The organism is Paenibacillus sp. PastM-3 (assembly GCF_029893965.1).
Taxonomy (GTDB): domain Bacteria; phylum Bacillota; class Bacilli; order Paenibacillales; family Paenibacillaceae; genus Paenibacillus_AQ.
Genome location: NZ_JARXXP010000015.1, coordinates 57672 through 166228 on the forward strand (window position 1 = coordinate 57672; position 108557 = coordinate 166228).

At 52.3% G+C, this 108557-nt stretch carries 98 protein-coding genes, 2 tRNA genes and 1 other RNA gene (1 of these 101 only partly in view); 94 read left to right on the forward strand and 7 right to left on the reverse strand.

Annotated elements, in window-relative coordinates; genetic code table 11:
* The 26 genes from M2108_RS19850 to rnpB form a co-directional block, all read left to right on the forward strand.
* Positions 1 to 1931, forward strand: partial view of an AAA family ATPase gene (locus M2108_RS19850; protein WP_277471152.1) — the 3' portion only. It extends 1501 nt beyond the left edge of the window; 1931 of the gene's 3432 nt are visible here — the last part of the coding sequence; its start codon lies off the left edge, out of view; it ends in the stop codon at positions 1929 to 1931.
* A gap of 1011 nt (positions 1932 to 2942) precedes the next feature.
* Positions 2943 to 3302: a histidine triad nucleotide-binding protein gene (locus M2108_RS19855; RefSeq protein ID WP_090712343.1), complete on the forward strand. Its 360-nt coding sequence runs from the start codon at positions 2943 to 2945 to the stop codon at positions 3300 to 3302.
* 137 nt (positions 3303 to 3439) lie between these two features.
* Positions 3440 to 3613 (forward strand): 30S ribosomal protein S21, encoded by a 174-nt coding sequence (gene rpsU, locus M2108_RS19860; RefSeq protein ID WP_005547957.1) that lies wholly within the window; start codon positions 3440 to 3442, stop codon positions 3611 to 3613.
* Between the two features lie 15 nt (positions 3614 to 3628).
* Entirely contained in the window at positions 3629 to 4072 is a 444-nt protein-coding gene (locus M2108_RS19865; protein ID WP_039876079.1) for a GatB/YqeY domain-containing protein, read from the forward strand.
* Between the two features lie 248 nt (positions 4073 to 4320).
* Positions 4321 to 5640, forward strand: a complete 1320-nt coding sequence (locus tag M2108_RS19870) for an NfeD family protein (RefSeq protein WP_277471199.1) — start codon at positions 4321 to 4323, stop codon at positions 5638 to 5640.
* Positions 5641 to 5692: 52 nt separating this feature from the next.
* Positions 5693 to 6694, forward strand: coding sequence for a flotillin-like protein FloA (gene floA / locus M2108_RS19875; RefSeq protein ID WP_068729313.1), 1002 nt, complete (start codon positions 5693 to 5695; stop codon positions 6692 to 6694).
* A 16-nt stretch (positions 6695 to 6710) separates the two neighbouring features.
* On the forward strand, positions 6711 to 7322 hold the full coding sequence (locus M2108_RS19880) for a hypothetical protein (protein WP_277471150.1): 612 nt from the start codon (positions 6711 to 6713) through the stop codon (positions 7320 to 7322).
* Positions 7323 to 7544: 222 nt separating this feature from the next.
* Positions 7545 to 7838 (forward strand): sporulation protein YqfC, encoded by a 294-nt coding sequence (yqfC, locus tag M2108_RS19885; RefSeq protein WP_277471149.1) that lies wholly within the window; start codon positions 7545 to 7547, stop codon positions 7836 to 7838.
* On the forward strand, positions 7835 to 9016 hold the full coding sequence (gene yqfD, locus M2108_RS19890; protein ID WP_277471148.1) for a sporulation protein YqfD: 1182 nt from the start codon (positions 7835 to 7837) through the stop codon (positions 9014 to 9016). Before yqfC ends, yqfD begins: the two co-directional genes overlap by 4 nt.
* A 15-nt stretch (positions 9017 to 9031) precedes the next feature.
* On the forward strand, positions 9032 to 10003 hold the full coding sequence (locus M2108_RS19895; protein ID WP_277471147.1) for a PhoH family protein: 972 nt from the start codon (positions 9032 to 9034) through the stop codon (positions 10001 to 10003).
* 17 nt (positions 10004 to 10020) lie between these two features.
* The gene (locus M2108_RS19900) at positions 10021 to 12279 is read left to right on the forward strand and encodes an HD family phosphohydrolase (RefSeq protein ID WP_277471146.1); all 2259 of its coding nucleotides are present in this window, start codon (positions 10021 to 10023) and stop codon (positions 12277 to 12279) included.
* Positions 12276 to 12773, forward strand: coding sequence for an rRNA maturation RNase YbeY (ybeY, locus tag M2108_RS19905; protein ID WP_277471145.1), 498 nt, complete (start codon positions 12276 to 12278; stop codon positions 12771 to 12773). Before M2108_RS19900 ends, ybeY begins: the two co-directional genes overlap by 4 nt.
* Positions 12773 to 13168 (forward strand): diacylglycerol kinase family protein, encoded by a 396-nt coding sequence (locus M2108_RS19910; protein WP_277471144.1) that lies wholly within the window; start codon positions 12773 to 12775, stop codon positions 13166 to 13168. The genes ybeY and M2108_RS19910 overlap by 1 nt, the downstream gene beginning before the upstream one ends.
* Before the next feature lie 318 nt (positions 13169 to 13486).
* Positions 13487 to 13978 carry a cytidine deaminase gene (locus tag M2108_RS19915; protein ID WP_277471143.1) on the forward strand — a complete coding sequence of 164 codons (492 nt, stop codon included), beginning with the start codon at positions 13487 to 13489 and terminating at the stop codon, positions 13976 to 13978.
* Positions 13979 to 14962: 984 nt separating this feature from the next.
* Positions 14963 to 15856, forward strand: coding sequence for a GTPase Era (gene era, locus M2108_RS19920; protein ID WP_277471142.1), 894 nt, complete (start codon positions 14963 to 14965; stop codon positions 15854 to 15856).
* Positions 15857 to 15963: 107 nt separating this feature from the next.
* Positions 15964 to 16107 (forward strand): YqzL family protein, encoded by a 144-nt coding sequence (locus tag M2108_RS19925; RefSeq protein ID WP_277471141.1) that lies wholly within the window; start codon positions 15964 to 15966, stop codon positions 16105 to 16107.
* A gap of 36 nt (positions 16108 to 16143) precedes the next feature.
* Entirely contained in the window at positions 16144 to 16899 is a 756-nt protein-coding gene (recO, locus tag M2108_RS19930; RefSeq protein WP_277471140.1) for a DNA repair protein RecO, read from the forward strand.
* A gap of 462 nt (positions 16900 to 17361) precedes the next feature.
* Positions 17362 to 18249 (forward strand): glycine--tRNA ligase subunit alpha, encoded by an 888-nt coding sequence (glyQ, locus tag M2108_RS19935; RefSeq protein WP_039876047.1) that lies wholly within the window; start codon positions 17362 to 17364, stop codon positions 18247 to 18249.
* Positions 18242 to 20323 carry a glycine--tRNA ligase subunit beta gene (gene glyS / locus M2108_RS19940; RefSeq protein ID WP_277471139.1) on the forward strand — a complete coding sequence of 694 codons (2082 nt, stop codon included), beginning with the start codon at positions 18242 to 18244 and terminating at the stop codon, positions 20321 to 20323. The genes glyQ and glyS overlap by 8 nt, the downstream gene beginning before the upstream one ends.
* A 251-nt stretch (positions 20324 to 20574) precedes the next feature.
* Positions 20575 to 21054, forward strand: coding sequence for a YaiI/YqxD family protein (locus tag M2108_RS19945; RefSeq protein ID WP_277506309.1), 480 nt, complete (start codon positions 20575 to 20577; stop codon positions 21052 to 21054).
* A 40-nt stretch (positions 21055 to 21094) separates the two neighbouring features.
* Positions 21095 to 22915, forward strand: coding sequence for a DNA primase (dnaG, locus tag M2108_RS19950; RefSeq protein WP_277471137.1), 1821 nt, complete (start codon positions 21095 to 21097; stop codon positions 22913 to 22915).
* A gap of 40 nt (positions 22916 to 22955) precedes the next feature.
* Complete coding sequence (gene rpoD, locus M2108_RS19955; RefSeq protein WP_277471136.1) at positions 22956 to 24089, forward strand: RNA polymerase sigma factor RpoD; 1134 nt, start codon at positions 22956 to 22958, stop codon at positions 24087 to 24089.
* A gap of 94 nt (positions 24090 to 24183) precedes the next feature.
* Positions 24184 to 25008, forward strand: a complete 825-nt coding sequence (locus tag M2108_RS19960; RefSeq protein ID WP_277471135.1) for a hypothetical protein — start codon at positions 24184 to 24186, stop codon at positions 25006 to 25008.
* Positions 25005 to 25781: a tRNA (adenine(22)-N(1))-methyltransferase gene (locus M2108_RS19965; RefSeq protein WP_277471134.1), complete on the forward strand. Its 777-nt coding sequence runs from the start codon at positions 25005 to 25007 to the stop codon at positions 25779 to 25781. Before M2108_RS19960 ends, M2108_RS19965 begins: the two co-directional genes overlap by 4 nt.
* Complete coding sequence (locus M2108_RS19970) at positions 25757 to 26872, forward strand: Nif3-like dinuclear metal center hexameric protein (RefSeq protein WP_277471133.1); 1116 nt, start codon at positions 25757 to 25759, stop codon at positions 26870 to 26872. The genes M2108_RS19965 and M2108_RS19970 overlap by 25 nt, the downstream gene beginning before the upstream one ends.
* 62 nt (positions 26873 to 26934) lie before the next feature.
* Positions 26935 to 27343: RNase P RNA component class A (rnpB, locus tag M2108_RS19975), an RNA gene on the forward strand.
* A gap of 453 nt (positions 27344 to 27796) precedes the next feature.
* On the opposite strand, the gene M2108_RS19980 is transcribed toward rnpB, so the two are convergent.
* Positions 27797 to 29026, reverse strand: coding sequence for an aminotransferase-like domain-containing protein (locus tag M2108_RS19980; protein WP_277471132.1), 1230 nt, complete (start codon positions 29024 to 29026; stop codon positions 27797 to 27799).
* A gap of 93 nt (positions 29027 to 29119) precedes the next feature.
* Between M2108_RS19980 and pdxR the strand changes: the two genes are divergently transcribed.
* Positions 29120 to 30565, forward strand: coding sequence for a MocR-like pyridoxine biosynthesis transcription factor PdxR (pdxR, locus tag M2108_RS19985; protein WP_277471131.1), 1446 nt, complete (start codon positions 29120 to 29122; stop codon positions 30563 to 30565).
* A gap of 43 nt (positions 30566 to 30608) precedes the next feature.
* On the opposite strand, the gene M2108_RS19990 is transcribed toward pdxR, so the two are convergent.
* A complete protein-coding gene (locus M2108_RS19990; protein WP_277471130.1) occupies positions 30609 to 32507 on the reverse strand; it encodes a S8 family peptidase in 1899 nt (632 codons plus the stop codon).
* A gap of 439 nt (positions 32508 to 32946) precedes the next feature.
* Here M2108_RS19990 and M2108_RS19995 point away from each other — a divergent pair, with 439 nt between their 5' ends.
* The 12 genes from M2108_RS19995 (at position 32947) to M2108_RS20050 (ending at position 43505) form a co-directional block, all read left to right on the forward strand.
* Complete coding sequence (locus M2108_RS19995; RefSeq protein ID WP_277471129.1) at positions 32947 to 33444, forward strand: YpuI family protein; 498 nt, start codon at positions 32947 to 32949, stop codon at positions 33442 to 33444.
* A 234-nt stretch (positions 33445 to 33678) separates the two neighbouring features.
* A complete protein-coding gene (locus M2108_RS20000; protein WP_277471128.1) occupies positions 33679 to 33903 on the forward strand; it encodes a DUF1540 domain-containing protein in 225 nt (74 codons plus the stop codon).
* A gap of 13 nt (positions 33904 to 33916) precedes the next feature.
* Complete coding sequence (locus tag M2108_RS20005) at positions 33917 to 34324, forward strand: hypothetical protein (RefSeq protein WP_277471127.1); 408 nt, start codon at positions 33917 to 33919, stop codon at positions 34322 to 34324.
* Positions 34325 to 34524: 200 nt separating this feature from the next.
* Positions 34525 to 35232: a lytic transglycosylase domain-containing protein gene (locus M2108_RS20010; RefSeq protein WP_277471126.1), complete on the forward strand. Its 708-nt coding sequence runs from the start codon at positions 34525 to 34527 to the stop codon at positions 35230 to 35232.
* A 166-nt stretch (positions 35233 to 35398) separates the two neighbouring features.
* The gene (locus M2108_RS20015) at positions 35399 to 36550 is read left to right on the forward strand and encodes a cysteine desulfurase family protein (RefSeq protein WP_277471125.1); all 1152 of its coding nucleotides are present in this window, start codon (positions 35399 to 35401) and stop codon (positions 36548 to 36550) included.
* Positions 36551 to 36553: 3 nt separating this feature from the next.
* The gene (gene thiI, locus M2108_RS20020) at positions 36554 to 37840 is read left to right on the forward strand and encodes a tRNA uracil 4-sulfurtransferase ThiI (protein ID WP_277471124.1); all 1287 of its coding nucleotides are present in this window, start codon (positions 36554 to 36556) and stop codon (positions 37838 to 37840) included.
* Positions 37841 to 37942: 102 nt separating this feature from the next.
* Positions 37943 to 38605 carry a TerC family protein gene (locus M2108_RS20025; protein ID WP_277471123.1) on the forward strand — a complete coding sequence of 221 codons (663 nt, stop codon included), beginning with the start codon at positions 37943 to 37945 and terminating at the stop codon, positions 38603 to 38605.
* Positions 38606 to 38790: 185 nt separating this feature from the next.
* Positions 38791 to 39303, forward strand: a complete 513-nt coding sequence (locus M2108_RS20030; RefSeq protein WP_277471122.1) for a hypothetical protein — start codon at positions 38791 to 38793, stop codon at positions 39301 to 39303.
* 205 nt (positions 39304 to 39508) lie between these two features.
* Positions 39509 to 41353 (forward strand): translational GTPase TypA, encoded by a 1845-nt coding sequence (gene typA / locus M2108_RS20035; protein WP_277471121.1) that lies wholly within the window; start codon positions 39509 to 39511, stop codon positions 41351 to 41353.
* A gap of 138 nt (positions 41354 to 41491) precedes the next feature.
* Positions 41492 to 41788 carry a YlaH-like family protein gene (locus M2108_RS20040; protein ID WP_068726396.1) on the forward strand — a complete coding sequence of 99 codons (297 nt, stop codon included), beginning with the start codon at positions 41492 to 41494 and terminating at the stop codon, positions 41786 to 41788.
* A gap of 82 nt (positions 41789 to 41870) precedes the next feature.
* Complete coding sequence (locus tag M2108_RS20045; protein WP_277471120.1) at positions 41871 to 42950, forward strand: LCP family protein; 1080 nt, start codon at positions 41871 to 41873, stop codon at positions 42948 to 42950.
* 99 nt (positions 42951 to 43049) lie between these two features.
* Positions 43050 to 43505 carry a PNPOx family protein gene (locus M2108_RS20050; protein ID WP_221802382.1) on the forward strand — a complete coding sequence of 152 codons (456 nt, stop codon included), beginning with the start codon at positions 43050 to 43052 and terminating at the stop codon, positions 43503 to 43505.
* Positions 43506 to 43572: 67 nt separating this feature from the next.
* On the opposite strand, the gene M2108_RS20055 is transcribed toward M2108_RS20050, so the two are convergent.
* Positions 43573 to 44154 carry a YhcN/YlaJ family sporulation lipoprotein gene (locus tag M2108_RS20055; RefSeq protein WP_277471119.1) on the reverse strand — a complete coding sequence of 194 codons (582 nt, stop codon included), beginning with the start codon at positions 44152 to 44154 and terminating at the stop codon, positions 43573 to 43575.
* Positions 44155 to 44258: 104 nt separating this feature from the next.
* On the opposite strand from M2108_RS20055, the gene M2108_RS20060 reads away from it, so the two are divergent.
* The gene (locus M2108_RS20060; protein ID WP_277471118.1) at positions 44259 to 45590 is read left to right on the forward strand and encodes a PhoH family protein; all 1332 of its coding nucleotides are present in this window, start codon (positions 44259 to 44261) and stop codon (positions 45588 to 45590) included.
* A 403-nt stretch (positions 45591 to 45993) separates the two neighbouring features.
* The gene (locus M2108_RS20065) at positions 45994 to 47238 is read left to right on the forward strand and encodes an ABC transporter substrate-binding protein (RefSeq protein ID WP_277471117.1); all 1245 of its coding nucleotides are present in this window, start codon (positions 45994 to 45996) and stop codon (positions 47236 to 47238) included.
* Here M2108_RS20065 and M2108_RS20070 read toward each other — a convergent pair.
* Both M2108_RS20070 and M2108_RS20075 read right to left on the reverse strand, forming a co-directional pair.
* Positions 47230 to 48357 carry a coiled-coil domain-containing protein gene (locus M2108_RS20070; RefSeq protein ID WP_277471116.1) on the reverse strand — a complete coding sequence of 376 codons (1128 nt, stop codon included), beginning with the start codon at positions 48355 to 48357 and terminating at the stop codon, positions 47230 to 47232. The two genes, M2108_RS20065 and M2108_RS20070, sit on opposite strands and share 9 nt — an antisense overlap.
* Before the next feature lie 226 nt (positions 48358 to 48583).
* Complete coding sequence (locus M2108_RS20075) at positions 48584 to 48820, reverse strand: DUF2626 domain-containing protein (protein WP_277471115.1); 237 nt, start codon at positions 48818 to 48820, stop codon at positions 48584 to 48586.
* Positions 48821 to 49157: 337 nt separating this feature from the next.
* Between M2108_RS20075 and M2108_RS20080 the strand changes: the two genes are divergently transcribed.
* The 37 genes from M2108_RS20080 to M2108_RS20260 all read left to right on the forward strand — a co-directional run bounded on the left by M2108_RS20080 (position 49158) and on the right by M2108_RS20260 (position 92260).
* A complete protein-coding gene (locus M2108_RS20080) occupies positions 49158 to 49808 on the forward strand; it encodes an RsfA family transcriptional regulator (protein WP_277471114.1) in 651 nt (216 codons plus the stop codon).
* 164 nt (positions 49809 to 49972) lie between these two features.
* A complete protein-coding gene (locus M2108_RS20085) occupies positions 49973 to 50947 on the forward strand; it encodes a ketopantoate reductase family protein (RefSeq protein WP_277471112.1) in 975 nt (324 codons plus the stop codon).
* A 6-nt stretch (positions 50948 to 50953) separates the two neighbouring features.
* A complete protein-coding gene (locus M2108_RS20090) occupies positions 50954 to 51340 on the forward strand; it encodes a DUF3397 domain-containing protein (RefSeq protein ID WP_277471111.1) in 387 nt (128 codons plus the stop codon).
* Positions 51341 to 51490: 150 nt separating this feature from the next.
* Positions 51491 to 53212: a peptide ABC transporter substrate-binding protein gene (locus tag M2108_RS20095; RefSeq protein WP_277471110.1), complete on the forward strand. Its 1722-nt coding sequence runs from the start codon at positions 51491 to 51493 to the stop codon at positions 53210 to 53212.
* Positions 53213 to 53425: 213 nt separating this feature from the next.
* Positions 53426 to 54358 carry an ABC transporter permease gene (locus M2108_RS20100; RefSeq protein ID WP_277471109.1) on the forward strand — a complete coding sequence of 311 codons (933 nt, stop codon included), beginning with the start codon at positions 53426 to 53428 and terminating at the stop codon, positions 54356 to 54358.
* Between the two features lie 2 nt (positions 54359 to 54360).
* On the forward strand, positions 54361 to 55305 hold the full coding sequence (locus M2108_RS20105; RefSeq protein WP_277471108.1) for an ABC transporter permease: 945 nt from the start codon (positions 54361 to 54363) through the stop codon (positions 55303 to 55305).
* Positions 55306 to 55806: 501 nt separating this feature from the next.
* A complete protein-coding gene (locus M2108_RS20110; RefSeq protein ID WP_277471107.1) occupies positions 55807 to 56727 on the forward strand; it encodes an ABC transporter ATP-binding protein in 921 nt (306 codons plus the stop codon).
* A 166-nt stretch (positions 56728 to 56893) separates the two neighbouring features.
* Positions 56894 to 58525 carry a bacillithiol biosynthesis cysteine-adding enzyme BshC gene (gene bshC, locus M2108_RS20115; RefSeq protein ID WP_277471106.1) on the forward strand — a complete coding sequence of 544 codons (1632 nt, stop codon included), beginning with the start codon at positions 56894 to 56896 and terminating at the stop codon, positions 58523 to 58525.
* A 72-nt stretch (positions 58526 to 58597) separates the two neighbouring features.
* Positions 58598 to 59869 (forward strand): adenosylhomocysteinase, encoded by a 1272-nt coding sequence (locus M2108_RS20120; RefSeq protein ID WP_277471105.1) that lies wholly within the window; start codon positions 58598 to 58600, stop codon positions 59867 to 59869.
* A 313-nt stretch (positions 59870 to 60182) separates the two neighbouring features.
* A complete protein-coding gene (gene mraZ, locus M2108_RS20125; protein WP_068726372.1) occupies positions 60183 to 60620 on the forward strand; it encodes a division/cell wall cluster transcriptional repressor MraZ in 438 nt (145 codons plus the stop codon).
* Positions 60621 to 60661: 41 nt separating this feature from the next.
* Positions 60662 to 61615 (forward strand): 16S rRNA (cytosine(1402)-N(4))-methyltransferase RsmH, encoded by a 954-nt coding sequence (rsmH, locus tag M2108_RS20130; RefSeq protein ID WP_090712281.1) that lies wholly within the window; start codon positions 60662 to 60664, stop codon positions 61613 to 61615.
* Between the two features lie 28 nt (positions 61616 to 61643).
* The gene (locus M2108_RS20135; protein WP_277471103.1) at positions 61644 to 62039 is read left to right on the forward strand and encodes a hypothetical protein; all 396 of its coding nucleotides are present in this window, start codon (positions 61644 to 61646) and stop codon (positions 62037 to 62039) included.
* A 43-nt stretch (positions 62040 to 62082) separates the two neighbouring features.
* Complete coding sequence (locus tag M2108_RS20140; protein ID WP_277471102.1) at positions 62083 to 64305, forward strand: penicillin-binding transpeptidase domain-containing protein; 2223 nt, start codon at positions 62083 to 62085, stop codon at positions 64303 to 64305.
* Positions 64306 to 64447: 142 nt separating this feature from the next.
* Positions 64448 to 66373, forward strand: a complete 1926-nt coding sequence (locus M2108_RS20145; RefSeq protein ID WP_277471101.1) for a stage V sporulation protein D — start codon at positions 64448 to 64450, stop codon at positions 66371 to 66373.
* Between the two features lie 51 nt (positions 66374 to 66424).
* Positions 66425 to 67912 carry a UDP-N-acetylmuramoyl-L-alanyl-D-glutamate--2,6-diaminopimelate ligase gene (locus M2108_RS20150; RefSeq protein ID WP_277471100.1) on the forward strand — a complete coding sequence of 496 codons (1488 nt, stop codon included), beginning with the start codon at positions 66425 to 66427 and terminating at the stop codon, positions 67910 to 67912.
* Positions 67909 to 69315, forward strand: a complete 1407-nt coding sequence (locus M2108_RS20155) for a UDP-N-acetylmuramoyl-tripeptide--D-alanyl-D-alanine ligase (protein ID WP_277471099.1) — start codon at positions 67909 to 67911, stop codon at positions 69313 to 69315. Before M2108_RS20150 ends, M2108_RS20155 begins: the two co-directional genes overlap by 4 nt.
* A gap of 20 nt (positions 69316 to 69335) precedes the next feature.
* Positions 69336 to 70301 carry a phospho-N-acetylmuramoyl-pentapeptide-transferase gene (gene mraY, locus M2108_RS20160; protein ID WP_277471098.1) on the forward strand — a complete coding sequence of 322 codons (966 nt, stop codon included), beginning with the start codon at positions 69336 to 69338 and terminating at the stop codon, positions 70299 to 70301.
* 3 nt (positions 70302 to 70304) lie between these two features.
* Complete coding sequence (gene murD / locus M2108_RS20165) at positions 70305 to 71723, forward strand: UDP-N-acetylmuramoyl-L-alanine--D-glutamate ligase (protein ID WP_277471097.1); 1419 nt, start codon at positions 70305 to 70307, stop codon at positions 71721 to 71723.
* A gap of 49 nt (positions 71724 to 71772) precedes the next feature.
* Positions 71773 to 72870, forward strand: coding sequence for a stage V sporulation protein E (gene spoVE, locus M2108_RS20170; RefSeq protein ID WP_277471096.1), 1098 nt, complete (start codon positions 71773 to 71775; stop codon positions 72868 to 72870).
* Between the two features lie 5 nt (positions 72871 to 72875).
* Positions 72876 to 73991 (forward strand): undecaprenyldiphospho-muramoylpentapeptide beta-N-acetylglucosaminyltransferase, encoded by a 1116-nt coding sequence (murG, locus tag M2108_RS20175; protein ID WP_277471095.1) that lies wholly within the window; start codon positions 72876 to 72878, stop codon positions 73989 to 73991.
* A gap of 222 nt (positions 73992 to 74213) precedes the next feature.
* Positions 74214 to 75497 (forward strand): UDP-N-acetylglucosamine 1-carboxyvinyltransferase, encoded by a 1284-nt coding sequence (gene murA / locus M2108_RS20180; RefSeq protein WP_277471094.1) that lies wholly within the window; start codon positions 74214 to 74216, stop codon positions 75495 to 75497.
* Positions 75498 to 75561: 64 nt separating this feature from the next.
* Positions 75562 to 76317: a cell division protein FtsQ/DivIB gene (locus tag M2108_RS20185; RefSeq protein WP_277471093.1), complete on the forward strand. Its 756-nt coding sequence runs from the start codon at positions 75562 to 75564 to the stop codon at positions 76315 to 76317.
* A gap of 339 nt (positions 76318 to 76656) precedes the next feature.
* A complete protein-coding gene (ftsA, locus tag M2108_RS20190) occupies positions 76657 to 77922 on the forward strand; it encodes a cell division protein FtsA (protein WP_221802360.1) in 1266 nt (421 codons plus the stop codon).
* Between the two features lie 64 nt (positions 77923 to 77986).
* Positions 77987 to 79105, forward strand: coding sequence for a cell division protein FtsZ (ftsZ, locus tag M2108_RS20195; protein WP_277471092.1), 1119 nt, complete (start codon positions 77987 to 77989; stop codon positions 79103 to 79105).
* Between the two features lie 117 nt (positions 79106 to 79222).
* Positions 79223 to 80152 (forward strand): Rpn family recombination-promoting nuclease/putative transposase, encoded by a 930-nt coding sequence (locus M2108_RS20200; RefSeq protein ID WP_277471091.1) that lies wholly within the window; start codon positions 79223 to 79225, stop codon positions 80150 to 80152.
* A gap of 208 nt (positions 80153 to 80360) precedes the next feature.
* Complete coding sequence (gene spoIIGA, locus M2108_RS20205) at positions 80361 to 81308, forward strand: sigma-E processing peptidase SpoIIGA (protein WP_277471198.1); 948 nt, start codon at positions 80361 to 80363, stop codon at positions 81306 to 81308.
* Positions 81309 to 81470: 162 nt separating this feature from the next.
* Positions 81471 to 82193, forward strand: coding sequence for an RNA polymerase sporulation sigma factor SigE (gene sigE, locus M2108_RS20210; protein ID WP_068726422.1), 723 nt, complete (start codon positions 81471 to 81473; stop codon positions 82191 to 82193).
* A gap of 76 nt (positions 82194 to 82269) precedes the next feature.
* Positions 82270 to 83052, forward strand: a complete 783-nt coding sequence (sigG, locus tag M2108_RS20215; RefSeq protein ID WP_039875939.1) for an RNA polymerase sporulation sigma factor SigG — start codon at positions 82270 to 82272, stop codon at positions 83050 to 83052.
* Positions 83053 to 83207: 155 nt separating this feature from the next.
* The gene (locus tag M2108_RS20220) at positions 83208 to 83552 is read left to right on the forward strand and encodes a YlmC/YmxH family sporulation protein (RefSeq protein ID WP_277471090.1); all 345 of its coding nucleotides are present in this window, start codon (positions 83208 to 83210) and stop codon (positions 83550 to 83552) included.
* A gap of 126 nt (positions 83553 to 83678) precedes the next feature.
* Complete coding sequence (gene pgeF, locus M2108_RS20225) at positions 83679 to 84533, forward strand: peptidoglycan editing factor PgeF (protein WP_277471088.1); 855 nt, start codon at positions 83679 to 83681, stop codon at positions 84531 to 84533.
* Between the two features lie 11 nt (positions 84534 to 84544).
* Positions 84545 to 85237 (forward strand): YggS family pyridoxal phosphate-dependent enzyme, encoded by a 693-nt coding sequence (locus M2108_RS20230; RefSeq protein ID WP_277471197.1) that lies wholly within the window; start codon positions 84545 to 84547, stop codon positions 85235 to 85237.
* Entirely contained in the window at positions 85237 to 85680 is a 444-nt protein-coding gene (locus M2108_RS20235) for a cell division protein SepF (RefSeq protein WP_277471087.1), read from the forward strand. Before M2108_RS20230 ends, M2108_RS20235 begins: the two co-directional genes overlap by 1 nt.
* 7 nt (positions 85681 to 85687) lie before the next feature.
* A complete protein-coding gene (locus M2108_RS20240; RefSeq protein ID WP_082708007.1) occupies positions 85688 to 85957 on the forward strand; it encodes a YggT family protein in 270 nt (89 codons plus the stop codon).
* Positions 85958 to 85961: 4 nt separating this feature from the next.
* Positions 85962 to 86744: a YlmH family RNA-binding protein gene (locus M2108_RS20245; protein ID WP_277471086.1), complete on the forward strand. Its 783-nt coding sequence runs from the start codon at positions 85962 to 85964 to the stop codon at positions 86742 to 86744.
* A 149-nt stretch (positions 86745 to 86893) separates the two neighbouring features.
* Complete coding sequence (locus tag M2108_RS20250) at positions 86894 to 87379, forward strand: DivIVA domain-containing protein (RefSeq protein WP_068726346.1); 486 nt, start codon at positions 86894 to 86896, stop codon at positions 87377 to 87379.
* 1023 nt (positions 87380 to 88402) lie between these two features.
* Positions 88403 to 91495 carry an isoleucine--tRNA ligase gene (gene ileS / locus M2108_RS20255; RefSeq protein WP_277471083.1) on the forward strand — a complete coding sequence of 1031 codons (3093 nt, stop codon included), beginning with the start codon at positions 88403 to 88405 and terminating at the stop codon, positions 91493 to 91495.
* Positions 91496 to 91921: 426 nt separating this feature from the next.
* Positions 91922 to 92260, forward strand: coding sequence for a DUF5665 domain-containing protein (locus tag M2108_RS20260; protein ID WP_277471196.1), 339 nt, complete (start codon positions 91922 to 91924; stop codon positions 92258 to 92260).
* Positions 92261 to 92297: 37 nt separating this feature from the next.
* Here M2108_RS20260 and M2108_RS20265 read toward each other — a convergent pair whose 3' ends face one another.
* The gene (locus M2108_RS20265) at positions 92298 to 93029 is read right to left on the reverse strand and encodes a TraR/DksA C4-type zinc finger protein (protein WP_277471082.1); all 732 of its coding nucleotides are present in this window, start codon (positions 93027 to 93029) and stop codon (positions 92298 to 92300) included.
* Between the two features lie 218 nt (positions 93030 to 93247).
* Here M2108_RS20265 and lspA point away from each other — a divergent pair, with 218 nt between their 5' ends.
* From lspA to M2108_RS20280, 3 genes are all read left to right on the forward strand, one after another.
* A complete protein-coding gene (gene lspA, locus M2108_RS20270; protein WP_277471195.1) occupies positions 93248 to 93751 on the forward strand; it encodes a signal peptidase II in 504 nt (167 codons plus the stop codon).
* Positions 93744 to 94718 carry an RluA family pseudouridine synthase gene (locus M2108_RS20275; protein WP_277471081.1) on the forward strand — a complete coding sequence of 325 codons (975 nt, stop codon included), beginning with the start codon at positions 93744 to 93746 and terminating at the stop codon, positions 94716 to 94718. The genes lspA and M2108_RS20275 overlap by 8 nt, the downstream gene beginning before the upstream one ends.
* A 129-nt stretch (positions 94719 to 94847) precedes the next feature.
* Positions 94848 to 96101, forward strand: coding sequence for an LL-diaminopimelate aminotransferase (locus M2108_RS20280; protein WP_277471080.1), 1254 nt, complete (start codon positions 94848 to 94850; stop codon positions 96099 to 96101).
* Positions 96102 to 96156: 55 nt separating this feature from the next.
* Here the strand turns inward: M2108_RS20280 and M2108_RS20285 are convergent, their stop codons facing one another.
* The gene (locus tag M2108_RS20285; protein WP_277471078.1) at positions 96157 to 96723 is read right to left on the reverse strand and encodes a GNAT family N-acetyltransferase; all 567 of its coding nucleotides are present in this window, start codon (positions 96721 to 96723) and stop codon (positions 96157 to 96159) included.
* Between the two features lie 187 nt (positions 96724 to 96910).
* Between M2108_RS20285 and M2108_RS20290 the strand changes: the two genes are divergently transcribed.
* The 13 genes from M2108_RS20290 to M2108_RS20350 all read left to right on the forward strand — a co-directional run bounded on the left by M2108_RS20290 (position 96911) and on the right by M2108_RS20350 (position 108422).
* Positions 96911 to 97552, forward strand: coding sequence for a GyrI-like domain-containing protein (locus M2108_RS20290; RefSeq protein ID WP_277471077.1), 642 nt, complete (start codon positions 96911 to 96913; stop codon positions 97550 to 97552).
* A gap of 92 nt (positions 97553 to 97644) precedes the next feature.
* Positions 97645 to 97806, forward strand: coding sequence for a hypothetical protein (locus M2108_RS20295; protein WP_277471076.1), 162 nt, complete (start codon positions 97645 to 97647; stop codon positions 97804 to 97806).
* 669 nt (positions 97807 to 98475) lie between these two features.
* On the forward strand, positions 98476 to 99054 hold the full coding sequence (gene pyrR / locus M2108_RS20300) for a bifunctional pyr operon transcriptional regulator/uracil phosphoribosyltransferase PyrR (RefSeq protein WP_277471075.1): 579 nt from the start codon (positions 98476 to 98478) through the stop codon (positions 99052 to 99054).
* A 2-nt stretch (positions 99055 to 99056) separates the two neighbouring features.
* Positions 99057 to 99965, forward strand: coding sequence for an aspartate carbamoyltransferase catalytic subunit (locus tag M2108_RS20305; RefSeq protein ID WP_277471074.1), 909 nt, complete (start codon positions 99057 to 99059; stop codon positions 99963 to 99965).
* 125 nt (positions 99966 to 100090) lie between these two features.
* Positions 100091 to 101365: a dihydroorotase gene (locus M2108_RS20310; protein ID WP_481856931.1), complete on the forward strand. Its 1275-nt coding sequence runs from the start codon at positions 100091 to 100093 to the stop codon at positions 101363 to 101365.
* Between the two features lie 67 nt (positions 101366 to 101432).
* Complete coding sequence (gene carA / locus M2108_RS20315; protein ID WP_277471073.1) at positions 101433 to 102614, forward strand: glutamine-hydrolyzing carbamoyl-phosphate synthase small subunit; 1182 nt, start codon at positions 101433 to 101435, stop codon at positions 102612 to 102614.
* Between the two features lie 2 nt (positions 102615 to 102616).
* Entirely contained in the window at positions 102617 to 105838 is a 3222-nt protein-coding gene (gene carB / locus M2108_RS20320) for a carbamoyl-phosphate synthase large subunit (protein WP_277471071.1), read from the forward strand.
* A 201-nt stretch (positions 105839 to 106039) separates the two neighbouring features.
* Positions 106040 to 106741 (forward strand): orotidine-5'-phosphate decarboxylase, encoded by a 702-nt coding sequence (pyrF, locus tag M2108_RS20325; RefSeq protein ID WP_277471193.1) that lies wholly within the window; start codon positions 106040 to 106042, stop codon positions 106739 to 106741.
* The gene (pyrE, locus tag M2108_RS20330) at positions 106738 to 107379 is read left to right on the forward strand and encodes an orotate phosphoribosyltransferase (protein WP_277471069.1); all 642 of its coding nucleotides are present in this window, start codon (positions 106738 to 106740) and stop codon (positions 107377 to 107379) included. The genes pyrF and pyrE overlap by 4 nt, the downstream gene beginning before the upstream one ends.
* Positions 107380 to 107509: 130 nt before the next feature.
* On the forward strand, positions 107510 to 107674 hold the full coding sequence (locus M2108_RS20335) for a hypothetical protein (RefSeq protein ID WP_167336667.1): 165 nt from the start codon (positions 107510 to 107512) through the stop codon (positions 107672 to 107674).
* An 81-nt stretch (positions 107675 to 107755) separates the two neighbouring features.
* Positions 107756 to 107832, forward strand: a tRNA-Met gene (locus M2108_RS20340).
* Positions 107833 to 107873: 41 nt separating this feature from the next.
* A tRNA-Ile gene (locus M2108_RS20345) sits at positions 107874 to 107947 on the forward strand.
* A gap of 280 nt (positions 107948 to 108227) precedes the next feature.
* Positions 108228 to 108422, forward strand: a complete 195-nt coding sequence (locus M2108_RS20350; RefSeq protein ID WP_277471068.1) for a hypothetical protein — start codon at positions 108228 to 108230, stop codon at positions 108420 to 108422.
* The last annotated feature ends 135 nt before the right edge of the window (positions 108423 to 108557 follow it).

A 108557-nucleotide genomic window follows, 5' to 3' on the forward strand; every position in this document is an offset into this window, starting at 1 on the left:
AAGCTGCCGTGCGCCTGGAGCAGCACGGCAGCGCGCTGGAGGCCGCGCTCAAAGAGCAGGAGGTTCACCGGCTCTCGCTTGCGCTCGCCGGTGAACTCCAAGACGGGCTGCCTTGCCCTGTCTGCGGCAGCGAGCATCACCCCGCGCCTGCGTCCGCCCAGGACGGCGGCGCGGAGGAAGAGACGGCCGTCCGGCTCCAGCAGGTGCGCCAGCTGGCCAGACAGGCGCTCGATACACGCCACCTGTTCCGCAGCCTGCTGGAACAGGACGGAGCCTGGCTCGAGCAGGTGTACGGCGGAAGCGTGACGGATCTTATGGGTAATCCGCCGGCTGCTGCGGGTCTGGAGCAGGCCGCCGTCGCTGCCGTTGCCCAGGCCGGGCAGGTGCAGGCGGAAGCGCCTGATGCCGGGCTGCTTGCGGAGCTGGAGGCCAGACTGGCTTCCGGCAAGTCCCGCTCGGCAGGGCTGCGCAGCACAGCTGCCCGGTGGCAGCAGTCCATGCAGGAGCAGCAGCAGCTGTGCCATAAGGAAGCGGCTGCCGTAGAGGCAGAGACAGCCTGGCTGCAGGGACTGGCCGTCAAAGCCGAGGAGCTGTCAGGCCAGTTAGCCGGCCTGCGCGGGGAATGGGCAGCGCTGTTCCCGGAACTGGCGGTGAACGAGGCGGAGGCCGCGTACCGGGCCATGCAGCTTAAGGACGAGCAGTCGGAAGAAATCCGGGGACGGCTGGAGATCAGCGTTAAATTTCTGGAGGACAAAAACGCTGCCGTCCAGGCGCTGCAGGAGGAAATTACCGGTTTGGACAAGGAGCTGGCACAGCTGCACGCCCAGCTGGAGGGCAAGGAAGCGCTGGAGCGCGAGAAAGCGCAGCGCCTGCTGCAGTGGACCGGCGGCCGGGCTGCTGCCGGGCTGCTTGCTGAATGCGAGCGGCAGCTGCGGAGCCTGCAGACTGCGCTTGAGAGCAGCAGGCTAAGCCACCGCCAGGCTGCCGAGAAGGCGCAGCATGAGCTGAAGGAAGCGGCCATTGCCCGCCAGGCGGCTGAATCTGCCCGCGAGCATTATACGGAAGCTGCTGCGCGCTGGGAAGAGAGCCTGCAGTCGTCTCCGTTCGCTTCAGCGGCCGAGATTGAAGCTGCAGCCCTGCCGCCGGAAGAACGGACGGCGGCTGTCCTCCGGGTGCGGAGCCACCGTGAGGAGGAAGCTGAAGTGAACCTGCAGCTGCGGAGCATCGCTGACAAGCTGCAGGGCGAAGTCCTCAGCGACGGAGACTGGCAGGAAAGCGTGGCTGCTCTTAAGCAATGCAAGGAAGACGACGAGGAATCGCTGCGGAGACGGGCCCGTGCCGAGCGCGACCTGGAGGATCTCCAGCAGCGCCATATCCGCTGGATGGAGCTGGAGGAGCAGCGGTCCCGTCATGCTGAGCAGCAGGACCGGCTGTCCAAGCTGCAGACCGTGCTGCGCGGCAATGCCTTCGTCGAGTATATCGCCGAAGAGCAGCTGATGCAGGTCTGCCAGGCTGCGTCGCAGCGGCTGCGTTTCCTGTCCAAGCAGCGTTATGCGCTGGAGGTCGACTCCGGCGGCGGCTTCGTGATCCGCGATGACGGGAACGGGGGCGTGCGCCGACCGGTTTCTACCTTGTCGGGCGGTGAGACGTTCCTGACCTCCCTGTCACTGGCGCTCGCCCTGTCGGCACAGATCCAGCTGCGCGGACAATATCCGCTGCAGTTCTTTTTCCTTGATGAAGGGTTCGGTACTCTGGATACAGAACTGCTGGATACCGTGATCACTTCCCTCGAGAAACTGCATAATGACCAGCTGTCTGTCGGCATTATCAGCCATGTTCCCGAGCTCCGGGCCAGGCTGCCGCGCAAGCTGATTGTTGTTCCTGCCGAGCAGGGCGGCGGGGGCTCGCACATTCTTTTGGAAAAAATGTGAAATTAGGGGCTTGATGTGATGTCAATCACAGAGACACCATCATGCCCCTGTTATAATACAGCTAAGCCGACATCTTTTAGAAACACCTCGGCGGACGTATGACCGGGATGCACTCCTTTTCATACGTTCGCCGCCGAATCAGCCTTTCAGCTGATAGGGTGTTTCTTTTTTTTTGTCTATTTTTATGTATCTGGTTCTATACATCTTTTATATATCTTTTATACTTCTGGTTTATGAATCAGGTGGAGAGTTGCCCTTGTTTTGAATATGCTGGGATAGCTGCACTCTGTACAGCTAAAATCGCCGGAAACCGGTGTCTGCGTCAATTAGCTGTATTTGGTACAACTATAGCAGGCTGAACCGCTGATAACACGGAAAATTCGACGGTTTAGTTGCATCAAATACACTTAAAACACATTGTTGAAGAAAAATCGGCGTTTTAGTTGTATAACGTACAGTTAAGTGGGGCAAGGCCCGCCGAATACATAGTGGAAGGTCTCCTTTTATATAGACTCAGGTTGTTTTAAAATTTAGGAACTCGGTGTCACTTAGCCAGAGCTGATTATATGTAGTATTAATTCCAAACAAGAGGGACAGGAATCCCTGTAGAAGATAACCCAGGGTAATAACGTTAGCAGAGTTTTTTAATGTCCAAACTTAATTAAGATTTTACGAAAGTATGCCAGCTGTTATTGATACAGTCCAATGTTGTATGACTTTCCCTTGTCTGCATATCCCTTTTCTAAAATGGCCTTCCACGCTCCGGCTTTCGTATTGCGCAAAAATCCTGTATGATTAGACACATAAAAATCAATGGCGGGAAGGCCGGACAGGCGATGGGCAGGCAGGCGATCCATCCGGGTCAAGCGTCTGGCCAGGCAGCAAGTCTGCTGCGAAGAGCACCCAAGCAGTTATGTTCCGTAAATCAATTCAGTGTTAACGAAGGCAAGCTTTGCCGAGCAGCATGTTTAAGCAGTATCGCTCCACAAAACGTTCAGGAGGAAGTGTTGTATGGAAACCGTTTTTAGCAAAATTATAGAGGGCACAATTCCTTCAAAAAAGGTGTTCGAGAACGAGCGGATTCTGGCGTTCCATGATATTCAGCCTGCGGCACCGGTGCATGTGCTGATTATTCCCAAGAAATTCATCGCCTCGATGAACGATGTTACGGCAGAGGATCTGCCGCTGATCGCCGAGATCCATGCTGTGGCTCAGCAGATTGCGCTTGAGCTGGGTGTCGCGGAAACCGGATACCGTTTGATCAATAACTGCGGGCCAGACAGCGGACAAGCCGTTCCGCACCTGCATTACCATCTGATCGGCGGCGCCAAGCTGGGTGCTCTTGTCGGCATTTCAGACTCACACGCGTAGTACTTTATTGAAAATCAGATTACCTGCCGAAAAAAGAATAACACGAAGGTTGACACCTTATTTCAGTTTGACCTATAATGAAATTTGATGAACCGTGTTATGCTCTTGGACGGTCTGGTCGGAGGGAGGGAAAACTGGTGTCTGAAACGAAAGTTCGTAAAAACGAGACAATTGATGCTGCACTTCGTCGCTTTAAACGTTCCATCGCTAAAGATGGTGTCTTGGCTGAGGTGAAGAAACGCAAGCATTATGAGAAGCCAAGCGTTAAGCGCAAGAAGAAGTCTGAGGCTGCTCGTAAGAGAAAGTTTTAGGAGGATTACCGAGTCATGAATCTTAGCGAACGATTGAACGAAGATATGAAGCAAGCGATGAAGAGTAAGGACAAGTTCACACTCTCCACCATTCGAATGGTTCGTTCTACGATAAATTATTCTGAAATAGAATTAAAGAGAACATTAGACGACAACGAAGTGCTTGATATCCTTAGTCGTGAAATCAAACAGCGCAAAGATGCCCTCCAAGAATTTGAATCAGCGGGTCGTGAAGAGCTTGCCGCGAATACGAAGGCAGAAATCGAGATTATCATTAAGTATCTTCCTGCGCAGCTTTCCGAAGAAGAAATTAAAGTAATTGTACAGCAGACCATCCAGGAAACCGGTGCTTCTTCGAAAAGTGATATGGGTAAGGTCATGAGCGCACTGATGCCTAAGGTCAAAGGTCGCGCCGATGGTAAACTTGTGAACCAGGCGGTTCTGCAATTTCTGCAATAATATAGCGCTAACACCCCTTTTTATAAGGGGTGTTTTTCGTTATAAAAGGGACAAATTATAAGCATCTGCTTATCTTTGTCTCTTTTTCTTTGGGCTTAAAGCCGGCAGTCCGGCTAATGTTTTGAAACGGATTGCCGGTTTAGGGCGTACTAGGAGTATGAAATGGGTTATGATGAAGAGGGGAGGTTCTAAATGTGGGCAGAATCCGGAAACGGCTTATCTCCTTTACTGTCGCTATCCTGCTGCTGATGCTGTGCATACCGGCACTGGCAGGTGCAGCCGCATCATCCGGGTCAACACGGCCGGCCGGAGAAGTCAAAAGCGGCCCTGTATTTATCATTCCGGTTGAACATGAGATTGAACGCGGGCTGCAGAGCTTTCTGGAGCGCGGATTTGCAGAGGCGGCCAACTACGGGGCGGTTCTGATTGTACTGGAGATTGATACACCGGGGGGACTGGTGAATTCTGCAGAACAGATTGGTTCACTGATCAGGGACAGCGACATTCCGGTTACAGCTTTTATTAAGGGCGACGCTGCGTCGGCAGGCAGTTACATAGCGTTGAACGCAGACAACATTATTATGAAGCCAGGAAGCATGATCGGCGCGGCATCACTTGTAGACAGGGACGGCAACAGTGTGGATGACGCCAAAATCGTCTCATACTGGAAATCCAAAATGGTCGGGGCAGCCATGCTGAACGGCCGTGATCCTGACATAGCTGCAGGAATGATGGATGTGAACCTGGTCGTGAACAAGCCTGAGCTTGGCGTGAACAAGGCGGCAGGACAGCTTATTGCGCTGACCAGTGACGAGGCGCTGAAAGCGGGCTATGCCGAGCATTTGGCTGCCACACCGGAGGAAGGCGTTGCCTGGCTGGGCTACTCTACTGACGACATTTTTCACGTTAAGCAGACCGGGGCCGAGAAAGTGTCGCATTTTCTCACTAATCCGGTAGTCATGACGATTCTGCTCTTTATCGGGATTGCCGGGATTGTCATTGAACTGCTGGTGCCGGGCTTCGGGGCTCCGGGCATCGTCGGTACGCTGGCCTTTGCCCTGTATTTCTTCGGCAACTATGTGGCCGGCTTCGCCGGAGCGGAGACATGGCTGCTGTTCATTCTGGGGCTTGTCATGCTGGTGCTGGAGCTCTTTGTGCCAAGCTTCGGCATACTCGGGCTGCTGGGTTCAGTCTGTCTGATCGCGGGCGTTGTGCGGGCAGCCTTCAGCTATACCCACGCCCTGCTTAATCTCGGGATCGCATTTGCTGCTGCGGCGGTAGTCATTGCGGTCGTTGTGGTTGCTTTCAAGGAGCGCGGCATCTGGAACCGGTTCATTCTCAGGGAGAGTCTGACTAAAGAAGAGGGCTTTGTGCCTGCACTGGAAAAGCTCAGCCTCATTGGCGCAGCAGGAATGAGCCTTACTCCGCTCCGTCCTGCGGGAACAGCCATGATCGGCGGAGAACGGGTGGATGTAGTTACTGAAGGCAGCTTTATCAATCCTGACCGGCCTATTGCCGTGGTGAAGGTGGAGGGCGGCCGTGTGGTGGTAAAGGAAGCAGCGGAATGAGCTGCGAATGTAGAATGATTTTTAATAAAAGTAACGGAGGTTGGGAACAGGTATGGGCGAAGCTTCTTTGATTCCTATTTTGCTGATTGCGGTTGTCGTGATCATTGTATTGAGTGTATTCTTCAGCTTCTTCCCGGTTATGCTGTGGATTTCCGCATGGGCATCCGGTGTAAGAATCAGCATTATTACGCTGGTGGCGATGAGACTGCGCCGGGTAACGCCAAGCCGGATTGTTAATCCGCTGATCAAGGCTACCAAAGCCGGACTGGGTCTTAACATCAACCAGCTGGAGAGCCATTATCTCGCCGGCGGTAACGTTGACCGGGTTGTCAATGCGCTGATCGCGGCGCAGCGGGCCAATATTCCGCTTGAATTTACCCGTGCGGCGGCAATTGACCTGGCAGGGCGTGACGTGCTGCTGGCGGTGCAGATGAGTGTTAACCCGCGTGTCATTGAAACACCGATTGTAGCTGCAGTTGCCAGAAACGGGATTGAAGTTAAGGTAAAAGCCCGCGTGACTGTCCGCGCCAATATCGACCGGCTGGTCGGCGGTGCGGGTGAGGAAACCATTATTGCCCGTGTCGGCGAAGGGATTGTTACCACGGTAGGTTCCAGTAATTCGCATAAAGACGTGCTGGAGAATCCGGATTCGATTTCCCGGACTGTTTTGTCCAAGGGGCTTGACTCCGGTACAGCCTTTGAAATTCTCTCCATTGATATTGCGGACGTCGATGTCGGCAAAAATATCGGGGCTTACCTGCAGACCGAGCAGGCGGAAGCGGATAAGCGCATCGCCCAGGCGAAAGCCGAGGAGCGCAGAGCGATGGCTGTTGCCCATGAGCAGGAGATGAAGGCGAGAGTTGTCGAAATGAAGGCGCTGGTTGTCGAATCCGAATCCCAGGTGCCGCTGGCTATGGCGGAAGCGCTGCGGTCCGGACAGCTGGGTGTGATGGATTACATGAATCTCAAAAATATCGAGGCCGACACACAGATGCGCGGCTCGCTCGGTAAAGTGAACGACGGGGATGATCCGAACCGTCCGACCAATAAATAAGGGGATGTGAGATCCCATGGGCAGTCTGATTTATATTGCCGTGATTATTCTGATCGCTATCTTTACCAATGTGAATAAAGCGGCCAAGAATAAGAAAAAGCCTAACGCCCGCGGCGGAATGCCGACCTTTGGCGGGGGCGGGGATAACCCGCTGCGCAGGATTGGACGCCAGGACGCTGACGAAGATAAAGCGCGTTCTGCCGGAACCGGCAGCGGCTTCCCTGCACCCGAAGGCAGCATGTCCTCCCGGGACAGCTCATCCTATGAGCGGCATGAGCATGAACTGGCCCCTGCCTGGGAAGAGCCGCCCCAGATCCCGACTCCCGACTATGAGACGGGTGAAGGGATGTCTTACGAGCAGCCTGCGGATCAGGAGGACAGTGTTCAGGCCCGCACAGAACGGATGCAGCGTGAGCTGGAGCGCCTGCAGGCCGCATATGACGGTATGGCAGCCTATGGCCTGGAGAAGGCTGCAGACGGGCCTGCAGCGGCCGGTGTGCAGGGGTCTGCTTCCGCCTCTCTCCCCGGCGGAGCTGCAGACAGCCGTCAGGCGCTGCGGAACGGGATCATCTGGGCGGAAATTCTCGGTCCGCCGCGTTCACGGCGTCCGCACTCAACGAAGAGATAGCAGCCGTACTACAGCTGACGTGTTAAGACGACCAGAACTGGATTACAGTTTATGTAAGGCAAGCCTTTGGAACCTTCTTGAAGGGTCCAGAGGCTTTTTTACGTTTGCCGCAGGCTCTGCGGAAGGACCGCAGCCGCATTTCTCCCTGTGTGAGTATTTCTCATAAAAGCCTGCAGCGCCGCATAAGGTGTAAAGAAGGCAGGAAGGGGGAGAAGTCTACATATGACCCGTATCGGCCGCAGGCTGCGGGGATGGACAAACGGGGTACTGGATCTTCCGCAGGATGTGCTGCAGGAGCTGCCCCGGATCACCCTGATCGGCAATAAGGAACTGTATATCGAGAACCACCGCGGTGTGCTGCATTTTTCATCAGGCCAGCTTACAATCGCGTTAGCCAACGGCTCGCTTGAAATCTCTGGGCAGGAGCTAATGATCCGCAATATTCTCGGCCAGGAGCTGGCTGTTGAAGGCATTATCGGGGAAATCAGATACAAGGGAAGCGAGGAGAAACCATGAAAGAGCCGCCTCTGTCATTACTGCGGGGGTTCGTTACACTGCATGTGACGGGACCTGCGGTGGAGAAGTTTATCAACGCCGTAACCGAAGCCGGCATCGTCATCTGGGAGGTGAAGCCTGCAGGGAACGGCGCTTCCCTCAACCTGCTGCTGGATGACTTTTTCAGCCTCCGGCCGCTTTTAAAAAAGACAGGCTGCCGTATGCATGTCACTGCGAGAAACGGCCTTCCTTTCCGGCTGGCCAGGCTGTGGAGACGCAAGCTTTTTGCCGGAGGCATCCTGCTGTTCGGGGTAATGCTTCTGCTGTTCTGCTCCATGGTCTGGACAGTCCGGATCGAAGGCAACCAGCGTATAGCCTCCGATGATCTGCTGGCTGCCGCCCGCCAGGAGGGGATTTATCCGTTTCAGTGGATCTGGCGCATGGACGAGCCGGACAAGCTCTCCAAAAGACTGACCTCCCGCGTGCCGGGACTTTCCTGGGTGGGCGTAGAGCGGACAGGGACGAGCATCACAATCCAGGTTGTCGAGGCAGACCAGCCGGAAAAGCGCCCCCTCCTGAGCAAGCGCCATCTGGTCAGCAGAACGGATGCGGTTGTTACCGGTATTTATGCTGAGGAGGGCCGGCCGGTGGTGGGCATCAATTCCCGGGTTAAAAAAGGACAGATCCTCATATCAGGGGCACTGGGTGATGAGGAAAATATAGAGTATGTTGTAGCCAAGGGCGAAGTAAAGGGACTTGTCTGGCATGAATACAATATTGAGGTCCCGCTGAAGACGACAAGCAGCTCCTATACCGGGGAACGAAAAGACCGGACCTATCTTGTAATCGGAGACTGGGCAGTACAGCTGTGGGGTTACGGTAAATCCGGATTCAGCAAATCGCGTACACTCACGGAAAATAATATGCTCTCCTGGCGCTCCCTTCAGCTGCCGCTGGGCGTAATGACGGAGAAGGAGCTGGAGATCAGCTATGCGTCTTCGGTGAAGACGGCGGAAGAGGCGAGGGAGGAAGGGATTGCCCGCGCAAAAAGCGATATTTTGGCCCGTTACGGCACAGACAGCACCATTAAAAGTCAAAAAATTTTGCATGAGAAGAAAGACAATGGTAAAGTTTATATGAAAGTGCTGTTTGAGGTGGAAGAGAGAATCGCGGAAGAACTTCCGATAGTAAACAACTGAGGAGAATGAGGCTACTTGTCAGAACAGACTGCAAGCATTCGTATATCTTTGCAAAATGCGGGAGAAGCGCAATCCCTGTTCGGCCCGCAGGATGGATTTCTGAAAATCATTGAAAGTGAAATTCCGGCAGTGATTGACTCGCGTGAAGCAGAAATTACAATACGCGGGGCGGAGCGTGAGGTGGACATGCTGGAGCAGCTGTTCAATGTGCTGCTGTCCCTGATCCGCAGCGGTTACATTCTCAGCGAGCGCGATGTCCAGTATGCAGTGGAGCTGGCCAAGGAGTTCCGCTCTGATCAGCTGCTGGACCTGTTCAAAGGCGAAATTACGACTACGTTCCGCGGTAAGCCTATCCGCGTCAAAACCATCGGCCAGAAGCATTATGTGACCACGATCAAGAAACGCGACATCGTCTTCGGGATCGGGCCTGCGGGAACGGGTAAAACCTACCTCGCTGTTGTGCTCGCCGTTGCAGCCCTCAAGGAGGGTTCCGTGAAGCGGATCGTGCTTACCCGGCCTGCTGTGGAAGCAGGTGAAAGCCTGGGCTTTCTGCCGGGCGATCTGCAGGAGAAGGTTGATCCGTACCTGCGTCCGCTCTACGATGCCCTGTACGACGTTATGGGGCCGGACCAGGTAGCCAAGGCGCTGGAGCGGGGACTGATCGAGATTGCACCGCTTGCCTATATGCGCGGACGTACGCTGGATGATTCTTTTATTATCCTGGATGAAGCCCAGAATACGACTCCGGAGCAGATGAAGATGTTTCTGACCCGGCTTGGCTTCGGCTCCAAGATGGTCATCACCGGTGACGTTACCCAGATTGACCTGCCGCGCGGCAAAAAATCGGGATTGATCGAAGCTAAGGCGATTTTATCCGGCATTGAGGAAATCGGGTTTGTATATTTTGCAGAACAGGATGTAGTAAGACATTCTCTGGTGCAGAAAATTATCGTAGCCTATGACCGCTCTGCCGAAAACCTCGACTAACAAAGGGGACTGTCCTCATGGCTTCAAAGCAACCATCGAAACTAAGCGGATTCGTATACAGCAATACCGGATGGAAGTATAGCGCGGCGACGCGCTATGCTCTTTTCCTGTTCCTTGGGCTGGTGTTCTACTTCAGCCTCTCGTCGGACCTGCTGCCAAAACGCTATGATATTAAAGTGAATACGACCAGCGCCAAGGAGATCACGGCCCCGAAGCAGATTCTTGATAACAAGGCAAAGCTGAAAGCCCAGGAAGCTGCGGCGGAGGCTGTACAGAACAAGTATGCAATCATCCCGATCAGAGCGGATAGTCTAGTTACTTTGCTGCTGGACCGGATCGACAGCCTGAATCAGGATGATCTGATCTCGCAAAGCGACAAAATCGGCATTTACAAGGACGTTATTCCGCAGCGGGCCAATGATTTTGTACAGAGCTTTATTAATTCCAGCCGCAGCGCCGGTACATATTCGGACACGCTCCTGGAGGAGATTCAATCCGGCATAGCTGAACAGGCGTATACCATTCCTGAAGAGACTTATATCAAAATTCCGCGGCTGACCACCCAGGATATTATCGAGATGAAGCAGGTTGCCCGGGAAATTGTTATCAAGCTGATGAATGATCAGATTGTCGATGCCCAGACCGCCCGTGCGAAGGTGGCGGAGCAGGTCAGCGTCAGCTCGCTCAGCCAGCGGACAGCCCGTGAGGTGACTCAGGAGCTGGTCCGGCTGGTCATTATGCCTAATAAATTTTTTGATGAGGAAGCTACCAAGGAAGCGAAGGTTGAAGCCCGCGAGAATACGCCAGATGTGTTCATTGAGCAGGGGGATGTGCTCGTAGCCAAAGGAGATATCATCACACCCGAGCTTTACGCACTTCTGGATGAAAATGGGCTGCTCAGCAATGAGGTCAACTACTGGCCGCAATTCGGCCTGCTGCTGCTGGCGGTTATGCTCTCGGCGGGGATGATGGTGTTTATCCGCTATTCCGGCGGCACAGGCTCAGGGTTCAAGTACAATAACTCCCAGCTTCTGATGCTGATGCTCGTCTTTGTCATTACAATTATAACCATGAAGCTCGCTGCTTTCCTGCAGACCGATGTCCGCTACTATGTCGGCTTCCTGGCTCCTGTTGCGATCGGGGCGATGCTGATTGCCATGCTGCTTGATATGACTCTGGCGTATTTCTGCTCTATCCTGTTCAGCGTGCTTGCCAGCATTATTCTGAATGTGCAGCAGAACACGGTATTTGATTTTACCTTCGGCTTCTTTGCGCTGGTGGTATCGTATGTAGCGATTTTTGCCACCCACCGCGCCGGCCAGCGTTCCACGCTTCTCAAGGGCGGGATCATGGTCTCCTTATTCGGTACAGTGACCGTCTTTATGCTGAAGCTGCTTGGAGGCGGAGTCTGGAATGATACACAGACCTTATATTCGGTCGGGTTTGCTTTTGCCGGCGGTCTGCTGACAGCGGTGCTTGTCATCGGGCTGATGCCGTTCTTCGAAGCTACCTTCGGTATCCTGTCGGCGCTGAAGCTGGTTGAGCTGTCCAACCCGAATCATCCGCTGCTGCGCAAGCTGCTTACGGAAACGCCGGGAACCTATCATCATAGCGTAATGGTCGGCAACCTGTCGGAGGCGGCGGCGGAGGCGATTGGTGCGGACGGGCTGCTATGCCGGGTAGGCTCCTACTATCACGACATCGGCAAGACAAAGCGGCCATTTTATTTCATTGAGAATCAGAACAATATGGAGAATCCGCATGATTCGATTGAGCCGGCGCTCAGCAAGTCCATCATTGTAGCGCATGCCCGCGACGGGGTGGAGATGCAGAAAGAGTACAAGCTGCCCAAGCCGATCCGCGACATTGCCGAGCAGCATCACGGCACGACTTTCCTGCATTATTTTTATCATAAGGCGCTGAAGATAGCGGAGGAAAAGGGTGTTACGCCTGATTTCACAGAAGAGGATTTCCGTTATCCGGGGCCCAAAGCGCAGTCCAAGGAAGCGGCCGTGGTCGGGATCGCCGACAGTGTGGAAGCAGCGGTCCGCTCACTCCGCAAGCCAACCGTTGTACAGGTAGAGACGATGATTGAAAAAATTATTAAGAGCAGGCTGGATGACCACCAGTTTGATGAATGTGACCTGACGATCAAGGAGCTGGACATCATTGCCCGGACGCTCAAAGAGACGGTCATGGGGATTTTTCACTCGCGGATCGAATATCCTGAAGAAGTGAAGAAACCGAAGAAAGAGGAAGGAGCGGCTACAACATGAGTCTAGCCATCAATTGGAATAACGAGCAGGAAGAATACGAAATTACAGACGCGCTGATCACGCTCCTGGACAGCATTCTGCAAAAAGCGGGTGCCGCTGAAGGGATTGACAAGGGTGAAGTAGACCTTACTTTTGTTGATAATGACCGCATTCACGAGCTGAACCTCGAATACAGGGGCATTGACCGTCCGACGGATGTTCTGTCCTTTGCCATGAATGAGGCCGGGGAAGATGAGCCGGAGATTATATATGCTTTCGACGATGAAGAAGAATTCGCGGAGGTTCCGAACTCGTTTGGGGATATCATTATCTCTGTAACACGGGCACAGGAGCAGGCTGAAGAATACGGCCATTCCCTGGAACGGGAGCTGGGCTTCCTGTTCGTTCACGGCTTCCTGCATCTGCTGGGCTACGATCATCAGGATGCTGAGTCAGAGGCCGAGATGATGTCCAAACAGGAGCAAGTGCTGGCCCAGGTTGGGCTGACCCGCTAATGGTCAAGAATACGGCGGTGGGCCACAAAAAATTCTGGCATTCGTTCCGGTTTGCTGCGCAGGGCATTGTCTCTGCTTTCAAATCCGAGCTGAATATGAAGGTGCACAGCATGCTTGCTGTGGTGGTGCTTGCCGCCGCCGCCTTTTTCAGGCTGCCGCCTTTAAGCTGGATGCTGCTGCTGCTGGCAATAACGCTTGTATTGAGTACAGAACTGCTGAACACAGCAATTGAAGCGACGATTGATCTGGTGTCGCCGGATATTCATCCCCTGGCCAAGACTGCCAAAGATACCGCCGCAGGAGCTGTGCTGCTTACGGCGGTTTTTGCCGTTATTGTGGGAATCTATGTTTTTTATCATCCGGTGATGGACTGGATTGCCGGGTTTATGTCATAATCAGTTTACCAATTCAGCTGAATGAAGGCGGACCGGCATTTGTGCCCTCCGCCATCTTGTATTAAGCGGATATGTTAGCATTCATTACAGGATTGCCGGATTTTAATGGTGTGTAAACTGGCAATTATGGTTGGTCACGAATGGAGTGAATGCTGTGCAGCAAGCTTGCTGAAGTGAAAGATGTAGAAACTGCTGAACACAGTCAATGATTACGCAGCGAGTCTTGCACGTGCTCAACTCATGGAGTACATGCGGAACGCTTGCGAAGTGAGTTTGCCGAAGTAAAGCCATGAAGAAGATGCTAAACAAACTAAGTGAATGCTTACGAAGATAGTTTTGTACGAAGTCACTCAGGTAGCATATGCTGACAAAACTTTTAGGAGGGCCACTATGGAATCTGCTCTACTTATTCAGGAAGCGATTAAGGCCAGAGCCAATGCATATATACCGTATTCCCGTTTCGGCGTCGGTGCTGCACTGCTGGATCAGGAGGGCAATGTCCATCACGGCTGCAATATCGAAAATGCTGCTTACGGCCCGACGAACTGCGGTGAACGTACCGCCTTGTTCCGCGCTATTGCCGACGGGCATAAACCGGGAACCTTCAAGGCGATTGCCGTTGTTGCTGACACAGACGGGCCTGTATCTCCTTGCGGCGTCTGCCGGCAGGTAATGGTCGAGCTGTGCGGACCTGATATGAAGGTGATTCTCGGCAACCTGAAGGGTGATATCGCAGAGACGACTGTACGTGATCTGCTGCCCGGCGCGTTTACGACGGCGGATCTGGAGCAGGGGCAGGCGCCGGAGTAGACGGTCTGCTTACGAGCAGCTGTTGATGCGCTGGGTCATTGATTTTGGGTTGAGGGCGTTCTATTGTATTATGTGCAATAGAACGAGCTGATTTTTCACTGAAGTGGAAATCTATTGTATTTTATACAGCAGATTGTGGCGAATTGCTTGATTTTTGCCTGTTGTGAGCAGATCTATTGCACAAAATACAACAGATCTTAAAATTGGTTTGTTATTTGTGGATTCTGTTGTATAAAATACAACAGAATGTTAATTTAGCCCTCACAATATTCCAGAAGAGCTAACAGGTGGCTGTAGCGAGAAATGGTTTGAGTAGTATACCGTTTGTTAACCGCCCCTGCGCGCTCCCTGTGCTGAAATCTGCACATACGCCATCTCGAGCGTCGCCGTCCAGCACATTCCTGCAGGAACGAAAGCGCTCATAGCAGCAAAGTTTGCTCCCTGCGCCGAGTGCCGCTCACACGCCTAAACGCCCAAACTCCAGATTTCGAGAGCGTCAGCCCCCTTTGGAGGTCGTGAGTTGAGGTGGAAGGATTAAGAATTATTAGTTAACACACATTTCGAGCGCCGCCTTACAGCGTGTTCCCGCAGGGAACGAAAGCGCTCCTGGCACCAGTGTCTGCTCTAAGTGCTAACAGTCACTCGTAAGCGACTCCGAGCGCCGCCGTTCAGCGTGTTCCCGCAGGGAACGAAAGCGCTCAATGCACATATGTCAGCTCAAGCGCCGATAGCCACTCACCCGCCCATTTCCGGGTGTCCAGAGGGCCGGGGCCCTTGGGGTCCCCCTTGGCTAAGGGGGATTTAGGGGGATCGAAAAAGCTTTTGACTAAAGCCTTTGACCTAAAGCCTTTGACCTAAAGCCTTTGACCTAAAGCCTTTGACCTAAAGTCTTTGCCTAAAGTTTTTGATTAAGATTTTATCTCAAATAGCTTTAAAATAAAAACACATTTTAAATTAATTTTTCACCACCGAAGGGAAGATCATATGAAATTCAAATCAGGGTTTGTCGCCATTATCGGCAGACCGAATGTAGGCAAATCGACGCTTATGAACCAGGTGATCGGCCAGAAAATCGCCATCATGTCGGACAAGCCGCAGACGACACGCAACAAAATCCACGGGGTGTACACGGCGAACAACTCGCAGATCGTGTTCCTGGACACGCCGGGTATCCATAAAAGACAGTCCAAGCTGGGCGATTACATGAACATGACAGCGCTAAGCACACTGCATGAGGTGGAAGCGGTGTTGTTCCTGGTCGATGCTTCGGAAGGAATGGGCGGAGGCGACCGTTTCATCGCGGAGCAGCTGAAAGAGGTCAAGACACCGGTAATTCTGGTAATGAACAAGATTGACAAAATCGAGCCGGAAGCGCTGCTTCCGCTGATTACGGAATACAACAAGCTGCACACGTTTGCCGAGATTGTTCCGATTTCCGCCAAGCTGGGAAGCAACGTCAATACGCTGCTGGAGCAGATTTCCAAATACTTGCCGGAAGGGCCGCAGTATTATCCGGAGGACCAGGTTACGGACCATCCGGAGCAATTCGTCTGTGCTGAACTGATCCGTGAGAAAATTCTGCACATGACCCGCGAAGAAGTGCCGCATTCTATTGCGGTAGGTATTGAGGATATGCGTGTTGAGCCGAACGGCATCGTGCATATCAGTGCGGTTATTTTTGTTGAGCGCGATTCCCAGAAGGGGATTATTATCGGCAAGCAGGGGGCGATGCTGAAGGAAGTCGGCAGACGGGCCCGCACCGATATCCAGAACCTGCTGGGATCGAAGATTTTCCTGGAGCTATGGGTAAAAGTGAAAAAAGACTGGCGCAACCAGGACCGCGTTCTGCGCGATCTGGGCTTCCACAAGGACGTTTAAAGCTTGGCTCCGCTGCTTTCTGGCAGGAATTGCAAGGATAAACCTCCGCTCAGCGCACATCCTATTTCTGAAGAGACATCGTGTTTCCGAAGAAAGGATGAATACGAATGCGAGACTTTTCGTGGAAGTATTTTGCAATGACTGGAGATGTCGATGCATATCTGCTGTACAGGCAAGCCGGAGATCCGCTGGAATCAGGCGGACCGCTGTCTGCGGAGAAAGAACAGGTACTTGATGAAGAAGCTGAGTAAAGACTGGTTGCTTGCCGGATGGTTGGGGGAAGAGGCATGCTACACAGGGTGGAAGGGATCGTCATCCGCAGTATGGATTACGGCGAAGGGAACGCCATCATTACGATTTGCACCGAGAACGCCGGTAAAGTAGGTGTTCTCGTCCGCGGCGCGAAAAAGGTCAAGAGCCGTCATGCTGCGCTGATCCAGCTGTTTACAACCGGGGAATTTGTATTTTTCCGCAACAACGGGGGACTGGGAACACTGAATGCGGGTGAGATCATACAGTCCCGCCACGCGTTACGGACAGACTTGATTAAAGCGGCGTATGCTTCATATGCCTGCGAGCTGCTTGACCGTGTATTGCATGATGAGGAGACCGGCAGCTTCTGGTTCCGCCAGCTGTCGGCATGTCTCAGTGCACTGGAGGAAGACAAGGAACCCGGCATCATTATTAATGTATTTGAGATGAAAATACTGCAGGCTGCAGGGTACGGGCCGGAGCTGGACCAGTGTATTGCCTGCGGACTGGAGAAGCCCGCTGAAGAGCTGCGGATCAGCCCGCGGCTCGGCGGTGTGTTATGCCGCAGCTGCAGGCATAACGATCCTCCGGCGATGGAGATCTCTCCGCGTGCCCTGAAGCTCCTGCGGCTGTTTGCTGCCCTGGATCTGACTCGCCTTGGCAATGTCGATGTGAAGGAAGCGACCCGCAGCGAGCTGAAGATTGTTATGCGAGCCTTCATGGACGCCCAGCTCGGGCTGAAGCTGAAGTCACAGGGCTTCCTCGACCAGCTGGATAAATACAATATTTGACGAATCCCAAAATTTCCGTTACTATGGGAACAGTTTCTTTTTAATTTTACAGCCGTGTATTACTCTGAAGTCTCAGAGACGTGCAGTGATCGGGAAAGTAATGGACAAGATGCCGCTTAAGCGAGCCGGGGAGAGTGGAAGCCCGGCAGCGCATAGTTCATGAACAGGGCACCCGGGAGTACGGAAACGGCAGAATGAAAAGTGGATTTCGTCAATTCGTGTTGCAGCGGTGCGGATAGCAGCAGCCGGCAATGCAAGGCGTAATCAAGTAGGGTGGAACCGCGGGAGTATAAGTCAAGCTCTCGTCCCTATGTCTGGATATCAGGCATGGGGGCGGGAGTTTTTTTGCATGCAGGCGCTTGTAACGGCTGCAGCATAGAAGAACGCCGCCTCCATCGCGGCACAGTAAGATGCTTCACGGCAGCGATGCCAATACACTTGTAAAGCGAAGGAGTCGGTAGTATGAACTTTCAGCAGATGATTTTGACGCTGCAGCAGTTCTGGGCAGAACAGAACTGTATTCTCGTCAACCCGTACGATACGGAAAAAGGGGCGGGAACGATGAACCCGATGACGTTTTTGCGTTCACTGGGACCCGAGCCGTGGAAAGTAGCTTATGTGGAGCCTTCCCGCCGCCCGTCAGACGGCCGTTACGGCGAGAACCCGAACCGTCTGTACCAGCATCACCAGTTCCAGGTTATCATCAAGCCTTCACCGGACAACATCCAGGAGCTGTACCTGGACAGTCTGAAGGCGCTGGGCGTAGATCCGCTTTTGCATGACATCCGCTTTGTAGAAGATAACTGGGAGAATCCGTCGCTGGGCTGCGCGGGCCTTGGCTGGGAAGTATGGCTGGACGGAATGGAAATCACGCAGTTTACTTACTTCCAGCAAGTCGGCGGAATCGAGACCAGTCCGGTAGCGGTAGAAATTACCTACGGTATGGAGCGTCTGGCTTCCTACATTCAGGAAAAGGAAAATGTGTTCGATCTGGAGTGGGTGGACGGCGTGACTTACGGTGACGTTTTCCATCAGCCTGAGGTTGAGCATTCCACGTATACCTTTGAAGTGTCTGATGTACAGATGCTGTTCACCCTGTTTAACACCTACGAACAGGAAGCACGCAGAGCGATGGAGAACCATCTGGTATTCCCGGCTTACGATTATGTGCTGAAATGCTCGCATACCTTCAACCTTTTGGATGCGCGCGGAGCGATCAGTGTGACCGAACGGACCGGCTTTATTACAAGAGTGCGTAATCTGGCCCGTACCGTGGCTGCGACCTATATGGAGGAACGCGAGAAGCTGGGCTTCCCGCTGCTGAAGAAAGAAGGTGCTGAGCATGTCTAAAGATATTTTGTTCGAGATCGGACTTGAGGAAATTCCGGCCCGCTTTATCCGGGCGGCGATGGAGCAGCTTCAGGACAGAACAGCCAAGTGGCTGGAAGCTTCACGTATTGAGCACAGTGGAGTAACGGCTTATGCTACACCGCGCAGACTGGCAGTACTGGTAAAAGAAGCTGCAGAGAAGCAGTCTGATGTCAGTGAAGAGGTAAAGGGCCCTTCCCGCAAAATCGCTCTTGATGCTAACGGTGACTGGAGCAAGGCGGCGCTCGGTTTTGCCCGCAGCCAGGGTGTAGATCCTGAGCAGTTCACATTCAAGGAGCTGGCAGGCGTTGAATACATCTATGTGACCAAAAACAGCGACGGCGTTGAGACCGCCTCCCTGCTTGCTGAGGGACTTACCGGAATCGTGAATGCGATGACGTTCCCAAAAAATATGCGCTGGGGCGCCTATGATTTCAAATTTGTCCGCCCAATCCGCTGGCTGGTGGCTTTGTTCGGCAAGGAGATTGTGAATCTGGAAATCACCGGTGTCAAAGCAGGCAATGTAAGCCGCGGCCACCGTTTTCTGGGTACGGATGCTGTTATTGCCCAGCCTTCTGATTATGTTGAAGCACTGCGCGGGCAGCATGTGCTGGTGGATGTGAAGGAACGCGAGGCCCTGATTCTGGAGCAGATCAACAAGCTGGCTGCAGATAAAGAATGGACGATCGCGATCAAGGAAGATTTGCTGGAAGAGGTCCTGTTCCTGGTGGAGACACCGACAGTGCTGTTCGGTACCTTTGATCCTTCCTTCCTGGATATTCCGCAGGATGTGCTGATCACTTCGATGCGTGAGCATCAGCGTTACTTCCCTGTTCTGGACAGCGCAGGCAAGCTGCTGCCGTTCTTCGTAACCGTGCGTAACGGTAATGCAGAATCGCTTGATGTGATTGCCAAAGGGAACGAGAAGGTCCTTCGCGCCCGCCTGTCGGATGCCAAGTTCTTTTACGAAGAAGACCAGAAGCTGCAGATCAGCGATGCCTTGGCCAAGCTGGAAACCATTGTTTATCAGGTGGAGCTGGGCAGCGTAGGCGATAAAGTGCGCAGAATCCGGGCCATTGCCGATTCTCTGGCCGTCAAGCTTGGATTGTCTGCAACCGCAGCTGCCGAAGTCAGCCGTACTGCCGATATCTGCAAATTCGATCTGGTGACCCAGATGGTCGGTGAGTTTCCTGAGCTGCAAGGCACAATGGGTGAGGATTACGCCCGCAAAGCCGGAGAAGCCGAGAATGTGGCAAAAGGGATCTTTGAGCATTATCAGCCCCGTTTTGCCGGAGATAGCGTGCCTTCAACCGAAGCGGGTCTGGTTGTCAGCCTTGCCGATAAAATCGACACGATTGTCGGAAGCTTTTCCATCGGGATCATCCCGACCGGTTCTCAGGATCCTTACGCGCTGCGCCGTCAGGCGGCAGGTATTGTGCAGATGCTCCTGGAGCATAAGCTGTCTATCACCTTGCAGGAAATTTTCACTGTAGCCGTGGAAGTTCATGAAAATTTGCGGACAGAGAAACATTTTGCCCCTGAGCTGCGTAATAACCTGTACGAGTTCTTCGGCCTGCGTGTAAAACGCCTGCTGGCTGACGACAATATCCGTTATGATGTGGTCGAAGCAGTAACTGCTGCAGGCTTTGATGATATCGTTGATGTAGTCGGCAGAAGCCGGGCGCTTACCGAAGCTGTAAGTACTCAGGATGATTTTAAAGTTACCGTAGATTCCTTGACCCGTGTCAGCAATCTGGCTGCCAAAGCCGCAGAGGATACTGTTATCGAGCCTTCCCTGCTGAAGGAAGAAGCCGAAATCAAGCTGTATGAGACATGGCAGAGTATTCATGCGCCATATCAGGAAGCAATTGCTGCCCGCAATGCTGCTGAAGCGCTGCGCATTCTGTCCGGCTTGAAGGATGCCGTTACCGGTTTCTTCGATTCCGTAATGGTCATGGCCGAGGACGAGCAGATCCGCACGAACCGTCTTGCGCTTTTGGCGGGTGTGGATGCAGACTCCAGAGTCTTTGCCGATTTTGGCAAGCTGGTGTGGTAATCGCCCTGCTGAATACGGGAGCTGCCTTGGCGCAAGTAGAGCTTTGTTATAGGAAGCAGTCACCTTTTTTTGGGCAACAGCTCTAAAAAAATTGTGATTTTGTGTGAACTATGGTATAGATCGATGCTTTGGGGTATAAATATACGGAACGGTGCCAATGCGTAAGTTGACATCCGTTCCGTATTTATGCTTTATCGAAAGAAGGATTTCGGTTTGCGTAAAGCGTATATATATTACACAGGAATCTGGTGATGGCGATGGAAAAGCCCCGCGGAAGGAAGATTGTTGTCGACGGGGATGCTTGTCCGGTTAAAAAGGAGATTACGGCCTGCGCGCGTTCCTTTGGAATTCCTGTGCTGATGGTTTCTTCTTACGACCATGTGCTTCAGGCGGATGAAGGGGTTACGGTGGTTCAGGTTGACCGCGGAGCAGACAGTGCCGATCTTTACATCGCCAATCATATTGCTGCCGGGGATATCGTCGTTACCCAGGACTACGGCCTGGCTGCGCTGGCGCTTGGCAAACGCTGCAGAGTGCTGTCGAACCGCGGGCAGGAGTATGAGGATTCCAAGATGGATTTTATGCTGGAAGGCAGGCATGCCAGAGCTGTGGAACGCCGGCGCGGGCACTATTCCAAAGGGCCTAAGGCGATCACGGCCGAAGAAAAAAATCTTTTTCAACATAAACTGACAAAACTTTTAACACTTTTGCAGGAGAATGTGCAGCAATAGCGAATTATATTTATTTGTTAAGAGATGAAGGTGGCTAAAAGTGGCAAGCGGACACGGTAATATTCCGGAAGAAGTTATCGAGAGCGTGCTGGCGCGGCATGATATTGTCGAAACTGTCGGCAAGGTTGTCCATCTGACCAAGCAGGGGAAATATTTATGGGGCCTCTGCCCGTTCCACTCGGAGAAATCCCCTTCCTTCACAGTAACCCCCGACCGGGGAGTATTTCATTGCTTTGGCTGCGGTATGGGCGGTAATGCCATCAAATTCAGGATGGAAATCGAAGGACTATCCTTCCCCGAAGCAGTCAGAATAATGGCTGAAGAAAGTGATATCGCAATTCCCGAGGGCAAGGGCGGACCGTTATCTCCCCCTGATCCTGAGCGGGACCGGCTGCTTTCAGCCTATGAATTGTCGGCGAAGTTTTATCATTTTCTGCTGAAGAACACGGAATACGGCACAGCCGCGATGAACTATTTAAGATCCCGGAACTTCAGCGACAAAATGATTGACCAGTTCCAGATCGGTTTTGCCCCGGACCGCTGGGATACACTGCTGCAATTTCTGGAGAAGCGCGGGTTTGATCTTGCCGAAATGGAAAAAGGCGGGCTGCTGTCTGCCAGAGGTGAAGGGAAGGGCTATATTGACCGTTTCCGCGGGCGCATCATCTTTCCGATAGCGAACCGGACGGGCAAGGTGGTTGCTTTTGCCGGAAGAATCCTCGGAGACGGACAGCCGAAATACCTGAATTCTGCGGAGAGCAGAATATTTAACAAAAGCCGGATTCTGTACAATCTGCACCAGTCTAAAGCATCTATCCGCAAAATGCGGCAAATTGTCCTGTTTGAAGGATACGGCGATGTCATTTCGGCCTGGGAAGCAGGGGTGCATAACGGTGTTGCCACTATGGGCACGTCGCTGACGGAAAGCCATGTGGCATTAATGAAAAGTCTGGCGGATGAGATTGTTCTCTCCTATGACGGTGACAAGGCAGGACAAGCTGCAGCGCTGAAAGCAATCCCGATGCTGGAGGAAAGCGGGCTGCGGGTTAAAGTGGCCGTACTGCCGGGCGGAATGGACCCTGATGAATTTATCTCCCGTCACGGCGCGGAGAGCTTCATGGAGCGGATCATCGACTCCGCGGTCTCAGCCATAAAATTTAAGCTTATATATCTGAAAAAAAACCATATACTCCTAGAGGAAGACGGCAAAATTGCCTATGTCAAGGAGGCGCTGCAGATTATCGCCACCCTGCATTCCTCGACCGAGCGGGAAGTATATTTGCGGGAAATATCCTCCGAACTGGAGCTGTCGTATGACAGCCTGAAGCAGGACTGTAATTTACTCCGGGCGTCTATGCAAAAAAACATGCCCGAAGGGGATAATAACGACAAAAGGTGGAATAATGGTAGGCATAAAAAAGGGCAGGTGCAGGCACCCACTTTACTGCCAGCTTATCATGCTGCGGAACGGAGACTGCTGTCTCTAATGATTCAGGACCCGGAAGCAGCCGCTTATGTGGGCGAACGCCTCGGAGAAGAGTTCAACATCGATGATCATGCGGCAATTGCTGCTTATCTATATGCCTATTACGCGCAAGGCAAGCCACCCGGCATCAGCCGGTTTCTATCATCGCTTCAGGATGACCGTCTGGAGAAAACCGCTACGGCGATATCCATGATGGACACCCCTCCGGACTGGAACACGCAGGTTCTGGATGACTGCATCCGTGAAGTGAGGAAATACCCTATACAGCGCAAGATGGAGCAGAAGCGTGAAGAGATGATTCAAGCGGAGAAATCCGGCGACTTTTTGCGTGCGGCACAAATAGCAAGTGAGATTATAACCCTAGAGAGACAATGAGTAACTGACAGGATGTACCTAGGGAGGAGGGAGTCGAATTATGGCGAACGATCAGCATACTGAACTGGAAGCAGAATTTACTCTGGATCAGGTTAAGGACCAGCTTATTGAACAAGGTAAAAAAAGATCATCACTGAACTACAAAGATATTATGGAGAAACTGTCGCCGTTTGATCAGGACCCCGAGCAGATGGAGGAGTTCTACGAGCAGCTCAGCGATCACGGGATTGAAGTGGTGAATGATAACGAGGATGAAGGCTCTCCGCTCCGGCAAGGGGATGACAGTGAGGGCAACGACAATGATGACTTCAGCTTTGACGATGATTTGTCGCTTCCGCCGGGAATCAAGATCAATGACCCTGTCCGGATGTATCTGAAGGAAATCGGCCGCGTGCCCCTGCTGTCGGCTGATGATGAAGTCGAGCTGGCTATGCGGATCAAGAATGGTGACGAAGAAGCCAAACGCCGCCTGGCTGAAGCCAACCTGCGTCTCGTTGTAAGTATCGCCAAACGTTATGTCGGACGCGGCATGCTGTTCCTGGATCTGATTCAGGAGGGTAACATGGGTCTGATCAAAGCGGTCGAAAAGTTCGACCATAACAAAGGCTTCAAATTCAGTACCTATGCCACTTGGTGGATCAGACAGGCGATTACCCGGGCGATTGCCGACCAGGCTCGTACCATCCGTATTCCGGTGCATATGGTGGAAACGATCAACAAGCTGATCCGTGTATCCCGCCAGCTGCTGCAGGAACTGGGACGCGAGCCGTCGCCGGAGGAAATTGCCGCTGAGATGGAGCTGACTGTCGAGAAGGTCAGAGAAATCATGAAGATTGCCCAGGAGCCGGTATCGCTGGAAACGCCTATCGGGGAAGAGGATGACTCGCATCTGGGCGATTTCATCGAGGATCAGGAGGCTCTGGCCCCTGCGGATGCAGCTGCATATGAGCTGCTGAAGGAACAGCTGGAGGATGTACTGGACACGCTCACTGAGCGTGAAGAGAACGTACTCAGACTCCGTTTCGGTCTGGATGACGGACGGACAAGAACACTTGAGGAAGTAGGCAAGGTATTCGGCGTAACCCGTGAGCGGATTCGTCAGATTGAAGCCAAGGCGCTGCGTAAGCTGCGTCATCCGAGCCGCAGCAAACGGCTTAAGGATTTCCTCGAATAGCTGTACTATACCCGGACCTTCTGCTGCACGGCGGCAGGGGGTCCTTTGCGCTTAAAAAGAGCCTAAGCCCCATGGGGAAATGAGGGATCAGACGTTGAATCTGGAAAAACGTGAGACCATTATCAAAGAGATTCAATACTGGAGAAGAAGCAAGCTGCTGCCGGAGCAATACTGTGATTTCTTGACAAACCTTTATAATGATGAAGACAAAATCAAAGACAGTAATCCGGTGTCCTTGCAAAATCTGCAGCAGGGAAGCATCAAAATTTGGTTGTTTGGTTTTGGAATAATTTCCTTGATTTTCATGATTAGTCTTTATTTTAGCGTTTTTTCCTGGCCTTTGCAACTTGCAACGGCACTCTGTGTACTGGTCGTCTGTTACGGTTATTCAGCTATTTACCGGGACCGGAACCAGACGATCAGTCTTCTGCTGGCCGGGGTCGGCAGCGTGCTGACAATGGGTTTTGGCCTGTGGATGATTGCGCTGCATGGTCTTGATCCTGATTTCTGGCAGCCTGTGCTGATTGCCGGCTGCGGGCTGCTCTGGAGTGTGCTCGGATTCACTCTTCGAATCGGGCTGCTCCACTACTGCGGGATTGCTTTTTGGGCACTGCTCTATGCCGGATTCTCCGGCCAGATGCGTCCGGAAGCATCCATGCTGGAGCTGGAGCTGCTCTGGCTCCCGCTCTGTGTGCTTATGGTGTGGTTAAGCTGGCTGCTCTATCACAAGGTCAGCGGCGTGTCAGGGGTCTATCTGGGAGTCGGGGTTTCACTGTGGTTAATGCCGGAGGTCGATGCGCTGTGGCTTAGACAGGGCTTTCCGGATTGGGTTTCGCTGTTACTGATTGTGAAGATAGCGGCGGGGCTGGCTCTGCTGTTTATTTTCCGAAAAAAATGGATAACGTGGGTGGCATCATGAACAAAGTAAAATTATCAGACCGGCTGCAGCTTCTGCTGGAACAGGTGCCGGAGGGAAGCAGACTTGCCGATATCGGCTCTGATCATGCACTGCTTCCGGTAGCTGCTGTCGAGAGCGGCAAAGCTGTCTCTGCAATTGCTGGTGAAGTAAATCCCGGTCCGTATGATGCGGCGCGCAAAGGCGTTGCAGAAGCCGGATTAGGCGCAAAAATAGCCGTCCGCCGAGGTGACGGCCTGGAAGTGCTGGAACCCGGTGAAGCGGACTGTATTACAATCGCCGGCATGGGCGGATCGCTGATCGCCGCTATTCTTGAACGCGGCCGGGTGCTCGGTAAGCTGGAGGGTGTTAAGACCCTGGCGCTGCAGCCGAACGTAGGTGAGGATATTCTGCGCCGCTGGTTGCTGAATAACGGCTGGGTAGTCACCACCGAGCATATTCTCGAAGAAGACGGCAAAACGTATGAAGTGCTTACTGCGCTGCCTGAAGGACAGGCTTTCGGGCTGACGAATGAGCAGCTTTATCTTGAGCGGGTGCTGCCGGGCGGTGTCGTTCTGAGTACTGAGCTGCTGGTGCAGATGGGGCCTTGGCTGCTGGAGAGGCCGAATGCGGTGTTCTTTGCCAAATGGCAGGGGGAGATCGCCAAGCTGGAAGGGATACTGTCTTCACTGTCCCGTTCTGAGCTGGAATCGGCAGAAGAGAAGCGGACTGCTATCCGGACGCAGATCAAGAAAATTTCGGAGGTGCTGGAATGTTTGCCAAAGGACAGACTGTAATCAGCTACATGGAGCAGCTTGCCCCGAAGCATCTGGCCGAGGAATGGGACAATGTGGGCCTGCAGCTTGGCAGCCTGCAGAAGGAAATTACCGGTGTGCTGGTTGCGCTTGATGTGAACGATGAGATTGTGGACGAAGCGATTGCCAAGGGCTGCAACCTGATCATTGCGCATCATGCGATTATTTTCCGGCCGATTAAAGGCATTCAGACCGATACTCCCATGGGCAAGCTCTATGAGAAGCTGATCAAGAACGATATTGCCGTCTATATCAGCCATACCAATCTTGATGTGGCTGAAGGCGGAATGAATGACTGGATGGCTGAAGCGCTGGGTATTGAAAATGGTGCACCGATCAAAGACATTCACACGGATCAGCTGTCCAAGCTGGTAGTGTTTGTGCCTAAAGATCACCATCAGAAGGTACTGGATGCGATCCTGAACGCAGGTGCCGGCTGGATCGGCAATTACAGTCACTGCAGCTTCAACATTGAGGGCTACGGCACGTTCGTGCCGCGTGAGGGCTCGGATCCGTTCATTGGAGAAGCCGGGAAAATGGAACGGGCCGAAGAAATCCGCATCGAAACGATTGTGCCTTTGTCTGTGCGGAATAAGGTAGTCCAGGCGATGCTAAAGGCACATCCCTATGAAGAGGTTGCTTACGACCTCTACTCCATGGATCTCAAAGGCCGCAGCTTCGGTTTGGGCCGGGTAGGCAAGCTTAAGGAGCCGGTGACACTCGGCGAATTCATTGAAACGGTCAAAAAGGGACTGGACGTGGAGCATGTCCGGGTCGTCGGCGACTTGAACCGCAAAATCCGTAAAGCGGCGGTAATGGGCGGCTCCGGGGCCAAGTATTATAACAGCGCTATTTTTAAAGGGGCTGATGTGCTGGTGACTGGGGATATTGACTACCATACTGCGCAGGATGCTGCTCTGGCCGGTATTACGCTGATCGACCCGGGCCATAATGCCGAGAAGATTATGAAGGTCAAGGTAGCAGAGTGGATGAGCGGCAAGCTGACCGAGCATAAATACGATACGGCGGTCTATGCTTCGGAAATCGGGACTGAGCCATTCAGATTCATCTAGAATCCCTTTATTTGCACTTGTGCAGGCTGATGCAAGTCTGTATAATATACAATGTTGTTCGGGAAGTTTGACAGACAATCGCCGGCGGCTTAGCCGCGGGAGGAAAGTCCGGGCTCCACAAGGCAGGGTGCTGGATAACGTCCAGTCGGCGCGAGCCGAAGGATAGTGCCACAGAAATGGACCGCCGATGGCCGCTTTCGGGCGGCACAGGCAAGGATGGAACCGAGGTGTAAGAGACCCCGAGGAACGCTGGTGACTTCGTTCCTGGTAAACCCCATCTGGAGCAAGACCTAATGAGACACAGCACTTCCTTTACCGGAAGGGCAGCCTTCGCCTGAGGCGTGTCTAGGTTGGTCGCTGGAGCCGTGCAGTAATGTACGGCCTAGATAGATGATTGTCGCTTATGGTGGGAGGGTAGTTCCCGTATGAACCACGACGAGCACAGAACCCGGCTTACGGCAAACTTTCCTAACTGACAACCAGTTGTAACGGATACAGCTCGATTACGAAGCTTATATACGGCAAGATAGCGGCCCTCCTTTGGAGGGCCGCTTTTTTAGTATTCCGGGGGGGAGGACAAGCGTATGGGCATAGTGTGGGTAAGAGTGTGTAATTGAAATTAACTTCTCTTGAGTAAATTAGGCGAAGTGGAATGGACTGATGGAATAAACAGAATGGGTAATAGGCGGAAAGAGAAATAGAGGGAATGAATGTAACGAGGGGATCGCGGTAATTGCGGCAAGTTGCGGGGGCTGGCACTCAGGTGAGTGGGCAAAAGTGCCCTTGAATTGGCCCTGCGCGGCCAAATGGCCATTTGGCCTGCCAAGCGCTTCATTCCGGCTTGAGCAGCCCCATATGAGTGCCGCAGGGACTTGCTTACCTCCGGTCAGCCTTGCGTACACGGAAGCAGCGCCTCCCTGCCTGCTATACGAGCGTGTCGACTACCCCGGCCAACGTCTGCCCGTAGTTCTCCAGCGCCGCTTCCAAACGCCGCACAGCGACCGGCAGCAGCTCAGGCGGCGTGTGGGTAAAGTTCAGGCGCATGGCATTTTTTAGCGGCTTGGCTGCATAGAACACCTCGCCCGGAACGAAGGCAACGCCCTGCTCTACCGCAAAAGGCAGCAGCTTGGCCGTATCTATACCAGCAGGCAACTCCAGCCACAGGAACATTCCGCCGCGCGGCTCACGGAAGCTGGCGCCCTGCCAGCGTTCTCCGCTGAGCTCCCCGGCCAGCAGCTTCATCCGGGAATGATATTCCCGCGAGATGAGCCGGATATGGGCATCGATGTCAAAGTGCTGAAGCAATTCATGAAGCGCCCGCTGGTCGATGGCGCTGGAATGAAGATCAGCGGCCTGCTTGGCCTTGGCGATGTTCTTGATCAGCTCGGGGGGACCGATAATCCAGCCGGTACGCAGGGCAGGTGCCACGATTTTGGAAAAGGTTCCGGTATACACCACACACGGTTCTTCGCCGGAGCTTCTGTCGATGGCTGCCATAGAAGGAGCATAGGCGCCGGGGGCATCATCAAATGTGATCTCGCCGTAAGGATTATCCTCCAGGATCAGCACATTGTACCGGCGGCATAATTCAACGGTCCGCTCACGGCGTTCCTTGCTCCAGCTTCCGCCGGAAGGATTGTTGAAGGTGGGGACGGTATAGAGCACCTTGGGACGGTGCAGTTTGAGCTGCTCCTCCAGATGCTCCGGCAGCATGCCGAATTCATCGCTATCCACAGTGATGATATCTGCCCGGTAAGAGTTCAGTACCTGCAGGGCAGCAAGATAAGTCGGCGCTTCAACCAGCACCTTATCTCCCGGATCGAGCAGTACCTTGCAGAACAGATCGATTGCCTGCTGCGAGCCTGTGGTGAGCAGCATATCACCGGCCTGAACCGGAATACCCTGGCGTGTAAGTCTTGCGGCTACCGCCTCGCGCAGTGGAGTATAGCCCTCGGTAAGCCCGTACTGCAGCGCTGAGGCGCTGCCGGAAAGTGAACGGTTATAAGCATCCCGCACTGCTTCCAGCGGAAACAGCTCTTCTCCGGGCAGCCCGCCGGCCAGCGAGATAATGTCCTTGCCCTGTGTAACCTTGAGAATATCGCGAACGGCTGATGAACCGAGATGGTTCGTCATTTCAGCATATTGTATCTTCATAAAAAATCTCCCCGCAGTTGAATTTTGTTGTATCATAACGGCAGAGCGGTATAACAGTAAAGCGGTGAATATAACAGTTGGGAGGAAGGTCGGATGCACATTGATTTAAACCGCGGGAGCAGCAAGTCTCTGCCGCAGCAGATCAGCGATACGCTGGCCCAGCGTATCACCTCCGGACTGCTGCAGCCGGGGATACGTCTTCCTTCAGTACGCGGTCTGGCCTCCTCGCTGAAGGTCAGCCAGGTCACGGTAAGCAAAGCCTACGAGGAGCTGGAAAGTCATGGCCATATCATCTGCAGCCAGGGAAAAGGCTGCTTCGTCGCCCGGAGGCCGCTCACCCCGTTAGAGGCGGGAAGCGGCTGGCAGGACGGGTATGACGATTTTTTGCCGCGGGCCCAGCTGTGGCGCAATTTTAATTATTCTGCCGTACAATATCCCTTTCATCTTGCAGCGATTCACAGCGAGCTTTTGCCGCTGCAATTTATCGGGGCTACGATGTCGTCGCTGGTAACCGGCCAGCCCGAGCTGATGGCTTCCTACGGAAATTTTCAGGGTGATGCCGAGCTGCGTGAAGTCATGTGCAAGCATCTGAACAGCCGCGGAGTAGAGGTGCAGTCCTCCGATGTGATGATTACGAGCGGTTCCCAGCAGGGGATTGATCTTGTTGCCCGCACCTTTGTCGGTCCCGGAGATACCGTATATCTGGAGGCACCCAGCTATACCGGGGCCATTGATGTATTTGCGGGACGCGGAGCGGAGATGATCTTTGTCCCGATGGACAATGAGGGAATGAGGATCGATGTGCTTACCAGACTCTGCGACAAGCGTCCCCCAAAGCTCATCTATACCAACCCTACCTTCCAGAATCCGAGCGGTGTAACGATGAGCATGACAAGAAGACAGCGGCTGCTGGAACTGGCCAGAAGCTACCGCTGCCTGATTGTCGAGGATGATCCGTTCAGCGATCTCTATTTTCATAAGCCGCCCCCGCCGCCGATCAAATCAATGGATGAGGAAGGCCATGTGGTCTATATGAAAAGCTTCAGCAAAGTTATCGCACCGGGCTGCCGGATCGCCTGCGTAGTCGCCGGAGGCAATATCCTGTCCAGACTGATCGCTGCCAAGTCGGCGAGCGATCTCGGCAGTCCGCTGCTGAACCAGCGGGCGGTCCTGCCGTTTATCACCCGCAGGTATGATGCTTACACGAAGCAGCTGCGCACGGCACTGCGTGGGCGTATGGAGGCAGCGGTGAAGCTGCTGAAACGATATGCCCCTCCGGGAGTCACCTGGACTGTGCCGGAAGGCGGGCTGAACCTGTGGCTGCAGCTGCCGGATGCACAAGGAATAGGGAAGCTGCATGAACGGGCAGAACAGGAGGGAATTTCTTTTCTTCCTGGCGATGTCTGCTACTCCGGCGAGGTTCCTTCCCGGCATATCCGCCTCTGCTATTCACAGATGAAGGCAGCGGACATGGAAGAGGGGCTCAGACTGTTCCTGCAGCTGCTGACAGATCATCTGGATACAGACCGCCTGACATAAGCCGCGTACACCAGCAAGCCTGGGCTGCAATGCTATTCCATTGTCAATGGACAGCATCCGAATGTTCGCGCATACTCTTCAGCTGCTGCCCTACATGCTGCGGAAACAGCTGCAGCGGCACTTCACTGCCCCCTGCGGCCCGCAGGGTCTTGTAGATATCAACCTGGCCCCAGCCGTAATACTTGTCATGACCGGCCTCGCCCAGATCAACGGCATTTGCGGTCATCAGCTCCATAACCTCCTTGTTGGTCAAGGCGGGATTGAGCGAACGGATGAGCCCGGCAAGCGCAGCTACATGCGGACTGGCCATGGACGTACCCGAGAGGGCGGCATACTGGTTATCCGGATAAGTGCTGGCTATGCTCTCGCCCGGAGCGGCGACATCAATATAATCCCCGTAATTGGAAAAAGAAGCTCTTTCCCCGGCAGAGTTGGTTGCGGCTACAGCCAGCACTTCTTCATAAGCCGCGGGATAGCCGGGCCGCTCCGTGTTGTCATTGCCTGATGCAGAGACGATGACGACATCCCGGTCATAAGCATATTTAATCGCATCATGCAAAAACTGCGAATCAGCATAGTTGCCAAGGCTGAGGTTAATGACCTTTGCCCCGTTATCGGCAGCCCAGATGATGCCTTCGGCAACGGAATAGGTGGTACCCGCACCGGAGTTGTCGAGCGCTTTTACCGGAAGGATTTTGTTGTACCAGCTGATGCCGGCCACACCTTCCTCGTTGTTGGTTATAGCCCCGATAATCCCGGCCACATGCGTTCCATGCCCTACATCATCATCCGGTGCAGACCCGCTGGTAATGGCGTTGTATCCGGCCAGCAGCTGGCCCTGCAGATCAGGATGGGCGGCTTGAACTCCCGTGTCCACAACAGCGACGATCACTTCATTGCTGCCCTTGGATAGATTCCAGCCCTGCTCCGTTTCAATAGCGGGAAGGTTCCACTGGTAGGTGGAGAACAGCAGATCATTCGGTGTAACGGCGCCTGTGCCTGTATTTTCGTAAGAGGTATCATTGGTTAAATACATATAGTGGGGCTCTGTATATTCGGGACTCCATTTGTTCGCAAAGTATGTTTTGAGCTGGGAGTAGTTCATTTTGTCCGAGCGGAAAATATAAGCATATCCCAGTTTGCGCGGCTGCTTGCAGCGGATATCAGCAGTTATCGTCTGAAGCTGGCCGGGGGTAGGGTGGCCGTTTTTGAAGCGGACGACAATTTCATTTTCGTAAAAATGGCTGGCATTCTCGTTGTCATGGCCTGTTTTGACCGTGATATCCTTGAGGGTATCGGCATGGACCGATTCTACCCGGTATTTGCCTTCCTTAGGATAAGGGATCAGACGCAGGTTCTTGAGCTGGTGATCGGCAACACGATCCAGAATGTTCTGGCTGATTAAGGCGATTACACCGATACGGCCTTCCTCGTCACGCTGGGCCATAAAATAATATGTTTTGCCTCCGATAATAAAGGAAGGTGATTCATACGACTGGTGGCCTTTGATCGCTGATTTTGCCATATTGAGGTAGTTCAGCAGCTGTTTATTTTCCTGTTCGGTTCCTTCCGGCAGCGAAGATTTGAAGGTGCTTGTCTTGTGATTCTTGTAGTCAATCCACATCAGCATGGTGATATGCCTGTGTCCCCGCTGCAGGCGCTTGGCATATGCTGATATATCCCGCGGGGCAGCACCATGCGTTTCGGCGAGCATTGTACGCAGGTGTCTGCCGACATCGGTCCGGTTCAGGCGGTCGGTAGCGCTGACATCCTGCACAAGAGAGGTTTTTTTCATTGTTTTCTCCTGCGGGGGACCCGGAACAGCGGGAAGGGCAGCCTGCTTCAGCTTTGTTTCCTCAGTGGGTCGAAGCAGAAAAGCAAGCAGGATCACGGTGAATGCAGCGGTCATCAGGCCGGCGACAGTTAGATTTTTTCGGGACATATTCTCCGCTCCTTCTAGGTATCGTATAGCTGTAGGTTTAGAAGAGAACGCCGCTTTTATGCATCGCAGAAAAGGGTACCGTGTCCCCTGTTTTTGTGATAATATCAAAATGATTAAACAGCCAGTCCAGCTTCTTGATATTGCAACAAAATCATCCGCTAAGGAGCGGTCCGGTCCCCCCTGAGGTGCATCGATGAAGATTTTGTTATAATATCAAAATGATTAAACAGCCAGTCCAGCTTCTTGATATTGCAACAAAATCATCCGCTAAGGAGCGGTCCAAGGCCGCGTATCAATCGAATCAAATTTTTGTTATACTGTTTTCAAGAAATAAACCGTTTGCACCGTCTTTTTGAGGCCGGGATGAGATCAAGTATTCCTGGCAATACCTGTCTTTACCAACACTTAGAGCAAGGACTAATAAGGGGGAGCAACCGCCATGTCAGAAGCAAATGTGCAGAAACTATGTGAAACGACGAGAGAAAAACTAAAATCCGTAATCGGAAAAATGGAACTATTCCTGAACACCCATGCGCTGCCTCAGCTGGTAACGGAAGAGGATGAGGAAACAGCAGCATTTTATCAAGGCTTTCTGTCCGATCTCCGCCATCTGCTGGTCTTCTCCGAAATGTCTTACGAGAAGCTCGGTGTTGCGCTGCGCCGTGCCACGTTTGATCAGGATTTCGCGCAAAAGGCGCTTTACAACGTATATCATTACGGAGTGAATAACTTCTTTTATCCAAAAAATGAAAGCTATTCCGAAGATGGACGCTACGCCTACACAGGCCAGGACGCCATCCGCTTCCGCAAAAAGCCGGTCCGTCCGGCGCGCGACATTATTATGGAAATTACCAAGGTGTATGAAGAGCTGCGGGATGATCTCAGCTACTACGAGAACGATTATCTGACCGAAAAACGGATGCAGAATCAGGTATAGCCTGTACTGGACCGTTAGCTTCATAGCGTACAATTGTTCAAGGGATCGTGCTTGCCATGGCATATGGCTGGTACGGTCTTTTTTTGCTGTGTCACATCGGTCATCCGCAGCGTAACCTGAACGGCGCATGGTTGTTTTGAAGCTTTACATTGCCTGCTCCACCAGCAGGTGGCATTCGCTATCCGCATACAGACTCAGGAGCAGGGACATAATGATACCGAGGTGATGATAATCATGTCAAACGCCAAACCGCTTGTAAGATGCAGCGTCAGCAATTGCCATTATTGGGGTTCGCAAAATGTATGCCGGGCTGAAGTGATCGTAATTGAAATTGACAAGCATGCGGGCAGCGCCTTCAAGGAAGAATTCGCCGAAGAGATGACAAGCCGCGGCAATCATCATGACCATGCGGGCACTTCATCCGCTACCTGCTGTCTGACCTTTAAGCCGGGCAAGTAAAGGGGGATGGCCGATGGACACTCAAGATGAAGAAACAAAGCCTGACCCGTCACGGCGGAGAAAAGTGATCCTGCGTCCGCGCAGCCGTGTGGATTATCCCAGACGCGACCCGGCACACCGTGAGGAATATGCTGCCGAGGTGAGTCCGCCTCTGGTTCGCCAACCGGGAACCGGCGGCAGTAAGGAACCGGAGGTCCGTCAGAGCGAGGGCGAGCATAACGACAGCGCAACCATGGGCTATATCGCTCTCGGGTTCGGGATCGTTTCATTATTCATCTGGTCGATTATTGCCGGACCCGTAGCGGTTGTGCTTGGTTACAGTGCCTACTCCCGCGGGCAGAAAACGGCGGGGGCCTGGGCGATGGGACTGGGGATCGTGTCAACATTAAGTTATTTTGTAATGATACCCTTTGCCAGGTAATGCCGGGAACAAGAAAAAGCAGGAACGAAACAGGCTTTTAGACCTATCTATAAGGGTCGGAAGTCTGTTTTTTCTTGGCGATATATAGCATTTATGATGAATGAATTGTAAAATAAAGTCGTATCTCAAATTTTAAATAGAGCTTCTTCCTACCAGGATATTTATATAAAGATTAAACCAGAAAGAAGGATGTACAAAAAATGAGTATCGATCCAGCATCAGCAAGCGGGCTTGGGCAGCTGAAGTGGGTGAACCTGCGTTCAAGCAGCGGACTGCCAGCCGGAACAGGCGCGGCTGAAGCCCAGAGCTCGTCCAGAGCTGAGTTCGCCGCTGTCCTGCAGCAGCTCTCTGCACAGCCTGCGGATGAGAGCAGTCTTACGGGAGTGGCTACACTTGCAGACAGTACAGCGATGAGCAGCCTGATCTGGCAGCAGCTTGGTGCAGCAAACGTCGGTTACGGCAGCATAGCCGGAGGAACCTTGGAGAGTGTACCGACAGATTACGAAGAGCTGATTCAGACGGCAAGTGTAAAATACGGAGTACCGGTTGACCTGATCAAGGCAGTGATCGATACGGAATCCTCGTTTAATCCGAATGTGGTTTCGTCGGCGGGAGCCAAAGGGCTGATGCAGCTGATGGATGGAACAGCCAGCGGGCTTGGCGTATCGGATCCGTTCGATCCGGCCCAGAATATCGACGGCGGTGTGCGCTACTTATCTTATCAGCTGAAGCGTTATGACGGGGAAGAGAAGATGGCACTCGCTGCATATAATGCCGGGCCCGGACGGGTGAACAAGCTTGGCGTCAGCAATGACGAAGAGCTGATGCAGAAGCTGAGCCTTCTTCCCAAAGAAACCCAGGCCTATATTACCAAAATAGAACGCGCCCGCGCCGAATACACGCTATAATAACAAGATCAAACGGTGTACCCGCACCTCTGCAGCGGGACATGACCGTTTGGTCTTTTTTTTCGGCCCGGACTTTATATGGACTATACAATAAGGTATTCTATAAGTCTTGATGGGATCATTGTTTAATCCTGATTAGTTAACAGATAAAGGAGAACTTAAATATATGCTGTACTGGGATTATGCCGCAGCAACTCCGCCGTATGAGGAAGTAGTCCAGACGATGGGGCAGATTATGAGGCTGCATTATGCCAACCCTTCCTCGCTGCACCGTGCAGGGAGAGAAGCGGAACGGCTGCTTGCACGCTCCAGAGAGGTATGTGCTGCCGCGCTTGGTGCAGCGCCTCATGAAATCCTGTTCACATCAGGAGCAACGGAGAGCAATAACCTGGCGGTTAAAGGTGCAGCCCTGCAATATCAGGGCAGGGGACGCCATATTGTTACCACGCAGATCGAGCACCCTTCGGTATATGAGAGCTGCCAGCAGCTGCAGTCCCTGGGTTGGGAGGTGACGTTTGTGGCACCTGACTCCACGGGAGTGGTAGATCCGGCCGGAATTGCTGCAGCAGTCCGGCGGGATACGGTGCTGGTCAGCGTCATGCATGTCAACAATGAGACTGGCGCGGTGCAGCGACTTAAAGATATCGGCCAGCTGGTCAAGGCAGCCAATCACCGTACGCTGTTTCATGTGGACGGTGTACAGGGCTTCGGAAAGCTGGCCACGGAGCTGAAGGAGTGGCAGGCAGATCTGTACAGCCTGTCTGCCCATAAACTCCGTGGTCCTCGCGGTGTAGGTATTCTTTATGTGCGGGAAGGCGTTGCGCTGTTCCCGCTTCTTACCGGCGGGTCGCAGGAGCAGGGGGGCCGGGCAGGCACGGAGAACGTAGCTGCGATCGTCGCTTCTGCCAAGGCGGTCCGTATGGGAGAAGAAAACAGGGAAGCCTATAATAAGCAGATTACACCGCTGCGGGACCGGCTGCTGGCGTTTTTGTCGGGAGTTCCCGAGTTTACAGTGAACAGCAGCAGGGACGGAGCGCCGCATATTGTGCATTTTTCCTATCCGGCCGTAAATGGAGAGGTGATGGCCCGCAAGCTGGAGGAGCTGGGGATGACTGTTTCTACCCGCTCCGCCTGTTCCTCCAGGCTGGCTGAACCCAGCCGGATTCTGCTGGCCATGGGCAGGGATGCCGCAGCAGCGCTTGGCGGTGTGCGCATCAGTCTGGGGGATGTTCATACGCAGGCGGATATTGAGGCCTTGGAGCAGGCGCTGCTATCCGCTGTACAAGCTTTGAAGATTGTCGAGAGAGGCAGGGACTGATTAATGAGAGAGTATAGGACTGAAGCCGCGGCAGGCCGCGGAAGCAGTATTGAATATGCCGATATGCTGCTGCTGCGCTTCGGGGAGTTTACGCTGAAGGGCAAGAACCGCAACCGGTTCGAGAAGACCGTGCTGCGCCATGTCAAGGAAATGGTAAAGCCCTATCCGAAAGCTGTGCTTAGCAAGGAATTCGGGCGGATTTATGTGACGCTGAACGGTGAGCCCGCAAGTGAGCTGGCGGAGGCGCTAAGGAATGTATTCGGCATCGCTTCAATCAGCCCGGTCAAGGTTTCACGTTCGGAATTTGACGATATTCTGGCAGCCAGCCGGAGGTTCCTGGAGATCATCGCCCCGCCACAGGGGACAACCTTTAAGGTTAACGCGCGCCGTGTGTGGAAAGAGTTCCCGCATGGCTCGATTGAGATGAATAAGCTGATATCCACCCCGCTGCTGCAGGGTTACCCGGGGCTGCTGGTCGATGTAAAGTCGCCTGAGCTTGAGCTTAAGCTGGAGATCCGCGAGGGATCTACTTATATTTTTTGCGACCAGATTGAAGGGGTAGGCGGATTTCCACTGGGTACGAACGGGAAGGCGATGCTGCTTCTGTCCGGCGGCATCGACAGCCCGGTAGCAGCCTGGTCATCCATGCGCCGGGGGCTTGAAGTGGAGTGTGTCCATTTCTACAGCTACCCTTATACAAGTGAGCTTGCCCGCCAAAAGGTTGTTGATCTGGCGCGTGTGCTGTCGCGTTATGCAGGTGTAATCAAGCTGCACCTGGTACCGTTTACGGAGGTGCAAACCTCTTTTACCGGAATCGGGCAGGATAACCTGATCATTACGCTGATGCGCCGGGCGATGCTGAGAATTACCACCCGGCTGGCTGAGCGGGAAGGTGCGCTTGCTGTCGTTACGGGAGACAGCCTGGGGCAGGTGGCCAGCCAGACCTTGTCCAGCATGAACGTCATAGGCCGCGCCACTGCGCTTCCGCTGCTCCGCCCGCTGGTGATGATGGATAAAAGTGAAATTGTGGAGCTTTCCCAGAGGATCGGAACGTACGAACTGTCGATTCTGCCTTATGAGGATTGCTGCACCTTGTTTGTTCCGAAATCGCCCACAACCAACCCGAATCTGCGGATCATTGAAAAAATTGAAGCGACTCTGCCCGGATATTCTGCCCGGCTGGATGAGGCGGTCGCAGGCACGGAGACGATTACCATTACACCGTACGGTGAAGAGAAGCCGCAAGATCTGGTGCCCGCCCAGTCCGGGCTGCAGGAGGAATGGTTCTAAGGTCAGCTTATGCCTGATCCTGATAAATAATTGGACAGGAAGCATAGCTTACCCGCTGTGGACATACATGTAATACATGTAGCCCGGGGAGGTAAGAAACGTATGGATTCGATAGTTCTGCTTGGTGAAATACTGATGATCAACCTAGTGCTGAGCGGGGACAACGCGATGGTAATTGCGATGGCCAGCAAAAACCTGCCGGAGAAGCACCGGAAACTGGCGGTCTGGTGGGGGGCGGCAGGTGCAGTGGTCCTGCGGTGTGTGCTGACCTTTGCCGCAGTGCTGCTGCTCCAGATCCCGTATATTCAAGCCGGCGGAGGAATTCTGCTGCTGTGGATTGCGTTCAAGCTGCTGCTGGAGGAAGAGGATGAGGTTACGGTCCGTGATGAGGGCTCGAGCGTGTGGAGATCCATCCGCACCATTCTGCTGGCCGACTTCGTCATGAGCCTTGACAATGTTCTGGCCATTGCCGGAGTTGCCAAAGGGGATCTTGCCCTGATTGTTATCGGCATCATGCTCAGTATTCCGATTGTCGTGTGGGGAAGCGGTATTATTGTAGGCTGGCTGCACCGTTTTCCAATTCTTATCTATATCGGCGCATTCATACTTGCCCATACGGCGGGGGATATGCTGCTGCAGGATGCCAAGTTCGGGCTCGTGATCTCGTTCTTCCTGCCTTCCTATCACAGCTTCCTGCCGATGGCCCTGGGCATCATTGTTATCCTGACAGGCGCATTCAGGAAACGGCTGGTATCAGCCAGTTAAGAAGCGGTAATAATGAGGGCTGTGCCGGAAGCTGAAAAGCTCCGGTGCAGCCTTTTTGCCGCTCTGCAGGAAGGTGCCATTTTCAAAGAGAAATAACTGCAGAATGATGGCGTTTTATGGCAGTTTCAGCTAAAATATAAAAGAAATCCAGCGAAAGAAGTGAACGATGAAGGGATAGATGAATAATGTCATCAAATAAAGACATGAAACTGGGGATATTCATTGCCGCCGCCGGCCTTATTATTTTATTGGGAAAGCTGGGGGTATTCGGATTTCTCGGACGGGCTTTATGGCCGCTCGTAATTCTGATTCCAGGCCTGTTCCTGCATGTGCTTTTTTTCAGCAAAAGGGCTTCGGCAGTTGTGCTGGTTCCGGCAGGCATTCTGACGGTTTACGGCCTGCTGTTCGGCTTCTGTAATACCTGGGGCTGGGGTTATATGCGCCATCTGTGGCCGGTGCTGCTGCTTGGTGTTGCTGTCGGCCTGTATGAATATGCCTTTTATTCCCCGGCAAGGTCGGGAGGTCTCACAGCTTTTGCTGTCATTCTCGGGGCACTGAGCGTTGTTCTGCTGGTGTTCAGCATGATCGGTACGGGTGCGCTATATCTGCTTGGTATTGTGCTGGTAGCTGCGGGAATCTGGCTGATGTCTGGCCGCAAAAAACGGGGAAGCCGGCAAAAGTGGAACGGCGGCTGGTAAAGCGGCTATAAGAACTAGAAAATTTACACGGAGCTGGAAATCGTTTTTTCATAAAAAGACTTGCTTTTCATGGTGCTTTCACTATAGAATTAAGAAATGTTGGAGCGTCGGCTTTCTGCCAGGCGCTTCTTTTGTGAGATTGCCGTGACATGCTAAGAATTTAAACATTTTTAATTTGATAAATGAGAGGATTTGGATACAAATCATGCATTCAAGAACAGAAATCCGCAATATCGCGATTATTGCCCACGTTGACCATGGTAAAACAACGCTTGTCGATCAGCTGCTGCAGCAATCCGGTATTTTCAGCGCCCACGAAACCCTTCAGGAACGTGCAATGGACTCCAACGATCTGGAGCGGGAACGCGGAATTACCATCCTTGCCAAAAATACTGCCATAACCTATAAAGAATTCCTGATCAACATCGTAGATACCCCGGGCCATGCTGACTTCGGCGGCGAAGTGGAACGGATTATGAAAATGGTTGACGGCGTACTGCTCGTAGTTGATGCTTATGAAGGCTGCATGCCGCAGACGAAGTTTGTCCTGCGCAAAGCGCTGGAGCAGAACCTGACTCCAATCGTTGTCGTGAACAAGATTGACCGTCCGGCTGCCCGTCCTAAGGAAGTTATTGATGAAGTGCTTGATCTGTTTATTGAGCTTGAAGCTAATGACGATCAGCTGGAATTCCCGGTTGTGTATGCTTCCGCGCTTAACGGTACATCGAGCCTTGATCCTGAGAAGCAGGATGACAACATGCAGGCACTTTATGACACCATTACTGAGTACATCCCTTCTCCAACTGAAAAAGTTGACGAGCCGCTGCAATTCCTGGTGACACTGATGGACTACAACGAATATCTGGGCCGTATTGCTGTCGGACGCGTTAACCGCGGCGTAATCAAACAAGGCCAGTCAGTAACGGTAATTATGCGTGACGGTAAGAGCAAAACCGCCCGTATTGAGAAGCTGTTTGGCTTCCAGGGACTGAAGCGTGTTGAAACCGAAGAAGCCGGTGCAGGCGATATCGTCGCAATTGCCGGGATCAAGGACATCAACATTGGTGAAACAATTGCTGATCCGGCTAACCCTGAGGCATTGCCGGTTCTGAAGATTGATGAGCCTACTATGCAAATGACGTTCCTCGTGAACAACAGCCCGTTTGCAGGTAAAGAAGGAAAATGGGTAACTTCCCGTAAACTGCGCGAGCGTCTGTTCAAAGAGCTTGAAACAGATGTCAGCTTGCGTGTAGACGAAACAGATAGCCCTGACGCCTTTATCGTATCCGGCCGTGGTGAGCTTCACCTGGGTATCCTGATCGAGAATATGCGCCGTGAAGGCTATGAGCTGCAGGTTTCCAAGCCTGAAGTTATCGTGAAGGAAATCGACGGAGCCAAGATGGAGCCGCTTGAGCGACTGCTTATTGATGTTCCTGAAGAGAGCATGGGCGCTGTTATGGAGAGCCTTGGAACACGCAAAGCTGAAATGGTGAACATGATCAACAACGGTACCGGCCAGGTACGTCTGGAATTCCTGATTCCGGCACGCGGACTGATCGGTTACAATACACACTTCCTGACGCTGACACGCGGTTATGGCGTAATGAACCATGCGTTCGACAGCTATGCCCCGCTGATCGGCGGCCAGGTTGGCGGACGTCATCAGGGTGTACTGGTATCCAGCGAAACCGGAACAACTACATTCTACGGCATGATGGGTGTTGAAGACCGCGGAATTCTGTTCCTGGAGCCGGGTACTGACATCTACGAAGGTATGATCGTTGGTGAACACACCCGTGATAACGACATTATCGTTAACATCTGTAAAGAGAAAGCACTGACTAACGTGCGTTCTGCTACCAAGGATGAAACGGTAAAAATGAAAACTCCGCGTATGTTCTCACTGGAAGGTGCACTTGAGTACCTGAATGATGATGAATATTGTGAAATCACGCCTAAATCCGTACGTCTGCGTAAGAAGATCCTTAACAAGGGTGAGCGCGAGCGTGCAGAGAAGCAGCGTAAGCAGGCTCAAGCAAGCCAGGCTTAAGCTGACAGCCATAAGCCGCCGGATGTTGAATCCGGCGGTTTTTTTGTGTCCTGCGGTGCTTTGCTTAAATTTAAGGATTAATGACGGCAGGAGTGATATAATGGATGCGACATCTATTTCCGGGAGGAGTGACGGGCTGTGCAGAGCTGGTTCGCTGATCATCCGATAGTCGCTTATATCGTCATTTTTGTTCTGCTGACGTATGTGTATAACCGTGTCTTCCGTGTCAATCAGAAGCTGTCAATCGGCAAGGAGATTGTACTGTATCTGATGATGGCGCTCGGCTCCGGTATGCTGCTGATCTTTCAGCATGACAAGCTGCCGATTATCCAGTGCCTGCTGGTTGCAGTAGGGCTTATGCTGCTGGTGCGGGTCCGCTATCTGGTGGAAGCCCGGCAGAGACGGAAGGCTGCTGCGGCGGACAAACACCGGTAAACGCAACTTTTGCTTCCGGTTTTCGTCTAAGCTTGTAGCTTGAACCAAAATCTATGTGAACTGAAAAGGACTTTATTCCATTATGAGTAATAGCAAGGGAAGCCTTCCTCCAAGATCAAACGGACCACAGGGAGGCAGAGGACAACAGAACCGTACGGCCCCGCAGACCAAAACGAAGAAGAAAAAAGGTAAAAAGCGCAGCTTTTTTGCAAGGCTGACCAGAATGCTGCTGATGCTGGTGCTGATTGCCGTGCTTGCCGGACTGGGGTATGCCGGATACCTGTACTACAAATTCGAGAAGGGCGGCTTTGGTACCGATCAGCCGGTAGACAGCGGACAGCTTGCTTCTGCGAAGCCGCTGACCATGCTGCTGCTGGGAACCGATAACCGTCCTAAGCATCCCTCCAATCTGACGGATGTCATTATGGTGGCTGCGCTGAACCCGGATACGAAATCGGCAACGGTCGTTTCACTGCCGCGTGATACGTATGTGGAGCTCAGCGGTTATAAGAAGAACAAGATTAATGCCTATTATGCAAGATTTAAAGCCAAAGAGGACACTTCCGGCATATCAGCCGAAGATGAGATGAAGACGATGATGGGCAAATACCTGGACGTTGATATCGATTATGTCACTGTCCTTGATTTCCAGGGCTTTCGGGATATTGTGGATGAGCTGGGCGGGGTGGATGTGAATATCAGCGCCGATATGTGCTATACGGACAGTGTAGACGGAACCGATATTAATCTCAAAAAAGGTCCGGCACAGCTGAACGGGGATGACGCGCTTGATTATGTGCGGTACCGCAAGTCCAACTGCAGCCCGAAAACGGAAGGCTCGGATGACTTTGACCGCAACAAGCGCCAGAATGAGGTGCTGAACGCGCTGGTCGGGCAGATGCAGTCACTTGGCGGTGTGCTCAAAATCGGCAATGTAATGGATGCTGTCGGCAAAAACCTGGAAACCGATATTGAGAATGAGCAGATAAAAAGCATGATTGCTACCTATTGGAAGATTTCCAAAGAGAATATTGCTTTTGTGCCGGTAACAGGAACTTGGCGCAGCCCGTATGTGTATATTAACGATAAGGAGCTGGAGAACGCCAAACAAAGCCTTCAGGCAACACTTGCAGGTTCAGCAGCTGCCTCTGAAACACCTTGAGCTGCTTCATGAAAACATCTCTAAATTGAATGCAAGTTTACGCGTGTGCTATAATATAATAAATTGAATGCACATTTGCCGCATAGGGGGCCTGTACTTATGTCCGAAGCCGTTGCTCAGCTCAATGAATCCCTGCTATCGATGCTGCAATCCGAAACCTTTGTTCTTCTTAATACGGTGGATGCTGAATCCGGAGGCCCAACGTCTACAGCCATTTCCTGGGTCTATGCCGTGAGTCCTTCTGTCGTACGTCTTGCGATTGACCACCGGTCGAGGCTGGTGAACAACATGAAGGTTAACCCGCTGGTGACCATTACGGTTTTCGGCGAAGGGACCGTTCATGCCATTAACGGGCGCGCTGCAGTGAAGCTGGATCCGCTCCCCGATGTGCCTTTTAAGATGTGCTGTTTTGATGTTGAAATTGAAGCGGTCCGCAATGCGCTTTTCTATGGCGCACAGCTTGAGTCCGCCCCGAAATATGCAAAGGTATACGATGCACGTGCAGCTGAGAAGCTGGACGGACAAGTGTTTGCCGCCATGCAAAAGGCCCAGTGATACGCTCACTAGGCTTTTTTTGTCTACCCGGTATACCAATATAAGGGAGTGATCAGCGGCAGAGCCTTTATTGATTTTTGCTTTGAGGCTTCGTATCTTCAGGCAGCTGAGGGATGATCCGGCCGATAATATCTGCCATTTCGGAGGCAAATCCGGAAACCGGGTTACCTTTTGAGATATGGCGGCTCATGTCATTCAGCCGGCCTGAAAGATCCATATCGGCCGTGACCAGTGCTTTTACCCCGCGGGGGTCCTTGCGGATTGCCTCGGCTACCGAATATTTAATGGTTCCGACCCGTGAGCGTTCAAGTGATCCGTCTACATCAATGCCGACTACGGCCACATTGTTCATGACGACACAGTGGGCTCCGTTTACTCCAGGGACTCTTTTGGCCAATTGCTCAAAATGATCCTTCAGTGCAACATCACTGTTGTCCTGAACGTCATAAGGTTGTCCTGTTCCGGACCCCCTGTTGTTATCGAGGGCGGCAGTGTTGTCATCAGACAGCTGCTGCACTCCATGCTCCCCCTGGCTGCTTAACACTTCAGGCGATTGTTTACTCTGAGGAGAGGGTGATGACTCTTTATTGGCGATACCGCAGCTTGTCAGCAGCAGCAGTACCAGCAACAGACACATTGATTTTCTCATATGAAATACTCCTTTCAGTCAAAAATCAGTACTTTACCTTATGTTGCCCTTGCTGAAAAGAGTTATGTATGATCAATCAAACCAGGCGCTGTGGAGGGGATATCATGAAAAAGATATTTGTACTAGACACTAACGTGCTCTTGCACGACCCCAATTCGATCTTTGCGTTTAAGGAGAATGAAGTAGTCATTCCGGCTGTAGTTCTGGAAGAAATCGACTCCAAGAAGCGCAACGCCGACGAAATCGGCCGCAACGCCCGAACAGTGTCACGCTTGTTAGACGGACTCCGTGAGCTGGGCCACCTGCATAGCGGGGTGGAGCTGGAGCATGGAGGCACGCTGAAGGTGGAACTGAACCACCGCAGCTTCGTAAAGGTACAGGAGATGTTCGGGGAGGTCTCCAACGACAACCGGATATTGGCTGTAGCGCTTAATTATCTCCTCGAGGAGAACGAAAAAGCTGAACCGCGCCCTGTGGTACTCGTAAGTAAAGACGTGCTCGTCCGCATCAAAGCGGATGTGCTTGGCATAACGCCGGAGGACTATCTGTCCGACCGTACCGGCGACCTGAACGAGCTATATACTGGTTATCAGTCCCTGCTGGTTCATCCGTCGCTGATTGATGAATATTACAGCAACCGTTCCTTGACCGTGAAGCAGTTGAACCTGTCCTTCAAGCTGTATCCGCATGAGTTCGTTATTCTGAAGGATGAAATCGGCAGCGGCAAGTCGGCTCTGCTTAAAGTGAACAGTGATGCGTCCAGGCTTGAGCCGCTTTATCTCGGCAATGACGCAGTCTGGGGCATCAGCGCCCGCAACGCCCAGCAGCGGATGGCGCTTGAACTGCTGCTGAATGAGGATATCCCGCTCGTTACCATCACCGGCAAGGCGGGTACAGGCAAGACACTGCTGGCTCTGGCAGCCGGACTGTTCAAGGTGGAGGATGAGCACCGCTACAAAAAGCTGCTGATTGCCCGGCCTGTGGTTCCGATGGGTAAGGACATCGGCTATCTTCCCGGCGAGAAGGATGAGAAGCTCCGTCCATGGATGCAGCCGATCTACGATAACCTGGAGTTCCTGTTCGATACCAAAAAAGCCGGTGATATCGATAAAATATTGATGGGCCTGGGCAGCATTCAGGTCGAGGCGCTCACCTATATCCGCGGACGTTCCATTCCGTCGCAGTTCATCATTATCGATGAGGCGCAGAATCTGTCCCGCCATGAGGTGAAGACGATTGTCTCCCGTGCCGGCGAGGGAAGCAAGGTCATCCTTATGGGCGACCCCGAGCAGATTGACCATCCTTACTTGGATGCGGCAAGCAATGGTCTCAGCTACATTGTTGAAAAATTCAAGCAGGAGGGCATCAGCGGCCATATCACTCTGGAAAAAGGCGAGCGTTCACGCCTGGCCCAGCTGGCTGCGGATCTGTTGTAAATACGTGCAGCCCCCGGGCAAAAGTCCGGGACTGCAAACAAAGCCGGGAGATTCTCCTCCCGGCTTTTTGCCTGCCCGGCCTACTGCGGGGCAGGAGGGTTTAAGATTGTTTTCGCGATAAGAGGAATGGAAAGGAAGTTTGGAACTGGAGGAGCGGAAGCGTCCGCCTTTGTCTGCGGATTTCAACCGTGAACAGCGGTATATAATCTGGAAATCTGCAGACAACAGCGGCCGGAAGTCCAAAGCTTTCTTGGAATGTATCCTTCTGTCGCGGCAGCAATCTTTTCAGCATCCCCGCCCCGCTACATATATAATAGAAAGAGAACGTTTTCAAAGCCCCAAAGACATAGGCGCCGACATCTGGTAAAATAGGGAAGGAATCAAAAGACGGGAGGACAGAACCATGCTGAAACGCAAAAACTATTGGCTGCTGTTCGCGGTACTGCTGCTGGCGCTGACAAGCTTGTCGCCGAGCATGGAGCTGGATACCACGGAAGGGACGGATCCGCCAAGACAGCCGCAGAGCCTGTTGGAACAGCCGGATTCAAGAGATAAGGACAGTGTAACCAGCCTGAATATCCGTGTGTCCATGAGCGGTGCGGAACTGAAGGAGCTGCAGCGGATCAGCAGCAACTATACATTGTCGACTGGAATCCAGGTGCTGATCAGCAATGCTGACAATGAAGAAAATGCCGAGATCCTCAAACGGGAGCTGACAACCGGGGAGAGCCCGGATATTATTATGACCGATGGCCGGAATATCCGCGACCTGGCGACACGGGGATATCTGCTGCCGGTGGATGTCTACCAGAGTGTGCCGGGCAGTGCACCGCTGACGGTGCTCATTCCGCAGATGCAATGGAACGGCTACGACTGGGGGATTCCGCTCGACGTAGATCCTTATGTACTGGTCTATTCCCCGCAGCACTTAGCTGAACTGGGCTTTGCTGAGGCGCCGGCAAGTCTGGAGGAATGGAGCCTGCTGCTGAACCAGCTGCGTGAACAGCAGCAGAAAGAGCCCGGGAAAGAGCAGTACCTGCTGGCCATGGACAGCCGTAATCCATATGGCTTCTCTGCATTGCTGGAAAGTATGGGGCATAGGATGACCGGGGATTATACTTCTGTTCTGGAGTGGGTTCAAGTTGCCCGCAGCTATTTTTATCTGAGCAGCCGGTTTAATCCGGAGATGTGGGACATGCTCCAGAGCGGCAGACTTGCACTCGCTGCGCTTCCGCTATCCGAATGGAGGCTGCACGGGAATGCTTCGCTGTCCGCCAAAGCTCCGGGAGGTACGGCGGGAAGAGCAGGTTATGAAGCGAAGCATAGCCGTTTTTTTGCGCTCCCTGCGGGCTCAGCTCATCCGGAAACTGCAGTCAACTGGCTGGCGTACATCACTTCTCCTACAGCACAGAGGGAATGGCTGGAGAATACACGGCGACTGCCGGCGCTGGAGGAGCTGTACCGTTCAGGTCTGCCGGAGATTGCGGGTCTTCCGTTTGACGGAAAGCTGCTGTTAACGGAAGATGAGATCACTGAGCAGCCGTCGGGCGGCAGCTGGGATGCCGTTTCCGCAGCCGTTGCCCTGCTGCTGACCGGCAAGCTTGATGCAGCAGGGTACAAGTCCTCAATCGGCCTGGAATCAGAATGAAATGCCCAGCTTCACATAGAGCACGCCATCTTTACTCTCTACCTCAGTCGCATGCAGGAAAGAGACGATTTTGCCCGGATAGAAGCCAAGGTCGAATTCATCCTCCAGATCCTGGCGCGTCGATTCCGGGAGCTCAAGTCCGTTGAACACGACGTTATCAATGTGGAACATCAGACCGTTCACGGGTTCTTCCTGGATCGAGTAGTGGCCGGTTAAGGTCAGAGTCAAACTGCCGCTGGAGCCTGTGGCGATAACACTGCCGTCATTAAACCGGAAGCCGAAATCTTTAAACAGCTTATTCTGTGACACCAGAAATGCATTCAAATCCTCTTCCTTCAGCGTAAGGTTATAAGTCATACCTTTGCGGGTCAGGACACCCTCACGGCCCTGGATAAACTGGGGCAGCCGGTTCATGGCCGAGGACAGTGCCTTGAAGTAGATTTTTACCTCATGCAGTCCGATGTTCTCCCAATATTTCGTGAACTCATTCAAAAGGGCACTCATGCTTTCAGGATCACTGCTGGCCCGAATGCCGCCCTCAATCTCCTCATTCAGCGCCGCGACCCGGATTTTCTGCTCCTGCAGTGCGCTTTTTAGCTCCGCAAGCTCCCTTGAACTGCGTTCTGCAGCCGTCAGCGTCGCCTTCAGAGCCTTATAATCCTCCTCATACTCGCTTAGAATATCATGGTCCCGCCTGATAATAATTTCATAATAATCATACAGGGCAAGTACCCGGCTGATGCTTCTGGCAGAAAGAACGGCGGCGAGCAGCCCGTCCCTTTCCCCCGTATAATATGAACGGATTATGGCACCTGCGCGCTCCTGCTGGTCAGCTATAGCCGTTTGCTTGACAGCAGCCTCAGTCTTCAGCTTTTCTGCTTTTCGCTCAAGATCGGCTTGCTGGGCAGTAATGCGGGCGATTTCCTTTTCAATTTCAGCAGATGACAGCGTCTGCTCCAGCAGTCTGCGCGTCTCTTCATTATCCGGGAAGGAAGGCGGGGAGACGCCCGAAGGACCGCCTGCTGATAAATAGGCTGTTGACGCTGGCGGAAGTATAGTAAACAGTATAAGAATGATCACAATGACGAACCTGCGGATTGATTTGTTGCGGAAGAGCACTACACCACCACCTTTTGCAGAATAGACCGGTATGTACTAATACTATGTGTTGTCCTGTTAAAATATCATACCCTGTTTCCTTCTAAGAGCACACACAAAATAACCCCACAAAGTGAAGCCTTGAGGATAGAAGCCGGATCCGTTACTTTGCGTGGCATTCAAAATCAAAAAAAGGAGGCTGTTCCTTGAATCAAGGAGCACCTCCATTTTGATCTGAATATTAATGTTACAGCGGCAGCCCCATCTGAAAGACTGTCCAGTAGCTGAATCCCGTGAACGTTACGATCATATAACCCCAGAAGAGCAGGATATACGTTTTTTCGGTAAATTTCATATAGCCCAGCACCACAAAAAAAGCGGTCTGCAAAAAGAAGAGTAAAGCCATTTCAGTCAAATCGCCAGCGAAGGCCATGAGCCCGATGACGAGTGTGAAGAATCCCAATACGCGGAACATACGGTCCAAGAGAGTGTCCCCCTTCTTAGAAATGATTCCCGAAAAGCACTTCTTTGGATCTATTATACCTGTTCGTCAAAAAACTGTAAACGAATTCATTGAAAAAATATGCAATTTTATTATAAATATGATTTTTGCTGTTGACATATTCTTTAACAGGAAAATGTAACGCTATGCGTATGATGTGGAGACAAAATGGAAATACAATTTAGTATCAAATAGATTCTATGAACTCTAGCAGAGGCATAGAAATGGAGTAAGCAGCTTTTATCCCTATTCACTATCCGGCGGAGCTGCCGGTTATGAAGATGGTTATTTCAAGATGTTGTTAGGAGGGTTAGGCTTTATGACAGCCGTTAGACAGGATGCATGGAGTGCGGAAGATGATTTGGTATTGGCCGAAATAACGCTGCGTCATATCCGGGAAGGCAGTACCCAGCTTGCCGCTTTTGAAGAGGTGGGGGAAAAAATCGGGAGAACCTCGGCAGCATGCGGATTCCGCTGGAACAGCTGTGTCCGTAAAAGCTATGAGGATGCCATCGGCATCGCCAAAGGCCAGCGCCAGAAGCGGAGTTATCTGAAAAAACAGCCGGTAAACAGGGGAGCACAGGTAGCAGGCCTGATTCTTGGTGACATTGAAGAGGAGTACGGTCGAAGTGACAACCTGAATGAAAGCTCCTTATCTATTGATGCGGTCATCCGGTTTCTCAGGCAGTGGAAAGGGACATTTCAGGAGGCGGGCCGGCAGCTGAAAATGCTGGAACGCGATCTCCGGGATAAGGAAGATGAACTGACGGAGCTCCGGGCCGAGAACGAGCGGCTGTCCAAAGAGGTGAACCTGGCTCAGAGCGATTACCGCGTCGTAAATGATGATTATAAGGCTCTGATCCAGATCATGGACCGGGCACGCAGACTGGCCTTTTTGAATGAAGAAGAAGAAGAAATGAAAACAAGATTTAAAATGGATGCAAACGGAAACCTGGAACGGATGGAATAGTCATCTTTCCCGTTAAAAGCTGCTGACGAGTGCCGGAAGGCAAACGTTTTGCGGCTTTTTCTTGTTTTGATCAAAAGAATTTAGTTGTTTTCGCGGGTGTTTTGCATTTCCGGGCAGCAGCAGGCTATAATGAGGGAAATTATTGGAAGGATGCGTAAGCGCTCATGAAAATAGATATTATCGGAGCGGGATCAATAGGACTGCTGCTGGCTGGCAGACTGATCCATGCCGGTCAGGACGTCAGAATATGGTGCAGGAGTAAGGAACAGGCCGAGGCTCTCAATAAAGATGGATTATCGCTCAGCTCCCAGAATGGGGCTGCACCCATCGTAATTCCGGGAACGGCGTTTTTTGCTTCCTGCGCAAATGCCTTTGCTGGTACTTATCTGGATGAGCCCGGGGACTGGGTGGTACTTACACTCAAACAGCAGGCTCTTCATCAGGAGCTGCCGGAAATACTGGCCCCTTTGTACAGCAGCACCTTGAATGTTGTCTGCTTTCAAAACGGGTATGGCCATCTGCAGAAGCTACGGCAGCTCCTGCCGAATGCCTCCGTGTGGGCTGCAGTGACTACTGATGGAGCCAAGAGAGAAACTTCTACGGAAGTCATTCATACCGGAAGAGGAGAAATATACATAGGGCAGGAAGACGATGGTCATACTAGTGCTGAAACGGATGGGCTGTCAACCGCAGCAGCAAGAAGTTTCACGGATGCCCTCCTGACAGCAGGATTTTCTGCCTCTATGTCGAACAAAGTGAATACCCTGATTTACCGGAAGCTCTTGATCAATGCTGTGATCAATCCGCTGACCGCGATATGGCGCATACAGAACGGCGAGCTGCTGTCCTCAAGTCAGCGGGTGCAGCTGATGAAGGATTTATATGCCGAAGCGGTTGCCGTTTATGATGTCTGCGGCGTTACCTATGAGGAGGATGCCTGGGAGCATATCCTTGAGGTATGCCGGGCAACATCGGACAATATCTCCTCCATGCTGGCTGATGTCCTTGCCTCAAGGGAGACAGAAATCCGCTGGATTAACGGCAGTATTGTGGAGATGGCCGAGCGCCGGGGAATTCAGGTTCCACTGCACCGCTGGATTTGCCGGCTTGTTGAAGGCATGAGTGCGAGAGAGAGGTGACGCTGTTTGGAGCTGCTGCAAAACTCATTTGTCACATTGGGTGTCATTCCGATTGTTCCTTTTTTAATTGTCTATTTCATCGGAATCGGGCTCAGGAAGGATAAGAAAAAGACTTTGCTGCTGGCAATGGATGTGACGACTTTATTTTTATTGCTTTCGGTTTCGGCCTTATTTAATATTCTTTTCAATGCTAAATTCGGGTTTTATTTTATACTGCTTATTGTATTAATATCCGCCGGACTGATTGGCGGAGCCCAGAACCGGATCAAAGGGAAGGTTGATGGAAGGCGGTTATTTCGGGCGGTTTGGCGGCTGGCGTTCTTTTTTCTGGGCGTCCTTTATGTACTTTTTTTGTTCATAGTCCTTATTCAATACATATCACAAGCGATGTAATGTTCCGCTGCTCCGGTGAAGCGTCACTGTCACAAAATTTTTAAGTTTTAAAAAAAATGTGTTTTCAGAAAATATTGCTCTAGATTTTTTTGACCACTGGTTGTATAATCATAAACCATATACCACATTCTATTTAGGGGGAACTGCTAGATGAAAAAGAGTAAAAGTCTTTTGCTCATGATTGCATTGGTTCTCGTAATCGGCACAGTGCTTGCCGGCTGCGGCGGAAACAACAATGCAAGCAGCGGCAACAACACAGCGGCGACTAATGCGCCAGCGGGTGAAAATGCAGGTACGAACACAGGTAACACTGGTGAAGAGAAATTGGCTGCTGACCAGACGCTTAGAATTAATTTGAGCTCTGAGCCTCCTACTTTTGATCCGCAACAAGCTCAAGATAGCACATCTAATGCTATTCTGAAATTGATGTATGAAGGACTTACCCGTCAAAATGCAGAAACAGGACAAGCTGAAGAAGGCGTTGCAGAATCCTGGGATATTTCCGCTGACGGCCTCGTGTACACTTTCCATCTTCGTGATTCCAAATGGAGCAACGGTGACGCTGTAACTGCTAACGACTTCGCTTTCGCTTGGCAACGCGTCCTTGATCCAAATGCTGAACAAGCAGCCCCTTATGCTTACCAGCTGTACTACATTAAAGGTGCTGAAGATTTCAACACTGGTAAAATCACTGACTTCAGCCAAGTTGGTATCAAAGTAATTGATGAAAAAACGCTTGAAGTAACACTGGCTAACCCGACACCTTATTTCTTGGGTCTGCTGTCTTTCTATACGTACTATCCAGTACACAGCTCTGTTAAGGACAATGCTAAATGGGCAACTACAGTGGATACACAAATCACTAATGGTCCTTTCACATTGACTGAATGGACTACTGGTCAATCCTTGGCAGTAACTAAGAATCCATCTTACTACGCTGCTGACGATATCAAAGCACAACAAATCAACTTCTCCATCGTAAACAGTGGCGCAACTGAGCTGCTGAGCTACAAGAACGGTGAGCTTGACCGTGCAGGCGGTCCAATTGGTGAAATTCCAACTGAACAACTGCCAATCGTTGAAAAAGAGCTTCCTAACGAATTTGCAAGAAAAGGTATCGCGAGCGTTTACTACTACCAGTTCAACGTAACTGAAAAACCTTTCGATAATGCTAAGATCCGTAAAGCATTGGCCATGGCGATTGAACGTCAGCCAATTATCGATAACATCACTCTGGGTGGACAACTGCCGGCATTCGGCTTCGTACCTCCAGGTATCCAAAGTAATGAACAGGAATACCGTGCTCAAGTTGCTGATTCCCAATACTTCACTGAAGATCTTACAGAAGCTAAGAAATTGCTTGATGAAGGTCTGAAAGAAGAAGGTCTGGATAAACTTGAATTCACAATTACCTACAACACAAGTGAAGGCCATCAGAAAATTGCTGTAGCCATCGCTGACCAATGGAAAAAAGCTCTCGGCGTTGAAGTTAAGCTGGAAAACAAAGAGTGGGGTGTCTTCATCGAAGACAGACACAACCTGAACTACCAAGTAGCACGTGCCGGCTGGTCCGCGGATTACAATGATCCAATGACTTACCTGGATATGTGGGTAACTGGCGGCGGTAATAACGATAGCGGTTATTCCAATGCAGACTACGATAAACTGATCCAAGAAGCTAAGACTTCTGCAGACAATGCAGTTCGTCAAGAGAAGTTCGCAGCTGCTGAAAAAATCCTGATGGATGACATGGTTGTCATTCCAATCTACTACTACACAAACAACTCCCTGACTAAAGAGTATCTCAAAGGTGTTACTCTTGACTTCAGCGGTGCAATCGATCTGTCCCGTGCTTATCTTCTTGAGCACTAGGATATAAAATCAACCTAATACAGTAATATAATAGTCTGAAGTTCTTATATTACTTCGGGATATATATGTGGAATTCCATATATATCCCTTTTTTTTGTATAGGGCGCTAAATGTGATTATTTGGAAAAAATGGATATTTGGTCAAATAGACAAATCGATCTTTTTTCCTTACAATAGGTAAGTAAAAAAATGTCGAAGGAGGTGATGACGGGCATGGTTCGTTATATTTTTAACAGATTTCTCCACATGGTTGTTTCGCTGTTTGTATTGATTTCGGCAACCTTTTTCCTAATGAAAGCAATTCCGGGCGATCCGTTTACATCCGAGAAAAAAATTCCTGAACAAATTCTGCAGCGCTTGTATGCGCAGTATAATTTGGACAAGCCCGTCTTGGAGCAGTACGTGCTTTATCTGAAAAACATTCTGAAGGGTGACCTGGGCATTTCAATGAAAATGCTGAATCAGGATGTAACCCACATTATCGGACAGACCTTTTCCTCATCACTTAAGCTCGGGGTTGTTGCTATTATTGTAGCAATAATCGTAGGTGTAGCATTGGGGATGCTTGCGGCGCTGTATCACCGGAAGCTGATTGATAATGTCGCTATGGTATTAGCTGTTCTCGGTATTGCGGTACCGAGCTTTGTTGTGGCTTCTTTGCTGCAATATTTGCTGGCTTATCACTGGAAAATATTTCCTGTAATGGGCTTCAAAGGACCGATGAACTATTTCCTGCCGGTAATGGCTCTCACCGCATCTCCAATAGCCGTTATAGCCCGTCTTACCCGTTCCAGTATGCTGGAGGTATTGCATTCCGATTATATCAAGACAGCAAAGGCAAAGGGCCTCAGCTGGTTTTCGATTGTATCCCGCCATGTATTGCGTAATGGTATTTTGCCGGTAATCACTTATGTGGGGCCAATGACTGCGAACATTATTACCGGATCGGTCGTTATTGAACAAATCTTCGGTATCGGCGGTATCGGTAAACAGTTCGTTCAAGCTATTAATACCCGTGATTATCCGATTATTATGGGGATCACCATTTTCTACGGCGTTATTTTGATGGTTGCACGTTTCCTTACCGACGTTGCTTATGTTGCCATTGATCCGCGAATCAAACTTGCTGGCAGAAAGGGGGACTAACGTTGGCTGTTAATGACAATATGGTTAAACAGGTTGAACTGAAGCCTGAGGACTTTCGTAAAATTGACATTAATGACAAAGAAGCAGAAGTAATTCAGCGTGAAAGCCTTTCCGCCTGGCAGGATGCGTGGGAGCGTCTGCGTCAGAATAAAATGGCTATGACAGCGTTGATTATTATGCTTGTGATTATTATTATGGCCATTGTAGCACCACACCTGGTTCCTTATACGTATGACTCGAATGATCTGATGAGTACGAACAAGCCGCCGTCTCTGGAACACTTATTTGGTACAGATGATTTCGGACGTGACGTATTTGTACGTACCTGGATGGGGGCCCGTATCTCCCTTATCGTTGGTCTTGCCGCTGCTTGTATTGACTTGATCTTCGGTGTTATTTACGGTGGTATTATGGGCTTCTTCGGCGGACGTGTCGATACCATAATGAATAAGTTCTCCGAAATCCTGTACTCGATCCCTTATTTGCTTGTAGTAATTATGCTGCTCGTAGTATTTGAGCCGAGCTTGTGGACTATCATCCTGGCACTTACAATTACTGGTTGGATTAACATGTCATGGATTGTGCGTGGCGAAATTATGCAGCTGAAGAGCCGGGAATTCATTCTGGCTTCCCGCTCCATGGGGGCTGACTGGAAACGCCTGCTGTTCAAACATCTGCTTCCTAACGCGATGGGGCCTATCATCGTTACCGTTACACTTTCCGTTCCAAGTGCAATTTTCTCTGAAGCGTTCCTCAGCTTCCTTGGACTGGGTGTGCAGGCACCGGTTGCCTCTTTGGGTTCTATGATTAATGACTCATTGACTGGGTGGTTGTACTATCCGTGGAGAATGATTTTCCCGGCGCTGGTAATAAGCTTGACCATGCTTTCCTTTAACATTTTTGGTGATGGACTGCGCGATGCGCTTGACCCTAAGCTGAAAAAATAGTTGGATCAAGAAACTGTCCGTGGAATAAATTTTGAAAGAAATCAAAAGTATTCGCGGTGAAGATATTGGCATGATATTTCAAGACCCGGTGACTTCTTGAACCTGACGATCAATTTGGGCAAACAGATAAACGAAGTTTTGATCTAACATCAGAAAAGTCAGCGGCCGAAGCGAAAAAAGGTATTGAGATTCTTGAAATAGCCGGCATCATTATGCTGAGGCTCGCTTTAACCAATATCCCCACGAATTCTTCAGTGGTATGAGCCAATCATGAATATCATGAATGAACTGCCGCAAAAGAACTAAATGTAGGGCGAGCTGCTGATTTCATTCATCGGTTCCCCCGATCTGATTATGCCGCCGGCGGCTGTCCGAACCCTGCGCGTTGCAGCTAAGCAATGCATATGGCAGACGGTTTAGTCCCTGCGTCACAGAATTCAGCGGAACGCATATGGAGCACCGCTGAAATATTCATTCGATGGCCAAGGAGGTGCAGTACGTTTGAGTAAGAACCTTATTGAAGTTGAAGGTCTTAAGAAATATTTTAATGTGGGCAAGGGTAAAGTTCTTAAGGCTGTTGATAATATTAATTTCTCCATCCGTGAAGGCGAAACCCTTGGGATGGTAGGCGAATCCGGTTGCGGTAAAACTACTGCTGGCCGTACGGTTCTCCGTCTGTATGAACCGACTGCCGGAAGCGTGAAATACAATGGTACGGATATTTACAAGCTGTCACCTGGTAAGATGAAAGCAATGCGCCGCGATATGCAGATGATCTTTCAGGATCCATACGCATCGCTCAACCCGCGCTTTACGATTTCTGATATTATCGGTGAAGCACTGGATATTCACGGCATGGGCGGAAGCCGCGCCGAGCGTAAAAAACGGATTGAGGAGCTGCTGGATATGGTTGGTCTCAATCATGACCATGCTACCCGTTATCCGCATGAATTCTCCGGCGGACAGCGCCAGCGTATCGGGATTGCCCGTGCACTTGCGGTAAACCCTAAATTTATCGTCTGTGACGAGCCGATCTCTGCACTTGACGTGTCGATCCAGGCGCAGGTTGTCAACCTGCTCAAGGAATTGCAGGACCGTCTGGGCCTGACTTATCTGTTTATCGCGCATGACCTGTCCATGGTTAAGCATATCAGTGACCGTGTAGCGGTTATGTACCTGGGCAGAATGGTGGAACTGGCAGAGAGCGAAGAGCTTTATGCCAACCCTCTCCATCCGTACACCAAATCGTTGCTTTCAGCGATTCCGGAGCCGGATCCGGAAGTGGAAGCAAACAAAAAGCGGATTCAATTGCATGGTGAGCTTGGCAGCCCGATTTATGCGGCCGGCGAGAAATCAAATGACAGTGACTTTGAGCTTGTTGAAGTTTCAAAAGGCCATTTTGTTGCCAAAGGATTTGCTTAATCATACAGCTGTACCGATTCAGGCGGGAGCGTTGAGCTCCCGCCTGTTATGCGTCAGACGGATTTCTTTGACGCGCGCCGTTACTTTGGATACAATCATATAGAGTTTATGGACTAGAAGTATGTTTACATATAGCAGACAGAGTAGAACAGGAGGGCAATTGCAGATGAATGTAGTACCGGAACCGATACCGGGCGGGTCTAAACTCGCACGCGACTATATAGGGCATTATGAAGCTGTGGATAAGCTGTACGGCGGGGATTTTCGAAGCGAACAGAGCCGGAGGGAACGGGCAGAATGGCTGGACAGTACAGAGCTTCAGCGTGCTAACCGCGTAGAGGTTGCTTCGGTCCTGCGGGGCTATAATCAGCAGCATAATCATTATCCGGAAGTTATGGCGGCATTAGCTCTGCTGGAACAGCCCGGAACACTGGTCATTACTGGCGGACAGCAAAGCGGCCTGTTTACCGGACCGCTCTTTGTTATATATAAGGCGGCAACGGCAATTCTTGCGGCCAAAGAAGCTGCTGCACAGCTTGGCCGGCCTGTGGTCCCGTTATTCTGGATTGCCGGTGAGGATCATGACTGGGATGAGGTTAACCACACTTTTGTATTAAGCAGGACCGGAGAAATTGCCAAATTAAAAGTAGACAAGCCTGAAGGACCGCGGGCTTCAGTCAGTGCGATTACAGTTGGACAGGATGGCTGGCAACAAGTGACTGAGCTGCTGGACGGTATGCTGCAGGAGAGTGAATTTAAACCGCAGATTATGGAGTTTATCCGCAAATCAGCAGAGACAGCCAGCTGTATGAGCGATGCTTTTGCCAAGCTGATGGGTTCACTGTTCGGCAAATTCGGACTGGTTCTGCTGGATTCCGCAGATCCCGCTCTGCGTGCGCTGGAGCGTCCTTTCTTCGCTACATTGATTGAACGGAACGATGAGCTGGAGGTGGCTTATAAGCAGTCTGCAGAGAACATTACAGCTGCCGGTTACGAGCTGCAGGCTGATGTAACGCCGGGCAACGCGAATCTCTTTTATATCCATGAGGGTGCGCGGCTCCTGCTGCATAAGACAGAAGGCGGATTCAGTGACCGCAAAGGAACAGTCTCTTTTACACGGGACGAGCTGCTGGCTGTGCTGAAGGAATATCCCGAACGGTTCAGCAACAACGTATTGACCCGCCCGCTGATGCAGAATTATGTTCTGCCGGTGCTTGCTACTGTACTGGGGCAGGGTGAGATTGCGTATTGGGCGATACCGCATGAGGCTTTTGGCGTTGTAGGGGACCGGATGCCGCTGATTATACCGCGCATGTCCTTTACGATCATTGAAGGTACACTGCATAAGCATATGGGTAAATACGGGCTTTCATTCAATGATGTGTACACCGGTCTTGAGGACAGACGCAAAGAATGGCTGGCTGGCCAGGATGAGCTGGAGCTGGGGCGCCGGTTCCATGAGGTTAAGGAGTCCTTTGCAGTAATGTATGAGCCGCTGATTGAACAGCTGGGGACTATTCAGGCCGGGCTGCTCAAGCTGGGCCAGAACAACAAAGAGAAAATTATCGACCAGATATCTTTTTTGCAGGCTAAAGCCCAGGATGCGATGGAGAAGCAGAATGAAGCCGCCCTGCGCCAGTGGGAACGGATTGAGCTCTCGCTGATGCCTGCGGGCAAGCTGCAGGAGAGAGTATACAACGTGATGTACTACCTGAACCGCTACGGCCTGTCCTGGCTGGATGAGCTAATGGAGATGCCCGCCGACTTCAGTGGAATGCACCGTATTATATATATGTAGGAACATGGTGGCGAAGCAGGTTTTTGTGCTGGTGTGAGTAAAATCAATGCAAAACTTTTAGGAGGTTTTCAAATGAGTTCATTGTCGAAACAAAACAGTATCGTAGCAGATATGTCGCTGGCCCCTGAGGGTCATCTCAAAATCGACTGGGTACGCCAGCATATGCCGGTTCTGAACCGTATCCGTGAGCAATTCGAAGTTGAGCAGCCGTTCAAGGGGTTAAAGGTGTCGATTACGCTGCATCTGGAAGCGAAGACAGCATATCTTGCAAAGGTAGTCCAGGCCGGCGGTGCAGAAGTGACAATTACCGGCTCCAATCCCCTTTCTACGCAGGACGATGTCTGTGCAGCGCTTGTCGAAGACGGGATTACAGTATTCGCCAAATATAACCCGACTCCGGAGGAGTTCAAAGCACTTAATATCAGGGCGCTGGAAAGCAAGCCGGATCTGATTATTGACGACGGCGGAGATTTCGCCACTCTGCTGCACTCGGAGCGCCCGGATCTGATGGTGAATATCCGCGGCGGTGCGGAAGAGACAACTACGGGCATCATCCGTCTAAAGGCACTGCAGAAGCAGGGCATCCTGAAGTTCCCGATGGTTGCGGTTAATGATGCTTACTGCAAATACCTGTTTGACAACCGTTATGGTACGGGCCAGTCAGCCTGGGACGGCATTGTCCGCACAACCAACCTGATTGTAGCCGGCAAAACGGTGGTTGTAGTCGGATACGGCTGGTGCGGTAAAGGTGTAGCCATGCGTGCCAAGGGTCTTGGAGCGAATGTAATTGTAACAGAAGTAGATGCGATCAAGGCTGTTGAAGCACATATGGACGGATTCCAGGTTATGCCAATGCTGGAAGCAGCCAAACATGGTGATTTCTTCGTTACCGTAACCGGTAACCGTTATGTAATTCGCGGTGAGCACTATGATGTGATGAAGGATGGAGCGATTCTCTGCAACGCCGGGCATTTCGATGTGGAAGTGAACAAACCGGAGTTGTCCGAACGTTCCGTATCCCAGCGTACAGTGCGCAAAAACATCGAGGAATACCTGCTCAAGGACGGACGCAAGCTTTATCTGCTGGCTGAAGGCAGACTGGTTAATCTCGGCGCAGCGGACGGCCATCCGGCAGAAATTATGGATACGACTTTTGCCCTGCAGGCACTGTCGCTCAAATATGTAAATGACAATTACAAAAACATCGGCGTCAAAGTGGAAAATGTTCCTTATGAGCTGGATGAGCAGGTAGCCCGCTACAAGCTGGAGAGCCTGGGAATTTCGATTGACAGTCTGACTCCTGCTCAGGTTGACTATCTCGACAGCTGGAACCTGAATGATTAATTAAATGGTGTATGGATCTGCAGAATGCCCGGAAGCCATGCGAATGGCCCGGGTATTTTGCTGTCTAATGGACGTTATGCTCTGGTAAATCATTGCAGGCTGGCTACAAAATGCTGTGCCCTATATATATGTACCCATGCTTTTCCTCCAGCAATTATCCTTCAAAGATTTATATGAATGATGACTTGACAAATAAGAAAAAATTACCTCGGGTAAGAAAAAAGGTTTTTGATTTTTAATGGCGAATCTATTATGCTTAGGTGGTGTAAAGTGGGGCAAAGTGGGGAATCGGTAACAAGGAGTGGGTAAACCGATGTTTATGGGGGAGTTCCAGCATAGCATTGACGACAAAGGCCGGATCATTATCCCGGCTAAATTCCGTGAATTGCTCGGAGCCTCATTCGTCGCGACCCGCGGCCTCGATTCCTGCATATTTGTTTATCCCATGGAAGAATGGGGAATCATGGAGCAAAAGCTCAAAAGCCTTTCACTGATGAAATCGGATGCCCGTGCCTTCAGCCGCTTCTTTTTCTCGGGAGCGACGGAATGCGTATGGGACAAGCAAGGCAGGGTTAATCTGCCGGGAAATTTGCGGCAATATGCCAAGCTGGAAAAGGACTGTGTTATTCTGGGCGTTTCGAACCGGGTGGAAATCTGGAACAAAGAGCTATGGGAACAGTACTTCGAACAATCAGAGGAATCGTTCAACGAAATTGCCGAGAAATTGGTTGATTTCAATTTTGACTTATAACACACATACACAATTCGAATACTGCCCTGGAGGGATGCAGCTTGTTTCACCACATCACGGTGCTTAAGGAAGAAGCGACAGAGGGGCTGCACATCAAAGAGGATGGCATATATGTCGACTGCACACTTGGAGGAGCCGGACACAGTTCTCTGATCGCGTCCAAGCTTAGCGGCAACGGCAGGCTGATCTGTCTGGATCAGGACGACTGGGCTCTGGAGAATGCAAAGGAACGGCTGGCAGCATACGGGGAGAAAGTGGTGCTTGTTAAGACCAACTTCCGTGACCTTGAACAGGTCTTGAAGAGTCTCCCTTTTGTTCCGCAAAAGGACGGCGTTCCGCAGGTAGACGGCATACTGTATGATCTAGGCGTATCTTCGCCCCAGTTTGACGAAGGGGAGCGGGGATTCAGCTATAATCATGATGCCCCGCTTGATATGCGGATGGACCAGTCCGCAGAGCTGACTGCAGCCGAAATTATCAACACCTGGCCTGAGCAGGAAATTGCCCGGGTGCTTTTCCAGTATGGGGAAGAGAAATTCTCACGGCGGATTGCCCGCAAGATTGTGGAAAGACGCGAGGAACAGCCGGTTACAGGCACCGGTGAGCTGGCGGAGCTGATCAAGGAAGGCATTCCGGCAGCGGCGCGCCGTACAGGTGGACATCCGGCAAAACGCAGCTTTCAGGCCCTTAGAATTGCCGTGAATGACGAGCTTGGCGCTTTTGAAGAAGGGTTGCATGCAGCTGTTCGCTGTCTGGCACCAGAAGGAAGAGTCTCTGTTATTACGTTCCATTCGCTGGAGGACAGGATCTGTAAGCAGATTTTCAGCAGCTATTTAAGCAGATGCACCTGCCCGCCTGACTTTCCGTTTTGCGTATGCGGCGCTGAAGGCACATTGAAGCTGGTTAACCGTAAGCCGCTGGTGCCTTCCGAGGAAGAGCTTGAGCAGAACCCGCGTGCCCGTTCAGCAAAACTGCGCGTTGCAGAGAAGTTATAAAAAACGACGATAAAGGAGAGTCAGAGAGATGGCCTATACCCGCGGCAATTTAGCAGTTCAACCTAAGAGAAAACAAGAGGTAAATCCGCTTTACCGCGAGAAGACGAAAGTCGTCACCAGACGGATGGTGCTGCCGACGCAGGAAAAGCTGATTTATATGCTGACGCTGGCAGCTTTTGTACTGGTGGCTGTCGCCCTGATTTGGCGTTACGTCCATATTTATGATTTGAATTTGCAGGCTCAGAAGCTGGACAGCAACATTGCCGAGACACAGAAGCAAATTGCCACCTATCAGATGGAAAAGCAGACGCTGGAACAGCTGGTTGGCGAGAAAGCCAAGAAGCTGGGCTATATCCAGCCTCCGGAGGACTCTGCAATCTATGTTTCTGCAAACGGTAAGGCAGCTGACGAAAACGACAATTAGCGGCCTGGTGAGGCTGCAATAATAGAGTTTGTGAGGTTACCTTATGGTCAAGAGAATAAAACTTCGCACGCTGTTTATAGGAGGGTGTATTACCCTCTTTTTTCTTGTTTTAGTCGTCCGGGTATTCTGGATTCAGGTCATGCAGAATGATTTCTGGCATGAAAAGGCTGTTAGCCAGTGGGCGCATACCTCGGTTATCAAAGCAAAGCGGGGAACCATCGAAGACCGCAACGGAAGTGTGATGGCCAGTGATGTGCCGGCGTATACGGTGGTTGTGAATCCTCAGGTCATCGCTGAAAAGGGATTCGGGGAAGAGGTCATCAAGGGACTCCATGACCTGCTGGGCAAGCCGGAGGCCGAACTGAAGAAATTGGTGGAGGCCAAGGATGACAGCGGCAATTACCTGAAGAACCGCGAGATCCGTAATGAAGGCTGGAAAATTGATAAAGAGCTCGCGGATAAAGTGAGAGAGTTCAACAAAGAGCTGGAGGAGAAATATAGTACGCTCGAAACCGGAATCGGTCTGATCACGGAGCAGAAACGTTATTATCCAAAGGATTCTTTGGCTGCGCATATTTTGGGCTACACGAACCGCGACGGCGAAGCCATTATGGGGCTGGAAAGTTATTTTAACAAGCAGCTTCAAGGAACTAACGGCAAGCTCTATTATCAGAGTGACGGTAAAGGGATAAAGCTTCCGGACTCCAACGACACCTACCAGCCAGCGGTGAACGGCAGCAATATCAAGCTGACCATTGACAGTACCATTCAGCGGTATATTCAAGAAGCCATGCAGAAGGCGTATGACCAGTACAAGCCCAAGAGTATGACGGTTATTGCCGCCGATCCGAACACAATGGAAATCCTCGGCTTGGCCAATCTGCCAACTTTTAACCCGAATGAATTCTGGAAGTATGCAGGCGATCAGGAAAATTTCCTTAATCATGCCATCAAGTCCATTTATGAGCCAGGCTCCACTTTCAAAATTGTCACGCTGGCCGGGGCGGTGGAGGAGAACCTGTTCAACCCTGAAGCTACCTTCAAATCAGGTTCGATCCGGATTAAAGGATACAGCCAGCCGCTCCATGACATCAACCGTGCCGGCTGGGGTGAAATTTCATTCCTTGAAGGGGTGAAGCGCTCCAGTAACGTGGCTTTTGTAAAACTGGGCTTCGAAATGCTCGGGCAGGACCGGCTGATGCAGTATATTCACGATTTCGGGTTTGAGGAGCAGACGGGCATCGATCTTCCCGGAGAAGTCTCAGGCCGGGTTACACCGAAGTATTCTGTTGAGTATGCAACGCTGGCTTACGGCCACGGTAAAGTGCAGGTTACGCCGATTGAACAGCTCACAGCTGTCGCAGCTATTGCCAATGGCGGGAAGCTGATGGTACCGCATGTCATTAAGGAAATCAGCGATCCGAACACGGGGGAAACGTCTGTTACCAAGCCGGAGGTGGTCCGACAGGTTATTTCTGAAGAAAGCGCCAGGGAGACCGGCAGTTATCTGGAGCAGGTTGTGTCAGACCAGAGTATTGGTACCGGTAAACATGCTTACATTGAAGGCTACCGGGTAGCCGGTAAGACCGGGACCGCGATTAAGGTAGAAGGCCAGGACTACGTGAAATCTAAGGTGCTGGTATCCTTCATCGGCTACGCTCCGGTGAATGATCCGAAAATTGCAGTTATCGTCATTATCGATGAGCCGAATGTTGAGGTCGGCGGCGGAACGGCAGCTGCCCCGGTATTCAAAGAAATTGTATCACAGTCCCTGCAGTATATGGGGGTGCCAAAGACAGCACTTGCCACGGGAGCAAGCACAAAGATTAACAAAACGGCTCCAGTCCAGCGCTCCACGCCGGATCTGGAGGGTAAAACCGTTAAGGAAGCCAGAGAGCTGCTGCTGGATCAGGGCTACGATTTTGAGGCAGTCGGCAGCGGAAACAGTGTGGTCAGCCAGTATCCGGAAGCAGGGACCCTGCTTGCTTCGGGACAGCGGATCTATTTGTTAAGCCAGCAGGGCGACCAGGCTTCTATTCCTGATCTTAAGGGACAGTCACTGCGGGATGCGCTGGAGGTGCTCAATCTGCTGAAGGTCCAGATTTCCGTCGAAGGCGAAGGATATGTCACCGAGCAGACAGAATCAAGCCAGAACGGCAAAAAGCTTGTACAGCTGAAGCTGAGTCCGCTCAATGAATACGGTGAGGATATTCCGGTAGCTGCGGCAGGAGAACAGACCGAAGATAGCGGTGGCAGCGGAGAATAGCCCGCTGCTTGTCCCTGATGGGCCGGTCTTTGCATATGGCAGGCTGCACAGGCTGTCAGGCTTGTTCTAACCCCTGTTTGTCCCGAATAGTCATGAAGATAAGAGATCATGTCTATTACGAGGGAAAGCGGGGGAACGCGGTATGAAGGTTTCAAAGGTTGTAACCCGGCGGAGAATGCTGTGGACACTGCTGGGACTGGCTGTGTTATTCGGTTCGCTGGCTGTACGACTTGCCTATGTACAGCTCTATCAGGGCGAGAAGCTGAGCGCCAAGGCGGAGGAGTTGTGGCGCCGCAATATTCCTTATACCGCCAAGCGCGGAGAGATACTGGACCGTGAAGGTGTTGCGCTGGCTTATAATGTCAGTTCGCCTACGGTTTATGCCGTTCCCGTACAGGTTAAGGATAAGCAAAAGACGGCACAGCAGCTGGCTCCGCTCCTTGGCATGACTGAGGAAAAGCTGGTCACTTTGATGTCCAAACGTGAGTCTTCGGTTAAGCTACAGCCCGGCGGCCGCAAAATTACGATGGAGCTTGCCGCGAGCATCCGTGATTTGCAGCTGCCGGGCATCGTTGTGGCTGAGGACAACAAACGATACTATCCTTATGGTGATCTGGCAGCACATATTCTCGGGTTTACCGGAATCGATAACCAGGGAATTACGGGCATAGAGAGCATTTATGATAAGCTGCTCAAAGGAATTGCAGGCAATGTCTCCTATCTGTCCGATGCGGGAGGAAGGCTGATGCCGGGCTCCTCCGAGAAATATTACGAACCCCAGGAGGGGCTCAGCCTGCAGCTGACCATTGATAAGCAGATCCAGTCGATTATGGAGCGTGAGCTGGATCAGGCGATGGTTAAGTATCAGGCACAGGGTGCATGGTCGATTGCAATGAACCCCAAAAACGGTGAGATACTGGCAATGGCCAGCCGGCCGGGCTATGAGCCGGGCTCTTACAAGGAATACGATGCTGAGGTTTATAACCGCAACCTGCCGATCTGGATGACCTACGAACCGGGCTCCACCTTCAAGATCATTACACTTGCAGCGGCGCTGGAGGAGAATAAGGTGGATTTGCAGAATGAGCGGTTTTTTGATCCGGGCTATGCCGAGGTCGGAGGCGCCAGGCTGCGCTGCTGGAAAAAGGGCGGGCACGGCAGCCAGACCTTCCTTGAAGTGGTTGAGAATTCCTGCAACCCCGGGTTCGTCGCCCTGGGCCAGCGGCTCGGCAAGGAGAGCCTCTTCAAATACATCCGGGATTTCGGGTTCGGGACAAAAACAGGCATAGATTTGAACGGGGAGGCCAGCGGTATTCTGTTCAAGCCGTCCCAGGTGGGGCCGGTGGAGCTTGCTACCACCGCTTTCGGCCAAGGCGTCTCGGTTACGCCGATTCAGCAGATTGCTGCCGTATCGGCGGCCATTAACGGAGGTAAGCTGTATACCCCGCACGTGGCCAAGGCCTGGATTAATCCGGAGACGGGCGAAACCGTATCCGAGGTTCAGCCCAAGGAGGTCCGGCAGGTTATCTCGGAGGAAACATCGAAGAAGGTGCGGGCTGCCCTTGAGAGCGTGGTTGCCAAAGGCACCGGCCGGCCGGCATTTATTGACGGCTACCGGGTGGGAGGCAAAACAGGGACGGCACAAAAGGTAGTTAACGGCCGCTATTCTCCGACCGAGCATATTGTTTCATTCATTGGCTTTGCTCCTGCGGATGATCCGCAGATTGTAGTTTACACTGCGGTTGATAATCCTAAGGGAATACAGTTCGGGGGGGTTGTAGCTGCTCCGATCGTACAGAACATTCTTGAGGATTCCCTGCATTATCTGAAAGTACCTGAACGAACAGACCAGCTTCCCAAAACCTATAAATTAGGTGAAACTCCGATTGTTACGGTTCCCGATCTAACCGGGGCTACCGTCCAGGACATTTACGAGGACTTGAACATGAACTTTACGTTAGCCCGTTCAGGCACCGGCAATACTGTCATTAATCAGGCTCCGAAAGCCGGAGCGAGGGTTGAACAAGGCTCGACCATCAGGATTTATATGGGGAATTCCAGTCAATGATAGAGGTAGGGCCAGTCTTCTTATCCGAAATTGCAGAGTGAGGGATTAGTTATGAAATTAAAAGAATTATCTTCTTGTCTTGCGGCTTCGCGCCTGTATGGAGACGGGGAAACCGAGATTGTAAATCTTCAGGCAGATTCCCGGAAGGTTAAGCCCGGCGATTTGTTTATCTGTCTGCCCGGTTTTACGGTGGATGGCCACGACTATGCACCCCAGGCGGCAGCGGGAGGCGCTGCCGCGCTGGTAGTTGAACGGAAGCTGGATCTGGATCTGCCGCAGCTGATCGTCGATGACTGCCGGTTTGCCATGTCTGTACTTGGAAATGCCTTCTTCGGTTCGCCGAGCAGCCGTATGAAAATGATTGGCGTGACCGGAACGAACGGCAAAACGACGACCACCTATCTGATTGAGCGGATTATGTCCGATCACGGGCTGAAAACCGGACTTATCGGCACGATCCAGCTCCAATATGACGGCCAGACCTATCCGGCTTCCGGCACGACGCAGGAGTCGCTTGAGCTGCAGCGTACGCTTAACGATATGGCGCTGAAAGGTGTGGAATGCTGTGTTATGGAAGTATCCTCCCATGCGCTTGAACAGGGGCGGGTAAAAGGCACGGATTACCGTACAGCGATTTTTACAAACCTGACCCAGGACCATCTGGATTACCATCATACTATGGAGGAGTACCGTGCGGCCAAAGGGCTGTTCTTCTCCCGTCTGGGCAACGTCATTTCACCCTGGAAAGAAGAGCGTAAGTACGCAGTGCTGAATGCCGATGATGAAGCGAGCGCTTATTTTGCCGCCCAGACTGCAGCGGAAGTGATTACATACGGCATTGATAATGATGCCAACGTCAGGGCGTCGCAAATATCGATTACAGCCAAAGGAACATTTTTCCATGTGGATACGTTTAAGGGAGAGGCTGATATTTCGCTGCATATGGTCGGCAAATTCAATGTATATAACGCCCTGGCTGCGATAACCGCCGCACTGCTCGAAGATATCCCGCTGGAAGAGATTAAAGCAAGTCTGGAATCGGTGGCAGGAGTGGCGGGTCGTGTGGAATCGGTTGACGCGGGGCAGGATTTTGCTGTTATTGTTGACTATGCGCATACGCCGGATGGACTGGAGAATGTGCTGAAGGCCGTGTGCGAGTTCGCCGGCGGCAAGGTGTTGACCGTATTCGGATGCGGCGGGGACCGGGATAAGACAAAACGCCCGCTTATGGGCAAAATTGCCGCGAAATACAGCGACCATGTATTTGTGACTTCGGATAACCCGCGGACAGAGGATCCCCTGCTGATTCTGCAGGATATTGAGGCCGGCCTGAGCGAGGACGGGGTTCCGCAAGAGCGTTATGAGATGATTCCGGACCGCCGGGAGGCGATCAGAAATGCTATTGAAATGGCAAGCCCCGGCGATGTAGTATTGATTGCGGGGAAAGGTCATGAGACCTACCAGCTGATCGGCGGAGTGGTTCATGATTTCGATGACCGCCTTGTCGCCAAAGAAGTTATAAGGGGCCGAAGCTATTGATTACAAGAACGCTGCAAAAAATCGCTGACATGTGCGGAGGAACAACAGGTTCTGCCGCAGATCCGGAACTGGAAATATCGGGAGTCATTACCGACTCCCGCAAAATTACATCAGGCTGCCTGTTTGTCCCGCTTACGGGAGACAATTTCGACGGGCATGATTACAGTGCGGCGGCACTCACAGCCGGGGCTGCCGCCACACTCTGGCAGCGGGATAAGGGTGCTGCACCGGAAGGTGCGGTCATTCTGGTTGAGGATACATTGGCTGCCCTGCAGAGACTGGCTGCCGCTTATCTAAGTGAAACAGGCGCGCAGGTTGTAGGTATAACGGGCAGTAACGGCAAAACGACAACCAAGGATATCGTTACCTCCCTGCTGGAGGGGCAATACAAGGTTCATAAAACTCAGGGAAACTTCAACAACCATATCGGATTGCCGCTTACGGTGCTTTCAATGAGCGAGGATACCGAGATAGCCGTACTCGAGATGGGCATGAGCTCACGGGGAGAAATTGCCCTGCTGGCTTCGCTTGCCGCTCCCGACGTTGCGGTTATTACAAATATAGGGGAATCGCATCTGCTGCAGCTAGGCTCCCGCAAGGAAATTGCCCGGGCCAAGCTGGAAATTGCTGAAGGATTAAAGCCTGGCGGACTGCTTATCTATAATGGCGATGAGCCGCTGCTCGCCGAAGTTATGACAGAATCTGCTTTCCAAGCGCCGGAAGGTATGCAATCTGTGCGTTTCGGTTTTGCTGCCGATAACGATATTTATCCGACAGGGATGATGACACATATCGGGGGAATGACGTTTACAACCGTCTATCTTGCTGAGGAGCGCGCTTTTACACTGCCGCTTCCGGGCCGCCACAATGTCAGTAATGCACTGGCTGCATTTGCGGTTGCCCGGCATTATGGGGTTAGCGAGGCCAATATTGAAGAAGGGCTGAAACGGCTCAAGCTGACCGGCATGCGGATCGAAGTGATCGTAACGGCCTCCGGACTGACGCTGCTGAACGATGCCTATAATGCCAGTCCTACCTCCATGAAGGCGGCTATTGATGTGCTCCAGTCTATGAAAACAGACGGCAAACGGGTCGCTGTGCTGGGGGACATGCTGGAACTTGGGCCTAACGAAGCTGATTTTCACCGGGAAATCGGCGAATATCTGGATCCGGCTTTGACGGATCTGGTCTTTACTTATGGACCGCTATCAGCCTTTTTGGCTGAAGCCGCAGTCAAGAGCTTCGGGCCTGAACGGGTATTGGCCTTTACCGATAAGGCAGAGCTGTCTGCTGCCCTGAACAGCAGATGCAGTTCCAAGGACATCGTGTTGTTCAAAGCATCAAGAGGCATGCGGCTGGAAGAGACGCTGAACAGCCTTAACGAACATTTTAAACAGACATAAATACTGGAGGGGGTGTACCCATGGATTATCAACTTCTGCTGCTGACTATTGCTGTATCCTTTATCCTTGCGGTCATTGCCGCTCCGCTGTTCATTCCGCTGCTGCGCAGAATGAAATTCGGACAGCAGGTACGGGACGACGGACCGCAATCCCATCTGAAAAAAGCCGGAACACCGACTATGGGCGGTATTATCATTATGGTGGCGTTCACGCTGTCCTTCTTAAAGTTTTCTGTAGTGAATTCGGATTTTTATGTTCTTTTGGTGGCTACGCTCGGCTACGGGCTGATCGGGTTCCTGGATGACTACATCAAAATTGCTTTTAAACGCTCACTCGGGCTTACGGCACGCCAAAAGCTGGCCGGCCAGCTTCTGGTAGGCATAGTGCTGAGCATCCTGCTGTTTAATGCCGGCCACAATACCGGAATCAGCATACCAGGCACGGATGTCAGCTTTGACTGGGGCTCCTGGTTCTATTATCCGTTCATCGTCATCATGATGATGGCGGTTACCAATGCCGTTAACTTCACGGATGGAGTTGACGGACTTTTGTCCGGAGTCAGTGCAATTGCCCTTGCCGCCTTTGCAGTAGTCGCCATGCAGGCAACCTCAATTGCCGCTGGGGTATGTGCGGCTGCGATGATTGGCGCAGTGCTCGGGTTTCTGGTGTTTAACGCCCATCCGGCCAAAGTATTTATGGGGGACTTTGGTTCCTTCGGGATTGGCGGCGCCATCGGGGCCATTGCCATTGTTACCAAAAGCGAGCTGCTCTTTGTAGTAATCGGCGGTGTATTCGTAATAGAAATGCTGTCCGTCGTGCTGCAGGTGGCTTCCTTCAAAACACGCGGCAAACGTATCTTCCGCATGAGCCCGATCCACCATCATTTTGAGCTGGGAGGCTGGTCGGAGTGGCGTGTTGTTACGACATTCTGGGCGGTAAGCCTGCTGCTGGCGGCTGTAGGACTAATCTTGAGCAAGGGGTTGTAAGGAATGAAGCATCCAGATGAATACAAAGGCAGGGAGGTGGTCGTCCTGGGGCTCGCAAAAAGCGGAGTCCAGGTGGCCAAGGTACTGCATGAACGCGGCGCGGTCGTCACGGTCAACGATAAAAAGGAAAGAGAGCAAAGTCCCGAAGCTTCCGAACTGGAATCTTTGGGAATTTCTGTTATATGCGGAGGACATCCGGAAGGTCTTATCCACGAAGGCGTAAGCCTTGTGGTGAAGAATCCGGGAATCCCGTATTCCGTGCCTCCGGTACAAAAGGCACTGGAGCTCGGCATCGAAATTGTTACCGAGGTGGAGGTTGCCTATCATATCTGTGCAGCGCCGATGATCGGCATTACCGGCTCCAACGGCAAGACGACAACGACGACCTGGGTGGGTAAAATGCTGGATGCTGCCGGAATGAATCCGATTGTCGCCGGCAATATCGGCACACCGCTATGCCAGGCTGCGCAGGAAGCACGCGACGATAACTGGATGGTAGTGGAGCTGAGTAGCTTCCAGCTAAAAGGAACCGAGACCTTCCGCCCGAAGGTGGGCGCACTGCTGAACCTGGCGGAGACCCATCTGGACTATCACGGCGGCATGGAGGACTATGTGGCCTCCAAAGCGAAGCTCTTTGCCAACCAGAAGCCTGAAGATACTGCAGTGCTGAACTGGGATGATCCGGTCTGCCGTGAGCTTGTTCCTTATATCAAGGCAGGTATTCTGCCCTTCTCGATGACCGAGGAGCTGGTCCAGGGCATTTTCGTCCGGCCTTCTTATCTGCCTGATACAGAGGATGATCTGGAACGGGTGATCATTTACCGCGATTACAGTGAGAGTGAAACCGAGATAGCCAAGGTCAGCTCAATCGGCCTGCCCGGCCGCTTCAATGTGGAGAACGCGCTGGCAGCCTGCGGCATTGCCATTGCCGCAGGGGCAGATCCTGCTGTGCTTGGCGGCGTGCTGGCATCGTTCCGCGGTGTGGAGCACCGGCTGGAGTATGTGGCAGAGAAGGCGGGTACCGCCTACTATAACAATTCCAAAGCTACCAATTCCAAAGCGACCACTATGGCGCTGGGCTCCTTCAAGCAGCCGCTGGTGCTGATTGCCGGAGGTCTTGACCGCGGCTCCGACTATATGGAGCTGCTGCCTGTCCTGGGCGGCCTGAAAGGTATCGTGGTCCTGGGTGAGACCCGGGACAAGCTGGCGAAGGTTGCCGCAATGGCAGGAGTAAAGCATATCATCTCCGTCGATAATGGGGAGAGTGCCGCCGCCGTGCTGCAGCAGGCTGTGCGGGAGGCTTCCGCTCTCGCGGAACCGGGAGAGGTCGTTCTCCTGTCTCCTGCATGCGCCAGCTGGGATATGTTTACATCCTATGAGGAGCGCGGGCGTATTTTTAAAGAGGCGGTGCATAACCTTTAAGTAGGGGGGTGGATAAGCCCCTACTACGGATGCAAGAGGTGTGCTCCTGATGAACAAATCGCGTCATGCGCCTGACATCTGGCTGCTGATCCCCATACTTGCCCTGCTGGTCATCGGCATGGTGATGGTTTACAGCGCCGGATCTGTCCTGGGCTTCCGCAATTATGGCGATTCGTTTTATTTTGTCAAAAGACAGCTGCTGTTCGCCGGACTTGGCCTTGGTGCAATGTTCGTTACCGCCAACACGGATTATCTGGTGCTGAAGAAGTTTGCACGGCCTGCACTGATCCTCTGCTTCATCCTGCTTGTCCTGGTTTTAATTCCGGGCATCGGGGTAGTCCGCGGCGGTGCGCGGAGCTGGCTGGGGATCAGCAGCTTCGGCATTCAGCCCTCCGAATTTATGAAGATGGGGATGATTCTGTTCCTGGCCAACTGGCTGGGCAAGGATGATTATGACATCTCCAGCTTCACACGCGGCCTGCTGCCGCCGCTCGCCCTGATCGGCTCGGCGTTCGCGCTGATTATGCTCCAGCCGGACCTCGGCACAGGCACCGTGATGTTCGGTGCGGCGCTTATGATGGTCTTCACGGCAGGCGCCCGGATGAAACACCTGCTCTCGCTCGGGGGGCTGGGGGTGCTCGGCTTTGCCGGGCTGATTGCCGCTGCACCTTACCGGCTGAAGCGGATTACAGCCTTTCTTGACCCCTGGTCCGATCCTCTTGGCGCCGGATATCAGATTATCCAGTCCCTTTATGCGATTGGTCCCGGAGGGCTGGGCGGTCTCGGGCTGGGGATGAGCCGGCAGAAATACAGCTATGTGCCGGAGCCGCAGACTGATTTTATTTTTTCTATACTTACTGAGGAGCTGGGTTTCATCGGGGGAATTGCGGTGCTGATCCTCTTCCTGATCCTGATCTGGCGGGGAATGAAGGTGGCGATGAGCCTGCCTGACCGGTTCGGCAGCTATCTGGCGGTAGGGATTGTCAGTATGGTAGCAGTTCAGGTCATCATTAACATTGGTGTGGTTATCGGAATGATGCCGGTAACCGGCATTACCCTTCCGCTGATCAGCTACGGGGGATCTTCGCTGACTCTGATGCTTACGGCACTCGGCATTTTACTGAATCTATCCCGTTATGCGAGGTGAAAGAGATGCGTATCGTATTAAGCGGCGGTGGCACGGGGGGACATATTTATCCCGCCGTTGCCGTCGCCAGGCAGCTTGAAGCGGAAGAGGGAGGATCGGCCTTTCTCTATATCGGCGGCAAACGAGGTCTGGAGAGCAGGCTCGTTCCCCAGGAGAATCTTCCTTTTAAAGCTATTGATATTACCGGCTTCCGCCGGAAGATTTCGATGGACAATGTAAAGACGATAATGCGTTTTCTGAAGGGGGTTAAGGCCTCCAAGGAAATGCTGCGCGAGTTCAAGCCTGATGTCGTTATCGGCACAGGCGGCTATGTATGCGGCCCTGTAGTATACGCGGCCTCCCGTCTCGGGATTCCGACGCTTATCCATGAACAGAATGCGATTCCCGGACTGACGAACAAATTTCTGAGCCGGTATGCCGATACGGTAGCCGTAAGCTTTGAAGGCACAGAATCCGCTTTTCCGGGCGGCAAAAACGTCATCTATACCGGTAATCCAAGAGCTACAACGGTCACAGCTGCAAGCCCGCAGCGAGGTTACGCGTCCCTTGGCATACCTGAAGGAAGTACGGTTGTGCTTGTGGTCGGCGGCAGCGGCGGAGCCAAGGCGATTAACCGGGCAATGATTGAGATGGTACCGTTTGTGGGTAAGGGTAATGGAGTTCATTATGTTTATGTTACAGGCGAGTCTTACTTTGAAGAAACCCGCAAGGCCCTGCGTCAAAAGCTCGGGGGAGAGCCAAGCTGGCTGCATGTACTCCCCTATGTCCACAATATGCCTGAGGTGCTGGCCTGTACCTCGCTGATTGTGAACCGGGCGGGCGCCTCCTTTTTGGCCGAGATTACGGCTTTGGGCATTCCCTCCGTCCTCATTCCGTCCCCTAATGTGACGAACAATCACCAGGAAGCTAATGCAAGACAGCTGGAACGTGAAGGTGCGGCGGTTGTACTGCTGGAGAAGGATTTGACCGGCAAGGCGCTGCATGAAGCTGTTCAGCGGATCATCGGGGCAGAGTCACTGCGGAGCAGCATGGCGGAATCGTCCAGACGTCTGGGCAAACGGGATTCCGCTGCGCTGGTCGTCAGCGAACTGCGGCGGCTTGCCGCCATACGGAAGAAATAAGGTTAGGCTGCCGGCAGGCCGCTGCTCCAGAGCCGCTCTTATTCTCCTGCTGTCACACACCCGGGGTTATGAACATAGGATAATCCTATAATCGTGACAATCACCCAAGGTTCTTCCCGCAGGATGAGATGCCTAGGCGTATACTGTTGTACCAGGGGCGTTTCACAGGTTTTGGTCGGGAGAAACCGGTTGTGGGTGAGCGGTAATCTCGGAGGTGATACATTGGACAAATTGGTGATTGAGGGTGGAAGTCCCCTGTCAGGCACCATACGTATCCATGGAGCAAAAAATGCGGCTCTGCCGATCCTGGCGGCAAGCCTGCTGGCCGAAGGAGTTCACTCACTGCATAATGTGCCGAAGCTGCTGGACATCGAGACCATGCTGAACATTTTGGGACGGTTGGGCTGCAGGGCTGTGCATGAGGAAGAAACGGTAACAATGGATACGTCAACCTTAAGCACTTCCCATGTTCCGGAGGATTTAATGCGGCAGATGCGGTCTTCCATTTTTTTAATGGGACCCTTATTGGCCAGATTTGGTGAGGTGACGATCTATCAGCCGGGCGGCTGTGCAATCGGGGAACGCAAGATTGACCTTCACCTGCAGGGCCTCAAGCTGCTGGGGGCTGAGATTGAGGAGGTTAGCGGGAGGATTTCCTGCCGGGCCGGCAGGCTGACAGGGAGCGACATTCATCTTGATTATCCCAGTGTTGGTGCCACAGAGAATATTATGATGGCAGCGGCAATGGCTGAGGGCACGACTACGATATCAGGTGCGGCCAGAGAGCCGGAAATCCAGGACCTGCAGAATTTCCTGAATGCGATGGGGGCCCAGATTATCGGCGCTGGCACCGATACCATCACTATCCGGGGTGTCGAGAAGCTCTATTCGTGTACGTATGAGGTCATCCCTGACCGGATCGTTGCCGGCACGGTCATGATTGCTGCTGCTGCAACGCGCGGAAATGTCACCCTGACCCACACCAATGCCGGACATTTAACCTCGCTCATCCATGTGCTGAGGCGGGCAGGTGTTCAAATTACAGTCTGCAATGATATAATTAATGTCAGCTGTGTTGGGCGTCCACGTGCGGTAGAGCGGATAGTGACATCGCCGTATCCCTCCTTTCCGACGGATCTGCAGTCTCAGGTGATGGTGCTGCTGTCGCTTGCCGACGGTTTCAGTGTCATTAAAGAGACGGTATTCGAGGGCCGCTTCAAGCATGTGGAGGAGATGGCCCGGATGGGTGCGGATATCTCCACTGACCTGAACCGCGCATTTATCCGCGGTGTCCAGAGATTGTACGGGGCAACAGTGGAAGCAACGGACCTGCGGGCCGGAGCCGCCCTGGTGATCGCCGGTCTCGCAGCACAGGGAACTACTATTGTTGAGCAGGCGCACCACATCGACCGCGGGTATGACGGCATCGAGCTGCTGTTTCAGAAGCTGGGTGCACGTATCAGCCGCAAAGTACCTGTACCGGGTCCCTTTGATTTGGCCAATTAAAGCTCCCTGTCTCCTTCGGCTTCGGCCAGGGAAGGAGACAGGGCCTTATTACGGAGATATGAGAATGCCTAAAACCCGACTGCCTCGTCTAAAAGAGGACAAGCCTGTAAAAAAAATGAGCCGTAAAATCACTGTCATTCTGCTGCTGCTTTTCATAGCGCTGCTGGCCGTAATTTTTTTCCGGTCCTCCGTCAGCCGCATCACGGAAATCAATTTTCAGGGTAATAAATACACTACCCGGGAGGAACTGCTGGAGAGAAGCGGCCTGGTAATCGGCGGACAGTTTTTCGCAGCCTCAGCTGATTCTGTGGAAGATTCGCTGAAGGGGCTTAAAACAGTCAAGGAGGCCACCGTGATCAAGAATTTTCCGGGGATTGTCAACATTACCATTGAAGAGTTTCCGGCTGTAGCCTACGAGCTGGATCAACAGGGGATTCTTGAAGCCATACTGTCCAGTGGAGCTGCCGTTAAGGTGAATGACACCGGGATAGCGGTAGAGAAGCCGATTCTGACCGGTTGGAAGGAAGGGGATCCCAATAAGGCCAAGTTGTCCCAGGCTTTAGCCGGTATTCCCAATGAATTGACCAGTGACATCTCCGAGATCGTCCCTTCACCGACTCTATCTTTTCCGGACCGCATTAAGCTGTACACCCGTTCGCATTTCGAGGTGATTACAGCAATCTCTCTGCTGAAGGATAAGGTGGAATACCTGAACCAGGTGATTGAGACCGAGGAGCCCGGACTGATCAAGATGCTGGAAGCTGATACGTATGTGCCTTTCGTGGCAGATTCCCAGGATGCAAATGACATACAAGAGTAAATAGTCCCTACTAATGATACAGAAAAAATGCTACAATCGGAGTTACGGGCAATAAGGTGTATCCCTCTTTTTTCTGCGGATTTTTTGAGAATAAAGCCTGGAAATGGTTGCTTTTTTCTTTTTATCCTTATATTTCTTGCGGGAGAAAGGACAACTCCGGACTATTAAAAGATACTCACTATAAAACCCGGCATTCCATATTATCCCATTCAAAAAAATTGTAGAAAAAAGAGGGAAAGGAATCGTGATGTTGAATATGTACAGAGAAGCTTCCCGGCTAGGGAAACCGTGTGTTTCTTCAGCATCAACTTTTAATTATAACAGGAGGTGCCATAGGGCTTGAGCAACAATGACATCATTGTTAGTTTGGACATCGGTACATCCAAAGTGCGGGCAATTATCGGGGAAGTTACTAATGGAACCTTTAATATTATTGGCGTTGGATCTGCTGATTCGGAAGGGATACGCAAGGGTGCGATTGTAGATATCGATCAGACTGTGCAATCGATCAGAAGCGCCGTGGAGCATGCGGAGCAGATGGTCGGTATTCAAATATCCGAGGTCTATGTCGGGATTTCCGGCAACCACATCGGTCTGCAATCCAGCCATGGTGTCGTGGCCGTCCAGAATGAAGACCGGGAGATTGGTGAAGAGGACATCGATCGTGTGATCAAAGCGGCAGAGGTTATTGCAATGCCGCCTGAGCGTGAAGTTATCGATGTTGTCGCCAAACAGTATATCGTTGACGGTCTGGAAGGAATCCAGGACCCCCGCGGCATGATCGGTGTGCGCCTGGAGGTAGAGGCGACGATTATAACCGGGGCGAAAACGCCGATACATAATCTGCTTCGTTGTGTAGAGAAATCAGGGCTGAAGGTGAAGGATCTTGTGCTGATGTCTCTTGGAGCCGGCGGATTGGCGCTGTCCAAAGATGAGAAGTCGATGGGTGCGGTACTGGTCGATATCGGTGCAGGCTCCACGACGATAGCCGTATATGAAGAAGGTTCCCTCTGTGCCACTTCCACGATCCCCATCGGCGGAGAATTTGTAACGAATGATATTGCCTACGGGCTCCGTACACTTACGGATCAGGCGGAGAAGGTTAAGCTGAAGTATGGCTGTGCCTGGATCGATGATGCCGCCTCAGATGTTGTGTTCAAAGTGCTCCGTATCGGCAGCAATGTGGAGAAGGAGTTTAACCAGGAGGATCTGGCAGCGATTATCGAGCCGAGAGTCCAGGAAATATTTCAACTGATCCGCCAGGAAGTTAAGCGGCTGGGTTACAATGAGCTCCCCGGAGGTTATATACTTACGGGTGGTACTGTATCGATGCCGGGTGTCCTGAAGGCGGCCCAGTCTGAATTGTCGGCTTCGGTACGTATTGCTGTTCCTGACTATATCGGAGTGCGCGACCCGGGCTTCACCGGGGGTGTAGGTATTCTGCATAATGTCGTCCGCCGTTTCCGCGTTCGCGGCAATACCGGCGGAAGCGCAAATAAGAAGACGGTCAACCGAAGCAAGCAAAGCGCTGCTCCAACCCAGGAGATCGACAAGAAACCGGGGCTGATGGAGCGTATTAAGAACATGTTTAGCGAATTCATATAAGTGTAAGTCCAGATATACTTGGACCGGCCATCCAAGCACTATTCAAGGGGGAGATGGAATCAATATGTTGGAATTTGATTTTGAAATGGAGAGCTTGGCGCAAATTAAGGTCATCGGCGTAGGCGGCGGCGGAAGCAATGCTGTCAACCGGATGATTGAAAACGGCGTTCAGGGTGTTGAGTTCATCACAGTTAATACAGATGCCCAAGCGCTGCATATGGCCAAATCGGAGCATAAACTGCAAATCGGGGACAAGCTTACCCGGGGACTTGGCGCAGGCGCCAATCCTGAAGTAGGCAAGAAAGCGGCCGAGGAGTCCCGCGATCTGATTTCAAATACGCTTAAGGGTGCAGATATGGTTTTCGTTACCGCAGGAATGGGTGGCGGTACAGGTACCGGCGCAGCGCCTGTGATTGCCGAGATCGCCAGAGAATGCGGAGCATTGACCGTAGGCGTCGTGACCCGCCCGTTCACTTTTGAAGGCAGAAAACGTGCTAATCAGGCAGAACTCGGAATCGAAGCACTCAAGGAAAAGGTCGATACGCTGATTGTTATTCCGAATGACCGGCTCCTGGAAATTGTAGACAAGAAAACGCCGATGCTGGAGGCATTCCGTGAAGCGGATAATGTGCTCCGCCAGGCTGTGCAAGGGATCTCTGACCTTATTCAGGTTCCCGGCCTGATTAACCTTGACTTTGCTGATGTGAAGACGATCATGACCGAACGTGGCTCTGCACTTATGGGGATCGGTATTGCCACCGGCGAGAACCGTGCTTCTGAAGCGGCCCGCAAAGCGATTATGAGCCCGCTGCTTGAGACTTCAATCGAAGGTGCGCGCGGTGTAATTATGAATATTACAGGCGGATCCAACCTCTCATTGTATGAGGTGAATGAAGCGGCTGAGATCGTTACCGCTGCTTCCGACCCTGAAGTTAATATGATTTTTGGTGCCATCATTGAGGAAAGCATGAAGGACGAAATCAAGGTCACGGTTATCGCTACCGGGTTCGAACACAAGCCTTCACCGGTTTCACAGACCCGCCGTCCAGCGGTCAGCAGTGAACCTGCCCCTGCTGCTGATAAGAACAACAACAATCTGCGTCCGTTCGGTAATCAGACAGCCTCTGACCAGCTTGATATTCCGACCTTTCTGCGCAACCGCACACGCGGCAGTAACGATTAGACAACTGTAAATATTTCATACGGAAGCACCGTATCCCCTGGCCGGCAGGCCGGGAAGGATGCGGTGTTTTTTTGTTTTTTAGCTGATATAATACGAATAACGGGAGCGGATGAACAGATGGAGCTGCTTGATCCCCGGGTGGACTTTGTATTCAAACGGATTTTTGCAAGTGAAAGCAATAAGGATGTTCTGCTGGCTTTTCTGAATCGTGTACTGCAGGATGCGGGTGCACCGCCGCTTGAGGAAGTCGTGCTGCTGAATCCCTACACGGATAAGGATGATCCTCAGGACAAGCAGTCTATCTTTGATATCTGGGCGAGGACGGTCGACGGGAGGCTGATTAACATTGAAATGCAGCTGTTCAACCAGTATGACATGGAGAAGCGGACCCTGTACTACTGGAGTAAACGTTATTCAAGCCAGCTGCAGACCGGTGGCCGGTATATAGATCTCAAAAAATGTATAACGATTAATATATTAAATTATAATGTGCTGCCAAATGCACACACCCATAGTGTATTTCATCTGCGGGAGGACAGCAGCGGTGCGCCGCTCATTGATGATATAGAAATTCATTTTCTTGAATTGCCGAAGCTGAAGAAGGCTGCTGTTCCCGGTGAAGAAGGATTGGTCAACTGGCTGCTGTTTTTAAAAGGAGATACTGATAACTGGGAGGTACTGAAGATGAATGAACCTGCACTGCAAAAAGCGATTGAAACGCTGGAATACCTGAGTCAGAATCCCGAAGCCCGGCGCAGATATGAAGACCGTCAGAAGTTCCTGCACGATGAGGCCTCACAAAGAGACGGCGCGCAAAGGGAAGGCTTTGCCAAGGGTCTGGAGGAAGGTAAGAAGGAAGGCATGAAAGAAGGCATGAAAGAAGGCATGAAAGAAGGCATGAAAGAAGGGAAGTCAGAAGGTAGGAAAGAAGGCATGGAGCAGGCTAAGTTGGAGATTGCTAAGAATTTACTCCGGATGGGAATGGATCAGCAGGCCGTCCAAGCCGCAACCGGAATTACGGAAGACGAAATCAGGTCTTTGAATTGAATAACGGTGCCTCTGAACCAGCCTTCCCGGGCTGGTTATTTTTTTGAATGCATTCACGGACCGCAACTATAACTCGACAAAAAAACCATTAGAGTGCCCCCCATGTTTAGACAGACTTTGAAAGCGGGAGTTTCTATACTAATCTTATCGTCCAAAAAGTGAGCCTGCTTTCGTCCGCAAGACAGCAGCTCTTAGGCAGGTGAAAGTGCTGGTAGTTTATATTGATTTGATTTTCGCCGCCAATCTGCTGATCGACGGAGTGCTTATATGGCTGACCGCGTGGCAGATTAAAGTCAAGGTTTCCTGGTGGAGGCTGGCCCTCTCCGCTCTGGTCGGCGCGTTATATGTAGTGATGATGTTTGTGCCGGAGCTGTCTTTTCTTTATACCTTTCTGATTAAGTTCGGATTGTCCGTGCTGATGCTGCTGATAGCCTTCGGGTATAACAGCCTGCAGCGCTTTCTGCGTGCATTGGGAGCGTTTTATGTCATCAATTTCGCGGCGGCCGGCGGCATACTGGGCATTCACTACCTGCTGCAGAGCTCCGGGGATATCTGGAACGGTATTCTGTTTACAAGTACAGGGGGCCAAGCCCACCGGCTGAAAATCGGTTTCTGGTTCGTGCTTGGAGTGCTACCGGCGGTACTGCTGCTCTTTAAGCTATTCCACTCCTCACAGGTCCGCAGGGAGCAACTGGACTCCTACATCGGTGAAGTCACTGTGGAAATTGAGGGTATCAGCGTCAGCTGTCCCGGACTGCTTGATACAGGCAACCGGCTAAATGATCCTCTGACCCGGATTCCGGTCATGGTGATGGAGGCTTCACTGTGGGAAGGACATCTGCCCGACTCCTGGAAAGGAAAGCTGACACAAATGGGCGCAGACCAGCTTCTGCTGGAAACGGACGGGCAGTCTTTTGCATGGCAGGACCGGATGCGGCTGGTACCGTACCGTGGCATTAACCGCGGGGCGGCATTCATGCTCGCACTGAAGCCGGACCTGGTGAAGATAAAGCTTGGTGAGGAGATCTTCTGCAGTAAAAGAGTGCTCATCGGGCTGGATGGCGGGACACTGTCGGGAGACGGCGCGTACCGGGCGGTCATACATCCTGACCTGGCCCAAAGAGAGCACGCGGCTGAAGCTGCAGTGCCTTGCTGAAAAGATAAGAATGTGTAAATTTGAGGTTACACATGATTCTTATCTTTCTCACAGAACCGGATACCGTCCTGTTCAGGACGGCGAAGCCGTGTCTACTCGGATTACCCCAAGAGGATGGTTAAGGACATCCAGGGTAACTGAGCACTTCTTGGAGGAGGAACAATAATGGTCAAATGGAAGCTTGCGCTGCAGCTGCAGTACTATCGGATGCTGTTTCTGCTGGGGCTGAAAAGCCAGGAAATTTATTATATCGGGGGAAGTGAAGCTCTGCCTCCGCCCTTGACAAGGGAAGAAGAGGAATACCTGCTGCAAAGGCTGTCGACAGGTGACGCTGCGGTGAGGGCTATGCTGATTGAGCGCAACCTGCGGCTGGTTGTCTACATCGCCCGCAAATTCGAGAACACAGGCATCAACATCGAGGATCTGGTCTCCATTGGCGCCATTGGCCTGATCAAGGCCGTTAACACGTTCGATCCCGACAAGAAAATCAAGCTGGCCACTTATGCCTCGCGCTGCATCGAGAATGAGATTCTGATGTATCTGCGGCGCAACAGCAAGACACGCAGTGAGGTATCCTTTGATGAGCCGCTGAATATTGACTGGGACGGAAATGAGCTGCTTCTGTCAGATGTGCTGGGAACGGAAAATGACACCATTTACCGCAATATAGAGGAGCAGGTGGACCGCAAGCTGCTGCAGAAGGCGCTGGAAAAGCTGAGCGAACGGGAGCGGCTGATAATGGAGCTGCGGTTTGGGCTGCGCGGCGGAGAGGAAAAGACGCAGAAGGATGTTGCCGACCTGCTTGGAATCTCGCAATCTTATATCTCGCGGCTGGAAAAGAGAATCATCAAGCGGCTGCGCAAGGAATTCAACAAGATGGTGTGAGCAAAAAACCAAGGAATAAAATGCCGGACCGGGGAGATAATGTACAGTAATGTTTCTCCTTGGGAGGTAAATCATCATGACCCGAAACAAAGTCGAGATTTGCGGAGTGGATACTTCCAAGCTGCCCGTTCTGACGAACGTGGAAATGCGGGAGCTGTTCACTTCGCTGCAGCAGCAGGGCGAGCGATCCGCCAGAGAGAAATTGGTTAACGGTAACCTTAGACTCGTTCTTAGTGTTATTCAAAGGTTCAACAATCGGGGAGAGTTCGTAGACGATCTGTTCCAGGTAGGCTGCATCGGTCTGATGAAAGCCATCGATAATTTTGATTTATCGCAAAATGTGAAGTTCTCCACCTATGCGGTTCCGATGATTATCGGAGAAATCCGCAGGTATCTCAGAGACAACAATCCGATCAGAGTCTCGCGTTCGCTGCGGGATATCGCCTACAAAGCACTTCAGGTCCGTGACAGCCTGACCAACCAGAATTCGCGGGAGCCGACGATTTTTGAAATCTCCCAGGCGCTTGGCGTTCCGAAAGAGGATGTTGTATTCGCACTGGATGCCATCCAGGACCCCGTTTCTTTGTTTGAGCCAATCTACCATGACGGCGGAGATCCGATCTATGTGATGGACCAGATCAGCGACGACAAAAACAAGGATGTCTCGTGGATTGAGGAAATTGCCCTGCGTGAAGCGATGCGGAAGCTGGGCCAGCGCGAGAAGCGGATTCTGTCCATGCGTTTCTTCGAAGGGAAAACCCAGATGGAGGTGGCGGATGAAATCGGCATTTCACAGGCCCAGGTTTCGAGGCTTGAGAAGTCGGCCATCCAGCAGATGCAGAAGCATGTGAAGTCTTAAAGCTGACGATAAAAAGCAGGGGTATCCATAAGGCGTGTTCAGCCGGCGGATACCCTTTTGTATGTTATGCAGCAGCTTCTGTAATTATTTCTGCATGTTGCCAAGCCTGAAGGACATATAATCAGCTATAGGTCTGATTGTACAGGAGTGGTGGGATGAACGAGGATTCCTTTAATTCAGGAAAAAAAATGAAAATTTCCGATTTTCAGACAAAGGATGTCATCAATATCGTAGATGGAAAACGGCTCGGACAGATCAGCGATCTGGAGCTGGACCTGCGCCGGGGAGTGATCGATGCGGTCGTTGTGCCGGGCTTCAGCCGCTTTATGGGGCTGTTTGGAGGCGGCAGTGATCTGATTATCCCCTGGCGGAATATCGTCAAGATCGGTGCGGACGTTGTGCTTGTCAAAATTGAAGAGGCCAGGCTGCCGCAGGGCCAGGAAGAGCGTGAAACGATGTATCTGGAGCGGGGGGACCGCAGCGAACGGCGCACTTATTAATCGGGTGCGTCTTTTTTAACCATTTGTGGTAAAGAGCTTTGGAAAGGATACACCTGCGCGAGCGTTTGAGCAAGCCTCGTAGACCTGGCCTCACATTGTAGGGTACACTTAAGCAGAGGTGAGAGAATGGAGCCGTTTATTCAAAGCAAAGGGCTGCCTGTGAAGCTGGAGCTGGAGCCATGGCAGGTGCATACAGAGATTACTGCCGGGTTCACAGGAAGAGCGGGCGGGGCCGGAAAGCCGCCGTATGACGGCTTTAACTGTGCTTTTCATGTTGGCGATGATCCGGAAGATGTGCTGAGCAACCGGAGAATGCTTGCGGAGAGTCTGGGATTTAGCCTGTCTGACTGGACCTGCGGAGAGCAGACTCACGGAAAACATATAGCAGCCGTGACTGCTGAAGACCGCGGACGCGGCAGCACGGACAGGGAGTCGGCATTTCCGTCTACGGACGGACTGGTGACCAATGTGCCGGGTGTGCTGCTTACTTCCTTTTATGCCGATTGTGTGCCTTTGTACTTTTATGATCCTGTGCGGCGTGCGGTTGGACTGGCTCATGCCGGATGGAAAGGCACCGTAGCGGAAATTGCCGGGGCGATGGTTGCAGCAATGTCCGGGATGTACGGAAGCCGGCCTGAGGAGATCATAGCGGCTATAGGCCCGTCAATCGGAGACTGCTGCTATGAGGTTGATGATTATGTCATGAATCATGTGCGCAAGCTTGAGCAGACATTGCCTGATCCGGCTTCATTGGAGGCTGCACCGCCGCTGTACAGCGTTTCGCAGAGTGATAAGGAGAAAAGTATGCTGAACTTGAAAGAAATGAACCGACGCATTATGATTAAAGCAGGAATTTTGCCGACTCATATCGAATGTACAACATGGTGTACAAGCTGTAATCCTGATGTGTTCTTTTCATACCGTAAGGAACAGGGAGTAACAGGAAGAATGACGAGCTGGATCGGAATAAAGGAGAGTTGAAGTTGGCTGTGTTGACACTGCAGGAAAGAATAGCCGCTGTAGAAGAACGTGTAGCACGGGCCTGCGCGGCAAGCGGCCGGGATGTAAATGACGTCAAGGTTATCGCAGTGACGAAATATGTATCGCTGAAGACGGTGGCGGAGGTTTTGGAGGCAGGCCTTGAGGAAATTGCCGAGAGCCGCTGGCAGGATGCCGAGCATAAATGGAACCTGCTTGGAGACAAAGGGACCTGGCATTTTATTGGTCATCTGCAGACCAATAAGGTTAAGGACGTTATCGGCAAATTTGAATATATACATTCATTAGACCGGCTGTCGCTGGCACGGGAACTGCAGAAAAAAGCCGAAGCCGCCGGCATTGATGTGAAGGTATTTCTCCAGGTGAATATCTCCGGAGAAGATACGAAGTTTGGACTGCCGCCGGAGGCTGTGCCGGATTTCCTCCGGGAAATCGCTCCGCTGCACCGGATTAAAGTAGTCGGACTGATGACGATGGCACCACATGAAGAGGATCCGGAGCTTACCCGTCCGGTGTTCCGCGGACTGCGCGAGCTGCGTGATGAGCTGAATCTGCTGGCTTTGACACCTGAGCCTATACAAGAGCTGTCGATGGGAATGTCGAATGATTTTGAAGTGGCGATAGAGGAAGGAGCCACCCGGGTGCGCCTGGGTACGGTATTAGTAGGTCACGAGGAGGGAGCTTGATGGGCGTGATGAACCGGTTTATGAATTTTTTGGGCTTGCAGGAGGAAGAGGAAGTTGTTGAGCGGGAACAAATCACCCGCGATGAAGAGGAGTATGAGCCGGCCCCTGTAGAAAACCGCAAGAACCAGCGGGCTAACGTCGTCAGTATCCATTCGCAAAAAAATGTGAAGGTCGTACTGTATGAGCCCCGCTCTTATGAAGAGGCCCAGGAAATTGCCGATCACCTGCGTTCCCACCGTACCGTTGTCATTAATCTGCAGCGTGTGCGCAACGACCAGGCGATGCGGATCATTGATTTTCTCAGCGGAACCGTTTATGCCCTGGGTGGAGGAATATCCAAGATTGGGGGCAATATATTTATGTGCACACCGGACACCGTTGAGATTCAGGGGTCGATTACAGAAATCCTGGGAGACGAACAAGATTACAACAGAATGAGGTGAACAGGTTTTGAACGAAATATCTTCCATTATTAACATTCTATTTCAGATTTACTATTACATGATTATTATATACATTCTCATGTCCTGGCTGCCGAACCTGCGCGAAAATTTCATCGGCGAGCTGCTGGGCAAGCTTGTTGAACCTTACCTGAGCCCTTTCCGGCGCATTATTCCACCGCTGTTCGGGACGCTGGACATTTCCCCGATCATTGCACTGTTCGTATTGCGCTTTGCAGTAGTCGGTCTTCATTCCATCGTGGCAATGCTCTTCGGCTAGCATGATGAGAAATGAAATTTATGGGCATTTTCATCCTGACGAACGGCAGTTTGTGGATAAAGCCTGGGAATGGGTCAGCCATGCCGGGGATTATCATGAAGTGAAGCTGACAGAGTTCCTCGATCCCCGCCAGGGCTATATTCTGCAGACGCTCGTGAACCGTCATCCCGATGTGGAAGTTCGCTGGGAGGGCGGCTCTGAGAGCGCTGAACGGAGACGGGCGCTGGTTGCACCCGATTACCGTGATCTTTCTGAAGAAGATATGGAGCTGAAGGTGCTCAGTATCTCTTCAGGTGAACAGAAATTTCTCACCCTGGAGCATGGCGACTATATGGGCGCTATTCTGGGACTTGGGGTCAAAAGAGGAAAGATCGGCGATATACATGTGCTGGAGGACGGATGCCATGTAGTAGTAGCATCAGACATCGCCGACTATCTGGCCATGAATCTGACCGGTGTGCACCGGGTTAATGTTACGACGGAGATCCTTCCTCTGTCAGAGCTGCGCAGCAGCAGTGTCAAGCTTGAAACAATGGACATTACAGTAGCCTCTTTACGGCTCGATGGAATTGCAGCGGACGTGACGCGGCTTAGCCGGAGCAAAATACTGGCTCCGATTAAAGCGGGACGCGTCCGGGTCAACTGGAAAGTGGAAGAGGATCCTTCCTGTGCGCTTAAGGATGGGGACATGATCTCCATCCAAGGATTTGGCCGGTTTAAGGTGCTGGAGATAGGCGGCCTGACGAAAAAAGACCGCTACCGGGTCAGGGTCGGTAAATTTGTCTAAAGCTCCGGCAGGAATCTGCAGGCGCTTGTCGAAAATGATTATCTCTAGGGATTCGATTCTTATTGCAGTAAAGTTTTTTTCTTCTGCGTCACCGGGGCACAATAAAGTCCGGGGCGTGCAAGGTCCGAAATTTCCAGGAGGTGCACAGCATGCCATTAACGCCACTCGATATACATAACAAGGAGTTCTCCCGGAGAATCCGTGGTTATGATGAGGACGAGGTCAATGAATTCCTTGATCAGGTCATCAAGGATTACGAAAGCGTCATTCGCGAAAATAAGGAGCTGCAGAACCAGCTTCTGTCCATTCAGGAGCGTCTCGATCATTTTGTGAACATTGAGGAAAGCTTATCCAAAACCATCATAGTCGCCCAGGAAGCGGCCGATGATGTAAAGAACAATTCCAAAAAGGAATCTCAGCTGATCATCAAGGAAGCGGAAAAAAATGCCGACCGGATCATCAATGAGGCTTTGTCCAAATCCCGCAAGATCGCCATTGAGACGGAAGAGCTCCGCAAGCAGGCCTCCATTTACCGCACCCGGTTCCGGACACTGGTGGAAGCACAGCTGGAGCTGCTCTCCCAGGATGACTGGAATGCGCTTGAAAGCCGTGAGACCAGCGACAACCTGCTCTGATTGTAATGTCCTGTATCGGGTAAACTGATTACGGATGGGGTTTTAAGACAGATAGGCGGCTGTACTGTTGACATTTTTTCTTAAAACGTCTATAACTAGAACATATCTGTGTAAAGTATATATGTATTCGATGACGGGACAAAGTACGATAAGGTTATGTTCTCCAGAGAGTCGGCGGTGCTGCGAGCCGATTGTTCAGGCCTTACCGGAAGATCTTCCCCTAGAAGCTGGGCCGAAGCGACTTCGTCGTGCGTAGGTTTATGCCGTCTGCCGGACGTTATCCCGGACCCGCATAGCAGCAGTATGTGCGGAACTGAGATTGTGCTGTATTCACTCCCCTTAAGGATGTGTGTCAGGCACAGAATTAGGGTGGTATCGCGAGCGTCGTCTCGCCCCTTTGGGGGCGGGGGGACGCTCCTTTTGTTGTGTGGCGATCCCCCTAAATCCCCCTTCCGAAGGGGGACCCCAAGGGCTGGCCGCCCTCTGGACACCCGCAACAAGGGCTCCGAGTTTGGGGTTTACGGTGGCGGACGGGAAGGATTACTGCGGCGGGGGGAGCGGCCCTTCTTAGGCTCCCCTGACGGGGGCGCCTGCGGGGCCTTCACCTAAGGTCAAGGGCAAGGCGTCCCGCCCAGCGCTGCCCTGCGGGATCGCGGGGCGGGTGCCCCACAAGATCAAAAGCACAAGCAAGCGGCGGCTGCGCCCCGCCGCCAAGGCGTCCCGCCCAGCGCTGCCCTACGGGATCGCGGGGCGGGTGCCCCACAAGATCAAAAGCACAAGCAAGCGGCGGCTGCGCTCCGCCGCCTAAGGCGTCCCGCCCAGCGCTGCCCTACGGGATCGCGGGGCGGGTGCCCCCACAAGATCAAAAGCAATGGCACAAGCAAGCGGCGGCTGCGCCCCGCCGCCCAGGCGTCCCGCCCAGCGCTGCCCTACGGGATCGCGGGGCGGGTGCCCCCACAAGATCAAAGGCACAGGCAAAGCTTTTGGTTTCAAGATTACATCATTGAAAGGATTGACCCTCAAATGCAAAAAGTAGATGTCAAAGAGAAGGCGCGGGCAAGAGATGTCCGCATCCTGAAGAAATGGAGCGACGAGGATACGTTCCGCAAATCGATGGAGAACCGGGCGGGCCGCCCGAACTATGTGTTCTATGAAGGACCGCCGACGGCGAACGGGGTGCCGCATATCGGGCACGTGCTGGGCCGCGTCATCAAGGACTTTATCGGCCGTTACCAGACGATGAAGGGCTTCCGCGTCGTGCGCAAAGCGGGCTGGGATACCCACGGTCTGCCGGTTGAGCTCGGCGTACAGAAGAAGCTTGGCATCTCCGGCAAGCAGGAGATCGAAGAGTACGGTGTTGAGAAGTTCATCAAGGAATGTAAGGAAAGTGTCTTCGGCTACGAGAAGCAGTGGCGTGAATTTACGGAAGCAATCGGCTACTGGACTGACCTGGATAATCCGTATGTAACGCTCGATAACACATACATCGAGAGCGTATGGAACATCCTGGCTACGGTTCATGACAAAGGCCTGATGTACCGCGGACACCGCGTCAGCCCTTACTGCCCTAGCTGTCAGACGACGCTGAGCTCCCATGAAGTAGCGCAGGGCTACAAGACCGTTAAGGATCTGAGTGCTACTGCCAAGTTCAAGCTCGAAGGCAGCGGTGACTATGTACTGGCTTGGACGACTACACCTTGGACGCTTCCGGCGCATATGGCGCTGGCCATGAACCCTGAGATGGAATATGTGCGCGCCCAGCAGGAAGACGGTGTGTACATCCTGGCGAAGAACCTGGTGGATGAAGTGCTGAAGGGCGAATACACGATCCTGTCCACTCACACAGGTGCTGACTTTATCGGCCAGAGCTACACTCCTCCGTTCAGCTACATCCAGGCAGAGAAGCACAATGTGATCGTTGGTGCATCTTTTGTTACGGATTCCAGCGGTACGGGGATCGTACACATGGCTCCGGCGCATGGTGAGGATGACTACAAGAGCTGCCGCGAGAACGGCATCAGCTTCGTGAATGTAGTGGACACTTCCGGTAAGTATACCGCTGTGGTGAGTGATTTTGCCGGACGGTTCGTGAAGGACGTCGATCTGGACATCATCAAGGTGCTGTCCGAAAAAGGATTGCTCTACAACAAAGAAAAATATGAGCACAGCTATCCGTTCTGCTGGCGCTGCGATACACCGCTGCTCTATTATGCAACAGACAGCTGGTTCATCCAGACAACAGCAATCAAGGATCAGCTGATCGCCAACAATAATACAGTAGACTGGTACCCTGACCATGTGCGTGAAGGCCGCTTCGGCAAGTTCCTGGAAGAGCTTGTGGACTGGAACATCAGCCGTAATCGTTACTGGGGAACTCCGCTGAACGTCTGGGTCTGCCAGGATACGGGCAAGGAATTTGCGCCGCACAGCATCGCTGAGCTCCGGTCGATGGCTATCGGCGAGGTGCCTGAGGACATTGAGCTGCATAAGCCGTATGTGGATAACATCCAGCTGCGCAGCCCGTTCAGCGAAGGCGGCGTGATGATACGTACACCGGAAGTAATCGACGTTTGGTTCGACAGCGGCTCGATGCCGTTTGCCCAGAGCCACTATCCGTTCGAGAACAATGAGACGTTTGAAGACCAGTATCCGGCAGATATGATCTGCGAAGGGATCGACCAGACCCGCGGCTGGTTCTACAGCCTGCTGGCTGTATCGACGCTGTTCAAGGGCAAGGCGCCTTACAAGGCGGTTATCGCCCACGGCCACATCTTCGATGAGAACGGCCAAAAAATGTCCAAATCCAAAGGCAACGTAATCGACCCGTGGGAAATCATGAACGAATACGGCACCGACGCATTCCGCTGGGCGATCCTGTCTGACAGTGCGCCTTGGAATAACAAACGCTTTTCGCGCGGCCTGGTCGGTGAGACCAAATCGAAGGTAGTGGATACGCTCGTTAATACGCATGCGTTCCTGACGCTCTATGCCGGCATCGACGGCTATGATCCTGCTGAGCATCCGTTCAAGGTGTCAGAGCACAAGCTGGACCGCTGGATTCTTTCCCGCCTGAATAGCCTGATCCTGCTGGTGGATAAAGGCCTGGCCGTTAATGACTTCGTTAACACCTCCAAAGCGGTTGAGAACTTTGTGGATGAGCTGAGCAACTGGTATATCCGCCGTTCCCGTGACCGTTTCTGGGGCAGCGGGCTTGGTGAAGAGAAGCTGGACGCTTACCGCACCCTGACTCATGTACTGCTTAAGACGGCTACGCTGATGGCTCCGTTCACACCGATGCTGTCCGAGGATATCTTCACGAACCTGGGCGGCGGGGAAAGCGTGCATCTGGCCGATTATCCTAAGGCGGACGAAAGCCTGATCGATCTTGAGCTGGAACGCGATATGGAAAGCGCGAGAGGCATTGTCGAGCTGGCCCGCAACGTGCGTAACGAGACCGGCATCAAGAACCGTCAGCCGCTGTCCGAGCTGATCGTGTCGCTGGACCGTGACTTTGCTATCGCCGACTATGAAGAGATCATCAAGGATGAGATCAACGTGAAGCATATTGTCCTGGAGAACAGCGACAGCGGCTTTGTTGACTTCACCCTGAAGCTGAACCTCAAAGTGGCCGGTAAAAAATACGGCAAAAACGTCGGCTTCATCCAAGGCTTCCTCAAAGGCATGGACAGCGATGCTACCCGCAAAGCGGTTACTGATGGTGTTGTAGCTGTTGTGTCACCGGATGGCGAAGAGCTGCAGATTACTGCAGAAGAGCTGCTGGTTGAAAAACAGGCCAAATCCGGCTTTGCGGCAGCTTCCGGCTACGGACTGACCGTGGCGCTGAATACTGAGATCACACCTGAGCTGGAGCAGGAGGGCTGGGTGCGTGAGATCATCCGTGCGGTGCAGGATTACCGTAAACGGCTTGATCTGGCAATCGAAAAGCGGATCGACCTGACCCTGCAGCTGGATGATGAGCTGAAAGCGGCAGTAACTGCTTTTGAACATGTGCTGCGTGACAACGTACTGGTTGCCGAGCTTGCTTTTGACGGTGAACATAGCTTCGAAGCAGTGGATGTCAGCGGTAAATCGATCGGCATCTTTATCAAGGGCTAAGCCCCGGAGCGGGTGCATTACCTGTCCCGAATTGGCATATACTAGCGGCATAAGAAGAAACGTCCAGATGGCCCTGATTGCAGGGGCATGTACTTTCTTGGGTATGCGCTGCATGGGAGTCCGTGTCCCTGGAGAGCTTTTCTCCGGGGAGGCGGGCTTTTTATGTAAATATAAGAATTTATATGTTTTACGCAATAAATAATCCTTATATTTCTCGCAGAAATGGTTACCGCTTTCTCTGAAAGACGGCATAGCCGTTTCTACTTGTGAGGCAATGCAGTTAAGCTGGTGAAGGAGCTGGTAGAGGTGACGGACAGGCAGGAGGAGCGCGGGCAGTCTGTACAAGGCGGGAGAATTACGGTTAAGACATCCGGGGATGGCGGCGGGCAGTCCGGGCAAAACCGGCAGGAGACGGGACGGGAGCATATAGCAGAAGTACAGGTACAAGGGCAGGAACAAGCGGTTACCCAGGAGGAAAAGCTGAACGCCGTCTACCGGCTGACAACCGGACTGGCCCAGCAGATGGAGAAGGCGCGGATTGCCGAGTACACCGAGCTTTTGCACAGCCCTTTTCGCCTGATCTGGCTGAACATTCTTTCAGGAACGGCACGCGGAGTGGGAATTGCGCTCGGGTTTACCTTTTTTGCGGCGACAATTATTTATGTTCTGCAGGTGCTGGGTGCGCTCAATCTGCCGATCATCGGGGACTATATCGCCGACATTGTGCGGATCGTACAGCATCAGCTGGAGCTGAAGACGTTTTAGCGTGCATTTTAATATAGAAAAAAAGGAGCAGCCGCAGCTACTCCCGTGATCTTTTTTCATTCGGATCAAGCAGATAATCGCCTTCCTCGCTATCCATGTAATGGCGGTAGCTGTTGCCTTTGATGATGGTAAGATGATTGCCGGCGATGTCGGTCGCGACAAAATTTTCCCACGGCTCCACGAAGCCCTCGGTTTCGTCCGCCTCAATCTCCATATCATTATAGGAGCGGATTTCATTGTCTTCAGCCATGGCCGGGGAATTCGAGCTGCCCCAGCTTTCAACAATCTGCCAGGCATCTTCCCCGTCGAACCCGTTCTGTTCTTCGCGTTCGTCCAGGCTTGTCCGGCCGAACGGCGAAGACAGAAACTCTTCCTCTGCAGGCCGTGTAAAAGGCGAGAACTGGCGCGGATTATGCTCTTTGCAGTACCGGGTTGAGGGGACAACGGACAAACGTTCATACGGGATATCCCCGCCGCAGACGGCACAGCTGCCGTAGCTGCCTTCTTCCATTGCGGTCAGGGCATCATCGATTTCCTCCAGCTCATGCTCATCGCGCTCTACGAGGGAGATATCCATCGAGCGGTGGTACAGCTCTGTTGCCGCATCCCCGGGATGATTGTCGATGACGGACAGCTCGCCGGTATTATCACGCAGCGATTCCTGCAGCCCGTAATGCTCATTATTTTGCAGACGGTGGCGTATGTCTTCCTGCTGCTGAAGCAGTGCTTGATGCAGACGGGCCAGCTGCTCTGATGTCAGGTGACTCATGGACGATGCTCCTCTCAGGTGCTTTTATCGAAACGGTTCCTTCAAGGATAGCTTGGCCGGAGAGGCACGGTTTTACCGCTGGAAAATGTTTTTAGCCTGAGGCTTTTTGCCCAAGCCATGAATAGACGGGTTCTTGAGGCCTGTGCTACAATATACAAGTCTTTATTCAGTATTCGTACCGCATCCGCGGGAAAAATAAGAACGGAGTGACAACTTCTGTGGTGTACTTTCTGATTGCGCTTATTGTATTTTTGATTGACCAGGGTACCAAATATGTGATTGCTACCCGGCTGGAGCTCGGAGAGCAGATTCCGGTTATTAATGATTTCTTCATTATTACCTCACACCGCAATCGTGGAGCCGCTTTCGGCATCCTTCAGGGACAGCAGTGGTTCTTCATTCTGATTACAACCGTGGTTGTGATCGGTATCATCTGGTACCTGAACAAAGCCCGGAAGACCCGCAAGCTGCTGCCTACGGCGCTGGCTCTGGTGCTCGGCGGAGCGATCGGCAACTTTTTGGACCGGCTGCTGAACGGAGAGGTTGTAGATTTTCTCATGTTCAATTTCGGCAGCTACACCTTCCCGATCTTCAACGTGGCCGACTCCTGTATTGTAATCGGGGTAGCGCTGATTATTCTGGACACGCTGCGTGATGTCAAGGGCGGAGAGGAAATCACCGAAGTTAAAGAGTCAAAGGAAGTAAAAGAAGGGAATGAATGATTTGAACAAGGACTTTGGCGAATTGGTGGCTGAGGGAGCCTCAGAGGAGGACAAGGACGTCACTGTATGGACGGTTGCATCAGAAAACGCCAAGGAACGGATTGATAAATACATCACCGAAGCCTGGGAAGAGGAGATTTCCCGTTCGCAGGTGCAGCTTTTGATTTCAAACGGGCATGTTACGGTAAATGGGGCTCCTGTAAAAGCGAATTATAAGCTGTCTGCAGGCGATGTTGTCGCTGTAACTGTACCGGAACCGGAAGTAACGGACCTGGTACCCGAGGATATTCCGCTTGATGTGGCTTATGAAGACAGCGATGTTATTGTGATCAACAAGCCGCGCGGCATGGTTGTGCATCCGGCTGCAGGGCATCCGTCAGGTACCTTGGTCAATGCGCTGATGTATCACTGCAAGGACTTGTCCGGTATTAACGGCGAGATCCGCCCGGGCATTGTGCACCGCATTGACAAAGACACCTCCGGCCTGATTATGGCCGCCAAAAACGACGCCAGCCACGCCTCGCTCGCAGCCCAGCTGAAGGAGCACAGCGTAACCCGGCGTTATATTGCGGTTGTACACGGTAACGTATCGCATGACAAGGGAACAGTGGATGCGCCGATCGGCCGCGATCCCCACGACCGTAAGCTATACACCGTAACCGAGAAGAACAGCAAGAAGTCGGTGACCCATTTTACCGTGCTGGAGCGCTTGGGGGATTGTACCCTGCTGGAGCTGCAGCTGGAGACAGGCCGTACCCACCAGATCCGTGTGCATATGAAGTTTATCGGCCACCCGCTGGTCGGAGATCCGGTGTACGGGCGCAGCAAGGGTATCACCATGAACGGACAAGCACTGCATGCCGCTATACTCGGCTTTGTGCATCCTTCGACCGGAGAATATATGGAGTTTAGCCGGCCGATTCCTGCGGATATGGAAGATTTGCTATTCCAGCTGCGGAGCAGATAAGTACAAATGAAGTGATGATAAATCCATGGTTTTGCAGGCGGTTTTGCTTCATATTTAGATTATGGGATGTACAATCGTCCTGCATGGGTTGCATAGTTATAAATAATGCCAGGAGATGAGAACAAGAATATGAGCATCGAACAATATCAGAGCACTTTTATTCAGACTAATTTTGCTGACCGCATCGGCGGCGCTAACTACGGCAAGGATACCAACATTTATAAATTTGAAAAAATCAAACGCGCCAAAGCATCGGCGAAGCAGGATTTTCCTGATATCGAACTGATCGACATGGGCGTTGGCGAGCCGGACGAAATGGCTGACGAAGGTATTATCGCGAAGCTGGCTATCGAAGCTGCCAAAGAAGAAAACCGCGGTTATGCCGATAACGGGATTCCTGAATTCAAAGCGGCAGCTGCTGCTTACCTAAAGGAAGTATTCCAGGTTGAAGGCATTGACCCTGTGACGGAAGTGGTTCACTCCATCGGTTCGAAGCCGGCCCTGGCTATGCTGCCATCCGCTTTTATTAATCCGGGCGACATCACCATCATGACTATTCCGGGTTATCCTGTACTTGGTACCCACACTAAATATCTGGGCGGACAAGTCTACACTGTAGAGCTGAAGAAGGAAAACAACTTCCTGCCTGACCTGAACTCCATTCCGGAGGACATCGCTCACAAAGCGAAGCTGCTCTACCTGAACTATCCGAACAACCCTACAGGCGCAAGTGCAACTCCTGAGTTTTTCGCTGAGGTTGTAGTCTGGGCTAAAAAATATAATGTTGTAGTTGTCCACGATGCTCCTTACGCAGCCTTGACTTATGACGGCGTGAAGCCGCTGAGCTTCCTGTCCGTACCTGGCGCAAAGGATGTGGGTGTAGAGCTGCACTCCCTGTCCAAGTCCTATAACATGACCGGCTGGAGAATCGGCTTTGTTGCCGGTAACCCGCTGATCGTAAAAGCATTCAGCGACGTTAAGGACAACAATGACTCCGGTCAGTTCATCGCGATCCAGAAGGCTGCCGCTTACGGTCTGGCTAACCCGCAGATTACCGAAGCTATTGCCGCCAAGTACTCCCGCCGCCACAACATGCTGGTGGATGCGCTGAACAGCCTGGGCTTCAAAGCCGAGAAACCGAAGGGCTCGTTCTTCCTGTATGTAGCTGCACCTAAAGGTGTCAAAGGCGGACGCCGCTTCGAAACTGGCGAGGACTTCTCCCAGTTCCTGATCCGCGAAAAGCTGATCTCCACTGTGCCTTGGGATGATGCCGGCCCGTTCGTCCGTTTCTCCGTAACCTTTGTAGCCAAAGGCGAGGAAGAAGAAAAACGCGTAATTTCCGAAATTCAAAGACGTCTCTCCGACGTTGAATTTGAATTTTAATGATAAAGCCGCCGCGGTCTTAACAGACTGCGGCGGCTTTTTTTAGACTAACTTATTATTTTGCCGGCGGGCGGTACGCCTTTTTATGAAAAGCATTGATGTACCTGAACAGTGACTCTCCGTTATCCGTTACTGCAACTCCCGCCGCGAGCGGCTTCTGCATGGCCTGATAGGGCTCCGGAACCCAGATATACTGATGAACGTAAGGGGTAAGGATGAAGCCGTTCTTTTCCCAGAAATGAATCCGCTCTGTATGCTCCTCCGACGTGCCGGATTCCGCCTCGATAATGACCCCCTGCACGCTATGTTTTTTTTGTGCCCATTCTACAATCTGATTTAGCAACAATGTTCCAGCGCCCCGTCCGCGCAGCTCCCGGCTGACCGCCAGATAATCAATGATGAGCCGCCGGCCTTCTTTTCCGTCGATAACACCTGTTACAGCCATCCCGGCTGCCTGTCCATTTAACATGCCGGCGTGCAGATAACCGATTCCTAGGTCCAGCATACGATGCAGGATTTTTTCCGGCTTGGCCCCGCTGGGGAAAGCCTCCCGGTACACCGGCTCCACGGATCTCCATAGCTCCTCGTTCCACTCAGCAATTGTTATCAGGTCCATGTTCATCGTCAAGTCGCCTCCAGAATGATCATAACAGACCGGGAGGGGCATAGTAAAAAAGCAAGGCAGAGGAGAGCGGGAAAAGGCCGTTTTATGCGAATATTATTTTACCGGCTCGCGAGTAATATGACATATAGCTGTCTATTTCAATCGGGTAGAATGATAGCATAAGCCTAAATAAAGAGGTGTACATATGGAAAAACTGGATTATAAAAAAGCATATAAAGAACTTTACCAGCCCAAGACTGTGCCTGGTGTTATTGATGTGCCTGAAATGACCTTCATCCAGGTGGACGGACAGGGTGACCCGAATGAGCCGGGCGGCGAATATCAGCGGGCTGTAGAAATACTCTATGCGCTATCGTATGCGATCAAAATGGCTCCCAAAAGCGGCCCTGCTCCTGAGGGATACTTAGAGTACGTCGTGCCTCCGCTGGAGGGCCAGTGGTGGCAGGAGGGCATTCACGGGGTGGACTATACCCGAAAGGACAAGTTCTGTTGGACCGCGATGTTCCGCCAGCCTGTGTTTGTGAATGAGCAGGTGTATGCTGCTGCTGTGGAGACAGTTACCCGCAAAAAACCGCAGATCGATGTTGCTAAAGCGCGGCTCGTTACCTTTACGGAGGGACTGTGTGTCCAGTGCATGCATATCGGCAGCTACGATGATGAACCGGCGACGGTTGAGAAGATGAACAGTTACATTGCAGAGCAAGGCTTGGTGTGTGACCTGTCAGACGCGCGGAAGCATCATGAAATTTATCTGTCCGACCCGCGTAAATCGGAAATAGCGAAGCTGAAGACGATTGTGCGGCATCCTGTGCGGAAGGCTGATTAACGGCGCCAAGCGGTAAGGGGAGCGGCATAGGGATCGCAAATTGGGTATGTATAGAGTGAGCCTGTGCAATGTAAACCTGAGGAGTGATAGGAGTGAATCATACAGATTCCAAGCGTTCTGAGAATGACGAGGTTATAAGAGTCTGGCAGCCGGCTTCCCTTCCTGTTATGAAGCGCCATACGGAGGCTTACATCGATGAACAGCTGCTGCCCCGGCAGCGGATTGAGGCCGGCGGCGCGCTGCAGACCGGATAGGCGCTTATGCCTCAAGGATTTCGCCATTGCAGCATGTCAGGTTTTTGAGTTCTCAACCAATCTAGTTGGATTTTCGACACTTAAATCCGGTGGTTTCCGGGTTTTACAGCTATTAGTTGGAAAAACGTCATCTAAATCGGGCTATTTATCGCTCTGTAGGGTATTCCGGCTAAATGAAGTGTCTTTTTTCCAACTACTTTCTCGGAAGCGGGGTTCATCGGTATATTAGATAGCAAATTTCCACTTAGATAGTTTGGATCAGGAAATCTAAACACAACAGCGGCCGGAAGTCCAAAAAACCCGCAGCAGCGCCCGTCACCCAAACCAGTATACATCCCAGTACCTCCCTCACCAAGTAGCCTCACTCACCTTGACCAGTTCACTTCCACCCCCAAGAAAAAATTCCCGGTTTGACACCAAGACAAACTTCTGTCATAATTCCCTTAGTTGAATATGCGCCTTTAATTCAGTCCCGTGAGGCTGGCAAGGTAACGTGAATCGAGGTTCGCGACAAATGGATGGGATCCGTATGAGTACGGATGGCCTCTTTATGCGCGCGGACATCCATCTTTTTAATCTGCGGATTTCACTCCTTGCCTGTTTTGGGCAAGGAGTTTTTTGATTTCCGGGGGCTTGGACGGGCGTACAAGCGAAAGGATGACTGGATAAATGGCTACCGAAAAAAATGTAATTATGGATGAAACGGCGATCCGCCGGGCGCTGTCGCGCATTGCACACGAGATTTTGGAGAAAAACAAAGGGATTGAGAATTGTCTGCTGGTTGGTATCCGCACCCGCGGAGTGTATCTGGCTCAGCGGATTGCAGAACGCATCAAAGAGATTGAGGGCGTGGAAATTGCCTGGGGCGAGCTCGACATCACCCATTACCGGGATGACCGCGAAGGCGGAGACAACCGGGAGGCAATGGACCAGGCAGCAGCCGAGAGCATGCTGAATCTGCCGGCAGGCAGCGGAGGCATCCGCGACAAAAAGGTGATTTTGTTCGACGATGTGCTGTACACCGGACGGACGATCCGCGCGGCGATGGATGCCCTGATGGACTGCGGACGGCCGCGGATGATCCAGCTGGCTGTACTGGCCGACCGCGGGCACCGCGAGCTGCCGATCCGGCCGGACTATATCGGTAAGAACGTGCCTACCTCCAGGCATGAAGAGATCGAAGTGTCGCTTAAGGAATACGACGGCAAAGATGAGGTTTACATTATTTCCAACCGGGAGGAACGATAACAATGATGACAGCAACCAAGGTGAAGGAACGCAGTCTGCTGGGGATTAAAGAGCTGGACCGGACAGAGATTCTGCAGCTTTTGAACAGAACGGCTTACTGGGACAACCAGAAGGAGAAGCTGACACCGGTGCTGAGATCGCAGTTTGTGGCTAACATGTTTTTTGAAAATAGTACGCGGACCCGCTTTTCCTTCGAAATGGCCGAGAAACGCCTTGGGGTGCAGGTGCTGAATTTTACGGCGGCAGCTTCCAGTGTAGAAAAAGGCGAGTCGATCTACGATACAGTGCGCACACTGGAATCGATGGGGATCGACGCCGGAGTTGTGCGTTTGAAGCCTGCAGGCGTGCTGCAGCAGCTGGCGGAGAAGGTATCCATCCCGCTGATCAATGCCGGAGACGGAAACAACGAGCATCCGACCCAGGCGCTGCTGGACATGTATACGATGACCAAAAATTTTGGCGAGCTGAAGGACCTCAAGGTTTCGATTATCGGGGACATTATGCATAGCCGGGTGGCCCGCTCGAACCTCTGGGGACTGACCAAGATGGGAGCAAGCGTGCAGTTCTGTGCACCGGACAGCATGAAGGCGCCTGAACTGGCCCAGTATGCCCCATACGTAAGTATGGAAGAAGCACTGAAGGCGGACGTGGTCATGATGCTGAGAGTGCAGCTGGAGCGTCACGCAACCGGCATTCTGCAGTCAGCTGATGAGTACCGCAAGCAGTACGGACTGACGGAAGAACGGGCGGCCAAGCTGGATAAGAACACGATCATCATGCATCCGGCGCCGGTCAACCGCAATCTGGAGATTGATGATGCGGTGGTCGAGAGCGGCCAGTCGCGGATTTTCCCGCAGATGGCGAACGGTGTGCCGGTAAGAATGGCAGTTATGGAGCGTGCGCTTCAATAGGGCGTCCGGGCTCTCAAAAAACCTGACATAAATGTATTAATAAATATACACAAAGATGAATTTTTATTATATAATACAAACAGAGTCTGGAGCTGCGGCTTGCAGGCAAAAGGAGAATCATCATCGTGATCATTAGAAACGCCAGTGTATTGAACAAAGACGGCGAACTGGAAGTCAAGCATATCGTGGTTCAGGACGGGATCATTACAGCGGTTGAAAGTGAGCTTCCGGCAGAAGAATCCGGTGAGATTGTAGACGCGGAAGGCAAGCTGCTGGTACCGGGCCTGATTGACATGCACGTGCATCTGCGCGAGCCTGGCTTTGAGCATAAAGAAACGATTGAAACCGGCGCACGGTCGGCAGCCAAGGGCGGATTCACCACCATCGCCTGCATGCCGAACACCCGCCCGGTGACCGACACTCCTGAAATCGTAGAGCTGGTAAAGGAAAAAGCGCGTGAAGCCGGACTGGTTAAGGTGCTGCCTTATGCGGCAATCACCAAAAATGAGCTTGGCCGCGAGCTGACGGACTTTGCCGCCTTGAAGGAAGCCGGAGCGATCGGTTTTACGGACGACGGTGTAGGCGTACAGACCGCCCAGATGATGAAGGATGCCATGAAGCTGGCTGCAAGCCTGGATATGCCGGTCATCGCCCACTGCGAGGATGATTCGCTGGTCGAAGGCTGTGCGGTTAACGAAGGTACTTTTGCAACCAAGCATGGATTGAAGGGCATTCCGAATGAGTCGGAAGCGATTCATGTCGGACGCGATATTCTGCTCGCTGAAGCGACAGGCGTACACTACCATGTCTGCCACGTCAGCACAGAGCAGTCGGTACGGCTGATCCGCCAGGCGAAGCAAATCGGCATTAAAGTAACCGCTGAGGTGTGCCCGCACCATCTGCTGCTCTCTGAAGAGGATATCCCGGGAATGGATGCCAACTGGAAAATGAACCCGCCGCTGCGCTCCCGCCGCGATGTGGAAGCCTGCATCGAGGGGCTGCTGGACGGCACGATCGACATCATCGTAACTGACCATGCGCCGCACAGTGAGGAAGAAAAAGCCAAGGGCATGCAGCTTGCACCGTTTGGCATCGTCGGCTTCGAGACGGCCTTCCCGCTGCTGTATACCGCTTTTGTAGCGACAGGCAAATGGGACCTGTCCCTGCTGGTACAGCGGATGACCGCTGATCCGGCCCGCGTGTTCCGGCTGAACACAGGCAGCCTGGCTGTAGGGGCGCCGGCTGATCTGACACTGATTGACCTGAATGAAGAGCAGGTGGTTGACCCGGCCACTTTTGCCACTAAGGGACGTAATACACCGTTCACCGGATGGAAGCTGAAAGGCTGGCCGGTAGCAACCTGGGTAGACGGCAAGGCTGTCTGGACACAAAACAACTAATGATCCTGACTGGGTCAGGATCCAACCAATAGAATCAGACTACAGAAACAAGAAGGAGTGGAAGGAAATGCAGGCAAGATTGCTGCTTCAGGACGGAACACTGTTTACAGGGACCGCATTTGGCGCTGAGGGCGAAAAGACAGGCGAGGTTGTTTTTAACACAGGGATTACAGGTTATCAGGAGGTGCTGTCGGACCCTTCCTACTGCGGACAGATCGTAACGATGACTTATCCGCTGATCGGGAACTACGGCATTACCCGTGATGATTTTGAATCTGTACGTCCTTTTGTACACGGCTTTGTTGTACGCCGCCATGAAGAAGTGCCGAGCAACTGGCGCGCTGAATACAGTGTGGATGACCTGCTGAAGGAATACGGCATTCCCGGGATCAGCGAGATCGACACCCGGATGCTGACCCGCATTATCCGCCACTACGGAACGATGAAAGCCATCCTGACTACTTCTAACAAACGTGTGGAAGAGCTGATGGAAATGATGGGCGACACAACCATTGAAGAGCTGCGCAACCAGGTTGCCCGTACTTCTACCACTACAAGCTACAGCAGCCCTGGAACAAAGGAGCGGATCGTGCTGGTTGACTACGGCGCGAAGACCGGTATCCTGCGCGAGCTGAACAACCGCGGCTGTGACGTAGTGGTCGTACCCCATGATGTAACTGCGGACGAAATCCGCCGCCTGAACCCTGACGGAATCCAGCTGTCCAACGGCCCTGGGGACCCTAAGGATGTGCCTTATGCCGTGAACACCATTTCCGAGCTGCTTGGCGAATACCCGATCTTCGGCATCTGCCTGGGTCACCAATTGTTCGCACTGGCTTGCGGCGCTGACACCGAGAAGCTGAAGTTTGGCCACCGCGGCGGTAACCACCCGGTTAAGGAGCTGGAAAGCGGACGCTGCTTCATCACCTCGCAGAACCACGGCTATACCGTTAATGAAGAATCTGTGCAGAGCACCGAGCTTGAAGTGACGCACATCAACAATAATGACAAAACCATTGAAGGCCTGAAGCATACCCGTTACCCTGCCTTTTCGGTGCAATACCATCCGGAAGCAGCGCCGGGACCGCATGACAGCAGCTATCTGTTCGACCGTTTCCTGCAGATGATTGCCGATCACAAAGCGAAGACGCCTGCCGGCTCACGCCAGGCACAGCTTGCTGCTAATGCCAGAATCACGGCACCTAAACCAACAACACCGAAGCTTGAAGCCGTGAAAGGAGCTCTATAATCATGCCTAAGAACGATAAACTTAAAAAAATCCTCGTAATCGGCTCCGGTCCGATCGTCATCGGCCAGGCCGCCGAGTTTGACTATGCAGGCACACAGGCCTGCCAGGCTCTCAAAGAAGAAGGCGTTGAGGTTGTACTGATCAACAGCAACCCGGCTACCATCATGACTGATACAAATATGGCTGATAAAGTCTATATCGAGCCAATCACCCTTGATTTTGTAACAGGCATCATCCGCCAGGAGCGTCCGGATGGACTGCTGCCGACGCTGGGCGGCCAGACCGGTCTGAATATGGCCGTTGAGCTGGCACGCGCCGGCGTACTGGAAGCGGAGAACGTGAAGCTGCTGGGAACTCAGCTGCATTCGATCGAGAAGGCGGAGGACCGTGACCTGTTCCGCGAACTGATGCGCGAGCTGGACCAGCCGGTTCCGGAAAGTATCATTATTACAACTGTTGAAGAAGCGATGAGCTTCGCAGAAGAAATCGGCTTCCCGCTGATCGTACGTCCGGCTTATACCCTGGGCGGAACCGGCGGCGGAATCTGTGACAACGCGGAAGAACTGCGTGAAACGGTAAAAGCGGGTATCCGCTACAGCCCCATCGGCCAGTGTCTGGTCGAGAAGAGCATCGCCGGCATGAAGGAAGTCGAATACGAGGTTATGCGCGACGCGAACGACAACTGTATCGTGGTCTGCAACATGGAGAACTTTGATCCTGTAGGTGTACATACTGGCGACAGTATCGTTGTGGCACCGAGCCAGACGCTCTCCGACCGCGAATACCAGATGCTGCGGAGTGCTTCACTGAAGATCATCCGTGCGCTCAACATCGAAGGCGGCTGTAACGTACAGTTCGCGCTTGATCCGCAAAGCTATCAATATTATGTAATCGAGGTTAACCCTCGTGTAAGCCGCTCTTCGGCGCTTGCCTCCAAGGCAACCGGCTACCCAATCGCCAAGATGGCAGCCAAAATCGCTCTCGGCTACACGCTCGACGAAATCGTTAACCCGGTTACCGGCCAGACGTATGCCTGCTTCGAACCGACGCTGGACTATATCGTCAGCAAAATCCCGCGCTGGCCGTTCGACAAGTTCACCTCGGCGAACCGCAAGCTGGGCACACAGATGAAAGCGACCGGCGAAGTAATGGCGATCGGCCGTACCTTTGAAGAGTCGATCCACAAGGCCGTCCGTTCCCTGGAAATCGGAGTTCACCGCTTCCGTCTGCCAGGTGCCGAGCTGCTGGAAGACAGCGTCCTGCGTACCCGTCTGGCAAAAGCGGACGATGAGCGGCTGTTCCTGATCGCCGAAGCTTACCGCCGCGGCTATCAGCTGCAGGAGATTCAGGATATTACGAATGTAGACTGGTGGTTCCTGTCCAAGATTGAAGGACTGGTGCAATTCGAGGATGTGCTGCGCAGTGAAGAAACGTTGAGCGCTGAAACGCTGTACCAGGCGAAGCGCAAAGGCTTCACTGACCGGGCCATCGCCGAGATCCGTGCCGAAGGACGTCCGGGCGGCGCACAGACGAAGGAAGCGGATGTCCGCGCCCTGCGCCTGGCCCAAGGCCTGACTCCGGTCTTCAAGATGGTAGATACCTGCGCCGCTGAGTTCGAAGCATCGACGCCTTACTACTACTCGACCTATGAAACAGAAAATGAAGTTACTCATTCTGATAAGCAAAAGGTTGTAGTGCTTGGCTCCGGTCCGATCCGTATCGGCCAGGGGATTGAATTCGACTACTCCACTGTACACGCGGTGTGGGCGATCCAGAACGCCGGCTACGAGGCCGTTATTATCAACAACAACCCGGAGACGGTGTCTACGGATTTCAATACTTCGGACCGGTTGTATTTTGAGCCGCTGTTCTTTGAAGATGTAATGAATGTCATCGCCCAGGAAAATCCGATCGGGGTTATCGTGCAGTTCGGCGGCCAGACGGCCATCAACCTTGCTGCGCCGCTGGCCGCAGCCGGTGTGAACATCCTCGGAACCAGCCTGTCGAGCATCGACGAAGCTGAGGACCGCAAGCGGTTCGAAGCGCTGCTGGCCCGTCTGGACATCGCACAGCCGAAAGGCAAGACAGTAACCGATGCAAGCCAGGCTGTAGAAACAGCACAGTCCCTCGGCTATCCGGTGCTGGTGCGTCCTTCCTACGTGCTGGGCGGACGTGCGATGGAGATCGTGTATAACGATACTGAGCTGATGAACTACATGGTTGAAGCGGTTAAGATCAATCCGGAGCATCCGGTCCTGATCGACCGTTACATGCTCGGCAAAGAGGTTGAGGTTGACGCGATCTGCGACGGCGAAACCGTAGTCATTCCGGGTATCATGGAGCATGTGGAGCGCGCAGGTGTCCACTCCGGCGACTCCATCGCCGTATATCCTCCGCAGTACCTGGATGAAGACCTGAAGCAGAAGATCACCGACATCACGATCAAAATCGCCAAAGAGCTGAAAACGATCGGTCTGGTGAACATCCAGTTCGTTATCTACCAGAACGAAGTGTATGTCATCGAAGTGAATCCGCGCTCCTCGCGTACAGTTCCGTTCCTGAGCAAGGTAACCGGCATTCCAATGGCGAATCTGGCAACCAAAATCATCCTCGGCAGCAAGCTGAAGGCAGAGGGTTATACAGAAGGCCTCTGGCCGGAGAGCGACTACGTATCGGTTAAAGTGCCGGTGTTCTCTTTTGCCAAGCTGCGCAGAGTAGAGCCGACCCTGGGACCTGAAATGAAGTCGACCGGTGAGGTAATGGGCCGCGACAAGCTGTATGCCAAGGCGCTGTACAAAGGTCTGATCGGTGCAGGCATGAAAATCCCGGCAACCGGCGCGATCATCGTTACAGTAGCGGATAAAGACAAAGCTGAAGCGGTTGAGCTGATGAAGGGCTTCCATGCTATGGGCTACAAAATCATCGCTACAGGCGGCACGGCGCAGGCGCTGGAGCAGTCCGGCCTGAACGTGATGAACGTCAACAAGCTGGATGAAGGCGAGCCTACGATCCTCGACCTGATCCGCAGCGGTCAAGCGAACTTCGTGTTCAACACCCTGACCAAGGGCAAAACACCTGAGCGTGACGGCTTCCGCATCCGCCGCGAAGCGGTTGAGAACGGCGTGGTATGTATGACCTCGCTCGATACCGTAGCGGCGCTGCTGAAAATGCTGCAGACGATCAACTTCTCGTCACAGTCGATGCCCTCTTTTGTCGGACAATAAGATATGAATACCAGGAATCGCCTGCGGGCGGTTTCATACAGGGAACGGTTTGCGTTAGCGCAGACCGTTCAACTGTGCCCGGGCAAGCAGATGATGAATGAAGGAGCTGGAGAACGACCCATGGAACAGCAAACCCCAGAGCAGACAGAGCATGAGACGATTGGTCAGATTACAAAACGGGATGAATTGGCCGGCAGGCTAATGATTCCGCTCGATTATCCGGATGCGGACTCTGCGCGGGTCCTGATCGATAAGCTGGAAGGCATCCCGTGCTACCTGAAGGTCGGCATGCAGCTGTTCTATGCAGCAGGGCCGGATTTTATCAGAGAGCTTAAGGAACGGGGCTATTCCGTCTTTCTGGATGTGAAAATGCACGACATCCCGAATACCGTACGTGGCGGTGCCGAGAGTATCACCAGGCTCGGTGTGGACATGTTCAATGTCCATGCCTCCGGCGGGAAGACCATGATGGCCGCAGCGCTTGAGGGAGCCGCCAAGGCGGTCAGCCTGAATCCTTCGCTGCATATTCCGCTGATCATTGCGGTTACACAGCTTACAAGCACGAGCCAGGAAGTGATGAACGAAGAAATCGGGATTGCCGGGAACGTAGAAGATACCGTCGTACGTTATGCCAAGCTCGCCGCAGAAGCGGGGCTGCATGGCGTAGTTGCTTCCCCGCAGGAATCGGCAGCGATTGCTGCAGCCTGCGGTCCGGAATTTGTCACAGTAACGCCGGGTATCCGTCCGGCTGGCTCATCCCTGGACGACCAGTCCCGCGTAATGACGCCCGGACAAGCCATCCGCCAGGGCAGCCACTTCCTGGTTATAGGCCGGCCGATTACCGCAGCCGCCGATCCGCGCGCAGCCGCACTATCCATTATTGAGGAGATGATACAAGCATGAGTACATTGTCAAATACAAGTCAGCAAGTCGCAGCCTATCTGCTGGAGATCGGGGCGGTTGCGCTGCGCCCGCAGGACCCGTTCACTTGGACCTCCGGCATTAAGTCACCAATCTATTGCGATAACCGCCTTACGATGTCTTTCCCGGAAGTCCGTAATTATATTGCAGGCGGCTTTGCCGAGCTGATTAAAGCCAGCTATCCGGAAGCACAGGTCATCGCTGGCACAGCAACCGCCGGTATCCCGCATGCAGCCTGGGTGTCTGACAAGCTGAATCTGCCGATGGCATATATCCGCGACAAGGCCAAAGGCCACGGTAAACAGAACCAGATCGAAGGCAGTATCTCGCCCGGCCAGAAGGTTATCGTTATCGAGGACCTGATCTCCACCGGCGGCAGCTCGATCAAAGCAGCGCAGGCTGTGGAAGAGGCAGGCGGAGAGGTGCTGGCTGTTCTCGCGATCTTCAGTTATGAGCTGGACCGCGCGACCGAAGCGTTCGCAGCAGCCGGTGTGCCGCTGCAGAGCCTGTCCAACTACACAACCCTGATTGATGTAGCCCTTACCCAGGGCAAGATCGCTGAGAGCGATGTAGCGCTGCTGCAATCGTGGCGCAAAGATCCGGCTTCGTTCGGAGTGTAACAGACATAATATTTTACCTGCGGGACTTGCGGCTTTCCGGTTATGAGAGCTGGGAGTCCCGCATATTTATCTGCCATGATGGGTATGCTATAACTGCAGCGCTGAACCAACTTCAAAGGAGATACCCATCATGAACTGGATTTATTTTGCCAAGCTGTTCAGGACGAGATTTCAGGCAGGCTGTCTGGCCAAAAGGCTGGAGCAGGACGGCTGGATCTACGGCTATCATGACCCGCAGTTTGTAGAAATTTACCGGTCGCGGAAGGGTCGTTACGGGGTTCGTTTTTTACCGTAAGGAATTAGCAATTTCATCCTTGACTTTGGGGCCTTATTTAATGTATATTAACTATTGTCGCTGTTTGAATAAGTTTACTGACGCGGGGTGGAGCAGCCCGGTAGCTCGTCGGGCTCATAACCCGAAGGCCGCAGGTTCAAATCCTGCCCCCGCAACCAATTATTCTTTTACAGCCATTGTACATTCGGATACCTAGTCCGGGCCCTTAGCTCAGTTGGTTAGAGCGGTCGGCTCATAACCGATTGGTCACAGGTTCGAGTCCTGTAGGGCCCACTTCACTAAACCCCTTGCGTAGCAAGGGGTTTTTGCTTTGTTTGGGGTTGTTTGTGGTATTAATCCTTTATATATAGTAATATTTTGTAAATGAGGAGACGTTTTATGAAGGTAATCCTGAAGAAATGAAGCTTTTGGCTGCCGTTGTTATCCTTAATCGTTTGTTTTGTACGGGATACATTTTTTCTCTTGGCTCTTATTCGGACTTATAGTGGATTGGTTGTACTAACGATATAAATCCAGAAACAATGGATAATTCAGAATAAAGGGAGGTAAGGATTTGTACTTTTGGCTCTATCTTATTCTTCCGCTGTCCTGTGTGCTGTTCCTTTATAACTGTTTTGCCTTGTTCAAAAAGATCCATGAGGGCAAGAACCTGTCCATCCGTAACATTATATTCGCTTCAATAGCACTCTACCTGATGATTTTCATTCCAGCCGAGCTTATTGCAGCGGAAGCGGGCAGAGCATATTAAGTTAAAAACACAGGCCCAATTAGAATGATTGTACTTTGTGCAATAGACATCCATGCCGCCTAGCGGCACCCAAGAAGGATGAAAATGGGTACTTGTCGAAGTTTCCTTTTACGGCTGGCGAAGAGAGGTCGAGTA

What these genes read in the sequence shown, in the direction of transcription:
- M2108_RS19855 (WP_090712343.1), top strand. Translation starts at nt 2,943, where the DNA reads ATGGAAACCGTTTTTAGCAAAATTATAGAGGGCACAATTCCTTCAAAA.
- M2108_RS19865 (WP_039876079.1), top strand. Translation starts at nt 3,629, where the DNA reads ATGAATCTTAGCGAACGATTGAACGAAGATATGAAGCAAGCGATGAAG.
- M2108_RS19870 (WP_277471199.1), top strand. Translation starts at nt 4,321, where the DNA reads ATGCTGTGCATACCGGCACTGGCAGGTGCAGCCGCATCATCCGGGTCA.
- floA (WP_068729313.1), top strand. Translation starts at nt 5,693, where the DNA reads ATGGGCGAAGCTTCTTTGATTCCTATTTTGCTGATTGCGGTTGTCGTG.
- M2108_RS19880 (WP_277471150.1), top strand. Translation starts at nt 6,711, where the DNA reads ATGGGCAGTCTGATTTATATTGCCGTGATTATTCTGATCGCTATCTTT.
- yqfC (WP_277471149.1), top strand. Translation starts at nt 7,545, where the DNA reads ATGACCCGTATCGGCCGCAGGCTGCGGGGATGGACAAACGGGGTACTG.
- yqfD (WP_277471148.1), top strand. Translation starts at nt 7,835, where the DNA reads ATGAAAGAGCCGCCTCTGTCATTACTGCGGGGGTTCGTTACACTGCAT.
- M2108_RS19900 (WP_277471146.1), top strand. Translation starts at nt 10,021, where the DNA reads ATGGCTTCAAAGCAACCATCGAAACTAAGCGGATTCGTATACAGCAAT.
- ybeY (WP_277471145.1), top strand. Translation starts at nt 12,276, where the DNA reads ATGAGTCTAGCCATCAATTGGAATAACGAGCAGGAAGAATACGAAATT.
- M2108_RS19910 (WP_277471144.1), top strand. Translation starts at nt 12,773, where the DNA reads ATGGTCAAGAATACGGCGGTGGGCCACAAAAAATTCTGGCATTCGTTC.
- M2108_RS19915 (WP_277471143.1), top strand. Translation starts at nt 13,487, where the DNA reads ATGCTTACGAAGATAGTTTTGTACGAAGTCACTCAGGTAGCATATGCT.
- era (WP_277471142.1), top strand. Translation starts at nt 14,963, where the DNA reads ATGAAATTCAAATCAGGGTTTGTCGCCATTATCGGCAGACCGAATGTA.
- M2108_RS19925 (WP_277471141.1), top strand. Translation starts at nt 15,964, where the DNA reads ATGCGAGACTTTTCGTGGAAGTATTTTGCAATGACTGGAGATGTCGAT.
- recO (WP_277471140.1), top strand. Translation starts at nt 16,144, where the DNA reads ATGCTACACAGGGTGGAAGGGATCGTCATCCGCAGTATGGATTACGGC.
- glyQ (WP_039876047.1), top strand. Translation starts at nt 17,362, where the DNA reads ATGAACTTTCAGCAGATGATTTTGACGCTGCAGCAGTTCTGGGCAGAA.
- glyS (WP_277471139.1), top strand. Translation starts at nt 18,242, where the DNA reads ATGTCTAAAGATATTTTGTTCGAGATCGGACTTGAGGAAATTCCGGCC.
- M2108_RS19945 (WP_277506309.1), top strand. Translation starts at nt 20,575, where the DNA reads ATGGCGATGGAAAAGCCCCGCGGAAGGAAGATTGTTGTCGACGGGGAT.
- rpoD (WP_277471136.1), top strand. Translation starts at nt 22,956, where the DNA reads ATGGCGAACGATCAGCATACTGAACTGGAAGCAGAATTTACTCTGGAT.
- M2108_RS19965 (WP_277471134.1), top strand. Translation starts at nt 25,005, where the DNA reads ATGAACAAAGTAAAATTATCAGACCGGCTGCAGCTTCTGCTGGAACAG.
- M2108_RS19970 (WP_277471133.1), top strand. Translation starts at nt 25,757, where the DNA reads ATGTTTGCCAAAGGACAGACTGTAATCAGCTACATGGAGCAGCTTGCC.
- M2108_RS19980 (WP_277471132.1), bottom strand. Translation starts at nt 29,026, where the DNA reads ATGAAGATACAATATGCTGAAATGACGAACCATCTCGGTTCATCAGCC.
- pdxR (WP_277471131.1), top strand. Translation starts at nt 29,120, where the DNA reads ATGCACATTGATTTAAACCGCGGGAGCAGCAAGTCTCTGCCGCAGCAG.
- M2108_RS19990 (WP_277471130.1), bottom strand. Translation starts at nt 32,507, where the DNA reads ATGTCCCGAAAAAATCTAACTGTCGCCGGCCTGATGACCGCTGCATTC.
- M2108_RS19995 (WP_277471129.1), top strand. Translation starts at nt 32,947, where the DNA reads ATGTCAGAAGCAAATGTGCAGAAACTATGTGAAACGACGAGAGAAAAA.
- M2108_RS20000 (WP_277471128.1), top strand. Translation starts at nt 33,679, where the DNA reads ATGTCAAACGCCAAACCGCTTGTAAGATGCAGCGTCAGCAATTGCCAT.
- M2108_RS20005 (WP_277471127.1), top strand. Translation starts at nt 33,917, where the DNA reads ATGGACACTCAAGATGAAGAAACAAAGCCTGACCCGTCACGGCGGAGA.
- M2108_RS20010 (WP_277471126.1), top strand. Translation starts at nt 34,525, where the DNA reads ATGAGTATCGATCCAGCATCAGCAAGCGGGCTTGGGCAGCTGAAGTGG.
- M2108_RS20015 (WP_277471125.1), top strand. Translation starts at nt 35,399, where the DNA reads ATGCTGTACTGGGATTATGCCGCAGCAACTCCGCCGTATGAGGAAGTA.
- thiI (WP_277471124.1), top strand. Translation starts at nt 36,554, where the DNA reads ATGAGAGAGTATAGGACTGAAGCCGCGGCAGGCCGCGGAAGCAGTATT.
- M2108_RS20025 (WP_277471123.1), top strand. Translation starts at nt 37,943, where the DNA reads ATGGATTCGATAGTTCTGCTTGGTGAAATACTGATGATCAACCTAGTG.
- M2108_RS20030 (WP_277471122.1), top strand. Translation starts at nt 38,791, where the DNA reads ATGTCATCAAATAAAGACATGAAACTGGGGATATTCATTGCCGCCGCC.
- typA (WP_277471121.1), top strand. Translation starts at nt 39,509, where the DNA reads ATGCATTCAAGAACAGAAATCCGCAATATCGCGATTATTGCCCACGTT.
- M2108_RS20045 (WP_277471120.1), top strand. Translation starts at nt 41,871, where the DNA reads ATGAGTAATAGCAAGGGAAGCCTTCCTCCAAGATCAAACGGACCACAG.
- M2108_RS20050 (WP_221802382.1), top strand. Translation starts at nt 43,050, where the DNA reads ATGTCCGAAGCCGTTGCTCAGCTCAATGAATCCCTGCTATCGATGCTG.
- M2108_RS20055 (WP_277471119.1), bottom strand. Translation starts at nt 44,154, where the DNA reads ATGAGAAAATCAATGTGTCTGTTGCTGGTACTGCTGCTGCTGACAAGC.
- M2108_RS20060 (WP_277471118.1), top strand. Translation starts at nt 44,259, where the DNA reads ATGAAAAAGATATTTGTACTAGACACTAACGTGCTCTTGCACGACCCC.
- M2108_RS20065 (WP_277471117.1), top strand. Translation starts at nt 45,994, where the DNA reads ATGCTGAAACGCAAAAACTATTGGCTGCTGTTCGCGGTACTGCTGCTG.
- M2108_RS20080 (WP_277471114.1), top strand. Translation starts at nt 49,158, where the DNA reads ATGACAGCCGTTAGACAGGATGCATGGAGTGCGGAAGATGATTTGGTA.
- M2108_RS20085 (WP_277471112.1), top strand. Translation starts at nt 49,973, where the DNA reads ATGAAAATAGATATTATCGGAGCGGGATCAATAGGACTGCTGCTGGCT.
- M2108_RS20095 (WP_277471110.1), top strand. Translation starts at nt 51,491, where the DNA reads ATGAAAAAGAGTAAAAGTCTTTTGCTCATGATTGCATTGGTTCTCGTA.
- M2108_RS20100 (WP_277471109.1), top strand. Translation starts at nt 53,426, where the DNA reads ATGGTTCGTTATATTTTTAACAGATTTCTCCACATGGTTGTTTCGCTG.
- bshC (WP_277471106.1), top strand. Translation starts at nt 56,894, where the DNA reads ATGAATGTAGTACCGGAACCGATACCGGGCGGGTCTAAACTCGCACGC.
- M2108_RS20120 (WP_277471105.1), top strand. Translation starts at nt 58,598, where the DNA reads ATGAGTTCATTGTCGAAACAAAACAGTATCGTAGCAGATATGTCGCTG.
- mraZ (WP_068726372.1), top strand. Translation starts at nt 60,183, where the DNA reads ATGTTTATGGGGGAGTTCCAGCATAGCATTGACGACAAAGGCCGGATC.
- M2108_RS20135 (WP_277471103.1), top strand. Translation starts at nt 61,644, where the DNA reads ATGGCCTATACCCGCGGCAATTTAGCAGTTCAACCTAAGAGAAAACAA.
- M2108_RS20140 (WP_277471102.1), top strand. Translation starts at nt 62,083, where the DNA reads ATGGTCAAGAGAATAAAACTTCGCACGCTGTTTATAGGAGGGTGTATT.
- M2108_RS20145 (WP_277471101.1), top strand. Translation starts at nt 64,448, where the DNA reads ATGAAGGTTTCAAAGGTTGTAACCCGGCGGAGAATGCTGTGGACACTG.
- M2108_RS20150 (WP_277471100.1), top strand. Translation starts at nt 66,425, where the DNA reads ATGAAATTAAAAGAATTATCTTCTTGTCTTGCGGCTTCGCGCCTGTAT.
- mraY (WP_277471098.1), top strand. Translation starts at nt 69,336, where the DNA reads ATGGATTATCAACTTCTGCTGCTGACTATTGCTGTATCCTTTATCCTT.
- murD (WP_277471097.1), top strand. Translation starts at nt 70,305, where the DNA reads ATGAAGCATCCAGATGAATACAAAGGCAGGGAGGTGGTCGTCCTGGGG.
- spoVE (WP_277471096.1), top strand. Translation starts at nt 71,773, where the DNA reads ATGAACAAATCGCGTCATGCGCCTGACATCTGGCTGCTGATCCCCATA.
- murG (WP_277471095.1), top strand. Translation starts at nt 72,876, where the DNA reads ATGCGTATCGTATTAAGCGGCGGTGGCACGGGGGGACATATTTATCCC.
- M2108_RS20185 (WP_277471093.1), top strand. Translation starts at nt 75,562, where the DNA reads ATGCCTAAAACCCGACTGCCTCGTCTAAAAGAGGACAAGCCTGTAAAA.
- ftsZ (WP_277471092.1), top strand. Translation starts at nt 77,987, where the DNA reads ATGTTGGAATTTGATTTTGAAATGGAGAGCTTGGCGCAAATTAAGGTC.
- M2108_RS20200 (WP_277471091.1), top strand. Translation starts at nt 79,223, where the DNA reads ATGGAGCTGCTTGATCCCCGGGTGGACTTTGTATTCAAACGGATTTTT.
- sigG (WP_039875939.1), top strand. Translation starts at nt 82,270, where the DNA reads ATGACCCGAAACAAAGTCGAGATTTGCGGAGTGGATACTTCCAAGCTG.
- M2108_RS20220 (WP_277471090.1), top strand. Translation starts at nt 83,208, where the DNA reads ATGAACGAGGATTCCTTTAATTCAGGAAAAAAAATGAAAATTTCCGAT.
- pgeF (WP_277471088.1), top strand. Translation starts at nt 83,679, where the DNA reads ATGGAGCCGTTTATTCAAAGCAAAGGGCTGCCTGTGAAGCTGGAGCTG.
- M2108_RS20235 (WP_277471087.1), top strand. Translation starts at nt 85,237, where the DNA reads ATGGGCGTGATGAACCGGTTTATGAATTTTTTGGGCTTGCAGGAGGAA.
- M2108_RS20245 (WP_277471086.1), top strand. Translation starts at nt 85,962, where the DNA reads ATGAGAAATGAAATTTATGGGCATTTTCATCCTGACGAACGGCAGTTT.
- M2108_RS20250 (WP_068726346.1), top strand. Translation starts at nt 86,894, where the DNA reads ATGCCATTAACGCCACTCGATATACATAACAAGGAGTTCTCCCGGAGA.
- ileS (WP_277471083.1), top strand. Translation starts at nt 88,403, where the DNA reads ATGCAAAAAGTAGATGTCAAAGAGAAGGCGCGGGCAAGAGATGTCCGC.
- M2108_RS20265 (WP_277471082.1), bottom strand. Translation starts at nt 93,029, where the DNA reads ATGAGTCACCTGACATCAGAGCAGCTGGCCCGTCTGCATCAAGCACTG.
- M2108_RS20275 (WP_277471081.1), top strand. Translation starts at nt 93,744, where the DNA reads ATGAATGATTTGAACAAGGACTTTGGCGAATTGGTGGCTGAGGGAGCC.
- M2108_RS20280 (WP_277471080.1), top strand. Translation starts at nt 94,848, where the DNA reads ATGAGCATCGAACAATATCAGAGCACTTTTATTCAGACTAATTTTGCT.
- M2108_RS20285 (WP_277471078.1), bottom strand. Translation starts at nt 96,723, where the DNA reads ATGAACATGGACCTGATAACAATTGCTGAGTGGAACGAGGAGCTATGG.
- M2108_RS20290 (WP_277471077.1), top strand. Translation starts at nt 96,911, where the DNA reads ATGGAAAAACTGGATTATAAAAAAGCATATAAAGAACTTTACCAGCCC.
- pyrR (WP_277471075.1), top strand. Translation starts at nt 98,476, where the DNA reads ATGGCTACCGAAAAAAATGTAATTATGGATGAAACGGCGATCCGCCGG.
- M2108_RS20305 (WP_277471074.1), top strand. Translation starts at nt 99,057, where the DNA reads ATGATGACAGCAACCAAGGTGAAGGAACGCAGTCTGCTGGGGATTAAA.
- carA (WP_277471073.1), top strand. Translation starts at nt 101,433, where the DNA reads ATGCAGGCAAGATTGCTGCTTCAGGACGGAACACTGTTTACAGGGACC.
- carB (WP_277471071.1), top strand. Translation starts at nt 102,617, where the DNA reads ATGCCTAAGAACGATAAACTTAAAAAAATCCTCGTAATCGGCTCCGGT.
- pyrF (WP_277471193.1), top strand. Translation starts at nt 106,040, where the DNA reads ATGATTCCGCTCGATTATCCGGATGCGGACTCTGCGCGGGTCCTGATC.
- pyrE (WP_277471069.1), top strand. Translation starts at nt 106,738, where the DNA reads ATGAGTACATTGTCAAATACAAGTCAGCAAGTCGCAGCCTATCTGCTG.
- M2108_RS20335 (WP_167336667.1), top strand. Translation starts at nt 107,510, where the DNA reads ATGAACTGGATTTATTTTGCCAAGCTGTTCAGGACGAGATTTCAGGCA.